General features: G+C 70.0%; 107 protein-coding genes and 2 tRNA genes (2 of these 109 cut by a window edge). 40 read left to right on the forward strand and 69 right to left on the reverse strand.

Annotated elements, in window-relative coordinates:
• From B5F23_RS00575 to B5F23_RS00670, 22 genes are all read left to right on the forward strand, one after another.
• A protein-coding gene (locus B5F23_RS00575; RefSeq protein ID WP_087350333.1) for an ABC-F family ATP-binding cassette domain-containing protein crosses the window boundary here: on the forward strand, nucleotides 1–1643 show its 3' portion. The gene continues 352 nt to the left of window position 1, outside the view; only the last 1643 of its 1995 coding nucleotides appear in the window; its start codon lies off the left edge, out of view; its stop codon occupies nucleotides 1641–1643.
• Nucleotides 1636–1929, forward strand: a complete 294-nt coding sequence (locus B5F23_RS00580) for a hypothetical protein (RefSeq protein WP_087350336.1) — start codon at nucleotides 1636–1638, stop codon at nucleotides 1927–1929. The genes B5F23_RS00575 and B5F23_RS00580 overlap by 8 nt, the downstream gene beginning before the upstream one ends.
• 22 nt (nucleotides 1930–1951) lie before the next feature.
• Nucleotides 1952–2632 (forward strand): site-2 protease family protein, encoded by a 681-nt coding sequence (locus B5F23_RS00585; protein ID WP_241145752.1) that lies wholly within the window; start codon nucleotides 1952–1954, stop codon nucleotides 2630–2632.
• 4 nt (nucleotides 2633–2636) lie between these two features.
• Nucleotides 2637–3500, forward strand: coding sequence for a segregation and condensation protein A (locus tag B5F23_RS00590; RefSeq protein WP_087350338.1), 864 nt, complete (start codon nucleotides 2637–2639; stop codon nucleotides 3498–3500).
• Nucleotide 3501: 1 nt separating this feature from the next.
• A complete protein-coding gene (gene scpB / locus B5F23_RS00595; RefSeq protein WP_087350341.1) occupies nucleotides 3502–4176 on the forward strand; it encodes an SMC-Scp complex subunit ScpB in 675 nt (224 codons plus the stop codon).
• Nucleotides 4169–4999, forward strand: a complete 831-nt coding sequence (locus tag B5F23_RS00600; RefSeq protein WP_087350344.1) for a pseudouridine synthase — start codon at nucleotides 4169–4171, stop codon at nucleotides 4997–4999. The genes scpB and B5F23_RS00600 overlap by 8 nt, the downstream gene beginning before the upstream one ends.
• Nucleotides 5000–5698, forward strand: coding sequence for a histidine phosphatase family protein (locus tag B5F23_RS00605; protein ID WP_241145753.1), 699 nt, complete (start codon nucleotides 5000–5002; stop codon nucleotides 5696–5698).
• Entirely contained in the window at nucleotides 5695–6405 is a 711-nt protein-coding gene (cmk, locus tag B5F23_RS09890; RefSeq protein WP_241145754.1) for a (d)CMP kinase, read from the forward strand. The genes B5F23_RS00605 and cmk overlap by 4 nt, the downstream gene beginning before the upstream one ends.
• Entirely contained in the window at nucleotides 6402–7148 is a 747-nt protein-coding gene (locus B5F23_RS09895) for a lysophospholipid acyltransferase family protein (RefSeq protein ID WP_241145755.1), read from the forward strand. Before cmk ends, B5F23_RS09895 begins: the two co-directional genes overlap by 4 nt.
• On the forward strand, nucleotides 7141–7983 hold the full coding sequence (ispH, locus tag B5F23_RS00615) for a 4-hydroxy-3-methylbut-2-enyl diphosphate reductase (RefSeq protein ID WP_087350347.1): 843 nt from the start codon (nucleotides 7141–7143) through the stop codon (nucleotides 7981–7983). Before B5F23_RS09895 ends, ispH begins: the two co-directional genes overlap by 8 nt.
• A gap of 59 nt (nucleotides 7984–8042) precedes the next feature.
• Nucleotides 8043–9425 (forward strand): DUF512 domain-containing protein, encoded by a 1383-nt coding sequence (locus B5F23_RS00620; protein ID WP_087350350.1) that lies wholly within the window; start codon nucleotides 8043–8045, stop codon nucleotides 9423–9425.
• Between the two features lie 295 nt (nucleotides 9426–9720).
• Complete coding sequence (locus tag B5F23_RS09495) at nucleotides 9721–10272, forward strand: hypothetical protein (RefSeq protein ID WP_143786323.1); 552 nt, start codon at nucleotides 9721–9723, stop codon at nucleotides 10270–10272.
• Nucleotides 10265–10927, forward strand: a complete 663-nt coding sequence (locus tag B5F23_RS10065) for a DUF1835 domain-containing protein (RefSeq protein WP_087350353.1) — start codon at nucleotides 10265–10267, stop codon at nucleotides 10925–10927. Before B5F23_RS09495 ends, B5F23_RS10065 begins: the two co-directional genes overlap by 8 nt.
• Before the next feature lie 101 nt (nucleotides 10928–11028).
• On the forward strand, nucleotides 11029–12360 hold the full coding sequence (der, locus tag B5F23_RS00630) for a ribosome biogenesis GTPase Der (RefSeq protein WP_087350356.1): 1332 nt from the start codon (nucleotides 11029–11031) through the stop codon (nucleotides 12358–12360).
• Nucleotides 12360–13064, forward strand: a complete 705-nt coding sequence (locus B5F23_RS00635; protein WP_087350358.1) for a glycerol-3-phosphate acyltransferase — start codon at nucleotides 12360–12362, stop codon at nucleotides 13062–13064. The genes der and B5F23_RS00635 overlap by 1 nt, the downstream gene beginning before the upstream one ends.
• Nucleotides 13061–14092 (forward strand): NAD(P)H-dependent glycerol-3-phosphate dehydrogenase, encoded by a 1032-nt coding sequence (locus B5F23_RS00640; RefSeq protein WP_087350361.1) that lies wholly within the window; start codon nucleotides 13061–13063, stop codon nucleotides 14090–14092. Before B5F23_RS00635 ends, B5F23_RS00640 begins: the two co-directional genes overlap by 4 nt.
• A complete protein-coding gene (gene rpe, locus B5F23_RS00645) occupies nucleotides 14092–14769 on the forward strand; it encodes a ribulose-phosphate 3-epimerase (protein WP_087350363.1) in 678 nt (225 codons plus the stop codon). Before B5F23_RS00640 ends, rpe begins: the two co-directional genes overlap by 1 nt.
• A 3-nt stretch (nucleotides 14770–14772) precedes the next feature.
• Complete coding sequence (locus tag B5F23_RS00650; RefSeq protein WP_275083149.1) at nucleotides 14773–15948, forward strand: cysteine desulfurase family protein; 1176 nt, start codon at nucleotides 14773–14775, stop codon at nucleotides 15946–15948.
• A gap of 26 nt (nucleotides 15949–15974) precedes the next feature.
• On the forward strand, nucleotides 15975–16697 hold the full coding sequence (locus B5F23_RS00655) for a zinc ribbon domain-containing protein (protein ID WP_087350366.1): 723 nt from the start codon (nucleotides 15975–15977) through the stop codon (nucleotides 16695–16697).
• On the forward strand, nucleotides 16694–17941 hold the full coding sequence (gene coaBC, locus B5F23_RS00660) for a bifunctional phosphopantothenoylcysteine decarboxylase/phosphopantothenate--cysteine ligase CoaBC (RefSeq protein ID WP_087350369.1): 1248 nt from the start codon (nucleotides 16694–16696) through the stop codon (nucleotides 17939–17941). The genes B5F23_RS00655 and coaBC overlap by 4 nt, the downstream gene beginning before the upstream one ends.
• A gap of 8 nt (nucleotides 17942–17949) precedes the next feature.
• Nucleotides 17950–18804 carry a deoxyribonuclease IV gene (locus tag B5F23_RS00665; protein ID WP_087350372.1) on the forward strand — a complete coding sequence of 285 codons (855 nt, stop codon included), beginning with the start codon at nucleotides 17950–17952 and terminating at the stop codon, nucleotides 18802–18804.
• Nucleotides 18805–20607, forward strand: coding sequence for an ABC-F family ATP-binding cassette domain-containing protein (locus B5F23_RS00670; RefSeq protein ID WP_087350376.1), 1803 nt, complete (start codon nucleotides 18805–18807; stop codon nucleotides 20605–20607).
• Nucleotides 20608–20631: 24 nt separating this feature from the next.
• Here the strand turns inward: B5F23_RS00670 and bilS are convergent, their stop codons facing one another.
• Together bilS and B5F23_RS00680 are read right to left on the reverse strand one after the other, a co-directional pair.
• Nucleotides 20632–21147 carry a flavodoxin family protein BilS gene (gene bilS / locus B5F23_RS00675; protein ID WP_087350379.1) on the reverse strand — a complete coding sequence of 172 codons (516 nt, stop codon included), beginning with the start codon at nucleotides 21145–21147 and terminating at the stop codon, nucleotides 20632–20634.
• Nucleotide 21148: 1 nt separating this feature from the next.
• Entirely contained in the window at nucleotides 21149–21463 is a 315-nt protein-coding gene (locus B5F23_RS00680; protein ID WP_087350382.1) for an MGMT family protein, read from the reverse strand.
• Between the two features lie 337 nt (nucleotides 21464–21800).
• Here B5F23_RS00680 and B5F23_RS00685 point away from each other — a divergent pair, with 337 nt between their 5' ends.
• Nucleotides 21801–22364, forward strand: coding sequence for a cysteine hydrolase family protein (locus B5F23_RS00685; protein ID WP_087350385.1), 564 nt, complete (start codon nucleotides 21801–21803; stop codon nucleotides 22362–22364).
• Between the two features lie 34 nt (nucleotides 22365–22398).
• Here B5F23_RS00685 and B5F23_RS00690 read toward each other — a convergent pair whose 3' ends face one another.
• Nucleotides 22399–23274: a LysR family transcriptional regulator gene (locus tag B5F23_RS00690; protein ID WP_087350387.1), complete on the reverse strand. Its 876-nt coding sequence runs from the start codon at nucleotides 23272–23274 to the stop codon at nucleotides 22399–22401.
• A gap of 112 nt (nucleotides 23275–23386) precedes the next feature.
• On the opposite strand from B5F23_RS00690, the gene B5F23_RS00695 reads away from it, so the two are divergent.
• The 13 genes from B5F23_RS00695 (at nucleotide 23387) to B5F23_RS00755 (ending at nucleotide 34014) form a co-directional block, all read left to right on the forward strand.
• Nucleotides 23387–23608 (forward strand): hypothetical protein, encoded by a 222-nt coding sequence (locus B5F23_RS00695; protein ID WP_087350389.1) that lies wholly within the window; start codon nucleotides 23387–23389, stop codon nucleotides 23606–23608.
• 39 nt (nucleotides 23609–23647) lie between these two features.
• Nucleotides 23648–24532, forward strand: coding sequence for a DUF3737 family protein (locus tag B5F23_RS00700; protein WP_087350392.1), 885 nt, complete (start codon nucleotides 23648–23650; stop codon nucleotides 24530–24532).
• A gap of 104 nt (nucleotides 24533–24636) precedes the next feature.
• A tRNA-Pro gene (locus tag B5F23_RS00705) sits at nucleotides 24637–24713 on the forward strand.
• A gap of 243 nt (nucleotides 24714–24956) precedes the next feature.
• Nucleotides 24957–26042: a 3-phosphoserine/phosphohydroxythreonine transaminase gene (serC, locus tag B5F23_RS00710; RefSeq protein ID WP_087350395.1), complete on the forward strand. Its 1086-nt coding sequence runs from the start codon at nucleotides 24957–24959 to the stop codon at nucleotides 26040–26042.
• A 13-nt stretch (nucleotides 26043–26055) separates the two neighbouring features.
• On the forward strand, nucleotides 26056–27231 hold the full coding sequence (locus tag B5F23_RS00715) for a 3-phosphoglycerate dehydrogenase family protein (protein WP_087350398.1): 1176 nt from the start codon (nucleotides 26056–26058) through the stop codon (nucleotides 27229–27231).
• 105 nt (nucleotides 27232–27336) lie between these two features.
• The gene (locus tag B5F23_RS00720; RefSeq protein ID WP_087350400.1) at nucleotides 27337–28068 is read left to right on the forward strand and encodes a CDP-alcohol phosphatidyltransferase family protein; all 732 of its coding nucleotides are present in this window, start codon (nucleotides 27337–27339) and stop codon (nucleotides 28066–28068) included.
• A complete protein-coding gene (locus B5F23_RS00725; RefSeq protein WP_087350402.1) occupies nucleotides 28065–28907 on the forward strand; it encodes a hypothetical protein in 843 nt (280 codons plus the stop codon). The genes B5F23_RS00720 and B5F23_RS00725 overlap by 4 nt, the downstream gene beginning before the upstream one ends.
• A 57-nt stretch (nucleotides 28908–28964) precedes the next feature.
• On the forward strand, nucleotides 28965–29345 hold the full coding sequence (locus B5F23_RS00730; protein ID WP_087350403.1) for a Rid family detoxifying hydrolase: 381 nt from the start codon (nucleotides 28965–28967) through the stop codon (nucleotides 29343–29345).
• Nucleotides 29346–29384: 39 nt separating this feature from the next.
• Nucleotides 29385–29804 carry an FHA domain-containing protein gene (locus B5F23_RS00735; protein WP_087350406.1) on the forward strand — a complete coding sequence of 140 codons (420 nt, stop codon included), beginning with the start codon at nucleotides 29385–29387 and terminating at the stop codon, nucleotides 29802–29804.
• Nucleotides 29805–29809: 5 nt separating this feature from the next.
• Nucleotides 29810–30556, forward strand: a complete 747-nt coding sequence (ftsR, locus tag B5F23_RS00740) for a transcriptional regulator FtsR (protein ID WP_087350409.1) — start codon at nucleotides 29810–29812, stop codon at nucleotides 30554–30556.
• Nucleotides 30557–30570: 14 nt separating this feature from the next.
• Nucleotides 30571–31107, forward strand: coding sequence for an adenine phosphoribosyltransferase (locus B5F23_RS00745; protein WP_087350412.1), 537 nt, complete (start codon nucleotides 30571–30573; stop codon nucleotides 31105–31107).
• A gap of 129 nt (nucleotides 31108–31236) precedes the next feature.
• Nucleotides 31237–32418, forward strand: a complete 1182-nt coding sequence (locus B5F23_RS00750) for a C40 family peptidase (RefSeq protein ID WP_087350415.1) — start codon at nucleotides 31237–31239, stop codon at nucleotides 32416–32418.
• 15 nt (nucleotides 32419–32433) lie between these two features.
• Nucleotides 32434–34014 carry a ClC family H(+)/Cl(-) exchange transporter gene (locus B5F23_RS00755; RefSeq protein WP_087350418.1) on the forward strand — a complete coding sequence of 527 codons (1581 nt, stop codon included), beginning with the start codon at nucleotides 32434–32436 and terminating at the stop codon, nucleotides 34012–34014.
• 160 nt (nucleotides 34015–34174) lie between these two features.
• Here the strand turns inward: B5F23_RS00755 and B5F23_RS00760 are convergent, their stop codons facing one another.
• From B5F23_RS00760 to B5F23_RS00785, 6 genes are all read right to left on the reverse strand, one after another.
• On the reverse strand, nucleotides 34175–35125 hold the full coding sequence (locus tag B5F23_RS00760) for an NAD(P)/FAD-dependent oxidoreductase (RefSeq protein WP_087350421.1): 951 nt from the start codon (nucleotides 35123–35125) through the stop codon (nucleotides 34175–34177).
• A 117-nt stretch (nucleotides 35126–35242) separates the two neighbouring features.
• On the reverse strand, nucleotides 35243–36514 hold the full coding sequence (locus B5F23_RS00765) for a uracil-xanthine permease family protein (RefSeq protein ID WP_087350424.1): 1272 nt from the start codon (nucleotides 36512–36514) through the stop codon (nucleotides 35243–35245).
• Nucleotides 36515–36585: 71 nt separating this feature from the next.
• Nucleotides 36586–37899, reverse strand: coding sequence for an NCS2 family permease (locus B5F23_RS00770; RefSeq protein ID WP_087350427.1), 1314 nt, complete (start codon nucleotides 37897–37899; stop codon nucleotides 36586–36588).
• Between the two features lie 78 nt (nucleotides 37900–37977).
• Nucleotides 37978–38424, reverse strand: coding sequence for a dUTP diphosphatase (gene dut / locus B5F23_RS00775; protein ID WP_087350430.1), 447 nt, complete (start codon nucleotides 38422–38424; stop codon nucleotides 37978–37980).
• A complete protein-coding gene (gene nrdR, locus B5F23_RS00780; RefSeq protein WP_087350433.1) occupies nucleotides 38417–38866 on the reverse strand; it encodes a transcriptional regulator NrdR in 450 nt (149 codons plus the stop codon). The genes dut and nrdR overlap by 8 nt, the downstream gene beginning before the upstream one ends.
• Before the next feature lie 99 nt (nucleotides 38867–38965).
• Complete coding sequence (locus B5F23_RS00785) at nucleotides 38966–39427, reverse strand: LysM peptidoglycan-binding domain-containing protein (RefSeq protein ID WP_087350437.1); 462 nt, start codon at nucleotides 39425–39427, stop codon at nucleotides 38966–38968.
• 187 nt (nucleotides 39428–39614) lie between these two features.
• On the opposite strand from B5F23_RS00785, the gene lexA reads away from it, so the two are divergent.
• On the forward strand, nucleotides 39615–40262 hold the full coding sequence (gene lexA / locus B5F23_RS00790; protein WP_087350440.1) for a transcriptional repressor LexA: 648 nt from the start codon (nucleotides 39615–39617) through the stop codon (nucleotides 40260–40262).
• 6 nt (nucleotides 40263–40268) lie between these two features.
• The gene (locus tag B5F23_RS00795) at nucleotides 40269–41042 is read left to right on the forward strand and encodes a heparan-alpha-glucosaminide N-acetyltransferase (protein ID WP_241145756.1); all 774 of its coding nucleotides are present in this window, start codon (nucleotides 40269–40271) and stop codon (nucleotides 41040–41042) included.
• On the opposite strand, the gene hflX is transcribed toward B5F23_RS00795, so the two are convergent.
• The 31 genes from hflX to lepA all read right to left on the reverse strand — a co-directional run bounded on the left by hflX (nucleotide 40950) and on the right by lepA (nucleotide 77093).
• The gene (hflX, locus tag B5F23_RS00800) at nucleotides 40950–42326 is read right to left on the reverse strand and encodes a GTPase HflX (protein ID WP_087350446.1); all 1377 of its coding nucleotides are present in this window, start codon (nucleotides 42324–42326) and stop codon (nucleotides 40950–40952) included. The genes B5F23_RS00795 and hflX overlap by 93 nt on opposite strands.
• Entirely contained in the window at nucleotides 42313–43254 is a 942-nt protein-coding gene (gene miaA, locus B5F23_RS00805; protein WP_087350448.1) for a tRNA (adenosine(37)-N6)-dimethylallyltransferase MiaA, read from the reverse strand. The genes hflX and miaA overlap by 14 nt, the downstream gene beginning before the upstream one ends.
• On the reverse strand, nucleotides 43251–44624 hold the full coding sequence (miaB, locus tag B5F23_RS00810) for a tRNA (N6-isopentenyl adenosine(37)-C2)-methylthiotransferase MiaB (protein ID WP_087350451.1): 1374 nt from the start codon (nucleotides 44622–44624) through the stop codon (nucleotides 43251–43253). Before miaB ends, miaA begins: the two co-directional genes overlap by 4 nt.
• Entirely contained in the window at nucleotides 44621–44944 is a 324-nt protein-coding gene (locus tag B5F23_RS00815) for a stage V sporulation protein S (RefSeq protein ID WP_087350454.1), read from the reverse strand. The genes miaB and B5F23_RS00815 overlap by 4 nt, the downstream gene beginning before the upstream one ends.
• A 117-nt stretch (nucleotides 44945–45061) precedes the next feature.
• Nucleotides 45062–46144 (reverse strand): ATP-binding protein, encoded by a 1083-nt coding sequence (locus B5F23_RS00820; protein ID WP_087350457.1) that lies wholly within the window; start codon nucleotides 46142–46144, stop codon nucleotides 45062–45064.
• Nucleotides 46145–46153: 9 nt separating this feature from the next.
• Entirely contained in the window at nucleotides 46154–47707 is a 1554-nt protein-coding gene (gene rny / locus B5F23_RS00825) for a ribonuclease Y (protein ID WP_087350460.1), read from the reverse strand.
• 246 nt (nucleotides 47708–47953) lie between these two features.
• Nucleotides 47954–48613: a regulatory protein RecX gene (locus B5F23_RS00830; protein WP_087350462.1), complete on the reverse strand. Its 660-nt coding sequence runs from the start codon at nucleotides 48611–48613 to the stop codon at nucleotides 47954–47956.
• Entirely contained in the window at nucleotides 48613–49704 is a 1092-nt protein-coding gene (gene recA / locus B5F23_RS00835) for a recombinase RecA (protein ID WP_087350464.1), read from the reverse strand. The genes B5F23_RS00830 and recA overlap by 1 nt, the downstream gene beginning before the upstream one ends.
• A 207-nt stretch (nucleotides 49705–49911) precedes the next feature.
• Complete coding sequence (locus tag B5F23_RS00840; protein WP_087350467.1) at nucleotides 49912–50442, reverse strand: CinA family protein; 531 nt, start codon at nucleotides 50440–50442, stop codon at nucleotides 49912–49914.
• Between the two features lie 9 nt (nucleotides 50443–50451).
• Nucleotides 50452–51045, reverse strand: coding sequence for a CDP-diacylglycerol--glycerol-3-phosphate 3-phosphatidyltransferase (gene pgsA / locus B5F23_RS00845; RefSeq protein WP_087350470.1), 594 nt, complete (start codon nucleotides 51043–51045; stop codon nucleotides 50452–50454).
• Nucleotides 51046–52416: a 30S ribosomal protein S12 methylthiotransferase RimO gene (gene rimO / locus B5F23_RS00850; protein WP_087350473.1), complete on the reverse strand. Its 1371-nt coding sequence runs from the start codon at nucleotides 52414–52416 to the stop codon at nucleotides 51046–51048.
• On the reverse strand, nucleotides 52382–52879 hold the full coding sequence (locus B5F23_RS00855) for a YajQ family cyclic di-GMP-binding protein (protein WP_087350476.1): 498 nt from the start codon (nucleotides 52877–52879) through the stop codon (nucleotides 52382–52384). The genes rimO and B5F23_RS00855 overlap by 35 nt, the downstream gene beginning before the upstream one ends.
• Before the next feature lie 42 nt (nucleotides 52880–52921).
• Nucleotides 52922–54511, reverse strand: a complete 1590-nt coding sequence (locus B5F23_RS00860) for a helix-turn-helix domain-containing protein (protein ID WP_087350477.1) — start codon at nucleotides 54509–54511, stop codon at nucleotides 52922–52924.
• Nucleotides 54512–54514: 3 nt separating this feature from the next.
• Entirely contained in the window at nucleotides 54515–56980 is a 2466-nt protein-coding gene (locus tag B5F23_RS00865; protein ID WP_087350480.1) for an FtsK/SpoIIIE family DNA translocase, read from the reverse strand.
• A complete protein-coding gene (locus B5F23_RS00870) occupies nucleotides 56981–58648 on the reverse strand; it encodes a ribonuclease J (RefSeq protein ID WP_087350483.1) in 1668 nt (555 codons plus the stop codon).
• 259 nt (nucleotides 58649–58907) lie between these two features.
• Nucleotides 58908–61154, reverse strand: coding sequence for a polyribonucleotide nucleotidyltransferase (locus tag B5F23_RS00875; protein ID WP_087350486.1), 2247 nt, complete (start codon nucleotides 61152–61154; stop codon nucleotides 58908–58910).
• Between the two features lie 129 nt (nucleotides 61155–61283).
• Nucleotides 61284–61562 (reverse strand): 30S ribosomal protein S15, encoded by a 279-nt coding sequence (rpsO, locus tag B5F23_RS00880; protein ID WP_087350489.1) that lies wholly within the window; start codon nucleotides 61560–61562, stop codon nucleotides 61284–61286.
• 484 nt (nucleotides 61563–62046) lie between these two features.
• Nucleotides 62047–62769 carry a gamma-glutamyl-gamma-aminobutyrate hydrolase family protein gene (locus B5F23_RS00885; protein WP_087350492.1) on the reverse strand — a complete coding sequence of 241 codons (723 nt, stop codon included), beginning with the start codon at nucleotides 62767–62769 and terminating at the stop codon, nucleotides 62047–62049.
• A gap of 86 nt (nucleotides 62770–62855) precedes the next feature.
• Nucleotides 62856–63605: a DNA repair protein RecO gene (gene recO / locus B5F23_RS00890; RefSeq protein WP_087350495.1), complete on the reverse strand. Its 750-nt coding sequence runs from the start codon at nucleotides 63603–63605 to the stop codon at nucleotides 62856–62858.
• Between the two features lie 3 nt (nucleotides 63606–63608).
• Nucleotides 63609–64553 (reverse strand): GTPase Era, encoded by a 945-nt coding sequence (gene era / locus B5F23_RS00895; protein WP_087350498.1) that lies wholly within the window; start codon nucleotides 64551–64553, stop codon nucleotides 63609–63611.
• Nucleotides 64554–64578: 25 nt separating this feature from the next.
• Nucleotides 64579–64953, reverse strand: coding sequence for a diacylglycerol kinase family protein (locus B5F23_RS00900; RefSeq protein WP_087350501.1), 375 nt, complete (start codon nucleotides 64951–64953; stop codon nucleotides 64579–64581).
• On the reverse strand, nucleotides 64950–65459 hold the full coding sequence (gene ybeY, locus B5F23_RS00905; protein WP_087350502.1) for an rRNA maturation RNase YbeY: 510 nt from the start codon (nucleotides 65457–65459) through the stop codon (nucleotides 64950–64952). Before ybeY ends, B5F23_RS00900 begins: the two co-directional genes overlap by 4 nt.
• The gene (locus B5F23_RS00910; RefSeq protein WP_087350505.1) at nucleotides 65443–66417 is read right to left on the reverse strand and encodes a PhoH family protein; all 975 of its coding nucleotides are present in this window, start codon (nucleotides 66415–66417) and stop codon (nucleotides 65443–65445) included. Before B5F23_RS00910 ends, ybeY begins: the two co-directional genes overlap by 17 nt.
• Nucleotides 66418–66486: 69 nt before the next feature.
• Nucleotides 66487–67773: a MiaB/RimO family radical SAM methylthiotransferase gene (locus B5F23_RS00915; RefSeq protein ID WP_087350506.1), complete on the reverse strand. Its 1287-nt coding sequence runs from the start codon at nucleotides 67771–67773 to the stop codon at nucleotides 66487–66489.
• Nucleotides 67770–68993, reverse strand: coding sequence for a molecular chaperone DnaJ (gene dnaJ, locus B5F23_RS00920; RefSeq protein WP_087350510.1), 1224 nt, complete (start codon nucleotides 68991–68993; stop codon nucleotides 67770–67772). Before dnaJ ends, B5F23_RS00915 begins: the two co-directional genes overlap by 4 nt.
• A 100-nt stretch (nucleotides 68994–69093) precedes the next feature.
• On the reverse strand, nucleotides 69094–70185 hold the full coding sequence (locus B5F23_RS00925) for a DnaJ domain-containing protein (protein ID WP_087350513.1): 1092 nt from the start codon (nucleotides 70183–70185) through the stop codon (nucleotides 69094–69096).
• A gap of 123 nt (nucleotides 70186–70308) precedes the next feature.
• A complete protein-coding gene (locus B5F23_RS00930) occupies nucleotides 70309–70779 on the reverse strand; it encodes a deoxycytidylate deaminase (RefSeq protein WP_087350516.1) in 471 nt (156 codons plus the stop codon).
• 123 nt (nucleotides 70780–70902) lie between these two features.
• The gene (bilR, locus tag B5F23_RS00935; protein ID WP_087350519.1) at nucleotides 70903–72912 is read right to left on the reverse strand and encodes a bilirubin reductase, long form; all 2010 of its coding nucleotides are present in this window, start codon (nucleotides 72910–72912) and stop codon (nucleotides 70903–70905) included.
• A 125-nt stretch (nucleotides 72913–73037) separates the two neighbouring features.
• On the reverse strand, nucleotides 73038–74276 hold the full coding sequence (locus B5F23_RS00940) for a coproporphyrinogen-III oxidase family protein (protein WP_087350522.1): 1239 nt from the start codon (nucleotides 74274–74276) through the stop codon (nucleotides 73038–73040).
• Nucleotides 74266–75285 carry a tRNA dihydrouridine synthase gene (locus B5F23_RS00945; protein ID WP_087350525.1) on the reverse strand — a complete coding sequence of 340 codons (1020 nt, stop codon included), beginning with the start codon at nucleotides 75283–75285 and terminating at the stop codon, nucleotides 74266–74268. Before B5F23_RS00945 ends, B5F23_RS00940 begins: the two co-directional genes overlap by 11 nt.
• On the reverse strand, nucleotides 75282–77093 hold the full coding sequence (lepA, locus tag B5F23_RS00950) for a translation elongation factor 4 (protein WP_087350528.1): 1812 nt from the start codon (nucleotides 77091–77093) through the stop codon (nucleotides 75282–75284). Before lepA ends, B5F23_RS00945 begins: the two co-directional genes overlap by 4 nt.
• 108 nt (nucleotides 77094–77201) lie before the next feature.
• Here lepA and rpsT point away from each other — a divergent pair, with 108 nt between their 5' ends.
• Complete coding sequence (gene rpsT, locus B5F23_RS00955; protein ID WP_087350531.1) at nucleotides 77202–77465, forward strand: 30S ribosomal protein S20; 264 nt, start codon at nucleotides 77202–77204, stop codon at nucleotides 77463–77465.
• Between the two features lie 274 nt (nucleotides 77466–77739).
• On the opposite strand, the gene holA is transcribed toward rpsT, so the two are convergent.
• The 27 genes from holA to B5F23_RS01090 form a co-directional block, all read right to left on the reverse strand.
• Nucleotides 77740–78702: a DNA polymerase III subunit delta gene (holA, locus tag B5F23_RS00960; protein WP_087350534.1), complete on the reverse strand. Its 963-nt coding sequence runs from the start codon at nucleotides 78700–78702 to the stop codon at nucleotides 77740–77742.
• Between the two features lie 171 nt (nucleotides 78703–78873).
• Nucleotides 78874–81195 (reverse strand): ComEC/Rec2 family competence protein, encoded by a 2322-nt coding sequence (locus tag B5F23_RS00965; protein WP_087350537.1) that lies wholly within the window; start codon nucleotides 81193–81195, stop codon nucleotides 78874–78876.
• Nucleotides 81188–81922: a ComEA family DNA-binding protein gene (locus tag B5F23_RS00970; RefSeq protein WP_087350539.1), complete on the reverse strand. Its 735-nt coding sequence runs from the start codon at nucleotides 81920–81922 to the stop codon at nucleotides 81188–81190. The genes B5F23_RS00965 and B5F23_RS00970 overlap by 8 nt, the downstream gene beginning before the upstream one ends.
• A gap of 185 nt (nucleotides 81923–82107) precedes the next feature.
• Nucleotides 82108–83355, reverse strand: a complete 1248-nt coding sequence (gene thiI, locus B5F23_RS00975; protein ID WP_087350541.1) for a tRNA uracil 4-sulfurtransferase ThiI — start codon at nucleotides 83353–83355, stop codon at nucleotides 82108–82110.
• Nucleotides 83356–83363: 8 nt separating this feature from the next.
• Nucleotides 83364–83648 carry a DNA-directed RNA polymerase subunit omega gene (locus B5F23_RS00980; RefSeq protein WP_087350544.1) on the reverse strand — a complete coding sequence of 95 codons (285 nt, stop codon included), beginning with the start codon at nucleotides 83646–83648 and terminating at the stop codon, nucleotides 83364–83366.
• A complete protein-coding gene (gene gmk, locus B5F23_RS00985) occupies nucleotides 83629–84228 on the reverse strand; it encodes a guanylate kinase (RefSeq protein WP_087350547.1) in 600 nt (199 codons plus the stop codon). The genes B5F23_RS00980 and gmk overlap by 20 nt, the downstream gene beginning before the upstream one ends.
• 1 nt (nucleotide 84229) lies before the next feature.
• Entirely contained in the window at nucleotides 84230–84538 is a 309-nt protein-coding gene (mihF, locus tag B5F23_RS00990) for an integration host factor, actinobacterial type (protein ID WP_072371109.1), read from the reverse strand.
• A 197-nt stretch (nucleotides 84539–84735) separates the two neighbouring features.
• Complete coding sequence (gene pyrF, locus B5F23_RS00995) at nucleotides 84736–85458, reverse strand: orotidine-5'-phosphate decarboxylase (RefSeq protein ID WP_206392171.1); 723 nt, start codon at nucleotides 85456–85458, stop codon at nucleotides 84736–84738.
• On the reverse strand, nucleotides 85452–86381 hold the full coding sequence (locus tag B5F23_RS01000) for a dihydroorotate dehydrogenase (RefSeq protein ID WP_087350550.1): 930 nt from the start codon (nucleotides 86379–86381) through the stop codon (nucleotides 85452–85454). Before B5F23_RS01000 ends, pyrF begins: the two co-directional genes overlap by 7 nt.
• Nucleotides 86381–87169, reverse strand: a complete 789-nt coding sequence (locus tag B5F23_RS01005) for a dihydroorotate dehydrogenase electron transfer subunit (RefSeq protein ID WP_087350552.1) — start codon at nucleotides 87167–87169, stop codon at nucleotides 86381–86383. The genes B5F23_RS01000 and B5F23_RS01005 overlap by 1 nt, the downstream gene beginning before the upstream one ends.
• Nucleotides 87166–88479 (reverse strand): dihydroorotase, encoded by a 1314-nt coding sequence (locus B5F23_RS01010; RefSeq protein ID WP_087350555.1) that lies wholly within the window; start codon nucleotides 88477–88479, stop codon nucleotides 87166–87168. The genes B5F23_RS01005 and B5F23_RS01010 overlap by 4 nt, the downstream gene beginning before the upstream one ends.
• The gene (locus tag B5F23_RS01015; protein WP_087350558.1) at nucleotides 88463–89398 is read right to left on the reverse strand and encodes an aspartate carbamoyltransferase catalytic subunit; all 936 of its coding nucleotides are present in this window, start codon (nucleotides 89396–89398) and stop codon (nucleotides 88463–88465) included. Before B5F23_RS01015 ends, B5F23_RS01010 begins: the two co-directional genes overlap by 17 nt.
• Nucleotides 89399–89971, reverse strand: coding sequence for a bifunctional pyr operon transcriptional regulator/uracil phosphoribosyltransferase PyrR (pyrR, locus tag B5F23_RS01020; protein WP_087350561.1), 573 nt, complete (start codon nucleotides 89969–89971; stop codon nucleotides 89399–89401).
• Between the two features lie 169 nt (nucleotides 89972–90140).
• On the reverse strand, nucleotides 90141–90893 hold the full coding sequence (locus B5F23_RS01025) for an ABC transporter ATP-binding protein (RefSeq protein ID WP_087350564.1): 753 nt from the start codon (nucleotides 90891–90893) through the stop codon (nucleotides 90141–90143).
• Nucleotides 90894–90902: 9 nt separating this feature from the next.
• On the reverse strand, nucleotides 90903–91727 hold the full coding sequence (locus B5F23_RS01030; RefSeq protein WP_087350566.1) for an ABC transporter permease: 825 nt from the start codon (nucleotides 91725–91727) through the stop codon (nucleotides 90903–90905).
• 311 nt (nucleotides 91728–92038) lie between these two features.
• Nucleotides 92039–92113 (reverse strand) — tRNA-Asn (locus B5F23_RS01035).
• A 102-nt stretch (nucleotides 92114–92215) separates the two neighbouring features.
• Nucleotides 92216–92638, reverse strand: a complete 423-nt coding sequence (locus tag B5F23_RS01040; protein WP_087350569.1) for a hypothetical protein — start codon at nucleotides 92636–92638, stop codon at nucleotides 92216–92218.
• An 84-nt stretch (nucleotides 92639–92722) separates the two neighbouring features.
• Nucleotides 92723–94087, reverse strand: coding sequence for an RNA polymerase sigma factor RpoD (rpoD, locus tag B5F23_RS01045; RefSeq protein ID WP_087350573.1), 1365 nt, complete (start codon nucleotides 94085–94087; stop codon nucleotides 92723–92725).
• 44 nt (nucleotides 94088–94131) lie between these two features.
• Nucleotides 94132–96066 (reverse strand): DNA primase, encoded by a 1935-nt coding sequence (dnaG, locus tag B5F23_RS01050; protein WP_206392172.1) that lies wholly within the window; start codon nucleotides 96064–96066, stop codon nucleotides 94132–94134.
• The gene (truB, locus tag B5F23_RS01055) at nucleotides 96063–98240 is read right to left on the reverse strand and encodes a tRNA pseudouridine(55) synthase TruB (protein WP_087350576.1); all 2178 of its coding nucleotides are present in this window, start codon (nucleotides 98238–98240) and stop codon (nucleotides 96063–96065) included. The genes dnaG and truB overlap by 4 nt, the downstream gene beginning before the upstream one ends.
• Nucleotides 98237–99259 carry a DHH family phosphoesterase gene (locus B5F23_RS01060; RefSeq protein ID WP_241145757.1) on the reverse strand — a complete coding sequence of 341 codons (1023 nt, stop codon included), beginning with the start codon at nucleotides 99257–99259 and terminating at the stop codon, nucleotides 98237–98239. The genes truB and B5F23_RS01060 overlap by 4 nt, the downstream gene beginning before the upstream one ends.
• A 10-nt stretch (nucleotides 99260–99269) precedes the next feature.
• The gene (gene rbfA / locus B5F23_RS01065) at nucleotides 99270–99677 is read right to left on the reverse strand and encodes a 30S ribosome-binding factor RbfA (protein WP_087350579.1); all 408 of its coding nucleotides are present in this window, start codon (nucleotides 99675–99677) and stop codon (nucleotides 99270–99272) included.
• Between the two features lie 50 nt (nucleotides 99678–99727).
• Nucleotides 99728–102361: a translation initiation factor IF-2 gene (infB, locus tag B5F23_RS01070; RefSeq protein WP_087350582.1), complete on the reverse strand. Its 2634-nt coding sequence runs from the start codon at nucleotides 102359–102361 to the stop codon at nucleotides 99728–99730.
• A gap of 86 nt (nucleotides 102362–102447) precedes the next feature.
• On the reverse strand, nucleotides 102448–103689 hold the full coding sequence (nusA, locus tag B5F23_RS01075) for a transcription termination factor NusA (RefSeq protein ID WP_087350586.1): 1242 nt from the start codon (nucleotides 103687–103689) through the stop codon (nucleotides 102448–102450).
• A gap of 12 nt (nucleotides 103690–103701) precedes the next feature.
• Nucleotides 103702–104205 carry a ribosome maturation factor RimP gene (locus B5F23_RS01080; RefSeq protein ID WP_087350590.1) on the reverse strand — a complete coding sequence of 168 codons (504 nt, stop codon included), beginning with the start codon at nucleotides 104203–104205 and terminating at the stop codon, nucleotides 103702–103704.
• Between the two features lie 593 nt (nucleotides 104206–104798).
• Nucleotides 104799–107366, reverse strand: coding sequence for a leucine--tRNA ligase (gene leuS, locus B5F23_RS01085; RefSeq protein ID WP_087350593.1), 2568 nt, complete (start codon nucleotides 107364–107366; stop codon nucleotides 104799–104801).
• Between the two features lie 594 nt (nucleotides 107367–107960).
• On the reverse strand, nucleotides 107961–109472 hold the full coding sequence (locus B5F23_RS01090) for an IMP dehydrogenase (RefSeq protein ID WP_087350596.1): 1512 nt from the start codon (nucleotides 109470–109472) through the stop codon (nucleotides 107961–107963).
• Between the two features lie 171 nt (nucleotides 109473–109643).
• Here B5F23_RS01090 and B5F23_RS01095 point away from each other — a divergent pair, with 171 nt between their 5' ends.
• On the forward strand, nucleotides 109644–110459 hold the full coding sequence (locus tag B5F23_RS01095) for a helix-turn-helix transcriptional regulator (RefSeq protein WP_158096083.1): 816 nt from the start codon (nucleotides 109644–109646) through the stop codon (nucleotides 110457–110459).
• A 97-nt stretch (nucleotides 110460–110556) separates the two neighbouring features.
• Here the strand turns inward: B5F23_RS01095 and B5F23_RS01100 are convergent, their stop codons facing one another.
• Both B5F23_RS01100 and B5F23_RS01105 read right to left on the reverse strand, forming a co-directional pair.
• The gene (locus B5F23_RS01100; protein WP_087350602.1) at nucleotides 110557–112164 is read right to left on the reverse strand and encodes an ATP-binding cassette domain-containing protein; all 1608 of its coding nucleotides are present in this window, start codon (nucleotides 112162–112164) and stop codon (nucleotides 110557–110559) included.
• On the reverse strand, nucleotides 112157–112585 hold the 3' end of the coding sequence (locus tag B5F23_RS01105; RefSeq protein ID WP_087350606.1) for an ABC transporter transmembrane domain-containing protein. 609 nt of this gene lie beyond the right edge of the window; only the last 429 of its 1038 coding nucleotides appear in the window; its start codon lies off the right edge, out of view — the gene reads right to left on this strand; the stop codon is at nucleotides 112157–112159. The genes B5F23_RS01100 and B5F23_RS01105 overlap by 8 nt, the downstream gene beginning before the upstream one ends.

Here is a 112585-nt window from a genome sequence, read left to right on the forward strand (position 1 = left end):
AGCTCCTCGAGCGCTACGGCCACGCGCAGGACCGCTTCGAGCGGCTCGGCGGCTACGAGCTCGAGGCACGCGCGCGCCAGATCCTCTCCGGCCTGGGATTCCCGACCGAGGACTTCGACAAGCCCGCGCGCGACTTCTCGGGCGGCTGGCAGATGAGGATCGCCCTCTCCAAGCTGCTGCTGCGCCACCCCGACCTGCTCCTGCTCGACGAGCCCACCAACCACCTCGACCTCGAGAGCGTCAAGTGGCTCGAGCAGTTCCTGGCCGGCTACGACGGCGCGGTCCTTCTCGTCAGCCACGACCGTGCGTTCATGGATGCCTGCGTGTCCCACGTCGCCGCGGTCGAGAACCGCCGCATCACCACCTACACCGGCAACTACTCGAGCTACCTGCGCCAGCGCGAGGACAACCTCGAGCAGATGCGCGCCAAGCGCGCCGCCCAGGAGCGCGAGATCGCGCACATGCAGGTCTTCGTGGACAAGTTCCGCTACAAGCCCACCAAGGCGGCCCAGGCGCAGGAGCGCATGAAGAAGATCGAGCAGATAAAGAGCGAGCTCGTCATCCTGCCCGAGGGCACCAAGAAGGTGCACTTCTCGTTCCCCGAGCCGCCCCGCACCGGCGACGAGGTCGTCCGCCTCGAGGGCGTCTCCAAGTCCTTCGGCGAGAACCACGTCTACTCCGGGGTCGACCTCAAGCTCTACCGCGGCGACCACGTGGTGCTCGTCGGCCCCAACGGCGCCGGCAAGTCGACGCTCATGAAGCTCATGAACGGCAGGCTCTCCCCGGACTCCGGCGAGGTCAGCCTCGGCAAGAACGTGACGCAGGCCTACTACGCCCAGCACCAGCTCGAGCAGCTCAACGAGGCAAACACCGTCCTCGCCGAGATGGACTCGGTCGCGGCGGGCTGGACCACCTCGGAGGAGCGCAGGCTGCTCGGCGCGTTCCTCTTCCACGGCGACGACGTCGAGAAGCGCGTGTCCGTGCTCTCGGGCGGAGAGCGGGCGCGCCTCGCGCTCGCGAAGATGCTCGTGGCCCCCGACCCGCTGCTGCTGCTCGACGAGCCGACCAACCACCTCGACATCGACTCCGTCGACGTGCTCGAGCACGCGCTCGTGGGCTTCAAGGGCACGATCGTGCTCATCTCCCACGACGAGCACCTCGTCCGCGCGGTGGCCAACAAGGTCGTGGACGTGCGCGACCACAAGGTCACCGTCTACGAGGGCGACTACGACTACTACCTCTTCAAGCGCGCCGAGCTCGAGGCACGCGAGGCCGAGGCGGCCGGCGGCGCCCCCGCCAAGGACGCGGGCCCCGCCCGGCGCACGGACCCCGTCGCCTCGCCTGCCGGGCGCAACGTCAAGACCCGCGAGCAGCGCCGAGCCGAGGCAGAGGAGCGAAACCGCAGGAACCGCGCGCTCAAGAAGGAGCGCGAGCGCCTCAGGCAGGTCGAGGCGGCCCTCGGGCCCGCCCAGGAGCGCCTGGCCCAGCTCGAGACCATGATGGCGGACCAGGAGCTCTACAACGACGCCAGGCGCTTCGACGAGTGCATGACCGAGTACGCCGCCCTCTCCAAGAAGGTCCCCGCGCTCGAGACCGAGTGGCTCGAGCTCACCGAGAAGATCGAGGGGGCGGCCGATGCGTAGCGCGGGCGCGAGGGCGGCGCTGCGGGTGCTCGCGCTCGCCTGCCGCGTGGCCGGGTGGGCGCTCCTCGCGCTCGTCGCTGCCGACGCCGTGCTCCCGGCCGGGCCGCGCACGCTGCTGCTCGGGGTTAACGGGTTCGTCTCGCGTCTCGTGCCCGCGCCGCTGCTCGGCCTCTTCGTGTTCCAGACCCCCTTCGGCGGGGCGCTGCGCGGAGACTTCGCCGTGCTTGCTATAGTGTTGCTCGTGCTCGACTGGATCTTCCGCCGCCTGTCTGCCTCGCCGCGCTGACGCCGCGAGAGGGGAGTGCCCGTTGCTTTCTGCAAACCGTCTCTTCACCGTCGCGCTCACCGTGGCGCTCGTCATGGTGTCGGCGGTCATCCACGAGGTGGCCCACGGATGGGTCGCCTGGAAGCTCGGCGACCCGACGGCCAAGGAGGCCGGTCGGCTGACGCTCGACCCGAGGGCCCACCTCGACGGCTTCGGCTCGATCGTGCTGCCGCTGCTCATGGCGCTCATGGGCGGTCCCGTCTTCGCCTTCGCGCGCCCGGTGCCCTACAACCCGAGACGCCTACGCAATGCGCGGGTGGGCGAGCTGCTCGTGGCCCTCGCGGGCCCCGCGTCCAACCTGCTCCAGGCTCTTCTCGGCACCGCTGCCCTGGGGCTGCTGCTCGGCGCGGGCGACCTGGCCTGGCTCTACACGGGGCCCGGCTGGTGGCTCCTCGAGGCGCTTTCCACCTACGTCTACGTGAACCTCGTCCTGTGCTTCTTCAACCTGATCCCGTTCCCGCCGCTCGACGGCTCGAAGGTCGTCCTGTTCTTCCTCTCCGGCGAGGCCCGGCGCAGGTTCTACGAGCTCGAGCGCTACTCGATGGGCATCCTGCTGCTCGTGCTCTACGTCCTGCCCACGCTGCTCTACGTCGACCCGCTCGGCGCCTACCTCGACGCAACGGCCGGGCGCCTTTACCTCGCGCTCGTTGGCCTGGTGATGTAGCGCCATGTCCTACCGCGTCCGCACGCAGGCCTACTCCGGCCCCTTCGACCTCCTGCTCCAGCTCGTGAGCCGCCAGCGCGTCACGATCGGCTCGATCTCCATCTCCGACGTCGCGAGCCAGTACCTCGAGGAGGTCGAGCGCATGGCCGACCTCGACCTCGACGTGGCGAGCGACTTCGTGCTCGTGGCCTCGACGCTGCTCGACATCAAGGCCGCGTCGCTCGTGCCCGAGGACGCGCCGTCGCGCGGCCGCGAAGACGATGACGACGACGCCGACCTGGAGGGGCTCTCCCCGGACGAGGCGCGCGAGGTGCTCATCGCCCGCCTCATCGCCTACAAGCAGTTCCGCGGAGCCGCCTCCGCGCTCGGGGCGCGAGCCGAGGCCGAGGGCCGCATGCACCCGCGCACTGTCGGCGCAGACCCCGAGTTCCTCGGCCTCATGCCGGACTACCTCGAGGGGATCTCGCTGCGCAGCCTCGCCGTCATCTGCGCCGACATAGACAGCCGGCGCGAGACGTTTCTCCTCGAGGCCGAGCACGTCGCGCCTCGCCGGCTCCCCGTGGCGCTGACCATCGCCGCGGTCGACCGCCTCGCGCGCTCGAGGGGGCACCTCACCTTCACCGAGCTTCTCGACGGCCAGGACAGCCCCGAGGCGGTGGTCGCGAACTTCCTGGCCATCCTCGAGCTCTACAAGCGCGGGCTCGTGAGCGTGCGGCAGGACGAGCTCTTCGGCGAGATCGAGGTCGACCACGTCGAGGGGGCGGATCCCTACGAGCTCGACGAGTCGGTGCTCTCCGAGCTCGCCCAGGACTACGACGAGGACGCGCACGCGCAGGCCGCGGGGGCGCGCCCGGAAAGCGAGGAGTGAGATGGCCGGTCTTGAAAGGGTCGAGTCGGGTTCGCTCAAGGGGCTGCTCGAGGCGCTGCTGCTCGTCTCCGACGACTCGGTGAGCGCCACCGACCTCGCGCGCGCCGCGCACGCGGAGCCCGGCGAGGTCGCCTCGGCGCTCGCCGAGCTCTCGGCCGAGTACGCCGACGCCAATCGCGGCTTCCAGCTGCGCGAGGTCGCGGGCGGGTGGCGGCTCTTCACGCACCCGGCCTACCACGACCAGGTGGCGGACTACGTGCTCTCCTGGGACACGAGACGTCTCTCCCAGGCCGCGCTCGAGACGCTCGCCGTGATTGCTTACCACCAGCCCGTCACCCGCGAGGGCGTGCGCGCCATCCGCGGCGTCAACTCGGACGGCGTCATCGCGTCCCTTCGCGAGAAGGGCCTCGTGCGCGAGGTCGGGCGCGAGGCCGACCGCGGCCAGGCGCAGCTCTGGGGCACGACGCGCCTGTTTCTCGAGCACTTCGGGCTCAGGAGCCTGCGCGAGCTCCCGCCTCTCGAGGACTTCGCCCCCGACGAGGAGTCGAGGCGCTTCATCCGCGAGCGCCTCTCCGGGCGCTCGATCTCGTCCACGCTGGAGGAGGCGGACGCCGACATCGAGGAGGAGCGCGAGCTGCTCGAGGACGCCGATGCCGGGGAGGGCGCCGATGAGTGACCCCATCCGCGAGGACGGGCTCTACCCGATGCGCCTGCAGCGCTTCCTCGCGCGCGCGGGCGTCGCGAGCCGCCGCGGATCCGAGCGCCTCATGACGGCGGGTCGCGTGCGGGTCAACGGCGAGGTCGTGACCGAGCTCGGGAGCAAGGTCGACCCGGCGAGCGACGTCGTCACCGTCGACGGGCGCGAGTGCCGGATCGCGAGCGCCCCCTTCCACCTCATGCTGTACAAGCCCGCCGGCTACCTCACCACCATGAGCGACCCCTACGGGCGCCCGACCGTGGCCGACCTCGTGCCCGTCTCCGAGCACCCGGGGCTCTACCCGGTGGGGCGGCTCGACCAGGACACCACCGGCCTGCTGCTGTTCACCACCGCCGGAGAGCTCGGGCAGGCCCTCCTGCACCCCTCGCGCCACGTGGAGAAGCACTACGTCGCGCTCGTGTCGGGCACGCCCGACGAGCGCGACCTCGCCCGCCTGCGCGCGGGCGTCGAGCTCGAGGACGAGGGGCGGGCCGCCCCGGCGGCCGCGGAGCTGCTCTCGCCGCGCGACCCGCTCTTCTCGGTCGTGGCGCCGCGCGGGGCCGGGCGGACGGGCGGCGGGGAGCCCAACGCCGTCGTGGGGCTGACCATCCACGAGGGCAGGAAGCACCAGGTCAAGAAGATGATGCAGGCCGTGGGGCACCGGGTCCTGAGGCTTCACAGGGACGCGTTCGGCCCGCTCGCCCTCACGGGCCTCTCCGAGGGCGGGTGGCGCGCCCTCACGGGGGGCGAGGCCGGCGCGCTCGAGGCGCTTCTCGCCACGCGAGACGGAAGGGAGTCGTAGATGGCAAGCATGCCGGGAGACGTCGTCACCCAGCGGGTCCTCTTCATGAGGCACCCGGAGACGGTGTCCAACACCCAGCACTTCTTCTCCGGGAGGCTCGACGTGCCGCTGACGCCGCACGGAGAGCTGCAGCGCGAACGGGCCGTCGAGGCGCTCGTCGCCTTCTCGCCCGACCGCGTCTTCACCTCGCCGCTCTCCCGCGCCCGCGGGCTCGCCGAGATGGCGGCGGAGCGCCTGGGCGTCCCCTGCACCCCGCTCGACGACCTGATCGAGATCGACTTCGGGCCGCTCGAGGGCATGGACGTCGACCGTGCCATGAACGAGGGGCTCGGCTTCCCCTGGCCGGTCGACGACGACGGTACCTCGCACCCGCCCGCGGGCGCGGAGAGCTTCGAGGGCCTGCGCGAGCGCTGCCTGCGCGCGCTCGACCTCCTCAGGCCGCTCGAGGGTCGCACCGCGTGCGTGACGCACGGGGGCTACCTGCGCATGCTGCTCGCCGCGGTCTACGACATCCCGCTCACGCGCTTCTGGGACCAGCACGTCCTCAACGTCTCGTCCCACTACCTCACCTGCGACGGGCGGACCTTCGCCCTCGGCGGCTTCAACCTCTCCCCGGAGGAGGTCGTCCAGCACGCAACAACGCCCAACGAGTACGACACCCGTGACATCTGGGGCACGGGGGGAAGGAAGCTCTCATGATCGTCGCCATCGACGGGCCGTCAGGCTCGGGCAAGTCCTCGGTCGCGCGCGAGGTCGCGCGGCGCTGCGGCCTCACCTACCTCGACACCGGGGCGATGTACAGATCCGTCGCGCTCGCCTGCCTCGAGCGCGGCGTCGACCCCGAGGACGCGCCCTCGGTCGCCGAGGTCGCGCGGACGGCGCGCGTCGAGTTCGTGAGCGAGGGGGACGGGCAGCGCGTCCTTCTCGACGGGCGCGACGTGACGGCCCAGATCCGCACCCCCGAGGTCGAGCTCGCGGTCTCGCCGGTCTCGGCGAACCCGGAGGTGCGCGAGACGATGGTCGCCCTCCAGCGCGCCTGCGCCGCGTCGGGCGACGTCGTCGCGGAGGGCCGCGACATCGGCACCGTCGTCTTCCCGTCCGCCGAGGTGAAGGTCTTCCTGAGCGCCTCCCCCGAGGCGCGTGCGCGGCGTCGCGCGGTTCAGCGCCGCGGCGGCAACCTCGCCACCGGCGACGACGTGGACGTCGACGCCGAGGTCGAGCGCGCCATCCTCGCCGACCTCGTCCGCCGCGACGAGTACGACTCGTCCCGCGAGGCGTCGCCGCTGCGCGCCGCCGAGGACGCCGTCGCGATCGACTCCTCCGAGCTCGGCTTCAACGAGGTGGTCGAGCGCATCGTCGCCCTGTCGCCCGTGCTCGCGGCTCGCTCCGGGGAGGCGCGCTCATGAGCGGGGGCGGGCGCGCCGGCGAGCGCATGCGCGCCTTCGCCGGAAACAGCTACGACGACTACTACGACCACGACCTGCGCGATCACCCCCTGCCCGGGCGCCTGCTCATCGGGGCCGTCGTGCGGATCCTGTGGGTGGTGACCAAGCTGCTGTGGCCGTGGAGGATCGAGCGCGCCGAGCTCCTCCTCGACGACGCGCGCGGGCGCGTGGTCATCATGAACCACCAGTCCATGCTCGACCCGGTCGCCGTCGTGGTCACGATGTGGATGGCGCACGTCCCGGTCCGCATCGTCTACAAGAGCGAGTTCGACAGGATCGCTCCGGCCACCTGGCTCTTCTCGCGCGCCGGCGGTTTTCCCGTGGAGCGCGGCACGGCCGACATGAGGACCGTCCGCCGCGCCCGTGCCATGCTGCAGCGCGGCGAGTGCGTGCTCATCTACCCCGAGGGGACCCGCGTGAAGCAGGACAGCGACGCCGAGACCCACGGCGGCTACGCGATCATGGCGCAGCTCGCCAAGGCGCCCGTCCAGCCCGTGGCCATCGTCGGCGCGCGCGACCTGCGCTTCCGCAAGCGCGTCTACATGCGCGTCGGTGAGCCCATCGAGTGGGGGGAGCTCGCGGACCTCAAGCGCAAGGAGCAGGTCGCCGAGATGGAGCGCCTCGGCATGGAGCGCGTCTACGCGCTCGTCGACGAGCTGCGCGCCGAGCACCCCGGGGTGGAGGAGGACGCGAGCCGTGGCTGAGATCCGCGTCGCGCGCGAGGCCGGGGCCTGCTACGGGGTCGAGCGCGCGCTCCAGATGGTAGAGGCGGCCGCGGCCGAGCGCGCGGGGGCCGTGCACACGCTTGGGCCGCTCATCCACAACCCGCGCGTCGTGGCCGACCTCGCCGAGCGCGGCGTCGACGCCGTCGGCTCGCCCGACGAGGCCGCCGGGGACACGCTGCTGCTGCGCACCCACGGGACGGCGCCCGAGGAGGAGGCCCGCGCGCGCGAGCTCTGCGCGCGGGTGCTCGACGCCACGTGTCCGTTCGTTAAGAAGGTCCACCTCGCCGCGCGGCGCCTCGCCGACGAGGGCTACCAGGTCGTCGTGGTGGGGGAGGCGGGCCACCCCGAGGTGGAGGCCACGCTGCCGCACGCCCCGGGCGCCGTCGTCGTGGGCTCCGCCGAACAGGCGCGCGCCGTCCCGCGCGCGCGGCGCATGGGCGTGGTCGTCCAGACCACGGCGCGCAGGGAGCTTCTCGCCGAGGTGGTGGGAGAGCTGCTCGGGAGGGCCGAGGAGCTCCGCGTGGTCAACACCATCTGCGAGGCGACCTCCGGGCACCAGGCAGCGGCCGAGGAGCTCGCCCGCGAGGCCGACGTCATGATCGTCATCGGGGGCCGCATCTCCGCCAACACCACGCGCCTCGCGGAGATATCCGCCGCGTGCTGCCCCGCCACCCATCACGTGGAGGGGGCGGACGAGCTGCGCGCCGACTGGTTCGCGGGCGCGGGCGTCATCGGCATCACCGCGGGCGCGTCGACCCCCGCCTCCCAGATCGAGGCCGTGCGCGAGCGGATCGGCGAGCTCGTCGGCGCGTAGCGCGCACGCACGGCCCTGTGGCACAATGGCTGGCGAAAGGGACCGCGAGAAGGGGAGCGATGGCCGAGCAGAAGCGCGCCGACTACGCATCGACGAGGCCTCAGACCGACGGCGCCTGGGTCGCCGCAGTCGAGGAGGGCAGCCCCGCCTGGGAGGCGGGCATCGAGCCCGGCATGCGCGTCGTGTCCGTGAACGGCGTCGAGCCGCGCGACCTCATCGACTGGCGCTGGGAGGCCGACGGCGGCACCTGCGACCTCGAGGTCTTTGACCCGCGCGACGGCACGACCACCCCCTGCACGCTGGAGCGCGAGCCCGGCCAGGACTGGGGCGTCGACTTCACCGACGTGCTCTTCGACGGCATCCGCACCTGCGTGAACGCCTGCCAGTTCTGCTTCATGACGATGCTGCCCCCGGAGGCGCGCGCCAGCCTCACCCTGCGCGATGACGACTACCGCCTCTCCTTCCTGCAGGGCAACTTCGTCACGCTCACCAACGTCTCCGACGAGGAGGCGGAGCGCATCGTCACCTGCGGGCTCTCGCCCATGAACGTCTCCATCCACGCGATCACGCCGGAGGTGCGCAGAAGCCTCATCGGCCGCCACGCCGACCGCGGCATCGAGGTCCTGGAGCGCCTGCTCGCGGGCGGCATCGAGGTCCACGCCCAGATCGTGCTCTGCCCGGGCATCAACGACGGCGCCGAGCTCGCGGCCACGCTCGACTGGGCGGAGGCCCGCCCCGGCATAACGTCGCTCGCCGTGGTGCCGCTCGGCTACACCAAGCACAGCCGCCGCTTCAACCGCTCCTACTCCGATGACCCGGAGGCGGCGCGCGAGGTCGTGCGCCTCATCGAGCCCTACCAGCGCCGCGCCCGCGAGGCCCTCGGCATCACGCGCTTCCAGCTCTCCGACGAGTTCTACGTCGCGGCGCGCCTCGAGGTCCCGCCCGCCGAGACCTACGACGGCTACCCGCAGTTCTATGACGGCATCGGCATGCTGCGGAGCTTCCTCGACGAGGCCTCGCTCGTCGCCCGCGAGCGGCCGGGTGACCTCGCGCTCGTCGACGAGCGCCTCGGCGAGAAGGGCCTGCGCCTCACGCTCGTCTGCGGCGAGGCCGCCGCCGAGACCATCGACGTCTTCGCGCGGCTCCTCTCACCGTCCGGCCGCGCCTCGGTCACGGCCATCCGCAACGACTACTTCGGCGGGGACGTCAACGTGACCGGCCTCATCGTCTCCGAGGACCTGCTCGCCCAGCTGCCTAAGGACCTCAACGGCATGCTCGTAGTGCTGCCCGAGGTGATGTTCAACTTCGACAAGCTCACCCTGGACGGCGACACGCAGGAGCGCATCCTCGACGAGCTCGAGCGCCGTGGCGCCCGCGCCATCGTCTCCGTCACGAGCCCAACAGACTACCTGGACGCACTTCTCGCCGCACTGTCCTCGTGATTTGCCAGCCTAAGAGGCTGGATTTTAGCCTAAATAAGCCTCTCTATGTGTTTGTCGCATTTTTACTATGGCCGACTTTCTGTCAATGGTCACGGCGGGCGTACGCGGGGAGTGTCTGGCTCGGAGTTAGTGTGACAGAGCCTATAGATTCAATTGAGTCGTTGTCATCTTGAGAACCGTTGGCCGAAGTAACTTAGTCGAAAAGCCTATTCATCCAGTAGCTTTATCTCCCTTGAGGGTTTAAATGAATATTGCATATCGCTGCTCGTGAGGAGAATCGAAGGGGGAATATGTCATGAAGAAGGCACAGGCCACATTTACCTGCTTTGCTCTTTTGTCATCCTTGGTTCTCTCCCTGCTGACTCCGCTACCCGCTTTTGGTTCGGATGCTCAGATTTCCGATTCTCTTTCCACAGAATCGGGATGTATAGAAATAGCTCCCGGAGAAACACATACTGTTCAACTCCAAACGCAACAGACTAATAACCTTACAGTTTATGCAGAATTTGATTTTGTCGCAGAAACGAATGGCTATGCATTTTTAAATGTTAATGCCTGGTGTCCAGATACCACCGCCAGGCTTAACAAAATATCCGGTGTTGTTAAATTTTACAGTCGGTCACGCGGTAACAAGTTAATGGATACTCAGTCGATTAGTTATTGGAACCCAATCCCAACATGGCGAATTGATGACTATATTGTATCGGATTATTATGTTCCTTCCGGTGAAACTGTTTATGCATACTACAGTCTTACCGTCTCTGGATACACTATTTCGCAGACCTCCTTTGCCAACTATACGCCTGACTATACAAGAGGGCTTGTAAGGCGGGCTCACGTTGCTTAACGTCTGTTTTTCGCGGGTAGTGTGGTCAACACTTAGGCACTTTTTTTCAGGCTCCGCAAATTGTGAGGATGTTGTCTATTGTCCAGACTACCTTCCGTGCGGAGCTATAGCCTCAATCGAGGCCCCAGTGCGAAAAAATATCCTTGCGTCGTGGGGAATCTCAACTGACGACAGATTTGAAATCGAGTACACGAGGTTCCTCAAAGAGGTTAGTCTTGCGAGTTCGGTGCGAATATGGTGCTCGCGTAGTCCCCATGAACAATTGGGAACATGGCTTACTTCTTCTCTTGTGCATACGAAGAATGTGACGGTCTGTAATCTACCGAACAAATGGAATGTTGCCTGCTTGGAAGAGCTTGACTCGTCGCGCTTCCCACTTCTCTGGGACAAGTTTTTGCCGCTGGATATTAATGAGTCCAGGGCAAATTGGACTTACATCAGAGGGGCCCAGAATCAAATCTCACTCGTGCGCGCTCAAGGCGAAGCAGTTCGGCCGGCAGACATCTCGTTCTTCGATTTTGACATATTACATGCAGATACTACAGAAGCCACTAAGGCTGCGATTTTTGCCGACCTTGCGTATCGAAATAGGACTGGCACAGCCTTTTCTTTTGAACTAATTCATGCTCGGGCCCAGCATCTCCTTACTTCCTAGCGAGATATTTGCCGCCAAACCTGTGCAATTCTTGCGCTTACCGCCGGATTCCTACCGCCCGTGGTAACCTTATCGCACCAATGGAATAGCAAGGAGACAAGATGCCCAAGCCTGTAGTCGCCGTGGTCGGCCGCCCCAACGTCGGCAAGTCCACGCTCGTGAACCGCATTGCGGTCTCACGCGACGCCATCGTCCACGAGTCGCGCGGCGTCACGCGAGACCGCTCGTACCATGAGGCCGACTGGAACGGCCGCGACTTCACCCTCGTCGACACCGGCGGCATCGAGTCCGCCAAGTCCAAGGACGTCTTCGCCCCGCGCATCCGCGAGCAGGCGCTCATGGCCTGCGAGGAGGCGGACGTCATCGTCTTCGTCGTCGACGGCACCACCGGCGTTACCGACGAGGACGAGGAGGTCGCCCGCATTCTGCGCAAGACCGACAAGCCGGTCTTCCTCGTCGTGAACAAGAAGGACAACCCGGCGACCGAGCAGGACGGCCTGTGGGACTTCTACGCCCTCGGCGTCGGCGAGCCGCGCCCGCTCTCCGCGGGGCACGGCCACGGCACGGGAGACCTGCTCGACGACATCGTGGCCGCCTTCCCCGAGCCCACGGACGAGGAGGCCGACGACGACGTGCTGTCCCTCGCCATCGTCGGCCGCCCCAACGTGGGGAAGTCGAGCCTCGCCAACCGCCTCGCCAACAAGAAGCGCTCCATCGTCTCTGACGTGGCGGGCACCACGCGCGACGCCATCGACACGATGATCGAGTGGAAGGGCATGCCGATCAAGCTCGTGGACACGGCGGGCATGCGCAAGAAGACGCAGGTCCACGAGGACGTCGAGTACTACAGCCTCGTCCGCGGCCTGCAGGCCATCGACCGCGCCGACGTCTGCCTGCTCGTCGTGGACGCCACGGTGGGCGTGACCGAGCAGGACCAGAAGGTCGCCGGCATGGCCATCGACCGCGGCTGCGCCCTCGTGCTCGTGCTCAACAAGTGGGACCTCGTGGAGACCGAGCAGCAGCGCGACGCCATCGTCGCCTCCATCGACAAGCGCCTGGCCTTCGCGCCCTGGATCCCCTCCGTCAACGTCTCGGCGCTCACCGGGCGCGCGACCGACAAGGTCCTCGGGCTTGCCGTGGCCGCCTCCGAGGCCCGCGCCTCCCAGCTCAAGACCTCCGAGCTCAACGACCTCATCGCCCAGATCCGCGAGGGCGGGCACACCAGGAGCGAGCGCGGCCGCCGCCTCAAGATCCGCTACGCCACCCAGACCGGGTCCAAGCCGCCCGTCATCTCCTTCTGGTGCAACGCCCCCGACCTCGTTGACGACAACTTCGAGCGCTTCATCGAGAACCGCCTGCGCGACCGCTTTGACCTCACGGGCACGCCCGTGCGCCTCAAGTTCCGCAAGTCGAACGAGGGGGGCGATCGCTAGTGGAGGCCCTCGCGCTCTGGACCGCCGTCTTCACGCTGGGCGCCTACCTCGTCTGCGGGATCCCGTTCGGCCTGGTCGTGGCCCTCGCCATGGGACACGTCGACGTCCGCCAGGTCGGCTCGGGCAACATCGGGACCACCAACGTGGCGCGCGAGGTCGGCAAGTCCGCGGCCGCCCTCACCCTGCTGCTCGACGTGGGCAAGGGGCTCGTCTGGATGTTGGTCTCGCGCCAGGCCATCGCCGCCCTCGCGCTCGGCGGCGACGTGGCGGCTCTTGCCCACACCACGGCCTTCGGCGCCTCCATGTCCGTCGTCTTCCTCGGCTGCATTTGCGGCCACGTGTTCTCGCCCTACCTTCGCCTCCACGGCGGCAAGGGCATCGCGGTGGGCTTCGGTGCGGCGCTCGGCCTGTGCTGGCCGGTCGCGCTCGGGCTGCTCGCCGTGTTCGTCGTCCTCGTGGTCCCCACGCGCTACGTCTCCGCGGGGTCTCTCGCCGCGGCGGCCTCCCTGCCCGTGTGGTGCGCCGTCTTCGGCTTCCCGCCCGCCTCCGTCGCGCCCATCGCCCTTGCAGCTCTCATCGTGATCTGGTCGCACCGCGAGAACGTGCGCCGGCTCGCCCACGGCGAGGAGCGCCGGTTCTCGTTCCACAAGAAGGGACAGCCCGCCGACCGCGGGGCGGACGCGGACGAGGGAGGGCTCCGGTGACGGGGCGCGTCGCCGTCATCGGCTCGGGCTCGTGGGGGACCGCAATGTCCGGCCTGATCGCGCCGCGCGCGGGCGAGGTCGTGCTCTGGTGCCGCGACGCCTCCGTCGCCGCCGCGATCAACGAGACGCACGTCAACCCCCGTCACCTGAGCGACTACGAGCTGCCGGGCAACGTGCGTGCCACGCACGACGCCGCCGAGGCGCTCGAGGGCGCCGAGGTCGTCGTGCTGGCCGTCCCCTCCGCCTACCTGCGCCCCGTCTGCTCCGACATCGCGCTGCTCGTCCCGCGGCGCGCGCCGGTGCTCGTGCTCACCAAGGGCGTCGAGCTCGGGACCCACGAGCTCATGCTCGACGTGGCCGCCGAGGAGCTGGGCGGGAGGGCCCGCTGCGCGGTGCTCTCGGGCCCCAACCACGCCGAGGAGGTCTGCCTCGGCACGCTCTCGGCCGCCGTGCTCGCTTCCGAGAGCCCCGAGGTCGCGGCGCGGCTCCAGGCGCTTCTCGTCAACACCAACTTCCGCGTCTACGTCTCGCAGGACGTCACCGGGGTCGAGGTCTGCGGCGCCGTCAAGAACGTCGTCGCGATCGCCTGCGGCGCGGCGGTGGGCATGGGCGCCGGCGACAACACGCTCGCCGTCATCATGACCCGCGGCCTCGCCGAGATCGGGCGCGTGGCCTCGGCGCTCGGCGCAGACCCGCTCACCCCGATGGGCCTTGCCGGCATGGGCGACCTCGTCGCGACCTGCACCTCGCGCCACTCCCGCAACCGAACGTTCGGCGAGGCGCTCGCGCGTGGAGAGTCCCTCGCGTCGTTCGAGGAGCGCACGCGCATGGTCGTCGAGGGCGCGCGAGCCGCCGAGAGCGTGCTCGCCCTCGCGCGCGCCCACGACGTCGAGGTGCCCATCACCGAGGCCGTCTACGGCGTCCTGCACGGCGGGGCGAGGATTCAAGACGCAATCGACGCCCTGCTCGGCAGGCGCCCCAAGGAAGAGTTCTACGGGATCGCAACCCCAGACAAGGAGAACGAGTGATGCTTGGAGAGATCAAGATCGCACCTTCGGTGCTCTCGGCCGACTTCGCGCGCCTCGGCGAGGAACTCGCGAGCATAGCCACGGCCGACTACGTCCACTACGACGTCATGGACGGGCACTTCGTGCCGAACCTCACCTTCGGCCTGGACATCCTGCGCGCCACCAAGGCCGCTACGGACCTGCCGATCGACGTCCACCTCATGATCACCAACCCTGACGAGATGGTCGAGAAGTACCTCGACGCGGGCGCCGACCTCGTCTCCTTCCACTACGAGGCGACCGCGCACGCCCACCGGCTCGTCGGCCTCATCAAGGAGCGCGGCGCCAAGGCCTCCGTGGCCCTCAACCCCGCCACGCCCGTCAGCATGCTCGAGCCGATCATCGACGACCTCGACATGGTGCTCGTCATGACCGTGAACCCCGGCTTTGGCGGCCAGAAGTTCATCGAGTCCTCCCTGCGCAAGCTCCGTCGCCTGCGCCGCATGTGCGACGAGCACGGCGTGAGCCCGCTCGTCGAGGTCGACGGCGGCATCTCCGCCGCCAACGCGGCCGAGGTCACGGGCGCCGGCGCGAACGTGCTCGTGGCCGGCAGCGCCGTCTTCGGGGCCTCCGACCGCGCCACGGCGATCTCCGACATCCGCCGCGCCGGCCTCTCCGGCGTCTCCAAGACGGCCTAGTCCGTGACGGGGGCAAAGCTCACATACCTCGACTACGCCGCCTCCGCCCCCATGAGGGCGGAGGCGCTCGAGGCCGAACGTGACTACGACGGCAGCGCGGAGGCGGGCGCCAACCCCAACTCGCTGCACACGCTCGGGCGCTCCGCGGCGCGACGGCTCGACGAGGCCCGCGCCGACGTCGCGCGCTGCCTCGGCGGTCGCTTCCGCCCCTCCGAGGTCACCTTCACCTCGGGAGGAACCGAGTCCAACAACCTCGCGGTCCTCGGGCTGGCGGAGGGCGCCCGGGCGCGCGACTCCCGCCGCCGGCGCGTCGTCCTCTCCGCCGTTGAGCACGACTCGGTCCTCGACCTCGTGGGGCCGCTCCGCGACCGGGGCCTCGAGGTCGAGCTCGTCCGTCCCGACCGCTCGGGCGTGGTCGGGCCCGAGGCCCTCGCCGCGCTTCTCGACGACTCGTGCGCCCTCGTCTCGGTCATGTACGCGAACAACGAGACCGGCGTCGTCATGCCCGTCCCCGAGCTCGCGCGGGCGGCGCACGCCGCCGGGGCGCTCTTCCACACCGACGCGGTCCAGGCGTTCGGGCACGTGCCGCTCGAGCTCGCTGACGTGGACGCCGTGAGCGTGGCCGCCCACAAGCTCGGGGGCCCCGTCGGCGTGGGCGCGCTCGCGTGCCGCGGACGCGCCCCGCTGCGCCCGCTCTCCTTCGGCGGCGGCCAGGAGGGTGGCAGGCGCGCGGGGACCCAGGACGTGCGCGGCGCCCTCGCCTTCGCAGCCGCTGCGCGCGCCTGCTGCGGGGCCCTGGCCGAGACCCGCGCCCTCGTCGCCGCGCGCGCCGAGGGGCTCCTTCGGGCCCTCTGCGCCCCGGGGACCGGGATCGTCGCCACGACCGACGCGCGCGACCGCCTGCCGGGCATCGTGAGCGTCATGGTCCCCGGCCTCGACTCGGAGACCATGATCCTCGAGCTCGACCAGGCGGGCTTCGAGGTCTCCGCCGCCTCCGCGTGCTCCTCGGGGTCCCTTGACGCGAGCCACGTGCTTCTCGCCATGGGAATCCCGCGCGACGAGGCGCTCGGGTCGCTTCGCGTCTCGTTCGACGAGCGCGTTGGCGAGGAGGACCTCTCCCGATTTGCCGAAACGCTGACCAGAATCGTCGCCGGCCGGGCCCGCGGCCGCCGACGCTGACGACAAGACAGAAGGATGAGAACCGAATGAGAGAAGCCACCGCCCTCACTAAGCTCCAGGAGCTCGACCTCGAGCTGCTGAAGTGCGCCTCAGCGCTCGCCTCCATGCCGCAGCAGGCGCGCATCAAGACCATCGCGCTCGCCGCCAAGAAGGTCGCCAGCGAGCTCACCGGGATCGTTGGGCAGCGCAAGGACGTCGAGCTCGAGATCGCGGACACGCGCGAGAACCTCGCCCACTACCACGAGAAGACCCGCGAGGTCCAGGCGGCCGCGGACGAGGGCGCCCACACCCACCGCGAGATCCGCGACTTCGAGCAGCAGCTCACGTCGCTCGCCAAGCGCATCGAGAAGTGCGAGTTCGCGCTCGGCCCGCTCTCCGAGCGCCTCGAGCGCCTCGAGCGTGCCGAGCGAAACGCCCGCCTGACCGCCGAGCGGCTCGAGCGCGAGCGCGCGACGGCGGAGGCGTCGCTTTCCGAGGGGTCGGCGGCCCTGCGCTCGAGGATCGTCGAGCTCACGCGCGAGCGCGACGCCGCCGCGACGGGCGTCTCGGCCGAGCACCTGGCCGCCTACGAGGCGGCCCGCAAGCGCTTCAAGGGTCTCGCCGTGGAGCGCCTGCAGGGCAACGTGCCCTCCGTGTGCCGCGTCAAGCTCCAGCCGAGCCAGTTCCACGACCTCGCCCACGGCGAGGAGATCACCGAGTGCCCCTACTGCCACCGCATCCTCATCACCTCCGAGGAGGAGGGGGAGTGAGCGCCGGGCGCGCGCCGCACGTCCTTCTCGCCGTGTGCGGGGGGATAGCCGCCTACAAGGCGTGCGAGGTGCTTCGGGGGCTCCAGAAGGCAGGCTGCGAGGTGCGGGTGACCATGACCGCGGACGCGGAGAGGTTCGTGGGAGCGGTGACCTTCGAGGCGCTCTCCGGCGCGCCGGTGGCCGACGACCTCTACGACTACCCCGGCTCCTCCATCCCGCACATCGAGCTCTCCGAGTGGGCCGACCTGGCGATCGTGGTGCCGGCCACGGCCAACGTGATGGCCAAGCTCGCCTGCGGGATCGCCGACGACTGCCTCACGAGCACGCTTCTGGCCTGCCACGGCAGCTGCCCCGTGATGGTGGCTCCGGGCATGAACACGCGCATGTGGGCCAACCCCGCCACGCAGGCCAACGTGAGCGCGCTGCGCGGGCGCGGCGTGACGGTGGTGGGCCCGGGGTCGGGTCGGCTCGCCTGCGGCGACGTGGGCGAGGGCAAGCTCGCGCCCGTCGAGGACGTCGTGGCCGCGGCGCTGGACGCCCTGGGAGCCGCGCCGCGCGAGAGGGACCTCGCGGGCCTGCGGCTCCTGGTCACGGCCGGTCCCACGCACGAGGCCATCGACCCGGTGCGCTACATCGCAAACCGCTCCACCGGCAAGATGGGCTTCGCCCTCGCCGAGGCCGCCGCGGCGCGCGGGGCTGAGGTGACGCTCGTGTGCGGGCCGATCCCGCGCCCCCTGCCGCTGCCGAGCGAGGTGCGCCGCGTGGACGTGGTCAGCGCGGCGCAGATGCACGAGGCGGCGCTCTCCGCCTTCGAGGGCGCCGACGCGGCGATCTGCTGCGCCGCCGTGGCCGACTACACGCCGGCGCGGCCGGCCGACCACAAGCTCAAGAAGAGCCGCGAGCACCTGGACCGCATCGAGCTCGTGGAGACGGCTGACATCCTGGCCGACCTCTGCGCCGTCAAGGGGGGTCGCGTGGTGGCCGGCTTTGCCGCCGAGACCGACGACCTTCTCGCCCACGCGGCAGACAAGCTCGCGCGCAAGGGGGCCGACCTCATCGTGGCAAACGACGTGAGCCGCCCCGAGTCCACCTTCGGAGCGGACACAAACCGCGTGGCCCTCGTGAGCGCCTCCGGCGTGGAGCAGCTCGAGACCATGCCCCTGCCCGCCGTCGCGGACGCCGTCCTCGACGCCGTCCTCAGGTTGGGGGCACGCCCCGGTTCCCACAGAGACTCGATGCGGTAGGGGGACCGATGGGCGAACTTCTCGTAGGCTGTCACCTCTCGACCTCGCGTGGCTACGCGGCCATGGCCGACGACGCCGTCTCCATAGGAGCCACCACGTTCGCGTTCTTCACCCGCAACCCGCGCGGCGGCAACGCGCGCGAGCTCGATGTCGGTGACGTGGCCGCGTTTCTCTCCACCTGCGAGGCGCATGGCATGGGCCCGCTCGTGGCGCACGCGCCCTACACCTACAACCTCTGCTCGTCAAAGCCCGAGACCGTGGAGTTCGCGCGCCGCGCGATGCGCGAGGACCTGGAGCGCATGGAGCTGCTGCCGGGCAACCTCTACAACTTCCACCCCGGCAGCCACGTGAAGCAGGGCGCGGACGAGGGAATCCGCCTCATCTGCGAGGGCCTGAACGAGGTGCTCGAGCCCGGCCAGCGCACGTGCGTGCTGCTGGAGACCATGGCGGGGAAGGGCACCGAGGTCGGGCGCTCCTTCGAGGAGCTGGCCCGCATCATCGACGGCGTGGCGCACGACGAGCTCCTGGGCGTGTGCCTGGACACCTGCCACGTGGCCGACGCGGGCTACGACGTCGTGGGAGACCTCTCGGGCGTGCTCGACGAGTTCGACCGCGTGGTCGGGCTCGAGCGCCTGCGCGCGCTCCACCTCAACGACTCCAAGAACCCGCTCGGAAGCCACAAGGACCGCCACGAGAGGATCGGGGAGGGCACGCTGGGGCTGGAGACGTTTGCCGCGGTGGTCACTGAGCCGCGCCTCGCCGGCCTGCCGATGGTCCTCGAGACCCCGCAGGACGGCCTCGAGGGCTGGGCCGCCGAGATCGCCCTCTTGCGCGGCATGGCGTCGGGGGAGGGGGTCGCGTAGATGGGCATCCTCATCGGCCTCGAGCACGTGAGCCACGAGTGGCCGGGAAAGCGCGTGCTCGACGACCAGACCATAGGCATCAACGAGGGGGACCGGATCGGCATCGTCGGACGCAACGGCGACGGCAAGTCGACGCTGCTCGAGATCGTGGGCCACGCTCTCGAGCCAGACTCGGGATCGGTCACGTGGCGCCGCGGCATCTCGGTGGGATACCTCGGCCAGGCCGACGACCTCGCCGACGACGATTCCGTACGCCGCGCGATCTTCGGCGACGTCCCGGACTACACCTGGGCCTCGGATGCCCGCATCCGCGCCATCCTCGACGAGCTCGTGGGGGACCTCGACCTCGACGGGCCCGTGCGCGAGCTCTCCGGAGGCCAGCGCCGCCGCGTTGACCTCTGCCGCGTCCTGTGCAACACCTGGGACGTCATCTGCATGGACGAGCCCACCAACCACCTCGACCTCGCCGCCATCGAGTGGCTGGCGGGGCACCTGCGCCGCCGCTGGCCCGCGGGCACGGGCGCGCTTCTCGTCGTGACGCACGACCGGTGGTTCCTCGACGAGGTCTGCGAGCACATGTGGGAGGTCCACGACCGCAGGATCGATCCCTTCGAGGGCGGCTACTCCGCCTACGTCCAGCAGCGTGTGGAGCGCGACCGCCAGGCCGCCGTCATGGAGGAGCGCCGCCAGAACACGCTGCGCAAGGAGCTCAACTGGCTCGCCCACGGCGCCAAGGCCCGCACGAGCAAGCCGAAGTTCCGCATCGAGGCGGCCCGCGCGCTCATCGCCAACGACCCGCCGCTCAGAAACCCGCTCGAGCTCAGGCGCCTCGCCGTGAGCCGCCTTGGCAAGCAGGTCATCGAGATGAAGGACGTGAGCTTCTCCTACGCGGGCGGCCCGCGCGTCATCGACGACGTCTCCTGGATCATCGGACCCGGCGACCGCTACGGCATCCTCGGCGCAAACGGCGCGGGCAAGTCCACGCTGCTCGCGCTCATGACCGGCCGACTCGAGCCGACCTCGGGTACCGTGAAGATCGGCGCGTCGGTGCGCTTCGGCTTCATGAGCCAGCACCTCGACGCGCTCGCCGAGAAGGACGGCTGGCGCGTGCTGGAGGTGCTCGGACGCTACAAGCGCAGCTACCTCGTGGGCGGCAAGATGCAGAGCCCCACGCAGCTCATAGAGCGCCTCGGCTTCGAGCAGCGCGAGCTCCCCAACTTCGTGCGCGACCTCTCCGGCGGCCAGCGCCGACGCCTGGCCCTGCTGTGCGTCATCCTCGAGGAGCCCAACGTGCTCGTGCTCGACGAGCCGGGAAACGACCTCGACACCGACATGCTCGCCGTGATGGAGGACCTGCTCGACAGCTGGCCCGGCACGCTCATCGTGGTCTCCCACGACCGCTACCTCATGGAGCGCGTGACCGACGACCAGTTCGCGCTTCTCGACGGGCGGGTGCGCCACGTGCCCGGCGGCGTGGACGAGTACCTGCGCCTGCTTGGCGAGAAGAACGGCGGCGCTGTGGCGCCTGCGGCCCTCGCGCCCGAGCCGCCGGCTCCGGCCGGAGGCGGCCTCACCAACCAGGAGCGCCGCGAGCTCAAGAAGCGCTTCGACTCCGTGAGCCGCAGGCTCGACAAGACCGCCGCCGACCCGGAGCGCCTGCGCGCCGAGATGGCAGCGGTCGACGCGAGCGACTACGCCGCCCTCATGGCCGCCCAGGCGGCGCTCGACGAGTGCCTGGCGGAGCGCGAGGCCCTCGAGGACGAGTGGCTCGAGCTCTCTGAGCGGCTCGGGATCGACGTCTAGGCGAGGCGGCCCCGCAGAGGGCGGCTACGCCAGCCCGGCGGCCTCGAGCGCCGTGGTGAGCGCCGCGAGGTCCCCCTCGTCGGGGTGACCGACGGCGCGATCGAAGTTCTCGATCATCGGGGCGAAGCGCCCCGGGTCCTTCTCGGCCATCCTGACGTAGCGCTCGCGGACGGAGGGCGGCATCTGTCCCTGGCACATGAAGCGACCCACCACCTCGGCGCCCTCGGGCAGCGCCGAGGCGAAGCGGTCGAGCACGCCGGAGAAGTACGCGTCGCTCCCCCCGAAGCCGCAGGTCCCGAACAGGAACACCCGCTTGCCGACGAGCGCGGGCAGGGCGGGAGCGAGTTCCGCGGAGATTGCCCCCTTGTCCGTCCACGAGCCGAGGAGCACCACGTCGGCGGCGCGGAGCGCCTCGAGGCACCCCTCGTCAGAGGGCGCGCCGACGAAGTCGCAGCCCTTCTCGCCGAGCACCTCGCGCGCGTGCTCCGCGAGCCTGCGCGTGTTTCCCGTCTGCGAGCTGTAGACGATTGCGTAGTTCATCTCATACCTCCCAGCCTGACATCCCAAGGTCGACGCGGCCGTCCGGGAGGAAGGCCACGCCCTCGTCCTCGAGCATGCGGCGCTGCTCGCCCGGCCCGCCGAAGGCGAAGCCGCGGCAGAGCGAGCCGTCGGCGAAGACCACCCGGTGGCACGGCACCCCGCCGGCGACGCCGGGGCTCGCGTGCATGGCGTAGCCGACCTGGCGTGCGCAGCGCGGCGCCCCCATGACGAGGGCGACCTGGCCGTAGCTCGCCACGCGTCCCGGCGGGACCTGGCGCACCACGTCCCACGCGCGCTCGAAAAACGATGGTTCCACGGCGTCCTCCGTTTCGTCCCCTGGGATTGTACCCCGCCGGCGGAGCCGCCAGTCCCCGGCCCGGTCTTTCCTCGCGGCGTCGCGCGGCTGGCGCGCCTCGCCACCAACCTGGTGCGATTGGGTGTCATGCTTTATATAGAATTTCAGACTTTGCCTTTTTTAGGTTCGTTCAAACGTATCCACTCATTTTTTACGAACGATAAAGCGTAAAAAGGTGAAACATATCAAGGATAGCGCCCAATCGCACGGGGAGGCTGGCAGCGAGACGGCGCCCGGGGGCGCGCCGCGTTGGCCAAAATGCTACAGTACCCCCATCAGAGTCAAAGGAGGTGGGCCCATGTCCGCAACCATCAGGAAGGACGCCACGGCACTTCTCGTCATAGACGCCATCGAGGCGACGGGCGAGGACTCGCTCTACGACCCGGACGCCGCGACGGCGGCCTACCGGGCCTGCGTCGCCCGCGCCGTCGACGCCTGCCACGCGGCCGGCGTGCCCGTGATCTTCTGCAACGACGCCCACGTCCGCGGGTACGACCGCGAGCTCGAGCTCTGGGGCGAGCACGGCGTCGCCGGCGAGACGCGCGTCTTCCCCGAGGTCGCCGTGGGGGAGGGAGACGTCACGATTCCCAAGCGCCGCTACTCCGGCTTCTTCCAGACCGACCTCGACCTCACCCTGCGCGAGCTGGGCGTGCGCACCGTCGTCGCCGTGGGCGCAGACACCAACATCTGCGTCCTGCACACCCTGGCTGACGCGTACTTCCTCGGGTACGACTCCGTCGTCGTGACGGACGCGACGATGACCTTCCTCTGCGGCACGCAGGAGGGCGCCCTCGAGCACTGCGAGAAGTGCTACGGCTCGACGCTCTGCACGGTGGCGGAGCTCGAGGCCGCGCTCGCGTAGGTGACCGCGGAGATGGGTTCGGCCCGTCTGCCCCTCACGCTCCCCAGCGTCGCCGGATCTCGGCGAGAAACGCCTCGGCTGCCGGCGAGAAGCTCTGGTAGCGCTTCCAGGCGATGAAGATGTCCGCGCTGACGGCGGGCTCGAGCGGCCTGAAGGCCAGCCCCGAGCCCGTCGACGTGTCGACGATGCCCTCGAGGCTGATCACGTAGCCCACGCCGCGCCGGGCGAGAAGCGCAGCGTTGTAGAGCAGGTTGTACGTGGCAACAACGTCCAGGTCGTCGAGGTCGCGGTGAAACCACGTGCCCATCTCGCGGCCCGCCTGCTCGGAGAGGACGAGCGAGCGCCCCGCCAGGTCGTCAGGGCTCACGGACCCGAGGCTCGTGAGCGGGTCGTCCTCGCGCATGAAGACGCCCCAGCGGTCGCGGGCGGGCAGCTGAAGGAACTCGAAGCGCGACAGGTCGGCATGTCCCACGAAGACGCCGAAGTCGGCGCGGCCGCGGTCGAGGCGCTCGCCGACCGCCTCCGCGTTCCCGCTGAACAGGTTGAAGCGCACGAGCGGATAGGCATCCTTGAAGACGGCGATCGCGTCCGCAACGAGCCCCATCGCGGGCGTCTCCCCGCCGGCCACGCGCACCTCTCCGGCGAGCGTGCCGGCCGTGACGCGAAACTCCGTCTCGGCTCGTCCCACCAGGTCAACGATCTCCTCCGCACGACCGCGCAGGCGCATGCCCGGCTCGGTGAGCGTGATGCGCCGGCTACCGCGCTCGAAGAGCCGGACGCCGAGGTCGCGCTCAAGGTCTTGCATCTGCCGCGAGAGCGAGGGCTGTGAGACGTGCAGCGCCGCCGCGGCGCCCGATATGGTGCCCTCGCGGGCGACCATGAGGAAGTACTGGAGGTGCCGAAGCTCCATGCGCGCCGCCCTTCTCGCCAGTCCATGCGCTATTTGCATAGTAACCCATGCGGTATTGGTCTTTTACATGATATCGACCGGCGCCTAGGATGGGTACAGAAGGGAGGGCGAGATGGGAGAGCTGAGCCGTGACATCGAGCGCTGCCTCTGCGCGTGTGCCTGCGACCAGGGCGTCGCGGAGCGGGCCGGCTGCTCGTGCGCCGAGGGGCGCGTGCGCGAGACCAAGCGCGCCCTTCTGGGCGAGCGCCAGCGGCTTGTAGAGGAGATGCGCGCCACGCAGCGCGGCATCGACGAGATCGACCACCTGCTCGACCGCGTGAACCGTGAGATGTGAGGTCGGCCTGCCATCGGGCCGGCACGAGAGGAGCCAAGCATGACCGTCATCGAGAGCCAGACCTTCGACGAGGAGCGTGCGCTCTACGGCACGAGCGACCTCGTCGTGCGAGACTGCCGCTTCGACGGGCCGGCGGACGGGGAGAGCGCCTTCAAGGAGTGCTCGAGCGTCACCGTGGAGCGCGCCTTCATGAACCTGCGCTACCCCTTCTGGCACGACCGCGGCCTCACGCTGCGTGACGTCGAGATGACCGAGCTCTGCCGCGCGGCGCTCTGGTACAGCGAGGGGGTGCGCGTGGAGGGCAGCCAGCTGCACGGCATCAAGGCGCTGCGCGAGTGCGCGGACGTGCGGATGAGCGGCTGCGACATCGCCTCGCCGGAGTTCGGCTGGTCCACACGCGGAATCGAGATGGAGGACTGCTCGGCCGAGAGCGAGTACTTCATGATGCGCTCGAGCGGCCTGCGCCTGCGTGACGTGCGGTTTCAGGGCAAGTACTCGTTCCAGTACGTCCGGGACGCCGTGATAGAGGACAGCGAGCTCGACACGAAGGACGCCTTCTGGCACGCGAAGGACGTCGTCGTGCGCAACTCTCTCGTGCGCGGCGAGTACCTGGGCTGGTACAGCGAGAACCTCACTCTCGAGAACTGCCTCATCCAGGGGACGCAGCCGCTCTGCTACTGCAGGGGCCTCACCCTCGTGAACTGCCAGATGGTCGACTGCGACCTCGCCTTCGAGCGCAGCCACGTGAAGGCGTCGATCACCACCTTCGTGGACAGCGTCAAGAACCCGCTGGCCGGAAGCCTGATCGTGGCGCCCGCGGTCGGCGAGGTCATCCGCGACATCGACGGCGCCACCGGCGTCGTGAGGACGTGCGGCGAGAAGAACCCGGGGGACGAGGCGCCGGCCGTGCGCGCCTGCGCGTAGGGTCGCGAGGTCGGGCGGCGGCCGAATCTCAGGGTCGAAAATCTCTGCTTGTCACGGCCCGCTTTGACTGCTATAGTCTCTCCTTGCGCGAAGGCGCAACAGAACGGGTGGTGGCGCAGTTTGGTAGCGCACTTGACTGGGGGTCAAGGGGTCGCTGGTTCGAATCCAGTCCACCCGACCAGAAAACACGAGGTCACGGGCTTTGTCCCGTGGCCTCTTTCTTTGTTCTTCACAGTTTGCCTCGTTCGCCGCACAATCTCGAAATTGTGCGGAGCGGAGGCACGGGCGGAGGCACGGGCCTGCCGGCCACCCCATGTGTCACGCTCGTTTCAGGCAGGCAAACGCCGTGTGGCGCCGGGCCCCTCGCCACCCGCGCGCGGTCTATGATGGTTCCCACTGCATCCGACTAAAGCAGGAGGGCGACATGGCACGCGTGTACAACTTCTCCGCAGGCCCCGCCGTCCTTCCCGAGGAGGTCCTCGGGAAGTGCGCGGACGAGATGCTCGACTATGCCGGCTGCGGCATGGGCGTCATGGAGATGAGCCACCGATCGTCCGAGTTCAAGGGCATCATCGAGGCCGCCGAGGCGCGCCTGCGCTCGCTCATGGGCATACCTGACAACTACAAGGTCATATTCACCCAGGGCGGCGACTCGCTGCTCTTCTCGACGGTCTTCATGAACCTCGCCACCAACGGCAAGGCCGACTACGTCATCACGGGCAACTGGGCCAAGAAGGCCTTCCAGGAGGCGCAGGTCCTGGGCGACGCCGTGGCGGTGGCCTCTTCGGCGGACAGGAACTTCTCCTACATACCCGACTGCTCCGACCTGCCCATCCGTGAGGACGCGAGCTACCTCTACATCTGCGAGAACAACACCATCTACGGAACGCGCTTCTGGGAGCTCCCCAACACCAAGGGGCACGTGCTCGTCTCCGACCAGTCCTCGATGTTCCTCTCGGGGCCGGTCGACGTCACCCGCTACGGGCTCATCCACGCCGGCGTGCAGAAGAACGTGGGGCCGGCCGGCGTGCAGATCGTGATCGTGCGCGAGGACCTCATCCCCGAGGACCTCCCCGGCGTGCCCACGATGCTGCGCCTGCGCACCCAGGCCGACGCCGGCTCGCTCTACAACACCCCCAACTGCTGGGGCATCTACGTCTGCGGCCTCGTCTTCGAGTGGATCGAGCGCCAGGGCGGGCTCGCGGCGATGGGGGAGAGGAACGCCGAGAAGGCCGCGCTGCTCTACGACTTCCTCGACGAGTCCACGCTCTTCTCGTCCACCGTGGAGCCGCGCGACCGCTCGCACATGAACGTGCCCTTCGTCACCGGCGACAAGGACCTCGACGCCGAGTTCGTGTCCCAGGCGGCCGCGGCCGGCCTCGTCAACCTCAAGGGCCACCGCTCCGTGGGTGGCATGCGCGCCTCGATCTACAACGCGATGCCAGCCGAGGGCGTCGAGGCGCTCGTGAGCTTCATGAAGGACTTCGAGGCGCGCCGGACGGCGCGCTAGGGGAGGCGGCGACATGTACCGCATTCACTGCATGAACAACATCTCGACCGTGGGGACCGCCGCGCTCGAGCGTGCCGGCTACGACTTCGTCGACGAACCGGGGGCCGCCGACGCCTGGCTCGTGCGCAGCGCCAACCTCCACGAGATCGGCGCCCCCGACGGCCTCCTCGCCGTCGCGAGGGCCGGCGCGGGGGTCAACAACATCCCCGTCGAGCGCTGCGCGGAGCGCGGGGTGGTGGTCTTCAACACGCCCGGCGCGAACGCGAACGCGGTCAAGGAGCTCGTCATCTGCGGCGTCCTGCTCGCCTGCCGCGACGTCATCGGAGGCGCGGAGTGGGTGCGCGAGGCGAGCGACGACCCGCAGATAGCCAAGCGCGCCGAGAAGGCGAAGAAGCGCTTCGGGGGCTGTGAGCTCGCCGGGAAGCGCGTGGGCGTGATCGGGCTGGGCGCCATCGGCGCCGAGGTCGCAGACGCCCTCATCGCGCTGGGCGCCGAGGTCATGGGCTATGACCCCTACCTCTCCATAAACGCCGCCTGGGGGCTCGACCGCCGCATCGAGCACGCGACCGACCTCGGCCAGCTCCTCGGCTCCTGCGACTTCGTGACCCTGCACGTCCCCGCGACCGACGAGACGAGGGGAATGATCTCCGCCGAGGCGATCGGGCGCATGAAGCACGGCGCCGTGCTGCTCAACTTTGCCCGCGACGCTCTCGTCGACGAGCGGGCCCTCGCCGAGGCGCTCGACGACGGGCGGGTCTCCCGCTACGTGAGCGACTTCGCCAACCCCGAGAGCGCCAACATGAGAAACGCCATCGTGCTGCCCCACCTCGGTGCCTCGACGGGGGAGGCGGAGGACAACTGCGCCGTCATGGCGGTAAGCCAGCTGCGCGACTACCTCGAGAACGGAAACATCGTTAACTCGGTCAACTACGGCCGCGTCGACCTCGGCCCGCTCGCACCGGGCGAGACGCGCATCGCGCTGTTCCACGAGAATGTCCAGGGGGTCATCGGGCAGGTCTCGCAGGCCGTGGCCGACGCGGGGCTCAACATCGAGAACATGAGCAACGTGAGCCGCGGGCAGAACGCCTACACGCTGCTCGAGGTGACCGGCCCGCTCGACGACGAAGTGTGCGAGCGCCTGGCGTCGCTCCCGCGCATCCGCAGGGCGCGGCTCATCACGCGCCCGTAGGCGCCGTGGCGAGTTGTGGTGAGCGTACGGGGGACGTCTCGAATTACGCTAACATGGGTACCTTGGAGACCGTAGGCAGTCAGTCCCCGGACCGAGAGGCGCACCGTGTCAGAAAGAACCGAGAGGGTCAAGGCGAAGATCAAGGAGATTGCGGACGCAGACGCTGCGGAGCGCCAGCGCTCCGGACGCTCCGACGTCCCCGTCGGCACGTCCGGCAACCCCTCGACCGACATCCTTACGCTCGCCAACGTCATCACGTTCTGCCGCCTCGCCCTCACCGGTGCCTTTCTCGTCCTGTTCGCGAGCGGCACGAGCCGCACTCTCGCGCTCGTCTGCTACGTCGTGGCGGCGACGACCGACTTCCTTGACGGCCAGATCGCGCGCCGCACCCAGACCGTGAGCTGGCTCGGCAAGATCATGGACCCCATCATGGACCGCATCCTGCTCTTCACGGGCGTGATCGGCCTGCTCATCGTCGGTGAGCTTCCCGTGTGGGTCCCCGTCTTCGTGATCGGCCGCGACGTCTACCTCGCGCTCGGCGGCATGGTGCTCCAGCGCTACCAGAGGCGCCCCGTCGACGTCTCCTACGTCGGCAAGGCGGCGACCGCGCTGCTCATGTTCGGCTTCTGCGACCTGCTGCTCGGGCTTCCTCAGATCGAGGGGCTGGGCATCGTCGACGTCGCCTGGCTCCCGGGGCTGAACGACCAGGGGGCCGCGCTCGGCATCCTGTTCGTCTACGCCGGGGTGGTCTTCTCGGCCGCGACCGCAGTCATCTACACGCGCGAGGGCATCGCGCTCAGGCGGCGCGCCCTCGAGGAGCGGGGTGAGGCCCGATGAGCGAGTGGCGCCGCGGCGTGCTCCATCACGAACACGAGCTGCTCGGGGCGAGCTTCGAGGCCAGCGAGTCGACGGGGCTTCTCGGCGTCGCGTCCTACGCGACGGAGCCTGCAGATCCGCTCGCCTCGACCCCCGGCGCGCTCCTCGCAGACCTCACCGGCTCCGCCTACCAGCTCGTGAGCGGCGCGGATGCCGAGGCGCTCGTCTCGGGAGCATGCGCCGGCCGACCGCTCAACGTGGGCGAGGTGTCCTTCGGGGCCGTGCTCGCCGGCGACGGCGGCGTCCTGTCCGTCCCGCTCGCGCTGAGGACCGGCGACGAGGAGTTCGTGCTCGTCGACGCCACGGAGCGCGGCGAGGCGCTCGTGGGGTGGCTCTCGTTCCTGCACGGCCTCGAGGGCTCGCCCTTCTCGTCCGCGGACGTGCGCGACGCTAGCGACCTGCTCGTCCCGCTGGTGGTCGCGGGCCCCGCCTCCGACGGCGTGCTCGGCGACTACCTCTCCGAGGGGGCGAGCCTGCCCGCTGAGGGCGAGGTTGCGCAGGTCAGGCTCGACGCGATCGGCGCGCTCGTAGCCGGCGTCCCGCTCCCGGGCCTCGCGCCCGCCTACCTCGTGCTCGTCCCGCCCGCCGCCGCGCGCATCATCTGGAGGAGCCTGCTCTCCTTCACCGAGGTGGAGCCCGTGGGGAGCAGGGGCCTTCGCCGCGCGCTCTCATCCGCGCTCCCGTGGGCGCCGGCCCTCGAGGGCGACGGCGCGGCGCGCGTGAGCCGAGACGAGCTCGCGCGCTGGGGGCTCGTCAGGCCGCAGAACGACTACGTCGGCGCACGCGGGCTCTCCTCGTAGGGGCATCGCGGCGCCACAAAGGCGGGCCGCGCGCGGCGCGGCCGGACAGGAGGCACGATGAAGTACTCGATAAACGCCCGCGGTGTCCCCGAGGCCATCGGGCCCTACTCACAGGGGACGACGGCCGGCCGACTTGTCTTTGCCTCGGGCCAGCTCCCCATCTCGACGCGCGACTCCCACTCCCTCGTGGACGGCGGAATCACCGAGCAGACTGAGCGCGTCATCGACCTCATCGAGGCAATTCTCGCCGAGGTCGGCTGCACCCTGGCAGACGTTGCCCAGACGACGGTGTACCTCGCGAGCCTCGACGACATGGAGGCCATGAACGAGGTCTACGCGCGCCGGTTCACGACGCCCGCCCCCGCCCGCGCCGTCGTGGGCGTCTCCGAGCTACCGCTCGGCGCGCTCGTCGAGATGGACTGTGTCGCGTGCAGGTGAGGCGCGCTATCATAGAAGGCTGACAAAGGAGGGAGAGACATGTCCAATCCCAACACCGGAGCCACCGAGATCTTCCGCATGCCCGCCGCCGACTCGACCGTCCCCGACCTCATGGGCGCGGCGAGGCCCTCGCACCCCACGCTGACCATCGTCAAGGGTCCCCAGATCGGCCAGACCTTCGAGCTCGACGCCCCGATGATCACGCTCGGGCGCGACCCCAAGAACAGCGTCTTCCTGAACGACATGACCGTCTCGCGCCACCACGCGCGCATGGACCTCTCCAACAGCGCCGCCGGGCTCGCCACGATCGAGGACCTCGGCTCGCTCAACGGGACGTGGGTCGACGGGGCCATCGCCACGCGCGCGAGCCTCAAGGACGGCTCGACCATCCAGATCGGCACCTTCCGCATGGTGTTCCACACCAACGCGCGACCGCGCAGGATCGACACGGAGGCATAGCGACCATGGCCGATGCGGAGTACCTGACCATCGGCAAGGTCGTCAAGAAGCTGCAGCAGCAGTACCCGGACCTCTCCATCTCCAAGGTCCGCTACCTCCAGGACGAGGGGCTGCTCAACCCCGCCCGGACCCCGAGCGGATACCGCCTCTACTCGCAGCGTGACGTGCGCCGCCTCGAGACGATCCTCTACCTCCAGAAGAACCGCTTCCTGCCCCTCTCGGTCATCCGCGAGGAGCTGGAGCGGGCCGACTCTGGCCAGGCCCCGGTCGAGGCTGCGGGCGTCGAGACCGTCTCGCTGCCCGCCGAGGACGCGGAGCTCGCCCGCAAGCTCCACCCCATCGACCGCATGCCCGAGCTCGTAGGGGCCTCCGTGAGCTTCGTCAGGCAGCTCTCCGAGGCCGGCGTCATCGAGCTCAGGCGTTCGCCCCACGGCCGAGACCTCGTCGACGGCCGCGACTTCCCGCTCATCCGCGTCTGCGACGAGCTCCGCCACTTCGGCATCGGCCCCAAGAACCTGCGCCAGTACGTCATCGCGGCAAACCGCGAGTCAGCGATGTTCGAGCAGGCGCTCGTCGTGTTCGCACGCAAGGGGGGAGGGGTCGAGATCGAGGACACCGACGCCGCCCGCCAGCGCTTCGACCAGGCGTTCTCGCGCATGCTCGGCCTCACCAACGCCGTGCGCGACGAGCTCATAACCCGTCGCGTCAAGGAGCCCTTCTCAGACTCCGCTCAGACGCAGCGCAACGACTGAACAAGGAGAGACCCGTGTCACAGTTTGACTTCGAGAGCCGCATCGTCGACATCCCCGACTACCCCGAGCCCGGCGTCGTCTTCAAGGACATCACGCCGCTGTTCGACGACGCCGAGGCGCTGCGCGCCGTCGTCGACGAGATCGCCTCGCACTTCGAGGGCCGCGGGGTCACCAAGGTGGTCGGCGCCGAGGCGCGCGGGTTTCTCGTGGGCGTTCCCGTCGCCTACCGGCTCGGCTGCGGCTTCGTCCCGGCCCGCAAGCCCGGGAAGCTGCCCCGTGAGGTCTACTCCGAGACCTACTCGCTCGAGTACGGGACCGACGAGCTGCAGATTCACCGCGACGCCCTGACGGCCGAGGACCGCGTGCTCGTCGTCGACGACCTCGTGGCGACCGGAGGCACCGCCGTGGCCACCGCCCGCCTCGTCGAGCAGTCCGGGGCGAGCGTCGAGGGGTTTGCGTTCATCCTCGAGCTCTCCTTCCTCGGACCGCGCGACGTGATAGGCCGCGAGTGCCCCGAGCAGGAGGTCTTCTCGCTCGTCAAGGTGAGCTGACCGGCGGCCCGAATCGTCCCGACTCGCGCTGGCTTGGCCCGCCTTGGTATCGTGACCTTCGTATGAACCTTCCTGAGAGCCGACACACGTAGCCTAGAATGAACCCAGGCTTTTGAAAGGAAACCGTTCATGTCCTTGCGCAACAAAGTTGTCTCCGCGGGGCTCGTGGCACTTCTCGTTGCCGCCCCCTGCTCCCTCTCCGTTCTTCCCGGCGTCGCCATGGCCGACCCCGCCTCCGACCTCGAGGCGGCAGCGGCGCGTCTCGACGAGCTCGGGGCCCAGCTCTCCTCCCTCCAGGACCAGCTCGCCTCGGCCACGACCGAGCTCGAGGGCACCGACGTCGAGATCGCCGAGAAGCAGCAGCAGGTCGAGCAGACCTCGGCCGAGCTTGCCGACAAGCGCCAGCAGCTCGGGGAGAGCATGAGCACCTCGTACAAGTCCGGCAGCGAGGGGCTCCTCGACTTCGTCCTCGGCTCGACGAGCGCGGACGAGCTCGTGAGCCGCATCTACTACCTCGACAAGATCTCCGAGCAGCAGGCCTCCAACATCGAGGAGGTGCGCCAGCTCTCCGAGCGCCTCTCGCAGGAGGTGTCCGAGCTCGAGGAGCGCCAGGCGAGCCAGCAGCAGCAGGTGAGCGACCTCCAGGCGCAGGTCGACGCCTACCAGGCGAGCGTGGCCGAGGCGACCAGCTACTACCAGTCGCTTGACGCCCAGGTCCAGGCCGAGCTCGCCGCGCAGGCGGCGGAGCAGGGAAACTCCAACGTCGACACCGCCCTCGGCGCCATCGAGAGCGGTCAGGGCCAGCAGTCCGGCGGCGAGGCCGCGGGCTCCGGCGACCAGGGGAGCCAGGAAGGCCAGGGTGACTCCGGCGAGCAGGAGCAGCCCCCCGAGCAGACCACGACCGAGCCCGACACCGACGAGCCCTCCGACGGCGGCAGCCAGGGAGGCTCCTCGGGCGGCGGCAGCTCGGTGGGCGCCGGGCAGGGGCTCGCGACCGCCTACGCACAGATCGGCAAGGCCTACGTCTACGGCACGGCCGGCCCGAACACCTTCGACTGCTCGGGCCTCGTCTGCTACTGCTTCGGTTACGCGCGCGGCCGCTCCACGACGCAGATGATCAGCTCCCTGCAGGCCTCGGGCGACTGGGTGACGGACATGAGCCAGCTCCAGGTGGGTGACCTCGTCTTCCCGACCAGTGGCCACGTGGGCATCTACGTCGGCAACGGACGCATGATTCACGCGGCCAACCCGGCCATAGGCGTGGTCGAGGCGCCCGTCTACAGCTTCATCGGCGGCGGATCCTACTACTAGGCCGAGGGCGACCGCATGGGAAGGGGCGGCTCCAGTCAGCTCGAGCGACACCACTCGCGTCGCTTCCAGCTCAGCCTGGTCCTCGAGGGCCTGCTTGTGGGCCTGGTCGGCGGGGGCGTGGTCTCGCTCTACCGCGTTGCGCTCGCGGGGGCGGAGCGGCTCCTGCGGCTGGCGACCGGCTCGGCCGCCGGGGACCCCGCGCTCATGGTCGGATGGGCGCTCCTGCTCGTCGCGATGCTCCTTGTGGTGACGCTGCTCGTGAGGTGGGAGCCTGCCACGTCCGGCTCCGGGATACCCCAGGTGGACGCTGAGGTCGCGGGTCAGCTCGACGCGCCCTGGCGGCGCGTCATCCCGGCCAAGTTCGCCGAGGGCACGCTCACCGCACTCGCCGGCCTCTCGCTCGGGCGCGAGGGCCCCTCGGTCCAGCTCGGTGGCATGTGCGGGAAGGGCGTCTCGCGCGCGCTCGGCAGAAAGAGGGGAGAGGAGCGGCTTCTCGTGACCTGCGGCGCCGCGGCGGGTATGTCCGCGGCCTTCCACGCCCCCTTCACCGGCGTCCTCTTCGCGCTGGAGGAGATTCACCGCGAGTTCAGCGCGCCCCTCATCATCTCGGTCATGTGCTCCGCCGTCGCCTCGGACTTCCTCGTCTCCCAGGTCGTGGGCGTGGAGCCCGTCATGGCGCTCGCCTTCGCCCAGGACCTGCCGCACCCCGACTACGCCCTCGTCGTCGGCCTCGGCCTCGTCTGCGGCCTGCTCGGCGCCCTTCACAACAGGGGGATGTTCGCCTGCCAGAGCCTCTTCTTCCGGCTGCGATCTCACCTGCCGCTCTCACGCCTCGCGGTCCCGTTCGCCCTGGCGTGGGTCGTCGCCTTCACGTGGCCCGCGCTCATGTGCGGGGGAGACGCGCTGCTCGAGCCCCTGCTCTCCGGCAGCGCGCCGGGCCTCGTGGGCCTGCTCGCCCTCCTAGCGGGCAAGTACGCCTACACCACCGTCTGCTTTGGCTCCGGGGCGCCCGGGGGGACCCTCTTTCCGCTCGTTGTCCTCGGAGCGCTCGTCGGGGCGGTCTTTGCCAGCGCGTGCGCGCCGCTCGGCCTCGACGCAACCTTCCTGCCCAACTTCGTCGCCCTCGGCGTCGCCGGGCTCTTCTCGGGCGTCGTGCGGGCACCCGTGACCGCGGTCGTCCTCGTGTTCGAGCTGACCGGCTCACTCGACGCGCTGCTCTCGGTCTGCATCGTCTCGATCGTGGCCTACGTCGCCTCCGGCCTCACCAAGACCGACGCGTTCTACGAGCATCTGCTTGCCGGGCTGCTCGACGACCTCGACGTCGAGGTCGCGGCAGGCCCGTCAGGCGGCGAGAAGGACCTCGGGAGGGCGTGCGTCGGCTGGGGGAGTCACCTTGAGGGAATGCTCGTCCGCGAGGTTCCCTGGCCTGACGGTCTTCGGCTCGTCACGATTGAGCGTGCCGGGACAGAGCTCGTGCCCACGGGAGACACCGAGCTCTGCGCCATGGACGAGCTCCTGTTCATAGCCGACGAGGACGCCCTCGAGGACGCCCGCCTCAAGCTGCGCCTCATGTGCGCGCCTCGCGTTCGCGAGTAGGGAGACGAGCCAGCTGCCCGAGGTGCGCAGGCCTCCGGGGAAGGCGAAACGCAACATGCCCTCTACTTTACATAAGATATATTATCACGGTTTTAGACAGAACAGGAAGGGGAGCCGGACGGAGGTCTCCGGCCCCCTCGGGAACGTCGAGTCGTGCCCGTCACCCCTCGACGGGCCTGCCGAGAAACGCAGCGGCGCTCGTGGCTGCCACGGCTCCGTCTGACGCCGCAGTCACGATCTGCCTGAGCGGCTTTGCTCGGGCGTCCCCGGCAACGAACAGGCCGGGCGTCTGGGTCGCCATCCGTTCGTCCGTGAGGACGTACCCAGCGTCGTCAAGCTCGGCGAGGCCGCGGACGAGTTCGGTCTCGGGAGTGCGGCCCACGAGCACGAAGACCCCGAAGGAGCCCTCCTCGTAGGTCTCTACGTAGGTGGCCCCGGTCGCGTTGTCACGGAGGGTGACCGACGAGGGCAGCTCGCCTCCGTCGAGCGAGACGACGCTCGTCATCAGCCTGACCTCGACCTTCTCGTTGCGCTCGAGCTCGGCCACGACGGCGGCCTGTGCCCTCAGGTGGTCCTTGCGCACCACGAGCGTCACCTTGCTCGCAAAGCGCGTCAGGAAGAGCGCCTCCTCGGCTGCCGAGTTTCCCCCACCAATAACGAACACCTGTTTGTTTCTGTAGAACATGCCGTCACAGGTGGCGCAGTACGAGACCCCATGCCCCGCAAAGCGCTCCTCGCCCTCGAATCCGGCATGTCGCGGTCGCGCGCCTGCGGCGAGGATGAGCGAGGCGCAGTCGTAGCACGCGGAGGCGCCCCGAACGAGGAAGCGCCCGGTCGCCTCGTCACGCTCGACGGAACTCACCGGGTCCATGACGACCTGGGCGCCGAGGTCGGTCGCCTGCGCGTGCATGGCGTCAACGAGGGAGAAGCCGTCGGCATGCGGAACGCCCGGGTAGTTGTCGACCTCGCTCGTGAGGATCACCTGGCCGCCAACGGCCTCGCGCTCGAGCGTCACGACGTCGAGAAGCGAGCGCTGGGCGTAGATGGCGGCCGAGAGGCCTGCCGGACCCCCTCCGACGATGACGAGGTCCTTGCGCACGGTGTCAGTCATGAGTCTCCCCTCTCTTGCGCGAGCCTTACCTGAGCGATACCCGCTTTCTCCCCTCCCCAACGCCAAAATGAGACTAAGTTGACATCATTTTGGCGCCGGGAGGGGATGGGCGCGCGGCTACGAGGCGTCCTGCTCCTTGGGTCGGGGGAGAACGAGGTTCATCAGGATGCCCACGAGCGTGGAGGTGGCCATGCCCGGAAGCGTGTAGTCGCCGATGGGAATCGCGATTCCCGAGGTCTCCATGCCGACGCCGAGGATGATGACGACGGACGCGATCATGAGGTTGCGGTTGACGTCAAAGTCGACGCGGTTCGAGACGAGCATGCGCAGGCCGTTGGACGCGATGAGGCCAAAGAGCAGGAGGCTCACGCCGCCCATGACCGGGCTCGGGATCGACTGGATGAGGGCGGCGAGCTTGGGGCAGAAGCCGCCCACCACGAGCGCGAAGCCGGCCGCGTACCAGAAGATCTGCGTCGAGTACACGCGCGTCACGCTCATGACGCCGATGTTCTCAGCGTAGGTGGTCGTCGGGGGGCCGCCGAGGAAGCCGGAGATGACCGTGGAGATGCCGTCGCCGGCGAGCGAGCGGGGCAGCATGGAGCGGTAGTCCTTGCCGACGATCTCTCCGACGGCGAGGAGGTGCCCGATGTGCTCGATCACCACGACGACGGCGACGGGCGCGACGAGCGCGATGGCGCCGGGGTCGAAGACGGGCATGGAGACGTTCGGCAGGCCGACCCACGCCGCCTCGGCGACGGGCGCGAAGTCGACGAGCCCAAGCGCCAGCGAGACGAGGTAGCCGACGATGATGGCGAGAAGGACCGGGACGGTCCCGACGATGCCGCCCATGCTGGAGAAGACCACGGCCGCGGCGAGCGTCACGCCCGCGACGATGGCACCGGTCGTGAAGAACACGCTCGTGCCGTCCGCCGCATCGGTCATGAAGGCCATGTCGGCCGCCGTGGCGGCGAGCCCGACGCCGATGACGACCATCACCGAGGCGACGAGGACCGGCGGAAGCAGGCGGTCGAGCCATCCCGTCCCGACGAGGCGGATGACCCCGGCCACGGCAAGGAACACGAGACCGGCGACGATCACGCCGGACATGGCCGCGGCAAGGCCCTTGGTGGCCCCCACGGCAAGGATCGGGCTGATGAAGGCAAAGGAGCTTCCGAGGTAGCTCGGAATCTTGTTGCCGGTGACGAGCAGGTAGCAAATCGTGCCGATGCCCGAGCACATGATGGCGACGTTGGGGTCGAGCCCCGTGAGCACGGGGACGAGGACGGTGGAGCCGAACATGCTCATCATGTGCTGGATGCCCAGCGGGATGGCCCGGCCGACGGAGACGCGGTCGTCGACGCCGATGACCTCACGCTCGTGTGCGCTCATCTCTCACTTCCCTTCTGTTGAAGCCAGTAAAAAAGGCCCGGGCGCGTGCGCCCGGGCCCGGGGGTCCCTCGCTAGACGACGAGGAAGTACACCAGGAAGGCGAGCGCCGCGACCCACATGAGCGGCTTGACCTTCTTGAGCTGGCCGGTCACCGCGGCGACGACGACGTAGGCGATGAAGCCGAAGCCGATGCCGTTGGAGATGGAGTAGGTCAGGGGCACGCCGGCCACGATGAGGAAGGCGGGCAGGCCCTCGAGGAGGTCGGTCCAGTCGATCTCGGTGACCTCGCTCATCATGAGGTAGCCGACGAAGACGAGGGCGCCGCAGGTGGCAGCGGAGCTCACGACGGAAATCAGGGGCGAGAAGAACGCGGCGACGATGAAGAGCAGGCCCGCGACCACGGAGGAGAGGCCGGTGCGGCCGCCGTCGGCGGCGCCCGACGCGGACTCGACGAAGGTGGTGATCGAGGAGGCGCCCACGAGGCCGCCCACCGCGGCGGCGGCGGAGTCGACGATCAGGATGGGCTTGATGTCCTTGACGCGGCCGTCGTCCTCGAGGAACTCGCCCTGCTTGGCCACCGCCATCGCAGTGCCCATGGTGTCGAAGAAGTCAGACATCATGAGGGAGAAGGCAAAGACGAGCAGCGTGGGGTTCGTGACGACCTTTGCGATGCCCATGACGCCCGTCTCGTCGGTGAGGAAGGGGGCGCCGAAGGTGGAGAAGTCCAGGCCGGAGACGATGCCTGCGGGCATCTGCGTGACGCCGAGGGGGATGCCGGCGATAACGGCGATGATGATGCCGAGCAGCAGGGCGCCCTTGACGTTCATGGCGTAGAGCACGATCGTCACGACGATCGAGATCAGGCCGACCAGGAAGGTGGGGCTGAAGACGTCGCCAAGGGTGACCATGGTGGACTCGTCTGCGACGATGATGCCCGCGTCGGCGAGGCCGATCATGGCGATGAAGAGGCCGAGGCCCACGGAGATGGCGTGGCGAAGCGACACGGGAATGGCGTCCATGATCGCCTCGCGCAGGCCGCACAGGACCAGGACCAGGATCGCGACGCCCTCGATGAAGATGACGGCGCTCGCGGCGTGCCAGTCCCCGCCGGCGATGCCGGTGAGCGTAAACGCGAAGACGGCGTTGACGCCCATACCGGAGGCGCAGGCGAGCGGGCGGTTGGCGATGAGGCCCATGAGGATCGTCATGATGCCCGCGCCGAGGCAGGTGGCCGTCACCGCCGCAGTTGCCGGAATGCCCGCGGACGTGAGGAGCGAGGGGTTCACCGCGATGATGTACGCCATCGCGAGGAACGTCGTCAGGCCCGCACGAACCTCCTGGCCGACGCTCGAGCCCCTCTCACCTGCCTTGAAGAAAGATTCCATAAACTAACATCCCTTTCCTTTTGCCACGTACACTATGTGTCCTGCCGCGGCGGAGGGCCGCAGACGCAAAACCAGGGCCTAGACGCCGCTCGAGCCAAAGCCGCCGGCGCCGCGGTCGGTCTCGTCGAGCTCGTCGACCTCGACGAGACGCACGACGGGGACGCGCTGGATGACGAGCTGGGCGATGCGCTCGCCGCGCTCGATGGAGATGCTTCGCTCGTCGTCGAGGTTGACGGCGCAGACCTTGAGCTCGCCGCGGTAGTGGGAGTCGACGAGGCCGGGCGTGTTCGCCATGGAGAGCCCCTCGCGCAGGGCAAGGCCGCTCCTCGGCTGCACGAAGCCCGCGTATCCCTCGGGGATCGCCACGGCGAGCCCGGTGGAGACGAGCCTGCGCTCGTGCGGCGCGAGCGTCACGCTCTCGTTGGCCCTGAGGTCGAGCCCGGCGTCGCCCTCGTAGGCGTAGCTCGGGAGCTCGACCGTCGGGTCGAGCCGCTTGATCGGAAGGTCGACCCTGTCGTCAGTCATTCAGGCTCCTCAGTTCCTCGCTGAACTCGTCAACGTCCTTGAAGTCACGGTAGACGGAGGCGAAGCGCACGTAGGCGACCTTGTCGACGGACACGAGACGCTTGAGCACCATGCTTCCGAGGTCGACGGAGGACACCTCCATCGTGCCGCCGTCGCGAAGCTCGGACTCGATGCTGTCGATCAACGCGGTCAGCGCTGACATGGGGACGTCACGCTTGACCGTGGCGGTGACCAGGCCCCTCATGAGCTTCTGGCGGTCGAAGGTCTCCTTGCGCCCGTCCCGCTTCACCACGACGAGCGGCATCTCCTCGCAGCGCTCGTAGGTGGTGAACCTGAACCCGCACTTGGTGCACTCGCGCCTGCGGCGAATTGCGTCGTTGCTCTCTGAGGGCCGCGAGTCGACGACCTTCGACTCCTCGCAGCCGCATTTGGGACAGCGCATCGAACCTCCTCAAAATCACACACCTTGAGAAGGTATCACAGAACGTTCAAATTTCGGGCGTGAATGGGAGGGCGAAACGATTTCGAAAGCGTGGGGAGCCTATCCAAGGCTCGAGGCGGGAACCACGAGACGCTGGCCGGCAACGAGCGCGCCGCCGCTGAAGCCGTTTTGCTCCTCGATCCACCGCACCAGCTCGGAGGTGGAGACGCCCTCGCAGGGGCGCTCCTCGGCGATGGACCAGAGCGAGTCGCCCTCCTCGACGACGACCGTCTCGACGGGCAGTGCGCCGACCGCGGCGGCGACGCGCCCTCGCGAGAGGGAGTCCGAAACCGCGGAGGCGGCGAGAAGCGCGACGACGAGACCGCACCCGAGGGCGAGGAAGAGGGCCGCCTGACGCACGGTGAGGCGCGCCGGCTCCGCCTTCCGGGCGCTGGCGCGCTCGGGCCTGCGCGCCGCGCCGGCTGCGCGGCCGCCCTCGATGAGCACGAGGCCGTGCTCGCGAGGGTCGAGGGCTGCGGTCCCGTCGATGCCGGGAAGGGCTGCGTAGGTGCTGGTGATCATCGTGGTCCCCTTTCGTCTCTGGCCGGAACGGTTATAGCGCACCGACCGGACAAAAATTCCACGTGCAATCGGAACGTCTGTACTCTATTATGAAGGTACAGTTGTTCGTGTCAAGAGAAAATCGAACATTTGTTTGCTCGAGAGCGTCAGCTGGTGTACCATAGGCGCAGAGACGAAGGAGGCACTCATGGCAAGAGGAAAGCTCGGTAAGCGCCAGCTCGCCATCTACGACTTCATTCGAAGCTACTCGGACGAGCACGGCTACCCGCCCTCGGTGCGCGAGATCGGGGCCGCCGTCGGGCTGGCCTCCCCCTCCACCGTCCACATGCACCTCAAGGTCCTCGAGGAGCAGGGGCTCATCAAGCGCGACTCCAAGAAGCCCCGCACGATCGAGGTCATGGGCAAGCAGGCCGCCTCGGGCCAGCACCTCGCCGAGGTGACCCAGGACGTTGACCGTGACGTCATCACGCTGCCCGTGGTCGGTCGCGTCGCCGCAGGCACGCCCATCCTCGCCGAGCAGAACATAGAGGACCGGCTGAGCCTTCCGACCTCCGTCGTGGGCGACGCGAGCTCCTTCGTGCTGCGCGTCCGCGGCGAGTCCATGGTCAACGCAGGCATCTTCGACGGGGACTACATCGTCGTCAAGGAGCAGAGCGACGCGCACGACGGCGAGATCGTCGTCGCCCTCATCGACGACTCTGCAACGGTCAAGACCTTCTACCGCGAGCCGGGCCGCATCCGCCTCCAGCCGGAGAACGACACGATGGAGCCCATCTACGTCGAGAACCCCACCATCCTGGGCAGGGTCACGGCCCTCATCCGCTCCGTCAGCTAGCGCGCCGTGCTGGATTCGTCACAGTCTCAGGGCCCTCGTGCGACGGGACGCGTCGGCCTCTTCGACGTGGTGAGGGGCTTCTCCGTCGTTTCTATGGTGCTGTTTCACCTGTGCTACGACCTCAGGTTCATCTACGGGCTTGACCTCGGGTGGTTCGCGCCGCCCCTGCAGGACGTGTGGCGTGCGAGCATCTCGTGGACGTTTCTGTTCGTGGCCGGGTGCATGTGCCCGCTGTCGCGCTCCAACCTGAGGAGGGGCCTGCAGTACGGCGCGGTGGCGCTCGCCATCTGGGTCGTCACCTCGCTCTTCCGCTTCGACACGCCGATCTCGTTCGGCATCATCTACTGCATGGCGGCCTGCACGCTCGTGGCATGGGCCCTCGGGCGCCTCGGGGTCCTCCCGCGCGGCTATGTCGCGGCAGCGGTCCTGCTCGTCGCGTTCCTCGCGCTGCGGGGGATGCCGGGAGGCGAGGTGGGCCTCGGGTCGCTTCGCGTCGAGCTGCCAGACGCGCTCTACTCCACGGAGTGGCTCTCCTGGCTCGGGCTGCCGGGGCCGGGATTCTCCTCGGGAGACTACTACCCCCTGCTCCCCTACCTGCTCGTCTACCTCGCCGGGGCGGCCGCGGGCAGTCGCTGGGCGCGCGAGGGCTACCCCGTGTGGGCGCGTGCGGCGAGGCTGAGGCCGCTCTCATTCGTCGGCCGGCACGCCCTTGTCGTCTACGTCCTGCACCAGCCCGTCCTTCTCGCCGTCTGCGCCCTGCTGCTGGGCGGCTGGGCCTGACGCCTCGTAGGGCGCGAGCGTGCGCGCCATGCGAGCGTCCGCCTTGACGGTGGCCAGCAGGCCCTCCTGGACGTAGGTCTCCCGCATGACCTGGCAGCGCTCGTGGACCATGCGCATGAGCAGGCCCTTCTCGTAGGGGACGAGCACGCTCATCGTGACGCTGCCGGCGGCGGCCTCCCGGGCGACGCGGTAGAGCAGGCCGCGCACGCCCGTCCCCTCCCGGGCGGAGATCACCTGCGCGTCGGGGTGGGCGGCAGCCGCGTCGCGCAGCTGGAGCTCGTCGAGCAGGTCGGCCTTGTTGAGCACGGTCACGCAGCGTATCTCGGAGGCGCCGATCTCGGCGAGCACGGACCTCACCGCGTTGATCTCAAGCTCGCGGTGCGGGTCGGACGCGTCCACCACGAGCAGGATGAGGTCGGCGGCGCGGACCTCGGCGAGGGTGGACTTGAAGGACTCGACGAGCATCGTCGGGAGCTTCTGGATGAACCCGACCGTGTCGGTAATCGTGACCTTCCGGCCCTCGTCGAGCTCGAGCGCGCGGGTGGTCGGGTCGAGCGTCGCGAAGAGCTCGTCTCGCACGTAGACGTCTGCGCCGGTAAGACGGTTGAGCAGCGTCGACTTGCCTGCGTTGGTGTAGCCCACGAGCGCGACGCGGTACACGCCCGAGTCCCAGCGGGCCTTGCTCTGCACGCCGCGGCGGCGCTCGAGGCGCTCGAGCTCGCGGCGCAGCGTCGAGATGCGGGCGCGCACGAGCCTGCGGTCGACCTCGAGCTGGCTCTCACCCTGCCCGAAGCGGCTTCCGATGCCCCCTCGCGTCTGCTCGCCGACCAGGTGGCTCCACATGCCCCTCAGCCGGGGGAGCACGTACTGGAGCTGGGCGAGCTGGACCTGGAGACGTCCCTCGTGGGTCGTGGCGTGAACGCCGAAGATGTCGAGGATCAGCGCCGTCCGGTCGATGATCTTGACTGGCTCGCCGACGATCTTCTCGAGGTTGGCCTGCTGCGAGGGCGTGAGCTCGTCGTCGAAGATCACGACGTCGGCAGAGAGGCTCCTGACGTAGCCGCAGAGCTCCTCGACCTTGCCGCGCCCGATGAAGGTCCTGGGCACTGGGGCGTCAAGGCGCTGCGTGAGGGTCATCACGACCTCCGCGCCGTCGGTCTCGGCGAGGCGCGCGAGCTCGGCGAGCGACTCCTCGCAGCCCCACTCCGACTTGCCGAGGTCAACGCCGACCAGAATCGCGCGCTCGGGCACCGGCGCGGTCGAAAGCGGCTTAAAGCGTCCCATGTTCCTCCCGGCAGACGTCGTTGACGATGCGCTCCGCCGCCGCCTCGACGTCGCACCCGTCGAGGTCGATCCACCGCACGCGTCCGTCGCGCCTGAGCCAGGAGAGCTGGCGCTTGGCGTAGCGCCTCGTCCTGACCTTCACCTGCTCGACGGCGTCGGACATCGCGCACGCGCCCGAGAGCGCCTCGAGAACCTCCTTGTAGCCGATCGCCTGGCCGGCTGTGAGCTCGGAGGTGAGACCGCGCGCGGCGAGGGCGCGGACCTCGTCGACCAGGCCTGAGGCGAACATCTCGTCCACACGCCTGTCGATGCGCGCGTAGAGGCGCTCGCGCGACATCGTGAGGCCCCAGATGCCAGCCTCGTAGTGGGGCTTGCGGGCGAGAAGCCCCTCGTGGTGCTCGGCGTAGGAGGTTCCCTCGTCGAGCATCTCGAGGGCCCTGACGACGCGGCGCGAGTTGTTGGGGTGAATGAGCCGGGCGCTTCGCGGGTCACGCTCGGCGAGAAGGTCGTGCAGGGCCGCAGGGCCCCGCTCGGCGAGCAGACCCTCGTAGGCGCGCCGGCGCTCCCCGCCCTTCTCGCCGGAGGGGAACTCCATCTCGTCAATCACCGCGTCGAGGTAGAGCCCGGTGCCGCCACACAGGACCGCGTCGCGGCCCCCGGAGAGCAGGGCGTCGACGCAGGAGCGGGCGTCGCGCTGGAACAGACTGACCGAGTAGTTCTCGAGCGGGTCGCAGACGTCGACCATGAGCAGCGGGACGCGGCGCTCGCAGGCAGGCGTCTTGGCCGTCCCGACGTCCATCCCCCGGTACACCTGCATCGCGTCGACCGAGACGACCGAGGTGCCCAGGCGCTCGGCGACGAGCTCGGCGGTCGCGCTCTTGCCGGATGCGGTGGGGCCGACGACGGCGAGGACGGCGGGGCGCCTCATCGAGGCTCGCCCTCCAGGGCGCCGCGCAGGTACCAGGTCCTTGCCCCCTCGACGCGCACGTCGCAGACGCGTCCGACAAGGTCGGCCGCGGAGCGCCCCTCGGGGAGGGGGAAGTGCACCGTCTGGTTCTTCTCGCTGTGGCCGACCATGACGGAGTCGTCTCGCTTGGAGCTGCCCTCCACGAGCACGCGCGCCACGCCGCCCACGTCGAGCTGGTTGGCCTCGAAGGCCTGCCTGGCCACGAGCTCGGCGAGCCGGTCGAAGCGCTCCTGGATCACCTCGCGGGGGGTGTCGTCGACCATCTCGGCCGCGGGCGTGCCCGGGCGGGGTGAGTAGATGAAGGTGTAGGCGGATGAGAAGGCGGCCTCACGCACGAGCGAGAGCGTGTCCTCGAAGTCGGCCTCGGTCTCCCCCGGGAAGCCCACGATGATGTCGGTCGAGAGGGCGAGCCCGGGCATGGCGGCGCGAAGCCGTCCCACGAGCTCGAGGTAGCCCTCGCGCGTGTAGCGGCGATTCATGGCCTTGAGCACGCGCGTGGAGCCGCTCTGGACCGCAAGGTGCAGGTGCGGCATCACGGCGGGGACCTCGGCCATCGCGGCGATGACGTCGTCGGTGAGGTCCTTGGGGTTGGATGACGTGAACCGGATGCGCTCGACCCCGGTCTCCCCCACCCTGCGCAGCAGCTCCGCGAAGCGAGGCTCGCCGTAGATGTTGCGACCGTAGGAGTTGACGTTCTGCCCGAGCAGGCAGACCTCGCGCACGCCGTCGGAGACGAGCCTCTCGACCTCGGCGACGACGCTCTCCATGGTGCGGCTCTTCTCGCGCCCGCGGACGTGGGGCACGATGCAGTACGTGCAGAAGTTGTTGCAGCCGGTCATGATGGGCACCCACGCGTGGAAGGGGCTCGCCCGGTGGCTCGGGAGGTCGGTGGAGAAGGGGCGGCCCTCCTCCTCGGTGTCGACCTCGACGGCGTGCCCGGCGCCTCCCTCGAACGCCTCGCACAGCAGGTCGGGGAGGCTGGCGAGCGCGCTCGTGCCGAAGACGACGTCGGCGCAGGGGATGTGCTCGCGTATGCGCTCGCCGTCGCGCTGGGCGATGCAGCCGCCTATGGCCACGACGCGCCGCCCCGAGGGCGGCTCGGGCGCGCTGACCATGGCGGAGGCCTGGCCGTAGAGGCGCTGGTCGGCGTTCTCCCTCACGCAGCAGGTCATGAAGACGACGACGTCGGCCTCCTCGGGCTCGGCGACCGCGATGCAGCCGCACTCGTCGAGCAGGCCGGCGACTCGCTCGGAGTCGTGAAGGTTCATCTGGCATCCGAAGGTGCGGACGCAGTAGGTCTTGCCCACGAGGGCCCCGTGGCGCGCCGTCATGACGCAAGCTCCGGGGACTCGGGCTCCGAAGCGCGCGACGAGGTGGTGGGGGCGCTGATGCGGTGCACGTAGATCGCGATGCGAATGGCGGTGCGGCTCTCCCCCGAGATCTCGATGTCGGAGAAGGTGGGCGCGCACGAGATGTCGACGCCGGTGGGAATGAGGAAGCCGCGCGCGATGGCGACGGCCTTGATGGCCTGGTTCACCGCGCCCGCCCCGACGCACTGGATGTTGACGGGAAGCCCGTCCTTGACGAGGCCGGCAATGGCGCCGGCGACCGAGGCCGGCGACGACTTGCTCGAAACCTTTAGAAAGTCCATTTCTCTCTCCTGCTGCGTGGCTCTCTGAGCTGCTGCGTGTCTGGTTCGATGGTTACCGTGGGTGCGCGTTGAGCAAAGATTCTACTGTCCTCCCCCTCCCTTGGGAAGGGCGGGGGGCTAGTCGCCCTCCTCAAGGTCGAAGGTCACAGTGATCCTCCTCCTGCCGACCTTGACCCGCGGGTCCGAGGACAGGGAGAGGTAGTATCGCTCGCCGAGAAGGGCGAAGTCGCGCTCGAGGGCGCGGGAGAACTCCTCGACGTCCTCCCGGGAGATCCTGAGGCCGCGCCGGTCGCGCGCGAGGTCGACCTCGCGCGGGGCGGCGTTGGCGGAGCCCCGGTGGGTGAGCCGCGCCACGACGCTGCGCAGGGGGCGGATCTGGCCCGATACGATGCGGTGCGCCGTGCGCTCCGACATCTCGAGGCCGAGGGACGCCGCCTGGGAGCGAAGCTCGGAGGCGTCGGCTGCCGCGCGCAGGCGCTCGAGCACGGGGAGGTCGTCGAGGGAGTCGATGAAGAGCAGCTCCGAGCCGTCGACGGACTGGGCGGCGCGGGCGCGGGCGGTGGCCACGACCTCGGCGGGCGAGCCGAGGTAGACCTCGCAGGAGGACCGCTCCTCGAGGGCGAACTCGCAGCACGTCCTCACGATGTTGTGAGGGCCGCGGACGCAGGCGAGGCTGCCGTCCTCGCCCGCCTCGACCGTAGGCCAGCTGGACTGGTCGGCGCGCTCGGGGAGCGCGGTCGCGTCGGTGACGACCCGGATGGCGGACCCCTTGCCGGGGGCCGAGGAGACGACCTCCGCGCTCACGGCGTTCTCCCTGATCGAGAAGAGCGCCATTCCGCGGCCGTGGATGCCCCAGTGGTCCATGTGGACGCTGTCGAGCTTGGACGTCACGCGCGCCTCGAAGACGCGCTCGTGCATGTCCGCCGGGATGCCCGACCCGTCGTCGAGCATCGTGGTGGCACGCAGGTCGCCCTCGCGCGTCGTCGCCACGTAGATGTGACGGGCGCCGGCGTCGCGAGCGTTGCGCAGCATCTCGATGACCGCGTCCTCGACGCAGCGGACGTCATGCTTTGCCTGACGGCGCTCGGCCTCCGCGACGCGCAGGCGGACGTAGCCCTCGCCGAGGTTCTCCTCGACGCGCAGCGCCCGCTCGCCGCCCATCGTGGACACGAAGCTCGCGAGGTCGGCCGACCCGGACACCCTGCGCCCCTACTTGGCCACGTCGACGGCGCGGGACTCGCGGATGACCACGACGCGAACCTGGCCGGGGTACTCCATCTCGTCCTCGATCTGCTTGGCGATGTCGTGCGCGAGCACGGTGGCCTGGGCGTCGGAGATCTTCTCGGGCTCGACCATGACGTGAAGCTCGCGACCGGCCTGCATGGCGTAGGTGCGCTCGACCCCGTCGTGGGCGTTGGAGATCTCCTCGAGCTTCTCGAGGCGCTTGATGTAGTTCTCCGCAGACTCGCGGCGCGCGCCGGGCCGCGCGGCAGAGATGGCGTCGGCGGCCTGGACGAGGACGTCGAGCACGGTGTCGGGATCGACGTCGGCGTGGTGCGCCTCGATGGCGTGGACGATCTCGGGGCGCTCGCCGTAGCGGCGCGCGAGGTCCGCGCCGATCACCGCATGCGGGCCCTCGACCTCGTGGTCGATGGCCTTGCCGAGATCGTGCAGGAGGCCGGCGCGCTTGGCCGGCGCCTCGTCGAGGCCGAGCTCGGAGGCCATGATGCCGCAGAGCGTCGAGACCTGGATCGAGTGCGAGAGGACGTTCTGGCCGAAGGAGGTGCGGTAGCGCAGCGCGCCGAGCGTCTTGACGAGCTCGGGGTGCAGGTCGTGGATGCCGGCGTCGAAGGCGGCCTGCTCTCCCGCCTCGCGCACGCGCTCGGCGACGAGCGCCTCGGCCTTCTTGTAGAGCTCCTCGATGCGTGCGGGGTGGATGCGACCGTCGGCGATGAGGTTCTCGAGGGCCACGCGCGCCGTCTCGCGACGAACCGGGTCAAAGCTCGAGAGAACGACGGTCTCGGGCGTGTCGTCGATGACGAGCGAGACGCCGGAGACCTGCTCGAAGGTGCGGATGTTGCGTCCCTCGCGGCCGATGATGCGGCCCTTGAGGTCGTCGGAGGGAATGTGCACCGAGGTCACCGTGATCTCGCCGGCCTGGTCGGCGGCGCAGCGCTGTATGGCGGTGGAGATGATCTCCCGGGCGGTCTTGTCGGCCTGGGCGCGCACCGACTGCTCGGCCTCGCGCAGGATCTGGGCCTCCTCGCGCACCGACTCGGCGCGCACGCGGGCGAGCAGCTCGTCGTGCGCCTCGTCGCTCGAGAGCCCGGCGATCCGCTCGAGCTCGCTGGACTGGCGGGCGACCATCTCGTCGAGGTCGCTCTTGCGGCGGTCGAGCTGGCCCTGGAGGCTCGAGAGCTGGTGCTCGCGGCGGTCGAGCGCGTCGTTTCTGTGGTCGAGGGACTCCTCGCGCTGCATGATGCGGTTCTCGAGGTTCTGGAGCTCTCCCTTGCGCTTCTTCTCCTCCGCCTCGGAGGCCTGCTTGAGGGCGAGGATCTCCTCCTTCGCCTCGAGGACGGCCTCCTTCTTTGCGTTCTCGGCCTGCCGCTTCGCCTCGGACGCGATGCGCTCGGCCTCCCCGCGGGCGGAGTCGAGGCGAGCCTCGGCGTCCCTGAGGCGGGAGTTGCTCTTCCCGGCGAGGACGAAGTAGACGACGACGGCGCCGACCGCTAGGCCGACCGCTCCCGCAATAAGAAATTCCATGGCTGCTCCTCAGGTTATGCGTACGTTTTCCGTGTGGTTCTGGAGACCGCGGCGCATGCCGCGGAACCCGCCATCGGAAGTGCAGTCATGGCGCCTGTGCCGAGTGCCGCCCCAGTGACGGCTAACGCGATAGATCCCGAGAATATGGACATCAGCTGGCCAGCCAGCGTGAGAATGCGCTCCAATAGCATGTCCATCGTAGCGTCAACGTAAGCTTTCTGTCAAATGAGCCCGTGGTAGACGCGGCTATCGGGCGGCGTCCACCACCTCGCGCGCCACGTCGCAGGAGAGCGAGGGCGAGAAGCCCCTGCCGCACAGGAACCTGACGATCCTTGCATAGTCGTTGCTGCCGGTCAGGCGGCGTCTCGAGGCGAGCGCGAGCGCGCGCTCGCGCTCCTCGCCGGCCGAGACGAACTCCTCGGGCCAGCCCTCGACCGCTTCGGGGCTCACGCCGCGACGCTCGAGCTCGCACTCAATCCTCGCGCACCCCCAGCCGGCGGCGACCTTAGAGCGGGCGAAGGCGGCTCCGAAGCGCGCGTCGTCGACCAGGCCGCACTCCCTCGCGCGGCCCACGAGCTCGGCGGACACGCCGGTGGGGTACCCCTCCTCGCGCAGGCGACGCTCGAGCTCCGCGGCGGAGAAGTCCCTCCTGCCCACGAGTTCCTCGACGCGAAGCCTCCCGCAGCTCCGCTCCTCCTCGGCGAGGAGGTGGAGCAGCTCGGCGCGCGAGCCGGGCGAGAGTTCGTCCCCGCGCGCCGCGAGGCGCCTGCCCACGGCCACGGGGATGTGGAGCTCCTCGGAGCCGTGCGACTCGCTCGTCACGCTCAGGACGGCCCGAGGCCGAGACCAGGATGACGACCGGGCGCCGCGCTCCGGCAGGCTCACCTCCCAGAGCGGGGCGGCCACTACAGGGCGTCCTCGGTCGCGACCTCGAGCGGCTCGCCGACGCGCTCGTCACCGAGCTCGAGCCCGCACGCGACACGGACGCGATGGTCGATCTCGTCCATGAGGTCGGGGTTGGAGGCGAGGAACTCCTTCGCCGCCTCGCGGCCCTGGCCGAGACGCTCCTGGTCGTAGGTGAACCAGGAGCCCGACTTGCTCACGATGCCGTAGTCGACGGCCATGTCCAGGATCGACCCCTCCTTGGAGATGCCCTGGCCGTACATGATGTCGAACTCGCACTGCTTGAACGGGGGCGCGACCTTGTTCTTCACGACCTTGACGCGGACGCGGTTACCCACGATCTCGCCGTTCACCTTGATGGAGTCGACGCGGCGGATGTCCATGCGCACCGACGAGAAGAACTTGAGGGCGCGGCCGCCCGGCGTGGTCTCGGGGTTGCCGAACATGACGCCGATCTTCTCGCGCAGCTGATTGATGAAGATGCAGGTGGTGTTTGACTTGGAGAGCGAGCCGGCGAGCTTGCGCAGCGCCTGGCTCATGAGGCGGGCCTGGAGGCCGACCGTGGAGTCGCCGATCTCCCCCTCGATCTCGGCGCGGGGCGTGAGCGCCGCGACGGAGTCGACGACCACGACGTCGATCGCGCCGGAGCGCACGAGCATGTCGCATATCTCGAGGGCCTGCTCGCCGGTGTCGGGCTGGGAGATGAGCACCTCGTCGATGTCGACTCCGATGCGGGCGGCGTAGCCCGGGTCGAGCGCGTGCTCGGCGTCGATGAAGGCGACGACGCCTCCCATAGCCTGGGCCTCCGCGAGAATCTCGAGCGAGAGCGTGGTCTTGCCGGAGGACTCGGGCCCGTATATCTCCACGATGCGGCCGCGCGGGACGCCGCCGATGCCGAGCGCGGCGTCGAGGGCGATGGAGCCCGTCGGGATCGCCTCGACCTCGAGGCTGGGGCCGCCGTCGCCAAACTTCATGATGGCGCCCTTGCCGAACTTCTTCTCTATCTCGTCCGTGGTGGCCTTGAGGACCTTGTCCCGCTCCTCGCCGGTCGTACGCGGATGTATCTCCTTGGTGATGCCCTTGCTCTTGGCCATGGTCTCTCCCTCGCTTTGCCGTCGACGTGATGGTATACGAACAACCGTTCCCAGTCAAGGCCGGTGGGAAGACCATAGCAGCGCGAGCTTGCGCGAGGCTTCCACGAACCTTCCGCGAACCTCCGCGGACGGGGTGCCCGCGGGCGCGACGGCCACGTTCGAGCACGTCAGCGCCTCGCCCGAAAGGCGACCGGAGGGACGGGCGCGTCAGGCGCCCCGGTCCGTCTCCACGACGCCTTCACGCAGGAGCGCGAGCGCGCGCCGCACGGCCTGCCTCCGCACCTCGGCGCGGTCCCCCCCGAACCGACAGAGCAGCGAGCGGGCGCCCCCGGGCGTCGCGAGGCCGAGCCACACGGTGCCAACCGGCTTTCCCGGCTCGGCGCCGCCCGGGCCGGCGATGCCGGTGACGGAGACGGCGACGTCGCAGCCGAGCGCGAGCCGGGCCCCGCGTGCCATCTGCTCTGCACACTCCCCCGACACCACGCCCACGCCCGGCGTCGAGACGACCTCGTCGGTGACGCCGAGCAGCGCCTGCTTGACCGGAACGGCGTAGCTCACGACGCCGCCGCGAACCACCGCGGAGGAGCCGCTCACCGCCGTGAGGCAGCCCGAGACGAGTCCGCCGGTGCAGGACTCCGCCGTGCCGAGCGTGATGCCCGCCGACCCCGCAAGGCGCACGAGCTCCGCCGACGCGTCAAAGAGCTCCGGGTCGTCCGCGAGGATGGTCTTCTCGCCCACGCGAGCCCCCTACGACCCGAAGACGACGTGACGGGCGTTCCAGAAGTACTGCGCGCCCGAGATCACGGTGAGCACGACGGCGGCCATCATGAGGGCCCACGAGATGAGCCACACCATGCCCGCGAGGTCGGTGCTGCCGAGCGCCGAGAGCGCGTAGTAGAGGTAGTAGCCGCACAGGGAGACCATCGTCACGGCGGTCTTGGCCTTGCCGAGGCCGTCTGCGGCGATGACCTCGCCGCTGCTCGCGGCGACCATGCGCAGCGCGCTCACCAGAAACTCGCGCAGCAGGATGACGAAGACGACCCACACCGAGACGTCGCCGCGCTCGAGCAGGAGCAGCAGCGCGGAGAACACGAGGAGCTTGTCGGCGATGGGATCGAGGAACTTCCCGAAGTCGGTGATCTCGTTGCGGGAGCGCGCGAGGTAGCCGTCCACCTTGTCGGTGAGCGAGAGGGTCGCGTAGAGGGCGAACGCGGCCACCGCGAGCGACGCCTCCGAAGCTCCGTCGGCAGCGAGGGCAACGACCATGAAGACCGGGATGAAGGCGATCCTCACGCAGGTCACCACGTTGGCGGGCGTCCAGACGCCCTTCTCGGCCGCCATCTACTCCGCCTCCCCCACGAGCTCGCCCACCATCTCGTAGCAGAAGGAGTCCACGAGGTCCACGGTCACGATGTCGCCGACGGCGGCCTCCCCGAACGGGATGTGGACGGCGCCGTCGGAGTCGGGGGCCTGGAACCAGGCGTGGCCGATGAGCTCGGGGCCGTCCTCGCCCTCCTCGACTCCGTCGACGATCACCTGGACGCGCTCGCCGACGTGGGCGGCCGTTGCGGCAAAGCCCAGCTGCTCGGTGAGGTCCACGAGCCGCTGGGTGCGCTCGAGCTTCACGGCCTCGTCGACCTGGCCGTCCATGGAGGCGGCGCGGGTGCCCTCCTCCTGCGAGTAGGCGAAGACGGAGCAGTAGTCGAACTCCTGCTCGGCGATGAAGTCGTAGAGCTCGTCGGCCTCCTCGTCCGTCTCGCCGGGAAATCCCGCCATGCCCGTGGTGCGCAGCACCATGCCGGGGATCTCCGTGCGCAGGCGCGAGAAGAGCGCGCGCAGCTCCTCGGTGGAGCCGGAGCGCCCCATGGCCCTGAGCACGCGCTCGGAGCAGTGCTGGATGGGGATGTCGATGTAGGGCAGGACCTCGGGCACGTCGCGGATCGTGGCCACGAGCTCGTCGGTCATGCCCTCGGGCTGCAGGTAGAGCACGCGGACCCACCCGCCGTGGGGACGCACGGCCTCGGCGACCCGGCGCAGGAGCGTCGCGAGGGTCTGTCCCTCGCCGAGGTCACGGCCCCACACGCCGGTGTCCTGCCCGATGAGCACGACCTCGCGCACGCCGCCGGCCATGAGGGCCTCGACCTCGGAGACGATCTCCTCGGCGGGACGGGAGTGGTAGCGCCCGCGGATGTAGGGGATCGCGCAGAAGGTGCAGAAGCGGTCGCACCCCTCGGAGATCTTGACGAAGGCGCTCGCCCCCTCGACGGTGCGCAGCGGGCCCGCGCAGGCGGGGGCCGCGCCCTCGTCCGGAAGCCCGAGCACCTCGCGCGCCACGCCCACGATGCCGTCCTCGTCCTCGGCGCGCACGAAGGCGGCCACCTCGGGGAGCTCGGAGCTCAGGGCGTCGCCGTAGCGCGAGGGGACGCACCCGCACATCACGATCGGGCACGCGCGCACGCCCTCGCTGCGCTCCTCGGCGAGCGACAGCGTCGCCTCGACCGACTCCTCGGTCGCGGAGGCGAGAAACGAGCAGGTGTTGACGATGGCGACGTCGGCGTCGCCGGCCTCGAGGGTCTCCTCGAAGCCCGCGGCGAGCATGAGCGCGCGCATGCGGTCGGTATCCACCTCGTTCTTGGCGCAGCCGAGCGTCACGAACAGGACGCGCGGCGCGCGGTCGCTAGCGGTAGTTGACGAACTGCAGGGGCTGGCCATAGTCACGCTCCTTGAGCGACGCGATGACGGACTGGAGGACATCCTTGGAGGCGGAGCTCACGCGGAGCTTGTCGCCCTCGATCGTGGCCTTGGCCTTCACCTTGAGGTCGCGGATGTCCTTGGCGATCCTCTTGGCCGTGTCGGCGTCGATGCCCTGGACGACGGTTCCGCTCTGGCGCACCGTCATGCCCGAGGCGCCCTGCGGGTCGGCCCAGCGCACCGCCGCGAGGTCGATGCCGCGCCTGGTGAGCTTGGTCGCCAGGACGTCGCGCACCTGGCTCGCCACGAACTCGGAGGGCGCCTCGATCCTGAAGGACCCCTCCTTCTTGGAGAGCTCGAGCGTGGCGCCCGTCCCCTTGAGGTCGTAGCGCTGCGTGAGCTCGCGCGCCGCCTGCTGGTAGGCGTTGTCGACCTCCTGCATGTCGACGACGGACACCACGTCGAAGCTCGATTCCTTTGCCATGTGAAGCTCCTCTCTCGCGGGGACGCGCCCCGTCGGTATCTTCTACGCCCCGGCGGAGCCGCTCGTCGTGCCGGAGTCGGTCCCCTCCCCGGAGGTCGCGTCGCCCTCCTCGGGAAGCGGCGTCCCCTCGATCGTGAGGGAGCCGAGCCCTCCCGCGCGCTCCGAGAAGTCCCTCCGCTCGCCGTTCTCGGTGACGGTCACGACGTCGGGGTTCGTGACCTGGACGTTGATCGAGTCGTGAACCGTGTAGGACTGGGTCCACGGACCCGTGACGCTGTCGACGAAGACGCTCTCCCCGTCGCAGGTGATCTCGACCCAGGAGACCTGGCCGCTCGCCACGGAGACCTCCACGACGGTCTCCTCCGGCGTGGGCTCGTCCTGGCCGGCGGCGCCCTGCGCGGCGTCCCCCGCGTCCTGCGACGCGTCGCCGGAGGCGGAGTCGCCCGCGTCGGCAGCGGAGTCTCCCCCGTCGGCGGTGGAGTCGCCCTCGGAGCCCGACGCGTCGTCCTCGGGGGAGCCCGACGCGTCCCCGGACTGCTGGTCGGCGCTGTTGACGCTCACGACCTGGCCCGTCTGCGCGGGCTGGTTCCTGCCGCTCACGCACGAGCTCACCGAGAGGACCAGGATGGCCGTCAGGACGAGCGCGAGCAGCAGCACCAGGGCGAGAAGCGCCCTGCGCGGGTCTGAGAGGAACCCCGCGATCCCGCCGCGACGCGGCGCGCGGCCGCGGCCGCCGCCCGAGGCGCGCCGGCGGACGTTGGGGCGCTCGACGGCGGCGATGTTTCTCGAGGAGCGCCGCCCCGAGATGGTCGAGGCGGGCGAGTAGGGGTTGGCGCGGTCGTCGTAGCGCAGGTCGTCGGTGTACTCGCTCGGGCGCACGCGGCGCGTGCTGACGTCGTCGCGGCGGTAGAGCCTCCCGGACGCCATGCCCGCGCGGCCGCCGTCGCGGCCGGCGCCGACCGTCGTGCGCTGCCCCTCGGAGATGAGGCGGCTCGCCTGGTCGTCCGGGCGCCGTCTGCGCCCCGAAGAGCGCCGGCGCGCGCTCGCCTGGGGGGTGCGGGGGCGCTGGGGGGCGGAGTTGTAAGGGCGCCTCTGCCCCTCGCGCCCGTAGTCCTGGCTGAGGGACGAGGCGGAGTAGGAGCGGGTCCCGGGCGCGGGCGCCCCCGTGCCGGCGAGCGGGACAGAGGTCCTCGGGCGCGCGGGGGAGCTCGTGGCGAAGTCGCCCATGTCGCCCGCGGGGCCGCCCGAGGTGGGCAGCAGCGGGCGGTACTCGACGTAGGCCTTGGGGCGCGAGCCGGCCTCGTTCACGACGTCGTACCCGGCGAGGCCGCGGCCCGACTGCGTCTGGCGCGTGCGGCGCCTGAGCTCATGGGAGGCGGTGCCGTGGCGGTGCTCGTAGAGCTCCTCCTGGAAGAGGTCGACGATCTCGCGGGCGTTGAGGCCGAGGTAGCGCGCGTAGCTCGAGAGCATGCCCTGGGCGTACCCGCTCTGGGGCATGTGCTCGTAGTCCCCCTCCTCGAAGGCGACGAGCACGTCCTCGCGAAGCTTCAGAATCTTGGACGCCTGGCTCACGGAGAGGCCGAGCTCGTGGCGACGTGCGACGAGCGCCTCGCTGAAACGCGGACGTGCCATCTGCTAGCTCACCTCCTGATACGCCGCTTCCTGAACCTTCAGCTCCTCGAGACCGTCCTTGTCGAGAAGGACCTCGCGAGGCTTCGAGCCGTTGGCCGGCCCGACCACCCCCTTGGCCTCGAGCATGTCCATGATCCTGCCCGCGCGCGCGTAGCCGACCGAGAGGGCGCGCTGGAGGCTCGAGGTGGAGCCGAGCTGCGACTCCACGACGATGCGCGCGGCCTCCCAGACGAGCGGGTCGTCGTCGCGCGCGGCCCCCGGCTCGGCGGAGCCGGGCGCGTTGGGGACCACGGCCGTGAGGATGTCCTCATGGTAGTCCGCCGTGACCTGCTCGCGCACGAACTTCACGGTCTGCTCAATCTCCTCGTCGGAGACCCAGCAGCCCTGCGCGCGGCGGGGCTTCCTGCCACGCAGCTTGACGAGCATGTCGCCCTTGCCGAGGAGCTGCTCGGCACCCTTCTGGTCGAGGATGATGCGCGAGTTGATGGAGTTGTCGACCGAGAGCGCCACGCGGTTGTCGATGTTGGCACGAATCAGGCCGGTGACCACGTCGGCCGAGGGGCGCTGCGTGGCGACGATGAGGTGGATGCCGGCCGCGCGGCCGAGCTGCGCGATGCGCACGATGGAGGACTCGACGTCCTTGCCGGCCACCATCATGAGGTCGGCGAGCTCGTCGATGACGATGACGAAGTACGGCATGTGCTTGGGCGGGTTCTCCATGTCGGCGTACTTGTCCCCGTCGACGTTTCTGTTGAACGTCTTGATGTCGCGCACCTTGTAGTGCTCGAAGACCTTGAGGCGGCGCTCCATCTCGGTGACGCCCCACTGCAGCGCCGAGGCCGCCTGGCGCGGCTCGGTCACGACGGGGACGTAGAGGTGGGGCAGCCCGGCGTAGCCCGTGAACTCGACGCGCTTGGGGTCCACCATGATCAGGCGGACCTGCTCGGGGGTGGCGCGCATGAGCATGGACATGATGATGGCGTTGAGCAGCACCGACTTGCCCGATCCCGTGGTGCCGGCCACGAGCAGGTGCGGGAGGCCGGCGAGGTCGACCACGATCGGGTTGCCCTCGGAGTCGCGCCCGAAGGCGCAGTCGAGCGGCCCCCCCGTGGCGAAGGGCAGCACGTCGGAGAGGAACACCGGCTGGGGCTTCTCGTTGGGGATCTCGATGCCGACGAGCGAGGTGCCCGGGATCGGGGCGAAGATGCGCACCGACTTGGCGGCGAGCGACAGCGCGATGTCGTCCTCGAGGTTGACGATCTTGCTGACGCGCTCGCCCTCCCCCATGGAGATCTTAAACGTCGTGACCGAGGGACCCGCGATCCAGCCCTCTACGCGAGACGAGAGGCCGAACTCCTCGAGGGTCCCCTGGAGCTTGACGGCGGTGGCTCCGAGCTCCTCGTCGTCGCCGTAGGTTCCCGACGCGTCGGGGTTGGCGCGCAGGATCGAGAGGGGCGGCAGGTGGTAGGACTCGTCCGCGTCCCCGGGGCGCGTGATCGTCTCGGGCGCCTTGGGCGCGGGACCGGCCGGGCCGCCGCGCTCGCGCCGACGCCCCTTGCCAGCGCGACGCTCGCCGAGAAACGCCGGGACCGCGGCCTGCGCCGCGGGCCCCGACGGCGCGGCGCCCTCCGCCGCAGGCCGCTCGAGCAGGGTCGTCTCCGCCTCGGGCGCCTCGTCCCGCGCAGCCCCCCTCGCGCGCGGCGCGCGCTTGAGGACGGTCGTCTTGCGGTTTCCGATGAAGGTGGTCTTCGAGGAGCCCCCCTCGTCGAAGAGCGAGGCCTGCGGCTCGTCCGCGACGAGCGCCTCCTCGTCCGCGGCCGCGTCGATGATCGCACGCTCCCGGCGCTCGCGCACCCGCTCCCCGTGTGCCTCGGCCGCCTGGGAGAGGCGCGAGCGCGCCTTCGTGACCGCCCCGGAGATGGAGAAGCCGCAGACCACGACGCCCGCCGCCACGACGCCGACGAGCACGACGTTGCCCACCACCACGCCCACGAGCGTGAGCAGGCAGTAGGCGACGGCGCCGCCCACGTAGCCCCCGGAGAGCTCCGCGGCGCCCACGTCGAAGACGAGCTCGGGGGCCTCGGCCGCGCCGGGGTGGTTGAGCGAGAGCATGGAGAGCACCGCGACGACGATGAGCGCGAGCCCGAGCGCCACGCGCCCGGAGACCGGCTCGTCCCCGTCGAGGAAGAACGTGGTGGCGAAGACGAAGATGGCCACGGGGACGAGCGGCGCCGCGGCGCCGAACGAGAGCACGAGGAAGTCGTGCACCGCGCTCGTCACGACGGCCGACGTCGGGAAGACGAGCGCGGCAAGGAGCGCCACGGCGAACACGGCCACCACGACGCCCACGATGTCGCCGCGGACCGTGCCCACCATCGTCGCGCGCGGGGCGCGGCGACGGGCTGCGGAGCGCGCCTTCCCAGACTGACGGCCCTTCTTTGCTGCGTTTGAGCTGCGTTTGGCCGGCATCTAGACCTCCATCACGACCGGGATGATCATCGGCCGCGTGTGGGTCTTGTTCCAGAGCTGGTTGGAGAGGGCGTTTCTCACGCCGCGGCGCAGGACGTCGATGTTGGTGGCGCCGCCCTGGGAGGCGAGGCGCTCGACCTGGGAGCGGACGAGCCCGGCCGCCTCCTCGAGCAGGAGCTCGTCGGTCGAGGACGAGACGCCGCGGCTCGACACCTCGACCGCGCCGACCGAGCGGCTGCGCTTGGAGATCACCACGGTGCAGGTAACCACGCCGTCCTGCGCGAGCTTCTGGCGGTCGCGCAGGACGACCGGGTTGGCCTCGGTGACCGTGCCGCCGTCGACGTAGACGACACCCGACTCCACGGCGCGGCCGCGGCGGACCTTGTGCTTGGAGAGCTCGAGCGAGTCGCCGTTGTCGAGGATGAAGATGCGGTTCTCGGGCACGCCCATCTGGCGCGCGAGCTCAGCGTGGGCGCGCAGGTGCTGCGCCTCGCCGTGGACGGGCATGAAGTTGCGCGGCTTGGCCATGGCGAGCATGAGCTTGAGCTCCTCGGCGCTGGCGTGGCCGGAGACGTGCACGAGGCCCTTGCTCTTGTCGTAGATCTCGCAGCCGATCTTGGAGAGCGAGTTGATGATCGCCTGGACGCTCTTCTCGTTGCCAGGGATCGGCGTGGCGGAGATGATGACGGTGTCGGTCTCGTGGATGGAGAGCGACTTGTGCTCGCCGGTCGCCATGCGCGCGAGCGCCGAGAGCGGCTCGCCCTGGCTGCCGGTGCACAGCACCACGATCTTCTCGTCGGGGATGCGGTCGACGTCGTAGGCGTCGATGATGTCCTCGTCGTCGATCCTGAGGTAGCCGAGGTCGCGCGCGACCTTGGTGTTGGTGACCATCGAGCGGCCGGTCACCACGACCTTGCGACCCACGGCCACGGAGGCGTCGCAGATCTGCTGCAGGCGGTGGATGTGGCTCGAGAACGCCGCCACGAAGACGCGGCCCGGGGCGTTCTTGATGACGTGGCGCAGGTCGCGGCCGACCGCGGCCTCGGAGGGCGTGAAGCCGGGGCGGCAGGCGTTGGTGGAGTCGGAGAGCAGCAGGTCCACGCCCTGCGACCCGAACTTGTTGATGGCCTGGAAGTTGGGGCGGCGCCCGTCGATGGGCGTCTGGTCGAACTTGAAGTCGCCGGTGTGCATGACGGTGCCGGCCGGCGTGGAGATGAACACTCCGAAGGCGGCCGGGATGGAGTGCGTCATCGAGAAGAACGTGACGTTGAAGGCGCCGAGCGTGATCGTGGACCCGTCGCTCACCTCGCGCGTCTTGGGGTTCTTGATGCCGTGCTCGTCGAACTTGCCCTGGATGATGCCGAGGGTGAGCTTGCTCGAGTAGATGGGCACCTTGCGGGTGAGGTCCTGGAGCAGGTACGGCAGGGCGCCGGTGTGGTCCTCGTGGCCGTGCGTGATGATGATGCCGCGGAGCTTGTCCTCGTTCTCGAGCACGTAGGTGTAGTCGGGCAGGATGAGGTCGATGCCGGGCTGCCCCTCATCGGGGAACATCAGGCCGGCGTCGACGAGAATCATGTCGTCGCCGTACTCGAAGGCCGTCATGTTCTTGCCGATGCCGTCCAGTCCGCCGAGCGGGATGATCTTGAGGGCTATGTCTTTCTTGGGCATTCCTGGGTGGTTCCTTTCGCAGAGCGTTCCTTCATATGAGACGGCCGGGCGTCGCTGACACGCCCGGCCGCAGCCTTTGCGCATACGCTGTCTATTGTAGTCGAGAAGAACGCGCGCTCCCGACCCCCACGAGAGTTTCACGCCCGCCGCGCTAGGCCCGGCACGGGCACGAAAGAAGGGCCGGGACGCCCGCGCGAGCCCCCCCTCACGAGGCGACCCACGCAAAGACGTCCCGGCCCCTCAGGCCGATTCCCGGGACCTACGCGCCGTGGTGGCGGCGAGGCTGACGGCGCTCGCCGTTGCCGCCCGCCTCGCCCTTGTCGCCGGGGCGGCGACGGGGCGCGCGGTGCTCGCGGCGCGGACGGTCCTTCTCGCCGCCCTCGTCGTGGCCGCGGCCGTGCGAGCCGGCCGGGGCCTCGGGCTTGTCGATGCGGTCGAGGCTGATCTTGCCCTTCTCGTCGACCTCGAGGACGCGGACCTTGACCTCGTCGCCGATGTTGAGGACGTCCTCGACCTTGTCCACGCGGCCCTGCGCCACGCGGGAGATGTGCAGCAGGCCGTCCTTGCCGGGCAGCAGCTCGACGAAGGCGCCGAAGGGCTGGATGCCCACGACGCGGCCGGTGTACTCCTCGCCGACCTCGGGGACCTTGACGATGGCCTTGATGCGCTCGGCCGCCGCGTCGCCCGCGCCGCCGACGCCCGCGATGAAGACGGTGCCGTCCTCCTGGATGTCGATCGTGGCGCCGGTGTCCTCCTGGATGCCGCGGATGACCTTACCGCCGGAGCCGATGACGTCGCGGATCTTGTCCGTGGGGATCTGGAGGCTGATGATCTGCGGCGCGGACTCCTTGGTCTTCTCGCGCACGCCCGGCACGGCGTCGAGCATGGCGTCGAGGATGAACATGCGGCCCTCGTGCGCCTGCATGAGCGCGGAGCGCAGGATCTCGGGCGTGAGGCCGGTGGCCTTGTTGTCCATCTGCATGGCCGTGATGCCCTTGGTGGTGCCGGTCACCTTGAAGTCCATGTCGCCGAGGAAGTCCTCGAGGCCCTGGATGTCGGTGAGGACGACGGTCTTGCCCTCCTCCTGGATCAGCCCCATCGCCACGCCGGAGACCGGGCGCTTGAGCGGCACGCCGGCGTCCATGAGGGCGAGCGTGGAGCCGCAGGTGGAGGCCATCGAGGAGGAGCCGTTGGACTCCATGACCTCGGAGACAACGCGGATGGTGTATGGGAACTCGTCCTCGGACGGGATCACCGGCAGCAGCGCGCGCTCGGCGAGGTTGCCGTGGCCGATCTCGCGGCGCTTGGGGCTGCCCATGCGGCCGGTCTCGCCGGTGCAGAACGGCGGGAAGTTGTAGTGGTGGATGTAGCGCTTGCCGTCGACGGGCTCGATGGTGTCGAGGCGCTGCCACTCGTTGAGCATGCCGAGGGTGCAGACGGACAGCACCTGGGTCTGGCCGCGCTGGAAGAGGCCGGAGCCGTGCACGAGCGGCAGGTAGTCGCCCTTGACCATGAGCGGGCGCACCTCGGTGGGCGTGCGGCCGTCCACGCGCTCCCCGGTCTGGACGACCATGAGGCGCATGGCGTGCTTCTCGAGGGCCTTGAGCTCCACGGGGATGGCGCGGCTCCACTGGGCCTGCTCCTCCTCGGTGAACTCGGCGCGGATGCGCTCCTTGAGCTCGGCGACCTTGTCCTGGCGGGCGAGCTTGTCGGCGTCCTTGAGGGCGGCCTCCATCTCGTCGTAGTGGGCGAAGACGCGGTCGTGGACCTCGGCGATGGGCTCGTCGAGGATGTACTCGCGCTGCGGGAACTCGCCGTTGGCCTCGCGGACCTTGGCGAAGAACTTCTCCTGCTCGGCGCAGAACGCGGCGATGGCCTCCTGGCCGAACGCCATGGCGGCGAGCATGTCCTCCTCGGAGATCTCCTCGGCGCCCGCCTCGAGCATGGAGATGAAGTCGGCGGAGCCGCCGAGCTCGAGGTCGAGGTCGGAGTTGTCGCGCTCCTCGTAGGTGGGGTTCACGATGAACTCGTGGGTGTCGCGGTCGCGCCCGATGCGCACGCACGCGAGCGGGCCCTCGAAGGGCACGCCGCCCACGGTGAGGGCGGCCGACGCCGCCATGACGCAGATGGTGTCCACCGGGTTGACCTGGTCGGCCACGAGCGTGGTGGCCACGACCTGGACCTCGTTGCGGAAGCCCGCAGGGAAGCTCGGGCGCAGCGGGCGGTCGATCATGCGGGCCGTGAGGGTGGCCTTCTCGGACGGGCGCGCCTCGCGCTTGAGGTAGCCGCCGGGGATGCGGCCGACGGCGTACATCTTCTCGATGAAGTCGACCGTGAGCGGGAAGAAGTCGTAGTCCTTGCGCTCCTTGGAGACCACGGCGGTGAGAAGGACCGTGGAGTCGCCCGACTTCACGACGCAGGCGCCCGTGGCCTGTTTCGCCAGCTCGCCGGTCTCGAGGGCGTAGTGCTTGCCGTAGAGGTCGAACTCGTGTGTAACCTTTGCCATTTCTTTTCCCTTATCTCCGCCTGCCCCGTTGCAGGCGGGCCGTCTTGCGGGCCGGATGCCCGCGGTGCGCCTTCGCCTCTCTCCGGCGCACAGAGAAGGGCGCCCGCAGGCGCCCTTCGAAGTACCTACCTACTGGATGTTGTCGCGGATGCCGAGGCTCTTGATGAGGGCACGGTACTCCTCGATGTCGCGAGCCTTGATGTAGGACAGCAGGCGGCGACGCTTGCCGACGAGCATCAGCAGGCCGCGACGGGTGTGGAAGTCCTTCGGGTGCGTCTTCATGTGCTCCGTGAGGCCCTTGATGCGCTCGGTGAGCAGGGCGACCTGCACGTTGGCGGAACCGGAGTCCTTGTCGCTGGCGCCGTACTGCGCGACGAGCTCGGCCTTGCGCTCCTTGGAAACTGCCATGGTAAAACTCCCTTCACATAGATTCGCCCCGAACTGGGATGGCCGTCTGGCAGCGGCGGGCCTCCAGGTGCGGGGTACTGACCTCAGGGAGTGTAGCACATGGGCGGCCGGGGCGCGGGGTCGTTCTTCCCGGCACGGCTTCTCCACGCGCGGGCGCGCGGGCCGGCGAGAAGGACGGCGGCGCGGGCGGCCGTCCAGGGGGATGTCCGCACCCCGGGGCGGCCGTGTGCCACAAACCCGCCCCGACTGTGCGTCCGGGCGCCGCTGCGTCGGCCGGACGCCCCCTCCTGCCGCAAACCGCACCCGACTGGGTGCCATCCTTGATGCGACCCCGGCCGGCGGCGCCCCGGAGACGCCCGGACGCGTCGTTCTTGTCGCCAGAGCGCGGGGATTGGGCGGCATGTTTGATGCACGCGTGAGCCCCGTATCAAACATGCCGCCCAACCGCACGGCGTCTGTGGCAAGACCGGCCCGCGCGGGCGCGCTACCCCTCGCGGGCGGCATCCACGAGGGCCGAGAAGATCTTTCGGCTCGGCTCGTCCACCCTGTGGGCGAACTCCGGGTGCCACTGCACCGCCCAGAGGAAGCGCGAGGCGGGCCGCCAGACGGCCTCGACCACGCCGTCGGTCGCATCGGCCATGACCGAAAGGCCCGGGGCAACGTCGCGCAGCGCCTGGTGGTGGTAGCTGTTCACCGGCAGCTCGCCGGCGCCCACGCACGCGGCGAGCGGCGTGCCCGGAAGCACCCTGGCCACGTGGACCGGCTGGTCGTAGGGCGGCTGCCCGTGGTGCTCCACGTCGGAGGGGCGCTGCCTGGGCAGGTCCTGCCAGAGCGTGCCGCCGAGCACGGCGTTGATCACCTGGATGCCGCGGCAGATGCCGAGCGTGGGCACGTCGCGCGCCACGAGCTCGGGCACGAGAAGGGCCTCCATGGCGTCGCGCTCGCCGCAGAGCTCGCCGCAGAGGGCGACGGCCTCGGGGTCCTTCTCGCCGTAGAGGGCGGGGCCCACGTCCTGCCCGCCGGTCACCACCACGCCGTCCACCACGTCGAGCGCGCGGGAAAGCTGCTCGGCGTCGGCGGTCAGCGGAAGCATCACGGGCACGCCTCCGGCCTCCGACACGGCATCGAAGTAGCCTGGCAGCATCCAGAGGCTCTCGAGCTTGTGGTCGACGAGCGGCACGACGCCGATGACGGGACGCTTGGGCATGGGTCTCCCCTCCTGACGGTTTTTCTCGGCCGCCCATTATGCCGCAAACCCGCCCGCGCCGGCGAGAAGAACGCGAGGCTGCTACCTTACACGCCGGCCATGAACTCCATGGCGCGCATGCGGGCGTCGAGGTGGGTGGCCGCCCAGGAGTGAGCGAGCGCGAGCAGCAGGGAGGCGGTCTGCGCGTCGACCCCAGAGCCGAGGAGCTCGTCGAACGTGCAGGCGAGCGTCGCGCGCAGCCAGGCCAGCTCCCCGGCCGAGAGCGGCTGGGCCCCGGCGACCTCGCGGGCACAGCTCGCGCAGAGCGCGCCGCCCGCCGCGGACGAGAACCACGCCACCGCCTCGTCCCCGCAGGCGCAGCAGCTCGCGAGTTCGGGCCTCCAGCCCCCGTGCGCGAGGACCTTCCATGCGTAGGCGGCCACGACGAGGTCGAGGTGCGCCTGGTCCGTGGCCTGCTCGCAGGCCCTCAGGGCACGCGAGCAGACGGGCGCGAGGAAGGGGTCCGGGGCGTCCTCGTAGCAGGTGAGCCGGGCCACCTCCGCGACGGCGCTCGCGGCCGCGACGCGCTCGTACTCGCCCCGCAGCCCCGCGTGCGGCTCCACGAGCGAGGCCTCGCTCACCACGTCGAGCGAGCGCCCCTGCGCGAGCAGGAAGTCGGTCTCGCAGAAGAGCTCGACGCGCGCGGCCAGCCTCCCCCCGGGCTTTCTCGCCCCCTTGGCCACCGCGCGCGCCTGCGAGCCGTCGGCCGAAAGGAGCGTGAGGATGAGGTCCGTCTCGCCGAGCTTGGTGCGGTCGAGCACGATCGCGCGCGTTCGGTAGGTGCGCCTCCCCGCCATGGCCTAGCCCTCGTCGAGCCCGTAGCCCAGGCGGCGGATCTCGCGCTCGTCGCGCCTCCACTGCGGCGCCACGCGCACGGTGAGGTCGAGGTACACCCTGCGCCCGAGGAGCCGCTCGATGTCGCGGCGCGCCTCGGTGCCCACGCGCTTGATCATCTGGCCCCCGCGCCCCAGCACGATGCCCTTCTGGCCGTCGCGCTCGACGAGGATCGTGGCCTCGATCGAGGCGTGCCCGTCGTCGGCGACGTCGAGGCTCTCGCAGAGCACGCCGACCGAGTGGGGCAGCTCCTGGCGCAGGTGGAGGAAGAGCTTCTCGCGCACGAACTCGGCGACGAGGTCCTCCGGCGTGGCGTCCACGTCCATGTCGTCGGGAAACCACTTGGGGCCCTCGGGCAGGTGCTCCGAGACGAGGCCCACGAAGGCGTCAACGTTGAAGCCCTCGGTGGCCGAGACCACGAGCTCGTCGTCGAAGCTCCCCAGCGCGCGGGCGGCCTCGAGCTGGGCGGCGACCTGCTCGGGGCCGGCTATGTCTGCCTTGGTGAGCACGAGGAGCTTGTAGTCGGCGTCGGCCCTCTCCACGTGGCGCGCGACCCACTCGTCCCCGCGGCCCACGGGCTTGGTCGCGTCGACGAGGAAGGCGACCGCGTCGGCGTCGGCGAGCTCGGCGAGCGCCGCCCGGTTGAGCTCGCTGCCCAGCGCGTCCTTGGGCTTGTGCAGGCCCGGCGTGTCAATGATCACGAGCTGGGAGCTCGGCGTGTTGATGACCGCCCGCATGCGGCGGCGCGTGGTCTGCGCCACCGGGCTCGTGATGGCGACCTTCTCGCCCATGCAGGCGTTGAGCAGGGTCGACTTCCCCGCGTTGGGCCGGCCCACGAGCGCCACGAATCCGCTCCTGAAGGTCGGTGCCTCCGCGGGCGCGGCGCTCTTGTCGGCATACTTGTCGCTCATGCGTGACCTCCCGGGGCGTACCCCACTAGTTGAGAATTGCGTTTGCGAAGACGAGGACCCCCACGACGGCCACCAGGACCGAGAGCACCCAGACGGCCGCGGCGGCGATGTCCTTCGCGCGTCCCGCGAGGGGGTGGAACTCGGGCGACACGAGGTCGACCACGGTCTCGACCGCGGTGTTGAGCAGCTCGGCGGTGATGACCACCCCGCAGCACAGCAGGATGACGGCCCAGCTCAGCAGGTCGAGCCCGCAGAAGATTCCCGCGACGACGGCGCAGGCGCCCACGGCGAGCATGACCTTGATGTTGCGCTCCGTGGCGACCGCGGTGCGAAAGCCCTGGATGGCGAAGAGGAAGCTCTTGCGGAAGTCGGGGTGGTCGCTGTTCGATCCGGGAATCATGCCTCGACGTCCTCCCGGTGCCGGGTGAGCACCACGCCCGTGATGGGCTCGTCGCAGGGCATGAGGGCGAGAAGCTCCTCCTCGCGCGCCTCCATCTGCTGGGCCTCGTCCTCCTCGAGGTGGTCGTAGCCGAGCAGGTGGAGCAGCCCGTGGGTGAGCAGCAGCCTAAACTCGTCCGCCTCGGTCGTGCCGAAGGCGGCGGCCTGGCGCGCGATGAAGGCGGGCGCGAGGACGACGTCGCCGAGCTCGCAGGGCTCGCCGGGCGCGAGCGACGGGTCGTCGGGGCGCTCGCACTCGAGCGAGATCACGTCGGTGGCGGCGTCGACGTCGCGCCAGGCGTCGTTGAGCGCGCGGATGCGCTCCTCGCTCACGAGCGAGACCGAGACCATGCACGGCCGCCCTCCCGCCTCGCGCTCGAGCACGAGGTCGCAGTCGGCGCGCAGCTCCTCCTCGGTGATGAGGGGGCGGACGCCCTCCTCGCAGGAAAGGTCATACTCGTTGCCCATGGCTTACCTCCCTCGACGCGACGTCGCCCGCGTAGGCGTCAACGATCCGGGCGACGAGCGTGTGCCGGACGATGTCGTTGCGGTCCAGGTCGACGAAGGCGATGTCGTCGATTCCGTCGAGGACGCGCCGGGCGGAGTCCAGCCCGCCCACCCCGGCGAGGTCGCGCTGCGAGGCGTCGCCGGTGACCACGAACTTTGAAGAGAAGCCCAGGCGGGTGAGGAACATCTTCATCTGCTCGGGCGTGGTGTTCTGGGCCTCGTCGAGGATGACGAAGGCGTTGTTGAAGGTGCGGCCGCGCATGAAGGCGAGCGGGGCGATCTCGATGACGCCCTGCTCGACGAGGGCGCCCGCCCTCTCCATGTCGGTCATGTCGAAGAGCGCGTCGTAGAGCGGGCGCACGTAGGGGTCGAGCTTCTCGGCGAGGGTGCCGGGGAGGTAGCCGAGCGACTCGCCCGCCTCGACCACGGGGCGCGTGAGCACGATGCGGCTCACCTCGCGACGCTTGAGCGCGGCCACGGCCATGGCCATCGCGAGGTAGGTCTTCCCCGTGCCCGCCGGACCGACCCCGAAGGTGATCGTGTTGCCGCGGATGGCGTCGACGTAGCGCTTCTGGCCCGTCGTCTTGGGGCGGATCGCGCGCCCGTGGTAGGTGAGCAGGACGTCGTCGGCGCTCGGGAGACTCGCCGCGGCCCCGTGGCGGACGTGGTCGACGACGAGGTCGACGTCGTGCGCCGTCGGGGTCTCCCCCGCCTCGACGATCCGGATCAGGCGCGAGAAGACCGAGGTCAGCTGGTCGACGACGTCGGCGGGCCCCGAGAGGGTGACCTGGTTCCCGCGCACCGAGATCATGGCGTCGAAGCTGTCCTCGACGCGGCGCAGGAGCGAGTCCGCCGGCCCCATGAGGGCGGTCGGGTCAACCGAGTCGGGTATGGTGAGGCGAACCTGGGTCGGCTCCATGCTCCTCCTGTGACGGCTCCTTCTCCCCTCGATGATAGCGGATGGCGGCCCGGCGGTCCTCCCGGGACCCTAGCGGGCCTCCCCCACCAGCGTGGCGTCGTCGCGCACGGAGGCGAGGCGCACCCGCACGAGCGAGTCCACCGGCAGCGCCGGGTCGACCTCCACGTCGAAGAGCCCGCCCGAAACGCCGCGGCCCGGGTACTGCACGACCACGAGGTCCTCCGACCCGACGAGCTCGCGCGCCCGCTCGAGGCGCATCTCGGCCGCCAGCTCGCGCGCACGGCGGCTCCTCTCGGCGCTCTCCCGGGCGCCCACCTGGTCGGGCATCGTCGCCGCGGGCGTGCCCGGGCGGCGCGAGTAGCGGAACACGTGCATGCGCGCGAAGCCCATCTCGCGGCAGAACGCGAGGGAGCGCTCGAACTCGTCGTCCGTCTCGCCGGGGAAGCCCACGATGAGGTCGGTCCCGAGGGCCATGCCGGCGACCGCCTCGCGCGCCGTCTCGCAGACGCGCCGGAAGAGGTCGGTGCGGTAGACCCTCGCCATGCGCCGAAGGGTCTCGTCGCAGCCCGACTGCAGGCACACGTGCAGGAAGGGGGCGATCCGCTCCCCCGCGCCGGCCATGACCGAGCAGAGCTCGGGCGTGACGTCGGGGGGCTCGATCGACGAGAGCCTGACGCGCTCGACGTCCGTGCGCTCGAGCAGGAGCTCGAGCAGCCCGGGCAGCCGCAGCTCGCGCCCGCGCTCGTCGCTCGCGCGATAGCTCCCCAGGTTGATGCCGGTGAGCACGACCTCCCGCGCGCCGCGGGCCTGGGCCGCCCGCACCGCCTCGACCACGCGGGCCGGCTCGAGGGAGCGCGCCGCGCCGCGGGCCCGCCACACGATGCAGTAGGTGCAGCGGTTGTCGCACCCGTCCTGGACCTTGATCCCGGGCCGCGTCCTCCCCGTCGGCGTGGGCGCATGCGCGAGCGCGCCGGCGTCGCCGACGCCGCAGGAGGGAACCCCCAGCTCCTCGAGCACGAGCGCCGCGACGCGCCCCTTGTCCTTCTCGACCACGACGTTGGGGGCGAGCGCGGCAAGCTCGTCGGCGAAGAGGCTCGCCACGCAGCCCGTCGCCACGACGAGCGGGGCGTGCGCGGCCTGGGCGGCGCGGCGCACGGCCTTGCGCGTCTTGGCCTCGGCCTCGGCGGTCACCGCGCAGGTGTTCACGACCACCGCCGCGGCCTCGCCCTCGTCTACGAGCGGCACGCCCGCGCGCTCGAGCTCGGAGGCCATGAGGTCGAGCTCGACGCGGTTCACGCGGCAGCCGAGGTTGACGAGGGCGACGCCCGGGACGTCCCCGGGCGGGACCGGCCTCACCGGCGACCCTTGCCGAACGGGTTCTTGGGCGCGCGCCAGCCCTTGGCGAAGTGCTCGGCCACGTTCTCGGCCGCGGCGGAGAAGCCCTCGCGCTCCTCGGGGCTGACGTCGTCCGGGGCGTCGGCGGCGTCGCCGGGCTCGAGCGAACGCTCCGCGACGATGGAGGCGATGTCCAGGATCTGCTTCTTGGTGAGGTCGCGCGGGGTCTCTACCTGGACCACGGCGACGAGGTTGCCCCGCGCGATCATGCCCATGCGCGGCATGCCGCGACGCTCGACGACAACCTGCTGGCCGAACTGGCAGCCCGCGGGCACCTCCACGGTCACGCGCTCGCCCTCCATGATGCCGTCGATCGTGACGGTGGTGCCGACGATGGCCTGGAGGGCGTCGACCTGCACGGTGCAGTAGAGGTCGTCCCCGCGGCGCTCGAAGCGGCTCGACTCGCTCACCTCGACGCTCACCACGAGGTCGCCCGAGGCGTCGCCGCGCACGCCGGCCTCGCCCTTGCCGGAGATGGTGATGGTCTGCCCCGAGTGGACGCCGGCGGGGACCTGGACCTCGACCTTCTCGCGCGAGGGGGCGCGCCCCTGGCCGTCGCAGGTCTCGCAGGGGTGGTCTATGACCTGGCCCTGGCCGTGGCAGACCGGGCAGGTGGTCTGCGTCTGCATCTGCCCGAAGATGGTGCGCTGCACCTCGACGACGCGACCGGTGCCGTGGCAGCGCTCGCACGCGTGCGTGCGGCCGCCCTCGGCGGCGCCGGTGCCGCCGCAGTCCTCGCACGGGGCGAGGCGCGTGTAGGCGACGGTCTTGCGGCAGCCCGCGGCCGCCTCCTCGAGGGTGATGGAGAGCCTGATCCCCATGTCGCGACCACGCGTGCGCTGGGCCTGCCCGGCGCGCCCGGCCCCGCCGAAGAAGGAGTCGAAGATGTCGCCGAAGCCGAAGCCCCCGCCGCCGAAGATGTCGGACACGTCCACGTAGTCCGAGCCAAAGCCCGCGGGGCCGGCCGGGTCCCCATAGCGGTCGTAGTTGGCGCGCTTCTGGTCGTCGGAGAGCACCGAGTAGGCCTCGTTGACCTCCTTGAAGCGCTCCTCGGCGTCAGGCTCGTTGCAGACGTCGGGGTGAAGCTTGCGCGCCTTCTTGAGGAAGGCGCGCTTGATGGTCTTTGCGTCGGCGTCCCGAGGCACCTCGAGCACCTCGTAGTAGTCCCTCTTTGGTTCCACGTGCGGCTCCCGTGACTTTCAGCTTCGATCGATGGGGGTTATACCCCGAAAAAGGCGGGGGCATGCCCCCGCCTCGGACAACCCTATCACTTTCCCCGGGCTACCAGAAGTAGGGGTAGCCCATGTACCCGACGCGGCCCAGCCCCGAGGTGCACGAGAACATCATCGCGAACACGAGGGCGAGCATGAGGCCGTTGGAGGCGCCGTTCGCGACGGCGACCCCGGCGTTTCTCCACCAGCGGCCGCTGCGGCGCACGCCGTCGCGCACGACGAGGTAGACGCCGAGCACGAGGGGGACCACCACGATGAGCAGCAGCGAGGAGAGCGTCGAGGTGAGCAGCCCCAGCGCGAGGAACGGCAGGGAGAAGCCGACGAAGTTGAACCCGCTCGCCTGCCGGCGCGTCAGCCGCTCCTCGGGCACGCAGACCCGGCAGACGAAGTCGCCCGCGGTCGAGCCGTTGGTGCCGGCGTTGCCCATGCCGCTCACGCGGACCTCGTCCCCGTCGTGGCTGCCGGCGGGCACGTCGACGACGACCTCGCTCGCCGACAGGGTCCTCCCGGTGCCGCCGCACGCCTCGCACGGGTCCGCGACGACGCGGCCGGTGCCCTCGCACTCCGGGCAGGTCATGGCCATGACGCCGAAGAGCCCCGTGTCAACGGTGATGTGCCCGCGGCCCCCGCAGGTGGGGCACGTCTCGGAGTGCTCGGCCTCGACCGAGCCCGAGCCGTGGCAGACGTCGCACGAGACGTAGCGCTGGTAGGTGACCCCGCGACGGGTCCCCTTCGCGGCCGTCTCGGCGTCGACGGTGAGCTCGTAGACCACGTCCGCGCCCGCGCGCGGGTTGTAGGCGCGGCTGCGGCGCCGTGCGGAGGACCCGAACGGGCCCCAGCCGAAGGGGCTCCCGCCGCCGAAGGGGTCCGCGTAGCCTCCCTGCGGGCCCGCGGCGCCGCCGTAGCCCGCGAAGGGGGCCCCGGAGCGCATGGCGTCGTAGCGCTTGCGCTTCTCGGGGTCGGAGAGGACGGCGTAGGCCTCGGAGACCTCCTTGAAGCGCTCCTCTGCGTCGGGCGCCTTGTTCACGTCGGGGTGGAGCTTGCGCGCCTTCGTCTGGAAGGCCTTGCGGATCTCCTCGGTGGACGCGCTCTTCTCGACGCCGAGAATCGCGTAGTAGTCCTTGTCGTTCATCGATGCCATGTGGCGGTCCTCTTCTGTTCCGGGCGGCGCGCAGATGGGGATAATTATATCCACCGGGCGCACGGGCTAACCCGAAAGCGCGCCGATGCGCGCGCTCCACATGGCTTGGGGCGACCTGCGGCCCTACTCGCCGAGGGAGATCTGGCGGTAGGAGACCCCGCAGCGGTCGAGGATGTTCTTGGAGATGAGGTTGTCCTCGGTCCCGCAGTACTTGTCGTCCAGGTAGACGACCTCGCCGATCCCCGCCTGCACGAGCGTCTTGGCGCACTCGTGGCACGGGAACAGCGTCACGTAGACCGTGGCGCCGGTCATGTCCTTGAGCGAGCCGCGGTAGTTGAGGATGGCGTTGGCCTCGGCGTGGATGACGTAGTTGTGCTTGTCGTGCAGCGGGTCGGCGTCGGTGCCCCAGGGGAACTCGTCGTCGTTGAGGCCGGAGGGCGTGCCGTTGTAGCCCACCGAGAGGATGCGGTGGTTAGTGTCCGCGATGCAGGCCCCCACCTGCGTGTTGGGGTCCTTGCTGCGCAGGCTCGCCGCGACGGCGGCCTTCATGAAGAACTCGTCCCAGCTGATGACGTCGGTACGCTTGCCCGGCATGGCGCTCCCCTCTCCTCTGCTTCCCGTCAGGATGCCGCATTTGCGCAGGGCGCGCAAGGGGCGAGAAGAACCCCCGCCCGGCCGCCGCAGCGGCGGCCGGGCGGGGCGCGCGGGGTGTGGCGCCTAGATCTGGTTCGCCGCGGCGTAGGCCGTGCGGATCGCGCTGGCGATGTCCGCCGTGCGCTCGCCCGAGCAGTCGCCCACGCAGGTGACCGGGCACGCCACGCCCGAGACGTCGAAGGGCAGCGCGCGGGAGCCGACCGCCATGACGACCCAGTCGCACGGGACGACCACGGGCTCGCCCGCGCGCTCGGCCTCCACGCCCGCGTCGGAGATGGCGGTGACGCGGGTGCCCGTCAGCTGCTCCACCCCCCTCTCGGCGAACTCGGCCATGATCGTGGGCAGGACGGTCCCGGACTCGCCCTCGGCGATCTTGTCGAGCATCTCGACGATGGCGACCTCGCAGCCGCGCGCGAGCAGGTACTCGGCGGTCTCGGTGCCCACCAGGCCCCCTCCGATCACCGCGACGCGGCCCTCGGGCTCCACGCGGCCCGCGAGCACGTCCCAGGCGGAGACCACGTTGTCGCGGTCGGAGCCGGGCACGGGGAGCGTGACGTTGGAGGCGCCCACGGCCACGATCGCCGCGTCGAAGCCCTCGAGGTCCGCCGGCCCGGCCGCCGTGCCCAGGCGCACGTCCACGCCGAGCTCGGGAAGGACGCGCTCGTAGTACTCGACCGAGCGCATGATCTCCGCCTTGCGCGGCGGCGCGGCGGCGAGCTCGATCTGGCCGCCGAGGCGCTCGGCGCGCTCGAAGAGCGTCACCCGGTAGCCGCGGCGCGCGGCGACGCGGGCGGCCTCGCAGCCGGCGATGCCGCCTCCCACCACCGCGACGCGCTTGTCGCCGTCCCCGGGGCGGATGAAGACGGTCTCCTCGTCGCCGTTCTCCGCGTTGAGGACGCAGGAGATGTAGCGACGGCCCTGGATGGCGTCGACGCAGCCCTTGTTGCAGTTGAGGCACAGGCGCACCGGCTCCCCGGAGGCCACCTTGAGGGCGATGTCGGGGTCGGCGAGCAGCGAGCGGCCGTAGCCGATCACGTCCGCCTGGCCGTCCTCGAGGATCTTCTCGCCCGCCTCCGGCGTGACCACGCGGCCCACCGTGGCCACCGGGATCCCCACGAGCGACTTCACGCGCGCCGCGACCGGGAGCGTCCAGTTGTAGGGCATCGTGCCCATGGGCGGGATGGTGTCTCCCATGTTCCCGGTGTGGTTTGCCTGCGCCACCTGGATCATGTCGACGCCGGCGCGCTCCAGCAGGACGGCGAGCTCGCAGGCCTCGTCGGGCTCGAGGCCGCCCTTGCCGCGCTTGGAGCCGTCCGGGTTGGTCATGATGACGGGGAGCTTGTACTCCACCATGAGGCCCGGGGCCGCGGCCTTGATGGCGGCCACCACCTCGAGCGCGTAGCGGACGCGGTTCTCGAAGCTCCCGCCGTACTCGTCCGTGCGGTGGTTGAGGGCCGTGGAGCAGAGCGACCCCACGAGGCGGTCGCCGTGGACCTCGATCGCGTCCACGCCCGCGCGCTGGGCGCGCGCCGCGCAGGCGGCGATGGCGTCCCTGATCTGGGCGAGCTGCTCGACCGTGGCCTCGGTGACGAAGTGCTGCATGTCGTGGTGGAGCTTGGCGTAGGCCTGGTTGGCAATCTCCTTGGACTCCGCCATCTTGGCCGCGAAGGTCGCCTCGTCGCCCGCGGCCTGCGCCTTCTGGCCCTCCACGGCGGCCATGCGCGAGGCCATGATGAGCCTGCCCACGCCCGGGACGTCGTACTCGGGGTGGAAGAGCTGCAGGGCGAGCTTGGCGCCGTGGGCGTGGACGGCCTCGGCGAGGCGCTCGAAGCTCTCGATCTGGGAGTCGTCCGCGAGCTTGGGCGTGGGGCTCGCGGTGTTCACGGGGGCGACGTCGCCGATGACGATGTAGGCGACCCCGCCTTTTGCGAGCCGCTCGTAGAAGGCGAGGCTGCGCGGCCCGATCGAGCCGTCGCGCTCCTCGTAGCCCGTCGTGAGCGGAGGGAACATGATGCGGTTCTTGAGGGTGATGCCGCCGACCTCGATCGGCTCGAGAAGCCTGTGCTCTGCCATGGTCTTCCTCTCCTGCGCGTCCGCGGGCTCGGGCCCGATTTCACCCACGGTAGGGCATGCGACGCGCCGCGGGGGCGAGACTTCGGCGACGAGCGCCGGGCGCCCCGCGCGCGGCGGGGGCGGGGCTAGCAGCGCCCCGTCGCCACCTCGCCGGGCGCGAGGCCCCAGAGGGCGCCGTAGAGCTCGTTGCCCAGGAGCCAGCCCCTCGTCGTGGGCGCGAGCCTCCCCGCGCGCTCGGCGAGAAGCCCCCGCCCCACGAGGCGCTCGAGCTCGGCGTCGAGCCCGGGGCCGAGGAGCTCGGCGGCGCGCGCCACGAGCGGCGCCTCGAGCCCCCTCACGAGGCGCGCGCCGAGCATGAGGTCCTCAGCCGCGGCCTGGGCGGCGCTCAGGAACTCGAGCGAGAAGGACAGCGCGGAGAGCCTCGGCTCCCGCGCGACGGCGTCACGCGGGGTCTCAACCGTGAGCCGCGCGCGCACGGTGCCCGCCGGGGGGCGCGGAAGCCGTGGGCAGGCCTTGGAAAGCCTCAGGTACTGCTCGACGGTGAGCATGCTTGAGGCTCCGGTGCCCAGCCCGAGGTAGGGCACGCCCGTCCAGTACGCGATGTTGTGACGGCACTCCTTACCTGCGACTGCGTAGCTTGCCACCTCGTAGCGCGAGAGCCCAGAACCCTCTAGTAGAGCTTGAGCCTGAGACATTCTGGCCGCCTGGACGTCCCCGTCGTTCCACGGGCAGGGGTCGTCCTCGTAGCGCGCGTCGAGCTCGGTCCCCTCCTCGACCTGGAGGGGGTAGACGCTCACGTGGCCCACGCCGAGCGCGGCCGCCCCCAGAAGCGTCGAGCCCCAGGAGGCGTCCGTCTGCCTTGGCGTGGCGCACATGAGGTCCACGGAGACGTCGAGGCCGCTCGCGACGGCCGCGCCCACGCGCTCTCGGGCGCACGCGGCGTCGTGGAGGCGCCCCAGCTCGGCGAGCTCCGCGTCGTCGAGGCTCTGCACGCCGACCGAGAGGCGCGTGGCGCCGGCCTCGCGCGCCGCGGCGAGCACGTCGTCGGTCAGGGAGTCGGGGTTGGCCTCGCAGGTGAGCTCGGCGGGCGCGGCCACGCGCACGACCCTCTCGACGAGACGGCCCAGGCCGTCCGGCCCCAGAAGCGTCGGCGTACCCCCTCCCACGTAGGCCGTCGCGCAGCCGTCGAGCAGCCCGAGCCCGGCCGCCTCGTCGAGCTGCGCCTCGAGCGCGCGGCGGTACGCCGCCATGAGCGGGTCGCCCGCGGGCGTGGCCCACGACGCGAAGTCGCAGTACGCGCACTTCCTCGCGCAGAACGGTATGTGCAGGTAGAGGGCCCCGACCGAGGGGGCGCTAGCACACATGCGCGCGGACCTCGTCGGCCACGGCGAGAAACTCGTCGGCCTCGACGCAGCTCATCGCGGCGTTTCTCCACCGCGCGGCGTCGGGCATGCCCTTGAAGTACCAGCCAGCCAGGCTTCGGGCGCGCTTGAGGTGGGCCCCGGTCGCCTCGAGCAGGCGCACGTGGCACGCGAAGGCCGCGACCCTCTCGGAGGCCGTCGCCTCGTGGCCCGAGAAGACCCACGGGTTGCCGTAGGTCCCGCGCGCCACCATCACGGCGGTGGCCCCGGTCTGGTCGAGCGCGCGAAGCGCCGCGGCGTGGTCGGTGACGTCGCCCGACGCGATCACGGGGATCCCCACGGCGTCGGCGACGCGGTCGAGGACGCCCCAGTCCGCCTCCCCGCGGTACATCTGCGTGGCAAAGCGCCCGTGCACGGCGACCGCGGCCGCGCCGGCGTCCTCCATGGCGCGCGCGAACTCGGGCGCGACCTCCCGGCCCATGTGGCGTCCCCGGCGGATCTTGACCGTCACGTCGACCCCCGGGGCGCCCTCACGGCACGCGCGCACGATGGCGGCCGCCAGCCCGGGGTCCTCCATGAGCGCGGAGCCCTCTCCCTTGCGCGTCACCTTGGGAACGGGGCAGGCCATGTTGACGTCGATGAGCGCCAGGCGAGCCCCGAGCCGAGCGACGACGCGCTCCGCCCCCTCGCGGAAGAGCTCCGGCCTGCTGCCAAAGAGCTGCACCGCGACGTCAGGCTCGCCGTCGACGGGGTCAACGAGCTCCCAGCTCCTCTCGCCGTAGTGGAGGCCGGCCACGGACACCATCTCGGAGTATGCGAGGTCCGCGCCGCCGGCGCGCGCCATCAGGCGGTACGCGCCGTCGCTCACGCCCGCCATGGGCGCCATGATGAGCGGGTGCGCGGCGAGGCGCTCGGCGAGCGGGCGGTCCTTCTCGCCGCCTGCGAACGGGGTCACGACGGGGGCGAGCCCCGCGGCGGGCCCGTAGGAGGCCAGCACCTGGGAGGGCGTCACTGGTCGTCCACCTTGAGGACGGCGAGAAACGCCTCCTGCGGCACCTCCACGGAGCCGATCTGCTTCATGCGCTTCTTGCCCTCCTTCTGCTTCTCGAGCAGCTTGCGCTTGCGCGAGATGTCGCCGCCGTAGCACTTGGCGAGGACGTCCTTGCGCACGGCCTTGACCGTGGAGCGGGAGATGATCTTGTTGCCGATGGCCCCCTGGATGGGCACCTCGAACTGCTGGCGCGGGATGATCTCCTTGAGCTTGTCGCACAGGCCGCGCGCGAGCGCGTAGGCCTTGTCCCGGTGGACGATGAAGCTCAGGGCGTCGACCTCGTCGCCGGAGAGCAGGATGTCGAGCTTCACGAGGTCACTCGGGCGGTAGTCGCAAAACTCGTAGTCCAGGCTCGCGTAGCCCTTGGTGCGGCTCTTGAGCTGGTCGAAGAAGTCGAGGATGAGCTCCGCGAGCGGGATGTCGAAGTGCATCTCCACGGACTTCTCGGAGAGGTAGACCATGTCCTGCGTGATGCCGCGGTGCTCGATGGCGAGCTGCATCACCGCGCCCGTGTAGGCCGGGGGCACGATGACCTTGGCCTTGAGGAAGGGCTCCTCGATGCGCTCGATGCGCGTGACGTCCGGGAGGTCCTGCGGGCTTCTCACCTCCACCATGGTGCCGTCGGTCTTGTAGACGTGGTAGTCCACCGAGGGCGAGGTGGCGATCAGCGAGAGCGAGAACTCGCGCTCCAGGCGCTCCTTGACGACCTCCATGTGCAGCAGGCCCAGGAAGCCGACGCGGAAGCCAAAGCCAAGGGCGACGCTCGTCTCGGGGCTCCAGGTGAGCGACGGGTCGTTCACGCGCAGCTTCTCGAGGGCGTCGCGGAGGTTCTCGTAGTCCTTATTGTCGACCGGGAAGAGCCCCGTGTAGACCATGGGCTTGGCCTCGCGGTACCCCGGCAGCGCCTCCGCGCAGGGGCGGTCGCGGTAGGTGAGCGTGTCGCCCACGCGCACGGCCTCGGGGTCCTTGAGGCCCGTCACCACGTAGCCGACCTCGCCGACGCCGAGCTCGTCGACGGCGGTCTCGGCGGGACGCCGCACCCCGACGCCGTCCACGAGAAACCCCGTGCCCGCCTGCATCATCGTGAGCTGGTCGCCCTTGCGCACGTGGCCGTCGAAGACGCGCACCGTGGCCACGACGCCGCGGTACTCGTCGAAGTAGGAGTCCAGGATGAGCGCCTTGAGCGGGGCCGAGGCGTCGCCCGTGGGCGGGGAGACGAGAAACACGATGGCCTCGAGGAGGTCGTGGATCCCCTCGCCGGTCTTGCCGGAGACGCACACGGCGTCCTCGGCCGGGATGGCGAGGTCCTCCTCGATCTCCTCCTTGACCTCCTCGGGATGCGCGGAGGGCAGGTCGATCTTGTTGATCGCGGGCACGATGTCGAGGTCGGCGTTCATGGCCAGGCTCGCGTTGGAGACGGTCTGCGCCTCCACGCCCTGCGTGGCGTCCACCACGAGCACCGCGCCCTCGCAGGCCGCGAGCGAGCGGGACACCTCGTAGGTGAAGTCGACGTGACCGGGCGTGTCGATGAGGTTGAACTGGTAGGTCTGCCCGTCGTCGGCGTCGTACATGACGCGGACGGCGTTGGACTTGATCGTGATGCCGCGCTCCCGCTCGATGTCCATCGTGTCGAGCAGCTGGGCCTCCATGTCGCGCTCCTCCACCGTGTGGGTGAGCTCGAGGATGCGGTCCGAGATGGTCGACTTGCCGTGGTCGATGTGGGCAACGATCGAGAAGTTGCGGATATGTGAGGTATCGTTGGTAGCCATGGGGGAAATGATAGCGAACTCCGCCCCGTCATGCTATACTCACCGAGTTGACCTCGCCGTGTCTCAGCACAGAGGCCTCAGATAGAAAAGAACCGAAAGGAACTGCACGTGGCTAACATCAAGTCTCAGAAGAAGCGCATCATCACCGCTGAGAAGGCGCGTCAGCGCAACCGCGCGGTCCGCTCCGAGCTCAAGACCGCCGTCAAGGGCGTTCGCGCCGCCGTTGAGGCCGGCGACGCCGAGGCCGCCCAGCTCGCCGCCAACAAGGCGAGCCGCCTGCTCGACAAGGCCGCTTCCAAGGGCATCATCCACAAGAACCAGGCTGCCCAGCGCAAGAGCGGCGTTCAGAAGCTCGTCAACACCATCAAGTAGCCTCTCGCCAGAGAGTAGCCCGCTTTGCGGACCCGGGGTGCTGCCCGGGTCCGCTTTTTCATGCGGCGAGAAGTGCCGTGCGAGGCGCGCGGCTCCTCTCGTGCGCGTGGGGAACGCACTGGACGCCCGCACTTGAGGGGTGCGGCCCTTTGAGGGCCGGAGGCGCGCAGGGTGCGGGGTCCTTCTCGCCGCTTGGCGAGAAGTGCGTGGCTGAGCAGGCCGAGAGCCTGCACTTGAGGGGTGCGGGCGTCCAGTGCGTCTCCCGCGACTCGCGCTACGCGACGCCGCAGACCCTCGCTATGAGGCGCACCATCTCCGCGTCCGGGTCCGCGCCGCCCTTGAGGGCCCGCTCCGCGTCCGCGCACGCGGCGAGCGCGGCCTCGAGCTCCCCGTCCGCGAAGGCGCGCGCCCAACGGCCGTGGTTCCTGACCTGCCACTCCTGCTTCTTGAGCTCGCCGGCGAGCGCGTGGGCCTGCCCGCGCGCGGCCAGGGAGCGGGCGCAGACGAGCTCCCTCAGGCGACCCGTGACGAGGGACAGCAGCCCGAGCGCGGACCCGTCGAGCAGGCGGTAGAGCGCGAGGGCGCGGTGGGCGTCGCGCGCGGAGAGGCGGTCGAGGAACTCCCAGGGCTTCACCTCGGCGACGCGTGCCACGTTCTCCTCCACAAAGGGGCGCGTTATCGCGCCGCTCCCTCCCATGAGGGCGGCGAGGGTGGCGATCTGGGTGTCGAGCATCGTGGTCGACTCCCCCACGCGCGCCACGAGCTCCGAGGCGGCGTCAGGCGATATGGACACGCCGTGGGCGGCCGCGAGCTTCTGCACGTAGGGAGGGAGGTCGCGCCCCTTCTTGGCGGCGCACTCGATGACGGTGCGCGGCCCCACCTTGGCGACGGCCTTGTAGAGGCGCGTCGACTTGGCCAGGGTGGTCGCCACGAGCGCAAGCGTGCAGCTCTCGTTGGGGTTGTCGAGGTAGGAGACGATGGCCTCGGAGACGGCCTTGGGCAGCTTCTCGGCGTTCTCGACGACCACCACGCGACGGTCGCCCCCCATCGGGAGGGTGTTCAGCGAGGCGAGGACGGAGACGTCGTCGGTCTCGCCACTCGCCACGACCTCCTCGAGGTTGAAGGCCGAGAAGGGCCCGTCGACGCGCGCCCGGAGTCGGGCGACGGCCTGCTTGCGCTTGAGCTCGTCCGGTCCGACGATGAGGTAGGCCGGAAGCAGCGCCGGCTTGTCTGCCATGTGTGTCCCTCCTGCGACTCGAGCGGCCCCGCGTGGTCTCCCCTGCCGCAGAAGATGCGGGCGGCCCTCACCACGTCCCCGTCAAGCGCAAGGGGCACCGCATGACTCATCGAGGGCGCAGTGCCCCCTGGGCCTTAGTCGTGGCCCCTAGTGTAGCACGCGCGCCCGCCCTCATTGCCCCTTCCCCCTCTGGCAGCTCACGACCGGGCCCTCCTCGCCCGGCTCGACGCAGACGTCGCCGACGTCCTTGGTGCAGAGGAAGCGAGACCCAGCCCCCTCGAGCGCATCCACGCAGGCCGGGTCGGGATGGCCGTAGGAGTTTCCCTCCCCTGCGCTCGCCACGGCCACCTCGGCGTCGAGCGCGCGAGCCAGCTCGTCTGAGACGGAGGACGCAGATCCGTGGTGGCCCACCTTGAGCAGGTCCACGTCGCCCACGCGACCCGCCGCCAGCGCGGCGGAGGTCTCCTCGAGCTCGGCGTCTCCGGTGAGAAGCGCCGTGAGGGAGCGCCGCCCGTCATCGTAGGTGAGCAGAAGTTCGAGCGAGTCCGCGTTCTCGGTGCCGTCGGTCGGCCCCTCGGGCCACACGCAGGCAAGCGAGAAGCGCCCTACCCTCAGCACGTCCCCCAGCGAGAGCTCCGCGGCGTCGGTCCCGGCCGCTACGCCCGCACCCACCACCACCAGATCGGCGCCCACGGTGGAGAGCACGGCCTCGAGCCCTCCAGTGTGGTCGTCGTGCAGGTGCGTGATGACCACGGCGTCGAGGTGCGTGACGTTGCAGCGCGCGAGCGCGTCAAGCACCTCGTCCCCGGGGCCCGTGTCCACGAGAACCGCGGCCGCCCCGTCGGTGACGAGGATGGCGTCCCCCTGCCCGACGTCGAGCACCCGCACGCACGCCGGGGCGAAGAGGCGCCAGCGCGCCCACCAGCCCACGCAGACGGCCAGCGCAACCGCAAGGCACCCCGCAAGCGCCCTACGGGTGACGCGTGGCCACGCTACGAGGAGCGCCGCGAGGCATGCCGCGAGCACGGCGAGCGCCGGCCCCTCCTCGACGCTCACCGCCACGCTCGCCATCGGGACCCCGGCGAGCAGGCGCGCGAGCTCCATGACGACGGCGCCGACGACGTCGGCCCCCGCAAGCGCCACCGCCTGGGCCGCAGGCGCCCACACAAGGAGCCCCGCCGCGAGCCCGAGTGCCAGAAGCGCCGAGAAGAGCGGGGCGAGCACCACGTTGGCGACGGGGGCCACGAGCGAGAGCCGCGAGAACGCCGCGCACGTGAGCGGCGCCGTCACCGCCTGGGAGACGAGCGTGAGCGCAAGCGCCTCCTGCGCCCCCTCGCCCGCGCGCCAGAGCGCCCGGCCCACCCTGCCCCGAACCCGCCACGTGCCCACGAGGACGCGCAGCAGGTAGCGCGCGTAGCCGCCGAGCGCGCAAATCCCGCACACGCAGCTCACCGAGAGCAGGTATCCCAGCTGCCCCGTCACGCCCGGGTCGGCGAGCGCCATCGCGAGAGCCGCCGCGCTTGCCGAGGAGAGCGGGTGGGCGCGGCGGCCGACGAGCTGGGAGAGCTCCGCGACGAGCGACATGGCCCACGCGCGCGACGCGGAGGAGGGCGCGCCGCAGAAGACGACGAAGCCGAGCGTCGACGCAAGCAGCACGGCCGAGCGGGGCAGGGGGCCAAGGCGCGTACGGGAGAGCGCGGCGCCCACGAAGGCGCCCACGAGAACGAGGTGACCGCCCGACACGGCCACGAGATGCGAGATGCCGCAGGTGGCGAAGATCTCGTCGAGCCCGCGCTCGGCCATCGCCACGGTGGACCCGCAGATGGCCCCCGCAAGCAGCGCACGCGCGTCGGAGGAGCCCGCGTCGAGGCTCTCCAGCACGCGCGATCGCACGAGAAGCACCGCTCCCCAGGCCCCCGTCGCCGGCGCGCTCTCGAGCACCCTCACCACGCGGACCGTGCCGGCGAGCCCCTGCGCCCGCGAGCTCGCGCCCCAGTCCCCCGGCTCGTTCTCCTCGAAGCGCCCCACGCAGCGCAGCGTCGTCCCCAGCTCGACCGGCTCGTCCGCGAGCAGCCAGACGCGCCCGAGCGATCCGCCCTCCCCGCTCACCCGCGCCCTCCCGCGCCAGCCCGACGCGCCCTCGCTCATGTCCGCCTCGAGCGTGAGCTCCCAGGAGGAGACCGGGCTCGTGGAGAGCGCGCCGGCAAGCGCCCCCTGACGCGCGAGCTCGCCGGCGCACACGACGCAGGCGCAGGAGGCTGCCACCCCGAGCGTGAGCGCGAGCGGGGCGGCGGCGCGTGCCCCCGTCCGCGAGAGCGCCAGGCAGGCAAGCCCCGCGAGCGCGAGCACGCCGGCGCCCGCGCAGAGAAGAGGCGCCGGCTCAGGCCCCGTCGCGAGGGCGACGCGCGCGCAGCCTATGACCACGACGAGGGCCCAGAGCGTGCCCGGGAGCGCCGGCCGGTCGGGCCGGTCGGCGCCCGGACGCTCAGACACAGATTCTCCCCTCGAGCTTGGCGTACTTCTTCTCCCCGATCCCGGAGACGCGCATGAGGTCCTCGGGCACGGAGAAGGGCCCGTTCTGCTCGCGGTCCTCGACGATGGCCCGGGCCGTCGCCTCCCCCACGCCCGGCAGCTCGTCGAGCTCCTCGATGGTCGCCGTGTTGATGTTGACGGGGGCGGGCGTGTCGTCAGCGCCGGACGCGGCGCCTGCAGAGCCCGCCTCGGCCGCGGCGGGCGCGTCCTCGCCCTCGAGCGGCACGTAGACCTTCTCGCCGTCCAGGACGCCGGCCGCGAGGTTGATCGACGACGTGTCCGCCCCCTCGGCAAGGCCGCCCGCCGCCGCGATGGCGTCGTTCACGCGGGCGCCCTCCGCGAGCTCGTAGACGCCCGGCGCCGCCACGGCCCCGTCCACGTGCACGACGAGAACCGCCGGGTCGTCCTCAGGGGCCACGTCCCCCTCGCCGTCGCCAGCCGCGCCCCCGTCCTTCTCGCCCGCGTCGTCCGCGTCGGGGCCGGAAGGCGCGCTCGAGACGGCCGGGACCTCGACGGCGGCGCCCTCGCCGCGCTCTATCGTCACCCCGCCCGTGCCAAGCGCCCCGACCGCGACGACCACGACGAGCGCCACCATCGCCAGCGAGAGCGCCCCGGCGAGCGCGAGCCTCCCCGTCACGCCGTACCTTCGCGCGAGCCGCGCCGCCCCCCTCGACCGCCGCTGTGCCATGCGACCACCTCCGCCTCAAGCATGGCGGACGTCGGGCGCGCCGCGCGCCGCGGGCGGAGAAAGTCAGTCACGAACCTTCCGCGTACCTTCCGCGAATCTCTCGAAAAAAGAGAAGCGCCCCGGAAAACCGGGGCGCCGAACGACACGGGGCCGTCTGGGGGCCATGCCACCCGCGGAGCGCGGGGCTACCGCTCGCCCCCCTGGAAGGGAGAGAGCTCGCGATGGTGCTCGCGAAGCGTCCCGCGCGGCGCTCGGTAGGACGGGCACTGCGAGAAGTCCCTCCACTCGACGCGGTCGACGAGCTCATCGACCATGGCCTCGTGGTCGAAGGACTCCCAGGCCTCGAGCACGTCCGCCAGGCGCGCGTGCGTCTCAGGACGGCGCGGCATGAACAGGGTGCAGCAGTCAGGTGCGGTCTCGCAGCAGATGTCGTAGGTGCCGATCTCGTGGGCGCGGGCGATGATCTCCTGCTTGTCGGACCCGATGAGGGGCCTCAGGACCGGCATCGTGACGGCCTCGTTGACCGCGGCGATGTTGTCGAGCGTCTGGGACGCGACCTGCCCGAGGGACTCGCCGGTGACGAGCGCCTTGGCCCCCTCGAGACGCGCAATCCTCTCCGCGACCTGGAGCATGACGCGGCGGTACGTGATGATGCGGAGCCCCTGGGGCACGGCGAGTGAGATCTCCCTTTGACGCTCGCCGAAGGGCACCACGTAGAGTCGCCCGACGACGCCGGAGGGGGCCAGGGCGTCAACGAGGTCCTGGCAGAGCCACTCGCTCGTGTCGGAGGTCATCGGACGACCCGAGAAGTGCACGGGGACGCAGGTGGCCCCGCGACGGCCAACCATCCAGGTGGCCACGGGCGAGTCGAAGCCGCTCGAGAGCAGGGTGACGACCTTGCCGGCGGTGCCCACGGGAAGACCGCCAACCCCGGGCGCGGAGGCGGCGTAGACGAAGGTGTTTCCCTGGACCACGTGCACGACGACCGTGACGTCGGGGTGGTGGACGTCGACCTTCTTCTCGGGGAACGACTCGCACAGGACGGCCCCGACCAGGCGGTTCATCTCGAGGCTGTGGCGCTCGTAGGTGGTTGAGGAACGACGCGCGTGCACCTTGAAGGTCTCGAACTCGCCGGCCTCGGAGAGCGCCCGCACGGCGGCGGCGCAGTACTCGCCCTCGTCGAGCCCGCACTTGTAGGCGAGCGAGACGCGCGCCACGCCAGGCACGCGCCTGATTGCCGCGGCGAGCTCCTCGCTCGCGCGACGGTCCTCGGTCTCCACGGCTATGTGGCCCGAGATGCGCGAGACGCTCAGGATGGGGAACGCCTTGAGGGCGCGGTGCAGGTTGGTGACGAGCTGGTTCTCGAAGGTAGAGCGGTTCTTGCCCTTGAGGCCGATCTCGTGGTAGTGGACGAGGCAGAGTCTCTCGGTCATGCGCAGGCCTACAGGACGATCGTGTTGGCGCCCCTGATGTCCTCGTCGAAGTCCTCCTTGACGAAGCTCAGGGTGTCCTCCTCGATCTCCTGCATGGCCACGGACACGGGGTCCTTGCCGGACACCACGGTAGTGATGTCGTCAAAGTCCTGGATTGCGGTCACGCGCAGGTGCTGCCCACGAATCATGTTGTTGATGTCGCAGGCGCGCTTCGACGCGATCGAGCAGAGCAGGAACGGGTTGTGCTCGGTCTTGTCGAGCAGGGTGTCAATCTCAGGCTTGATCACAGACATCTTCTGTGGGACCTCCGTTGGTTTCATACGTTCTGATCACATCTTGCAGCTCGGCGCAGGCCCGCTCGAGGTCGTCGTTGACGATGCGGACGTCGTAGAGCGACGCCTTGCCCATCTCCTCGCGCGCTCCGGACAGGCGCCGCTCGATTGACGCCTCGTCCTCGGTGCCGCGACCGCGCAGCCTGCGCTCGAGTTCCTCGGCGCTCGGCGGTTCGATGAAGACGAGCACGGCCTCGGGGTCGGCGCGTCGGACGTTGAGCCCGCCCTGGACGTCGATCTCGAGGATGACGGAGAGGCCGCGCCCCGTGACGCGCTCGACCTCGCGGCGCAGGGTCCCGTAGCGGTGACCGTGCACCCACGCCCACTCGAGGAACTCGCCGCCCTCGACGAGCCGGTCGAACTCGTCGTCGTCCATGAAGTAGTAGGACGTTCCCTCGACCTCTCCCGGACGCGGCTCGCGCGTCGTTGCAGAGACCGTCAGGCCCAGGCAGTCGAGACGCTCGCGCAGCATCGCGACGAGCGTGCCCTTGCCCACGCCTGACGGCCCCGAGACGACGAAGGTTCTGGCTCTTCTCGACACCTTACTTGGAGAGGGCCTCGACGAGCTGCTCGCGCTGGCGGGCGCCCAGGCCCTTGACGCGACGGGTGGCGGAGATGCCCAGCTCGTCCATGATCTTGGCGGCCTTGGCCTTGCCGTAGCCCGGAAGGGACTCGATGAGCGTGGAGACCTTCATACGGCTGGCGATGGGATCGTCGGAGTCGAGGACGTCCTCAAGGGTGACCTTGCCGCTCTTGATCTTCTCGCGCAGCTCGGCGCGCTCGTGGCGGGCCTGGGCGGCCTTCTCGAGGGCGGCCTTGCGCTGCTCGTCGGTAAGCTGGGGTAGGGCCATTTTGTTCCTCCAAACATCGTACTAACGGTTGAGACGCCGCGAGGCGGCGGCTCGCAAACATAGTTTGCCCATTTACCTCAGGTTTTGCAATACCCAATCATCAAAGCTGCAGGTCAGGGGCAATCCTTCACAAGATTGCCCCCGCGGGTGCAAAAATCGGCGGCCCGCCCGGGGTGGCCGGACGGGCCGCGGAGGCGCTAGGCCATGAGCTCTGCGCAGATGGCGTCGAAGGCTGCGACGGGGTCCTCGGCGCCGGTGATGGGACGGCCGATGACCAGCTTGGACGCCCCGGCCGCGACGGCGGCCGCGGGAGTGGCGATGCGCTTCTGGTCGCCGACCTCGGCGCCCGCGGGACGCACCCCGGGCGTGACGATGAGCGCGTCGGGCCCGAGGAGCTCGCGCATCTGGGCCGCCTCCTGCGGCGAGCAGACGATGCCGTCCGACCCGGCTCCATAGGCGACGCTCGCGAGACGGGCGACCTCGTCGGCCACGGGAGCGTCGACGCCGATCTCGGCGAGCGCGTCCTGGTCCATGCTCGTGAGCACGGAGATGGCGACGAGGCGCGTGCGCTCGCCGCCGCGCGCCTCGGCCGCCTCCTCGGCCCCGGCCCTGGCCGCGGCCACCATGGCCGAGCCGCCCAGGCCGTGGATGGAGAGGATGTCGGCGCCCGTCAGCGAGGCGGAGCGAACCGCGCCCTGCACCTGGAACGGGATGTCGTGGACCTTGAGGTCGAGAAACACGCGAAGTCCGCGCTCGCGCATCGCGTCGACGATGGCGGGGCCCTCGGCGTAGAACAGCGTCATGCCGACCTTGACCCAGGTGGCCTTGCCGCCGAGCAGGTCGGCGAGCTCGAAGGCGCGCTCGCGGCTGCAGTCGAGGGCAATGATGATCTTGTCGCTGGCCTCTTCGTACGTCAGCATTCGAAGGCTCCAATCAGCTCGTTGATGTCGGTGACCCCCTGCTCGGCCGCCCAGGCGGCGAGGCCGTCCACGATGCGCGCCGCGCAGGCGGGGTCGTAGAAGTTGGCGGTTCCCACGGTGACGGAGGTGGCGCCCGCCAGGATCATCTCGGCCGCGTCCTGCCAGCTCGCCACGCCACCCATGCCGTTGACGGGGATCTTGACGGCGCTCGCGGCCTCCCAGACCATTCGGACGGCGATCGCGTGGATGGCGGGGCCGGAGACGCCGCCGGTCGGCTTGGACAGGCGGCTCCTCCTCGTGCGCACGTCGATGGACATGCCGTTAATCGTGTTGATGAGCGAGAGCGCGTCGGCACCCTCGGCCTCGCAGGCGCGGGCGATCTCCGGCACGCGTACCGGCGCCATCTTGACGAGCAGGGGCCGGCTCACGCGCGGGCGCACGGCGCGCACGACCTCCGCCGCGCTCTCGGGCGTGCCGCCCACGAGCGCCCCGCCGCGCGCGATGTTGGGGCAGGAGATGTTCATCTCGACGCCGCTCGCCCACGGGCAGAGCTCCTCGATCTTCTCGACAGCGGCTATGTACTCATCGACCGAGTGCCCGGCCGCCTGGACGATGACGCGGCAGCCGCGCCCCTCGAGGCCGCTCAGGTACTCGCCGTACTGCTCGACCATGCCGGCGACGCCGGGGTTGGCGAGCCCCACCGTGTTCATCATGCCCGAGGGGACCTCGCACATGCGCGGGGCGGGGTTGCCGAGCCAGGGCTCGGCCGAGCAGCCCTTGGTCGTTATGGCGCCGAGGCGCGACACGTCGAAGAAGCCCTCGAAGACCGAGCCGAAGCCGAAGGTGCCCGACGCGGTGTTGACGGGGTTCTTCATGCGAACGCCGCCGAGGTCGACGGCCATGGAGACGCTGTTCTCGGCCATTACCACGCCACCTCCTCGGCGTCGAAGACCGGGCCGTCCTTGCAGCAGGACTTGTAGCTGCCGTCGGCCATGGCCACGTTGCAGGTGCCGCACGCGCCGAACCCGCAGCACATCATGCGCTCCATGGAGACGCGGCAGGCCACGCCCGCCTCGCGGCACAGGCGCGCGACGCCGGCCATCATGACCTCGGGCCCGCAGGCGTAGACCACGTCGTAGCCGCCCGCGGCGAGAAGCTCGGACAGGGCGTCGGTGGTGAACCCGCGCCGCCCGGCCGTGCCGTCGTCGGTGGTGACCTCGACGCGACCGGCGCCGAGGGCGCGCAGCTCCTCGACGCCCCAGAGCCTGGAGGCCGTCTGGGCGCCGACCACGGCGTCGAGGTCGACGCCGGCCCCCGCGAGCATGCGCGCGCAGGCGACGACGGGCGTCACGCCCACTCCGCCGGCGACCACGCAGGCGCGCCGGGCGCCCTCGACAAGCGGCCAGGGGTTGCCGCAGGGGCCCACGGCGCTCGAGCGGGCCCCGGGCGCCATGGCGGCGAGGCGGCGGGTGCCGTCGCCGACCACGGCGTAGACGATCTCGACGGTCCCGGCCTCGGCGTCGGCGCGGCTGAAGGACAGAGGGATCCTCAGGATCTGGCTCGCGTCTCCGGGCACGGCCACGTTGACGAACTGGCCCGCCTCGAGCCCAGCGGCGAGCGCCGGGGCCGAGAGCACGATCCGCATGAGGCCCTCGGCGACCGGCTCGTTGGAGACGACCTCGAAGTCGTGGACGCCCGCCGCGGCCGTCATCGAAGGACCCTCGGGACGGGGGTGATCGCTCCGTCGGTCATCGTGCGGCGGCCGGCGACGAAGACGTCGGTGGCGGCGCCGGTGAGCGTGGCGCCGAGCCAGGCGGAGTTCTTGGAGCGGCTCTGGAGCCAGTCCTCGGTGACCGTCACCTGGGCGGTCGGGTCGACCAGGGTGAGGTCGGCGACGGAGCCGGCCTCGACGCGCACCTCGGGGAGGCGCAGCGCGCGGCGCGGGTTCACGGCCATGACCTCGACGAGGCGCGACCAGCTCATCGTCCCCGGCAGCACGAGGTTGGTGAGCATGAGAGGCAGGGCCGTCTCGAGGCCCACGATGCCGAAGAAGGCGATCTCCCACTCGCAGTCCTTCTCGTGCGGGGCATGCGGGGCGTGGTCGGTCACGAGGCAGTCGATGGAGCCGTCGAGGATGCCCTCGCGGAGCGCCGCGGCGTCGGAGGCGCGGCGCAGCGGCGGGTTCATCTTGAGGTTGGTGTCGTAGGCGTCGGTGATGTCCTCCTCGGAGAGGAAGAGGTGGTGCGGGGTGACCTCGCAGGTCACGGGCAGGCCCTCGGCCTTGGCGGCGCGGACAAGCTCGAGGCCCTTCTCGGTGGAGATGTGCGCGATGTGCAGGGCGCAGCCGGTCATGCGGCACAGCTCGATGTCGCGGTAGATCTCGAGCTCCTCGCCGAGCGCCGGCCATCCGAACATGCCGAGGCGCGTGCTCGCGCGGCCCTCGTTGATGACGCCGTGGGTGGTCAGGCTCTCGATCTCGCAGTGGGCAGAGACGACCTTGTCGAACTGGGAGACGTACTCCATGCAGGTGCGCATCATGCCCGCGCTCTGCACGCCGTGACCGTCGTCGGAGAAGGCCACGGCCCCCTCCATGACCATGTCGCCGATCTCGGCGAGCGTCTCGCCCTTCTCGCCCACCGTGAGCGCGCCGATCGGGCGCACGTGGCACAGCCCCGCGTGGCGGGCGCGGTCGATCTGGTAGCGGACCTCTGCGCCGGTGTCGGTCACCGGGTCGGTGTTGGGCATCGTGGCCACGTCGGTGAAGCCGCCGTGGGTGGCCGCGCGGGCGCCGGTCTCGATGGTCTCCTTGTACTCGAAGCCGGGGTCGCGGAAGTGGACGTGCATGTCGACGAGGCCGGGCACGAGGTACTTGCCGGAGGCGTCGATCACCTGCGCGCCCTCGGGGGCATCGAGGCCCTCGCCGACCTGGGCGATCCTCTCGCCGTCCAGGATCACGTCGCAGACGCCGTCGAGGCCGACCTGCGGGTCGACGACGTGGGCACCCCTAAGCAGAAACGCCATTGTTCTCTCCTCCCAGAAGCAGGTACATCTCGGCCATGCGCGTGAGGACGCCGGCGTTCACCTGGTCGAGGATCCTCGAGCGGGCGCAGTCGGCGACGTCGGCGTTGATCTCCATGCCGCGGTTCATGGGGCCCGGGTGGCAGATGATGGCCTCGGGCTTCATGCGCTCGACGCGGCTCATGTCGAGGCCCCACAGGCGGTTGTACTCGCGGCGCGACGGGATTGCGGCGCCCTCCATGCGCTCGAGCTGGACGCGCAGCATGTAGACGACGTCCATCTCGGGGATGACGGCGTCGAGGTCGGCGGTCTGGGGCACGCCGTAGTAGTCGGGGTCGTCGACCTGGAAGGTCGGCGGGCCCACGAGCGTGACGTCGGCGCCCATCGTCTTGAGGGCGGGCACGAGGCTGCCGCAGACGCGGCTGTGCGAGAGGTCGCCCACGATGGCGACCTTGAGGCCGTCGAGGTGGCCGAAGTTCTCGCGGATGGTGTAGAGGTCGAGCATGGCCTGCGTGGGGTGCTGGTGCTTGCCGTCGCCGGCGTTGATGACGACGGCGTCGGTGTGCTCGGTGATCTTCTGCGGCGTGCCGGCGAGCTTGGCGCGGCAGATGAACATGTCGACGTTCATGGCGTCGATCGTCTCGATGGTGTCGGCGAGGCTCTCGCCCTTCACGACCGAGGAGGTGGCGCCGCCCATGGAGAGGGAGTCGGCGGAGAGGCGCTTCTCGGCGAGCTCGAAGGAGCTCTTGGTGCGCGTCGACGGCTCGAGGAACAGGTTCACGATCGTGCGGCCGCGCAGCGCGGGGACCTTCTTGATGGCACGCTTGTTGACCTCGGAGAACGAGCGCGCCGTGTCGAGGATCTGGGTGATGTCGTCGGCGGTGAGGCTCGTCGTGTCGATCAGGTGTTTGACGGACAGCATCTAGTTGGCACCTCCAGTGCTCTCATCGGTCGGCTTGGTCCAGATCTCGACCGAGTTCGCCTCGTCATAGGGGCGAAGGGACACGCGGACGTCCTCCTCGTGGGAGGAGGGCACGTTCTTGCCGACGTAGTCGGCGCGGATGGGGAGCTCGCGGTGACCGCGGTCGACCATGACGGCCAGCTGCACCGTGCTGGGGCGGCCGAGGTCGATGAGGGCGTCCAGGGCGGCGCGGATCGTGCGCCCGGTGTAGAGGACGTCGTCGACGAGGACGATGTCGCGGCCGTCGACGCCGAAGGGGATGTCGGTCCCGTACTCTACAGGGGCGATCTTCCTGCTCACGTCGTCACGATAGAAGCTGACGTCAAGCGATCCGATGGGGGGACGCTGCCCCTCGATCTTCTCGATCTCGTCGGCGAGCAGGGGCGCGAGTGCGGCGCCGCGGCGCACGATTCCAACGAGCGCGACGCTTCCGGCCCCCTCGTTCCTCTCGATGATCTCATGGGCGATGCGGGTGAGCGCGCGACTCATGGCCTGCTCGTCCATGATCTGGGCCTTGAGCTTGGCCTGTTCCATGGGACTCCCTTCTCACAAAAAGACGCCCTGCCGTATGCCGGCACGAGCGTCGATAAGGCTATGGAAGCGTCCCGTGGGACCTGACCTTGCTGGCGTCTCGCACCGGCTTAAAGAATCCACCCCACTGTAGCACATGAGCGGTCCGCGGGCGAGAAGCGCGCGCAGGCCCCTAGCCGAACTGGGCGCGATAGGCGGCGCAGACCTCCTTCACGGGGCCGTCCATGCGCTGCTCGCCCTTCTCGATCCACACGGCACGCTGGCAGATGCGCTCGACCTGCTCCATGGAGTGGGAGACGAAGAGCACGGTGACGTTTCCGGACTCGATGAAGTGCTGGATGCGCTCCTCGCACTTCTGTTGGAAGAAGACGTCGCCCACGGAGAGGGTCTCGTCGACGATCAGCACGTCAGGCTCTGTGACCGTGGCGATGGCGAAGGCGATGCGCGCGACCATGCCCGAGGAGTAGTTCTTGAGGGGCATGTCCATGAAGTTCTGGAGCTCGGCGAAGTCGATGATGTCCTGGAGGTGCTCGTCGATGAAGGAGCGGGAGTAGCCGAGGAGCGCCCCGTTGAGGTAGATGTTCTCGCGGGCGGTGAGCTCGGGGTCGAAGCCGGCGCCGAGCTCGATGAGCGGCGCGATGTTGCCGCGCACCGAGATGGAGCCCTCGGAGGGCTCAAGCACGCCTGCGATGCACTTGAGCATCGTGGACTTGCCGGACCCGTTGGTGCCCACGAGCCCCACGACCTCGCCGCGGCGGACCTTGAAGCTGATGTGGTTCAGGGCGCGGAACTCCTTGAAGAACAGCTCGTGCCTCATGAGCTTGATGAAGTACTCCTTGAGGTTGTTGAGCTGCTCGCTTGCTATGTTGAAGATCATCGAGACGTCGTTGACCTCGATGGCGTACTCGGACGTGGAATCTGCCATGCGGACCGCCTAGATGTAGAGGATGAACTTGTGCTCGGTCTTGCGGAACACGAAGTAGCCGAGGGCGAGCGCGGCGAGCGCCCACGCGACGCTCAGCACGATGACCGTGAGGCCCGGGCTCGTCTGGTAGACGATGGCGCAGCGCATCATGTCGATGTAGTTGTACATCGGGTTGAGCTTCACGACCGCGATCACGAACCACGGGGCGCTCGAGTTGGTGAGCAGGGAGAGGTCCCAGAAGATCGGCGTGAGGTAGGTCCAGGCGGTGATGAGCACGCTCCAGAGGTGGATCATGTCGCGGAAGAACACGGCGGCCGCGCCTATCAGCAGGCTGATGCCCATGCAGAAGACCATGAGCAGCAGCAGCGCCGGGACCATCCACACGATGTGCCAGGTGGGGATGACCTGGAAGAAGAGCATGACGATGGCGACGGCGATGAGCGAGAACGAGAAGTTGAAGGCGGCGGAGAAGACCTTCTGCACGGGGAAGACCCAGCGGTCGACCTTGACCTTCTTGAGCAGCGGGGCGGCGTCGATGATCGAGCGCAGGCCCGCGCTCGTCGACTCGTTCATGAGCGCAAAGGTGATGTTGCCCACGATGAGGTAGAGCGGGTAGTTCTCGACGTTCGAGCCGCGCAGGAAGTAGGAGAACACGAAGCTCATGATGATCATCATGAGCAGGGGGTTCAGCACGCTCCAGATGACGCCGAGCACGGAGCGGCGGTAGCGGAGCTTGAAGTCCTTGTTGACGAGCTGCTGGAGGATGAACTTGTCCTTGGCGTAGTTGCTCGTGACGTGGGCGAGCTTCTCGGTCGCCGCGTGTGGGTGGCTCAAGGCATGGCCTCCGGTCGACGGTTTGCTGACCCTGAAATCCTAACACAGGGGCTCGCGGGTCATAGAAACGGCAGAGACCTAGGGCGCCGGACCCGTCTCCCCTGCCCCCCGCCCCCCCATTTCGCATCGTGTACACCTCCGCCGGGTCGGCGCTCTTCTCGACAAGTCGTCTAGCTGGGCGTTTGCGAGAAGGACCTCGACTCGAACCTACCTCGGGGTGTACACGATACGCAGCGCGGGGACTCGCGACGGCCAGCGTGCAAAAAGAAAGCAGGCCACCGAGCAAAACGCCCGATGACCTGCGAAAGTTCTGGCTCCCCGGGTAGGATTCGAACCTACGACACGCTGATTAACAGTCAGCTGCGCTACCACTGCGCCACCGGGGAATGTGTTCGCGCAAGAAGTAAGTATACAGATGCGCGCACGAGACGCAAGCAGAATTTTGGAAAATCTGCCGCGCGGGGAAAACGGGACGGGACCAGGCCGCCCTAGCGGTCCACCACCTCGTCGTGGGCCTTGTTCGCGTAGGCGAAGGCGCAGGTGCCGAGAACCGCGAGCACGAGCTCGACCCACGAGGCCTGGCCCGAGGCGAGGCCGAGCCCGAACTCGATGACGCAGGCCACGACGAGCAGCAGGTCGAGCCTCTTGAAGGCGCTCACGTGGCGCGGGTTGTTGGCGGCGCGGGCACCCATGACGCCGACCACGAGGCAGTAGGCACCCACGAGCAGCCCGACGATCCCGAGCACCTCGGCGGCAATGACGCCGTCGGTCGCCTCCCCCGCGACGTCGAAGGTGAGCCCGGCGGCGAGCGGCGAGGCGACGAGCATGAAGATGCCGGCGATGACGTCGAGCAGACCGAACCCCATGAGGCCGAACGAGAGCAGCTTGAGCCGCTTCTGGAGACTTGACATTGCGCTCCTTTCTCCGGCGCCGCGGCGCGGCGCACAAGGAACGGCGGCCGCGACCACCTGCCGCGACCGCCGAAGTGGACGGACCTAGTCTTCCATGTAGTCCTTCAGGCGACCGCTGCGGCTCGGGTGGCGCAGCTTGGCGAGCGTCTTGCTCTCGATCTGGCGGATGCGCTCGCGCGTGACGCCGAACTCGCGGCCGACCTCCTCGAGGGTACGCGGGTGGCCGTCCTCGAGGCCGAAGCGGAACTTGATGACCTTGCGCTCGCGGTCGGCCAGGCTGTCGAGCACCTGGTCGAGCTGCTCGCGCAGCATGGAGTCGGACGCGGCCTCGGGCGGGGCCACGGCGGAGGAGTCCTCGATGAAGTCTCCGAGCTGGGAGTCCTCCTCCTCGCCGATGGGGGTCTCGAGGGAGACGGGCTCCTGGCTGATCTTCTGGATCTCGCGGACGCGGTCCGGGCTCATACCCATCTCGGCGCCGATCTCCTCGGGGGTGGGGTCGCGACCGAGGTCCTGGAGCAGCTGCCGCTGCACACGGATGAGCTTGTTGATGGTCTCGACCATGTGGACCGGGATGCGGATGGTGCGGGCCTGGTCGGCGATGGCGCGCGTGATGGCCTGGCGGATCCACCACGTGGCGTAGGTGGAGAACTTGAAGCCCTTGGTGTAGTCGAACTTCTCGACCGCGCGGATGAGGCCGAGGTTGCCCTCCTGGATGAGGTCGAGGAAGAGCATGCCGCGGCCGACGTAGCGCTTGGCGATGGAGACGACGAGGCGCAGGTTGGCGCTGATGAGCTGCTGCTTGGCGTCGAGGCCCACCTGCTCGATGCGCATGAGGCGGCGCTGCTCGGCGCGGGTGAGCGTGAGCTCGCCGGCCTCGGCCGCCTCGAGCTTCTCGGCCGCCTCGGTCCCGGCCTCGATCTTCATGGCGAGGTTGACCTCCTCGGAGGCGGTGAGCAGGTCGACCTTGCCGATCTCCTTGAGGTACATGCGGACCGGGTCGCCGGTGAGCATCGCCGTCGAGGTGTCCTGGCGGCGCGCGCGGGCGCGCGAGGAGCGCTTGGGCTTGGAGACGCGCGCCTTGGGCACGGAGCGCAGGGCCTCCTTCACGGCCTTGGCCTCGGCCGCGCTCTCGGACTGGTCCTCGTCGTCCTCGTCGAACTCGTCTCCGGAGACGTCGTCGTCGAAGTCGTCGTCGGAGGAGTCGTCGTCCTCCATGGCAAACTCCGCCGGCGTGGACTCCGAGGCGCTGCTCACCTCGACGCCGCGTGCGCGCAGGGCGTCGTAGAGGTCGGAGAGCTCGTCGGAGTCGACGTCGATCTCCCTGATCGCGAGCTGGATGTCGTCCTCGGTCACGCTCGCGGATGCTCCGGCGGCGCCGGCAAGCTGGTCGACGACGCGGGAGAGCTCGTCGGAGAGACGGACGTCTTCATTTGTCTTCTTCGCTGCCACGGGGGTCCTTTCGACGTGCAAACTTTCGGAATTATACCCAAACACTACTCGGAGGAAACAGAGGATAGCCTACGGGAGAGCTCGCCCGCGCGCCGCTGGAGCGCGGTCGCCTCCTCGAAGAGGGCCTCGGACTCGTCGCCCGCCGCGCTCCCGCGCAGCAGCGCCCGTATCTGGCGCACCCTCCGCCGGCACGAGAAGAGCTCGACGTTGTCAACGACGAAGTCGAGCTTCTCGTCGTCGGACAGCTCGCTCTCCTCCATCACGCGCCCGCCCGAGAGGATGCGCGGCGCGTCGGGCACGACCGCGCTCGCCGCCGCGACGACCTCGGCCGGGGAGGCTCCCTCGGGGGTGGACAGCATCGCCCAGGCCATGGCCTCGTGACGCTCGTCGACCCAGGAGAGCCCCGCGATCCGCTCCGCGTACGCCCTGAGGGCGTCGCACCTCAGCGAGAGGGCGCAGAGCAGCTCCCTCTCGGCGGCGGCCTGCATCCGCTCGTCCGCGGAGAGCGCGCCCAGCGAGGGCCCGGCCGAGGCGGGCGGGGGCGGCGCCACCTGGTCGTACGCCTCGGCGGGCACGTAGTCGTAGGCGTCCGGAGCCTCGGCGTCCTCGACGGCCGCCCGGGCGGCGGGGCGCGACGCGGGCGCCTCCGGGCGCGCCGTCCTTCTCGGCCGCTCCTCGTCGAGCTCGGCGACGGGCGCCTCGCGTATGGCGCGCTTGGTCTCCTCCACGTCCATGCCGAGCGTGTCGGCAAGCCGCGTGGCGTACTCGTCGAGAAGGACCGAGTGCTTGAGCGGCGCGAGCAGCCCCGCCATGTCCTCGAGCGCGCGCACGCGACGCCCGGGGGCGGACAGGTCGTGCCCGGCGAGGCGCTTCTCGAAGACGAAGTCCATGAGCGGGCGGGCGCCGTCGAGCTGGGCGCGCATCTCGTCGGCGCTGTGGGAGGCGAGAAACTCCATCGGGTCCTGGCTGTCCGGCAGCACAACGCACAGCAGCGCCGCCGAGGTCTTGTCGAGGTAGCGCACCGCGCGCTCGGCCGCGCGCTGGCCGGCGGCGTCGCCGTCGAACAGGCACACGATCCGGCTCACGCGCTGGCGCTCCATGAGGCGCACGTGGTCCAGGCGAAACGCGGTGCCCAGCGCCGCCACCGTGTTGGTGAAGCCCGCCTCGTGCATGGCGATGACGTCGGTGTAGCCCTCGCAGACGATGGCCTCGGCCGTGGCCGCCATCGACTCCTTGGCCTTGTCGTAGGCGAAGAGGTGCTTGCCCTTGTTGAAGGCCGGCGTGTCGCGCGTGTTGACGTACTTGGCCACGCCCTCGCCCTTGGCGCCCAGGATGCGGCCGCCGAAGGCGATGGTGCGCCCCAGCTCGTCGTGGATGGGAAACATCACGCGCTCGTAGAAGCGGTCGGACAGGCGCCCTGAGCGCTCCATGGCGAGGTCGGCCGAGACCAGCTCGGCGGCCGAGAAGCCCTTCGCGCGCAGCTGCGCCACGAGCTGGCCGCGCCCCGGGGCGTAGCCCAGCCCCCAGCGGCGGCAGACGTCCGAGCCGAAGCCGCGCCCCGCGAAGTAGGCGCGCGCCGCCGCGGGGCCCTCGCCGCGGCCTCGCATGAGCATGAGGTGGTAGTAGGCCTCGGCCTCGCCGAGCGCCTCCATGAGCCGGGTCCTCCTGGGCCCGCGACGCCCGCCGCGCTCCTCGGAGAGCTCTATCCCCGCGCGGTCCGCGAGGTAGCGGATCGCGTCCGGGAACTCGAGGTTCTCGCGGCGCTGCACGTAGGAGAAGACGTCGCCGCCGTCGCCGCAGCCGAAGCAGTGCCAGAGGCCGGTGGCGGGGTTGACCTTGAACGAGGGGCTCTTCTCGCCGTGGAAGGGGCAGCAGCCCCAGAACTCCTGGCCCCTCTGCCGCAGCTCCACGGTCTCGGACACAAGCTGCACGAAGTCGGTGGCCTGGCGGACCTTCTCCTTGTCCTCGTCGGAAATCACGGGCGCACCTCCCCCCGCGAGCGGGCCACAAGCTCGTCAAGCGAGAAGTCCGGCACGCGCGAGAGCGTGATGGGCGCCTCCCCCAGCACCTGGCGCACCCAATCGACGTTGCCGAGCACCGTGCGCTCGAGCTCCTCGACGGAGTCGAAGCGGCGCGGCTCGCGCAGCCAGCGGACAAAGACCACGTGCACGCTCTGGCCATAGAGGTCGCCCTCGAAGCCGAGGAGCGTCGCCTCCAAGAACTGCGTCCCCTCCTCGCCCGGCGAGAAGGACCGCGGCTTGCCCACGTTGATGGCGGCGGGATAGGCCTCGACTGCGCCGCCGTTCTCGCACGTGCGGCTCACGACCACGTAACCCGCGTAGACACCCTCGGCCGGCAGCGCCAGGCCGTCAAGCACGCGCACGTTTGCCGTGGGGAATCCGAAGCCCGTGCCCTCGCCGCGACCGTGCTCGACCTCGCCCGCCACGTGGTGACAGCGGCCGAGAAGGGCGGCGGCCTGCTCCACTGCGCCCTCGGCGAGAAGGGCGCGGATGCGCGTGGAGGTGATCGGGGCGCCGCCCGCGTCGGCGAGGCGCATGCCGATGACGTCGAAGCCGTCGCGCGAGCCGAGCTCGGAGAGGGCGGCCACGTCGCCGGCGCCGCCGGCGCCCAGGCGGAAGTCCTCTCCCACCACAATGGCCACCACGTCACCGAGCGCGTCGAGCGCCTCGCGCACGAAGCGCTCGTAGGGCAGCGCGGCCACCTCGGGCGTGAAGTCAACCACGAGCACGGCGTCCACGTCCCAAAGCCTGAACAGCATGGAGGGACGCTCACCGGCAAGCGTGAGATCGACCGGCGCCTCATCTCCGACGAGCACGCGGGCGGGATCGGGCGTGAAGGTCACGGCCATCAGCATGGCGCCGCGCTCGTCGGCCTCCTTGCGGGCCCTGGCAATGAGTGCCTGATGGCCGCGGTGCAGGCCGTCGAAGGCGCCGATGGCGCAGACGATGCGCGAGTTCTCGCCCGCGAAGCGCCAGGCACCGTCGGGCGATGGCCCATCCGCGGGTCGAAGCCACTCGAGGTCGAGGCCGCTGCGCTCGAGGGTCCATCCGCGCACCACGCCACCGGCGAGGCACACGTTGTTGCTCCCGCCGCCGCGACGACCTCCCATGCCAAGGGCATCCCGCACGAGACCCTCGGCCGCGAGCGCGTCAAGCGGGCGATCCGGTCCAGCCTCGGCGAGCGCGCAAGCAGCGCGCACACCCTCGATGGCCTGCGGGAAGTTGGTGGAGCACGCCAGGCTCGCGCCGCGGCGCTCCCAGATACCGGCAAGCCCGCCGCCAAAGGTGAGGGCCACGCGCTCGCCGGGCGCCGGCGGGCGGGAGACAATCCCGTCGAGCACCATCCCCGGCTCGATCCTGCGACCACAGGAGACGTCCACGACCTCGCTCACGTCGAGCTCGCGCACGGGCAGGCCAAGCACGGCCGCCGGGTCGAGGCAGCGCTCGCGCGCCAGCTCGGCCCCGCCGGCCTCGAGCTCCTCGAGGCTCACGCAGTCCGCCAGCGTCACCGGGCCCGAGAAGGTCCGCGTGAGGCGCGACACGTGCGCGTAGCAGCCGAGCTCGCGGCCCAGGTCACGCGCAATGGAGCGCACGTAGGTGCCCTTGGACACGTCGAGCTCGAGCTCCCAGGTGCGGGCATCGCGGTCCACGCCCAGAAGCTTGGCTTCGTAGACGAGGATGCGGCGCGCCGCCAGCTCGATCTTCTCGCCGGCGCGGGCCGCGTCGTAGGCGCGCCTGCCGCCCACGGACACCGCAGAGTAGGCGGGTGGTACCTGGTCGTGCCAGCCGACAAGCGAACAGACCGTGGCGTACGCATGCTGGATGTAGCAGTCCCCCGGCACCTCGGCCGTGCGTGTGATCTCGCCCTCTGCGTCGTCGGTGGTTGTCTCCGCGCCGAGCTGGAAGGTGGCGCGGTAGCCCTTGCGGTCGAGCGTGAGCAGGCCCAGCAGCTTGGTGGCCTGGCCGATGCCCACCACGAGCACGCCGGTGGCGGCCGGGTCGAGCGTGCCGGCGTGGCCCACGCGCTTCTCCCCCACCGCGCGGCGCACGCGGGAGACCACGTCGTGGCTGGTCATGCCGGCGGGCTTGTCTATAGCAAGAAGCGCCGAGAAGGCGCTCGGACGGCGGCTCAACGAGCCTCACCCTCCTGCGCGTAGAGCGCGCGGAGCTTGGGCAGCACCACGGAGAGCGCCTGGTCGATGTCGCCCTCCACGGTGAAGCCAGCCGCGGCGGGATGCCCGCCACCGCCCATCTCGCGCGCGACCGCCGAGATGTCGCGGTCGGACTTGGCACGCAGGTTCCCGCGCACCTTGCCCCCGGGCACCTCCTTCAGGAACAGCGCGATCTCGGAGCCGTCCACGCGGCGCACCACGTCGACGAGGCCGTCGCACTCGGCCACCGGCACGCCCGTGGCCGCGAAGTCGGCCGACGTGGCGTAGCTGTAGGCAATCTTGCCGCCCTCGAAGGTGGCGATGCGGCCCATGACGGTTGCCGAGAGGTGCAGGTAGCCCAGGAGGTCGCTCTGATAGACGTGAAGCGCCACCTCCGAGGGGGAGGCTCCGGCGTCCACGAGGGCGCTCGCCACGCGGAAGCACTCCCCGTTGGCGTTCTGGTACTGGAAGCGCCCGGTGTCCGTGACGAGCGCGCACAGCAGGCACTGCGCCATGGAGCGCGTGAGCGCGCCGGCCACGTGCAGGGCGTACTCCGCCACGATCACCCCCGCCGCCGCGGCGTCGGTGCGCACCACGCCCGCGTCCCAGAAGCGCTCCGTCGCGGGATGGTGGTCGATGACCGCCACGGAGCGCGAGCGGCCGAGGACGGCCTCGGCCTCGTTGAGGCGGCTCGGGTGCGAGAGGTCGACGCAGAAGAACAGGTCGGGCGCCCCGTAGTAGTCGGCGGCGCGCACGAGGCGCTGCGCCCCGGGAAGGAACGCGTAGGTGCGCGGCACCACGTCCGAGTCGGCGAGAAGGGCGCTCACGCGCTTCTCGGGCCAGGTGCGCTCGATGAGCTCGACGAGCGCGAGCTCGGAGCCGAGCGCGTCGCCGTCCGGCGAGGTGTGCGCGCAGACGGCGATGGTGGAAGCGCCCTCGATGAGGTGCGTTATCTCGTCGAAGCTCTCCCGCTGACCAGCGGGAGCGTCCCCACACAGCACGGGCGGCCTCCTACCCCTCGTCGCTCTCGGCCCCCGGGCGCTCCACGGGGTAGCCGAACTCGTCCTTCTCCACGCCGAGCGTGGGCGGCACGTCCTCGAGGGCGCGGCTGATGCGCTCCGCCTCGTCAGTCGTGGTGTCGATGCGAAAGTCCAGCTCGGGCGTGACGCGCCAGCCGAGCGCGCGGCCCAGCAGCGAGCGGATGCGCCCCTTGGCGCGCGCGAGGGCGGCGCTGACCTCGTCGTAGCGGTCCGCGTCGCAGCTCACGTAGGCACGCAGGTAGGACTTGTCGACGGAGACCTCGACGCCCGTGATGGTCACGAAGGCCAGGTCGGGGTCGGAGATCTCGAAGAGCAGGATGTTGGCGAGCTTGACGCGCGCCTGCTCGTTTGTTCTCCTCGAGTGCTGGTTCTGCTTCATATCACGCTCCAACGGGGGCGGGGCCCGGGCGGGCCCCGCCCCGCACGCTGCTACTCCGTACGGGCGACCTGCTCGATGCGGTAGCCCTCGATCTGGTCGCCGGGCTTGACGTCCTGGAAGTTCTCCAGGCCGATGCCGCACTCGAAGCCGGCCTTGACGCTCTTGACGTCGTCCTTGTAGCGGCGAAGCGACGCGATCTTGCCGTCGTAGACGACGATGCCGTCGCGCACGAGGCGCACCGAGTCGTCGCGGCTGATCTCGCCCTCCTGGACCATGCAGCCCGCGGCGATGCCGACCTTGGGCACCTTGAAGGTGTCGCGGACCTCGGCGGTACCGGTCTGCACCTCGACCTCGGTGGGCTTGAGCATGCCGATGCGGGCGGCGTCGATGTCCTCGATCGCCTTGTAGATGACGCTGTAGGTGCGGATCTCGACGCCGTCGCGCTCCGCGGCCGCGCGGGCCTTGGCCTCCGGGCGCACGCCGAAGCCGATGATGATGGCGTTGGAGGCGTCGGCGAGGACGACGTCGGTCTCGGTGATGGCGCCGACGGCGGAGTGGATCGTGTTGATGCGCACCTCGGACTGGTCCATCTTGTCGAGGGAGTCCTGGAGCGCCTCGATCGAGCCCTGGACGTCCGCCTTGATGATGAGGTTGAGCTCCTTGACCTCGGCGTCGGCCATCGTGTCGAAGAGGTTCTCGAGCGTGACGTGCTTGACGCGGTTCTGCTCCTCGATGCGGGCCTTGAGGGCGCGCTGGTCGGCGAGGTCGCGGGCGTCGCGCTCGTCGTGGAAGACGCGGAACTCGTCGCCGGCCATCGGCACGCTCTGGAGGCCGAGGATCTCCACGGCGTCGGAGGGGTGCGCCTCGGTGACGGAGTTGCCCTTCGGGTCGAGCATGGCGCGGACGCGGCCGTAGGACATGCCGGCGACGAGCGCGTCGCCGATGCGCAGGGTGCCGCGGGTCACGAGGACCGTGGCCACCGAGCCGCGGCCGCGGTCGAGCTTGGCCTCGAGGACGTTGCCGGAGGCGAAGGTGTCCGGGTTGGCCTTGAGCTCGAGGACGTCGGCCTGGAGAAGCACGGTCTCGAGCAGCTCGTCGATGCCGATCTTCTTCTTGGCGGAGATGTTGACGAACATGTTCTGCCCGCCCCACTCCTCGGGGATGATGCCGTACTCGGTGAGCTCCTGGCGCACCTTGTCGGGGTTGGCGCCCGGCTTGTCGATCTTGTTGACGGCCACGATGATGGGCACGCCCGCCGCCTTGGCGTGGTTGATCGACTCGACGGTCTGGGGCATGACGCCGTCGTCGGCCGCCACGATCAGGATGACGATGTCGGTCACCTTGGCGCCGCGGGCGCGCATGGCCGTGAAGGTCTCGTGGCCCGGCGTGTCGATGAAGGTGATGAGGCGGTCGTTGATCTTGACCTGGGAGGCGCCGATGGCCTGCGTGATGCCGCCGGCCTCGCCCTCGGCGACGCCGGTGTGGCGGATGGCGTCGAGAAGCGACGTCTTGCCGTGGTCGACGTGGCCCATGACGGTGACCACCGGCGGGCGCGGCCTGAGGTCGGCCGGGTCGTCGTAGAACGTGAAGGAGTTCTCCTCCTCCTTGCTCATCACCTTGACGTCGCGCCCGAGGTCCTCGGCCACGAGCTCGATGAGCTCGTCGGACATCGACTCGGTGAGCGTGAGCGGGGTGCCGAGCAGGAACAGGCGCTTGATGATGTCGTTGGCGGGCACGCCGAGCAGCTCGGCGAGGTCGCCGACCGTGGAGCCCTGCGGGACCTTCACGGTGTCGAGCTGCGAGAGGTCCTGGTCGTTGGCGATTGCCTCCTCGATGCGGTGCGCCTCGGCGGCCTGCTCGGCCTGCTTGACGCGACGCTCCTTGCGGCGCTTGCGGCGGCCGGTGGACTCGCGCGAGGCCTCCTCGACGGCCACGCGGGCCTCCTCGAGGACGCGGCTGCGGTTGTAGGCCTCGGCCTCGCGGGCCATGCGGCTGTAGCGGTCCTCGCCGTCGCCCTCGCCGCGGCGCCCCTTCTTGCCGCGCCTGCGCCCGCCCGCGGACTCGCCCGCGGGGGCGGAGGGGGCAGCCGAGGCGGCGGGGACGGGGGCGGAGTGGTGCGAGCCGGAGCGCGCGGACTCCGAGCGCTTCTGCGAGCGGCCCTGGCCCGCGGCCTTCTGGGCGGCGGCCTGCTCGGCCTGCTGCTTCAGGATCTGCTCCTGCTGCGCGATCTGGTCGAGCAGCGAGGTGAACGACGGGACGCTCTTGGGGGCGTTGTCGCGCACGCGGTTCTTCTCGGCCTCCTCGGCGGCGCGGCGCTCCGCCTCGGCCTTCTCGGCCTCGGCCTTCCTGCGGGCCTCCTCTGCGGCGGCGCGGCGGCGCTCCTCCTCGGCGCGCTCGCGCTCGCGGCGCTGCTCGGCGGCGATGCGCTCGGCCTCGGCCTTCTCGGCGGCGATGCGGGCCTCCTCGGCCTTGGCCTCCTCCTCGGCGCGACGGGCGGCCTCGATCTCGGCCGCGCGGGCCTCGAGGATGGGCTTGAGCTTCTTGCGGACCATGGAGACGTACGCGTCCTCGAGCGTCGAGGACGCGGACTTGGCCGGTATCTTCATGTCGCGGAGGTGCTCGAGCATCTCCTTGCTCGACATGCCGTACTCCTTAGCGAGGTCGTGTACGCGCGTCTTTGCCATGTGACCTACCTTCCCAAAGAACGGGCGAGAAGCCCGTGGTCAATCGTGTCGTGCGGTCCCGCCGGGCGCGGGCGCGGCTGCCCGCCCTAGATGAGCGAGTCGGGGTCGGAGCTGACCTCGGCGGAGGCCATCTGCTCGTGCACGCCGCAGAAGCGCGAGCCGGGGCGCGCCATGTTGCGGCACTGGATGCCGTTGGCGCCCACGTACTCGCAGCGGTGCTCGCCCTCCTCGGGAGCGTCCTCCTCGACCGTGGCGCGGGGCAGGTCGCGCAGGACGCCGGCGGCCAGGGACTCGTTCTTGATGTCGATGTGCAGGCCCGTGAGGCGCGCGGCCAGGCGGGCGTTCTGGCCCTCCTTGCCGATTGCGAGCGAGAGCTGGTCGTCGGGGACGATCACCGTGGCGTAGCCAGTCTCCTGGTCGATGATGACGCGGGAGACGCGCGCCGGGGAGAGCGCGGAGGCGACGCAGCGGGCCGGGTCGTCGCTCCACAGGACCACGTCCACGCGCTCGCCGCGGAGCTCGGAGACGACGGTGCGGACGCGGCTGCCCTTCGGGCCAACGCAGGCCCCCACCGGGTCGAGGCGGTCGTCGTTGGAGGAGACGGCCACCTTGGAGCGGATGCCGGGCTCGCGGGCGACGCTGCGCACCTCGACGACCCCGTCGTAGACCTCGGGGACCTCGAGCTCGAAGAGCCGACGCAGGAGGTCGGGGTGGGTGCGGGAGACCACGATCGGCGGGCGCTGGCGCTCGCCGCGGACCACCGGCTGGGTGGAGTTGGGGTCGCGCACGTCGATGATGATGGCCTTGATGCGCTGGTTGTGGCCGTAGCGCTCGCCGGCGGGGCGCTCGTTGCGCTCCTCCGGGTGGCGGCGCTGGTCGAAGTGGGGAAGCTCGGCCTCGACGCCCTCGCGGATCTTGATGATCGTGAAGTCAGGGGTGGTCTGCAGCACGGTGCCGGTGATGATGTCGCCCACGCGCTGGGAGAACTCCTCGTAGATCTGCACGCGAGCGGCGTTGCGCACGATGGCCTTGATCTCGGCCTTGGCGTGCTGGGCGGCGATGCGGCTCGTGTCGGGCGGGGTGACGTCGACCTCCTCGAACTCGGCGTACTCGCCGGTCTCCGGGTCCTCCTCCCCCACCGGGACGAGCTCGTAGACGTAGACCTTGCCGGTGGCGCGGTCGATCGTGACGCGGGCGCCGAAGGGCAGGTGCAGGACGTCGGCGTAGCTCTTGGCGAGGGACTGCTCGAGGCGGTCGATCAGGTAGAGCTGGTCAATGTGCTTCTCCTGGCAGAGGAGCTCGAGGGCTTCCATCATCTCAGAGGCCATGGTTGTTCCTTCCTAGTTCTTCTCGCCGGCCGCGGAGAAGTCCGGCTTGATCGTGCACTTGCGGATGTCGTCGTAGTCGAGCGCGACGCGCTCGCCGTCAACCTCGACGAGCACCGTCTGCGAGCCGCCCTCGCCCTCGATGCCGAGGAGGGTGCCGGTGTAGCGGCGGCGCCCCTCGCCCGGGACGAGGCTGACCGCGACGGTCTGCCCGGCGAAGCGGGCGAAGTCGCGGGGCTTGCGCAGCGGCCGCGACAGCCCCGGCGAGGACACCTCGAGGGTGAAGCTCGACGGGATGGGGTCGAGCTCGTCGAGCGCCTCGGAGATCCAGGAGGTCTCCTCGGTCACCTCGTCGAGCGAGATCGTGGGCGCGCCCTCGTCGGCGTGGTCGATCCGCACGCGGACGCACGGCGCCTTGGTGGCGCCCACCACCTCGACGTCGACGACGTCGATGCCGCGCTCGGCCGCGCGGGCCTCCAGGGCGTCGATGATCTGACGCTCGAGACCGGTCTTGGGCATGGTCCCTCCTCACCTGCATACAGAAAGGAAGCGGGGCGAGAGGATCCACCCCACTTCCTACGATTACAGCTTCGAATACGCAGCTAGTCTACGGTGTTTCTCGCCGAGCGTCAAGCTTGCCTCCACGATGTCAACACAAGTCGCGTCGGCGAGCGGTCGGGCACGGGGTCGCCCGGCCGTCACGGGCCAGGGTTGCCTGGTGCGCAGCGCATGCCCCTCCCGGGCAGAAACCTCCTGCGATTGGGTGGCAACCTTGATGTGCCGCCGGCCGAAGGAGCCGGTTTCGGGTCCCCAGGAAGACCTCGTAACGACAAAACCGCAGGTGGCGAGAAGAACGGTGGGCGCGCAGGCACTCACAGGCGCCGCCGTCCATCAAGGATGCCACCCAATCGCCCGGCGTTTGTGCCACAGGAGCGCCCGGCAGGAACCGGAGCAGAGGGAAACGCACAATCGCACAGGTTTTATGGCACGTGGCTTATGACATGCGGCTCCGCGGCACATGTCCGGCGACCGCGAGAAGCGCGGGCCCCGGGCTCCCCGCCGTGCGGGAGCTCCCGGGGCCCGTGGGGGGCTGGTCTCGCGAGGCGCCGTCGCTAGACGGCCACGATGTTGACCAGGCGGCCCTTGATGACGATGACCTTCTTGATCTGCTTGCCGGCGAGCTGCTCAGCCACGGCTGCCTTGGCGGCCTCGGCCATCTCGTCGTCGGTTGCGTCGGCGGCGACGGTCACGCGGCCGCGCACCTTGCCCTTGATCTGGACGGCGATCTCGACCTCGTCGGCCCTGGCGGCCGCCTCGTCGAACTCCGGCCAGGCGGCGTTGTAGACCGAGCCCTCCTGGCGCAGGGCCTCGTGCCAGAGCTCCTCGGCCCAGTGCGGGCAGATCGGCGCGAGCATGGTCACGATCGCGTGCGCAACGGCGAAGCACAGCGCGGCGTCGCGCCTCTCCACCGGCACGTCGTTGACGTACCTGGACGCGGCGTTGGTGATCTCCATGACCGCGGAGATGGCGGTGTTGAACTGGCCGCGGTCGAAGTCGGCGGTGCACTTGAGGCCCATGGCGTTGAGGGTGCGCCACAGCTCCTTGCCCGCGGCGTCGAGCCCGCCGGCGTCGACGGCGCGCTCCTCGGTGCCCTGGGAGAGCAGCCAGGCCACGCGCCAGGCGCGCTTGATGAAGCGGTTGGCGCCCGCGACGGCCTCCTCGTCCCAGTTGAAGTCCTTCTCGGGCGGGGCGATGAAGAGGATGGCCAGGCGCATGGTGTCCGCGCCGAAGGGCTCGATCACCGAGGACGGCGGGACGACGTTGCCCTTGGACTTGGACATGGTGTCGCCGTTGGCGTCCTTGACCATGCCCTGGCAGAGCAGGTTCTCGAAGGGCTCGTCGCAGTCGATCATGCCGAGGTCGCGCAGGACCTTGGTGAAGAAGCGGCTGTAGAGCAGGTGCAGGATGGCGTGCTCGATGCCGCCGATGTAGTTGTCCACCGGCATCCAGCGGTCAACGGCCTCCTTGGAGAAGGGCAGCTCCTCGTTGTGCGGGTCGCAGTAGCGCAGGTAGTACCAGCTCGAGCACGTGAAGGTGTCCATCGTGTCGGTGATGCGGCGGGCCGGCCTGCCGCACTTCGGGCAGGTGGTCTCGTAGAACGGCGCGTACTCGGCGAGCGTCTCGCCCGCACCGAGGTCGAGGTTGTCCGGCAGGCGCACCGGCAGGTCCTCGTAGGGCACGGGCACGTCGCCGCAGCAGTCGCAGTGGATCATCGGGATGGGGTTGCCCCAGTAGCGCTGGCGGCTGATCAGCCAGTCGCGCAGGCGGAACTGCACGGTCTTGCGGCCCAGGCCCTGCTCGCCGAGCCACTCGATGATGGCGTCGACGGCCTCGGAGTGCTTGCCGCCCTTCATGCCGGTGAACCGGCCGGACTGCACGAGGTAGCCCTCGGCCTCCATGGCGTGGTCCCAGTCCACGGAGGTCACGACGAGCTCGCGCTCGTCCTTGAGCCGCTCGTAGAGCGGGTCGTCCTTCTCGCAGATGATCGGGGCGATCTCCAGGCCGTACTTCTTGGCGAAGTCGAAGTCGCGCTGGTCGCCGCAGGGCACGCCCATGACGGCGCCGGTGCCGTAGTCCATGAGGACGTAGTCGGCGACCCAGATCGGGGCCGGGCGGCCGTTAACCGGGTTGATGACGTAGCGGCCGGTGAACACGCCGTGCTTCTCGCGCTCGGAGCCCTGGCGGTCGACCGAGGAGACCTTCTCGGCCGCAGCCTTGAGCTCGAGGAAGGCCGGCTCGTGCTCGGTGCCGGCCACGAGCTCGGCGGCGAGCGGGCTCTCCGGCGGCAGCAGGAAGAAGCTCACGCCGAAGAGCGTGTCCGGGCGCGTGGTGAAGACGGTGATCTTGGTGTCGGTGGGCGTCACGCCGTCGACGTCGGCCAGCGTGAAGTCGATCTCGGCGCCCTCGGAGCGGCCGATCCAGTTGGACTGCATGGCGCGCACGCGCTCGGGCCACTTGCCCTCGAGGAGCTTGAGGTCGTCGAGCAGCTCCTGGGCGTAGTCGGTGATCTTGAAGTACCACTGGGAGAGCGGGCGCTTCTCGGGGATCGAGCCGCAGCGCCAGCACTTGCCGTCAACGACCTGCTCGTTGGCGAGCACGGTCTGGCAGCCCGGGCACCAGTTGACCGGCGAGGTGTCGCGGTAGACGAGGCCCCTCTCCCACATCTTGAGGAAGATCCACTGGCCCCACCTGTAGTACTCGGGGTCGCAGGTGTTGAACATGCGGTCGTAGTCGTAGGAGAAGCCCATGCGCCGCATGGTCTTGACGGCCTGCTCGATGTTCTTGTGCGTCCAGACGCCGGCCTGCGTGTTGTGCTTGATGGCGGCGTTCTCGGCGGGCAGGCCGAAGGCGTCGAAGCCCATGGGGTGCAGCACGTCGAAGCCGCGCATGCGGGCCTGGCGGGCCATGGCGTCGCCGATCGTGTAGTTGCGCGCGTGGCCCATGTGCAGGTCGCCCGAGGGGTACGGGAACATCTCGAGCACGTACTTCTTGGGCTTGTCGGGGCTCTCCTCGGTCTTGTAGAGCTCCTCGGCGTCCCAGGCCGCCTGCCACTTTGTCTCGATGGCCTCGGCGTCGTAGGTCGGGACCTCGAAGTCGGTCTTCTTAGCGTCGTCGCACATCTGCGCTGCTCCTTCGTTGCGGTACTCCAACCGTGCCATTGTAGCAGCACGCGAGCGCCCGGCGAGAAGAACCTCGCGACGCGGGAGGTCCGAGCCCCGCGCACGGTTTTCGCGCGCAGGACGTGCGTTTGGCTCGGGCTATGGGGCGCGACGAGAGCGCTCGCCTTGAGCGCTTAAGAAAACCGGGTTGTGGCAATCCGGCACCTGAACGTGCTTAACAATCTGGTGTTATGGCAGCGGCGTCAGGGTGCGTGCTTAGAGATTCGGGGTTGTGGCGGCACTGGACTCCCCAAACACCCAGCACTCCCGGCCAAAAGCGGGCCAAAGACTGCCACGACCCCGGATTTCTAAGCACGAGAAGCGCCGCGATTGCCACAACCCCGTTTCTCTAAGCGCGCCACGGCGCCCCATCAAACGTGGCGAGAAGGACGTGCCGCACAAGTGCCCTGAAGGAGCCCTCCCGGGCGCTCTTTCCCTCGCCTGTGCGGCGTCGGGCGCGGCAGGCGCCCGCCGCCGTACGCAAGAGGCCGCCCCGGGGCCACGTCAGGCCCCGGGGCGGCCGTCGCGCCGCAGGTTCTTCTCGCCGGACGGTGCCTAGCGGTAGCTGAAGCCGTGCTGGGAGTCCTTGACCACGACGTCGTGCGCGCCGCCCTCGACGATGGAGGTCGAGCTCACGAGCGTGAGGCGGGCCTTCTCCTGCAGCTCCTTGATGGTCTTGGCGCCGCAGTTGCACATCGTGGACTTGATCTTGTAGAGCGTGTTGCGCACACCCTCCTTGAGCGAGCCGGCGTAGGGCACGTAGGAGTCCACGCCCTCGACGAAGCCCAGCTTGGAGGCGCCGCCCTGGTCGTAGCGCTGCCAGTTGCGGGCGCGCGCGGAGCCCTCGCCCCAGTACTCCTTCATGTACTGGCCGTTCACGTTGACGCGCTCGGTGGGAGACTCGTCGAAGCGCGCGAAGTAGCGGCCGAGCATCATGAAGTCGGCGCCCATGGCCAGCGCGAGCGTCATGTGGTAGTCGTAGACGATGCCGCCGTCGGAGCACACGGGCACGTAGACGCCCGTCTCCTCGAAGTACTTGTCGCGCGCGCGGCAGACGTCGATGACCGCGGAGGCCTGGCCACGGCCGATGCCCTTGGTCTCACGCGTGATGCAGATCGAGCCGCCGCCGATGCCGACCTTCACGAAGTCCGCGCCGCAGTCCGCGAGGAAGCGGAAGCCGTCCTCGTCCACCACGTTGCCGGCGCCCACGCGCACGGAGTCGCCGTAGTTGGCGCGAATCCACTCGATGGTGCGCTTCTGCCACTCGGAGAAGCCCTCGGAGGAGTCGATGCACAGCACGTCGGCGCCGGCCTCGACGAGCAGCGGCACGCGCTCGGCGTAGTCACGGGTGTTGATGCCCGCGCCCACCATGTAGCGCTTGTTGGCGTCGAGCAGCTCGTCGGGGTTGGACTTGTGCTGGTCGTAGTCCTTGCGGAAGACGATGCCCATGAGGTGGTCGTTGTCATCCACCACGGGCAGGGCGTTGAGCTTGTGCTCCCAGATGACGTCGTTGGCGCTCTTGAGCGTGATGTCCTTGTCGCCCACGATGAGCTTCTCGCGCGGGGTCATGAACTCGGCGACCTTCATGGAGTGGTCGTCTCGCGTGGGACGGTAGTCGCGACTCGTGACGATGCCGAGGAGCTTGCCACGCGGGGTGCCGTCGTCGGTGACGGGCATGGTGGAGTGGCCGGTCCTGGCCTTGAGGTCCATGACCTGCTCCATGGTCATGTTCGGGGTGAGCGTGGAGTCGGACTGGACAAAGCCCGCCTTGAAGTCCTTGACGGCCTTGACCATGGCGGCCTCGGACTCGGGCGTCTGGTTGCCGTAGATGAAGGCCATGCCGCCCTCCATGGCGAGCGCCACGCCCATGTCCACGCCGGAGACCGACTGCATGATGGCCGAGACCATCGGGATGTTGAGGCTGATGGCCGGCTCCTCGCCGCGGCGGAACTTCACGAGCGGCGTCTTGAGGGACACGTTGGCGGGGATGTTCTCCGCCGAGGAGTATCCGGGGACGAGCAGGTACTCAGAAAAGGTGTGGGACTCCCCCTCGAAGAACGTTGCCATGTGGTGTGGCTCCTCTCCCCGCCCGCGGCGGTGCCTGTCCTGGCCGAATTTGAGCCATTGTAGCATCCGCTCACGGGTTTTTCAGGGACCGCCCACCGAGAAGTTCCAGCTCACGAGAAGGACACGGCGGGACGTACAATGTTGCCGCATCGAGCGGAAGGGGGGGCTTTGATGGACGGCGGGCGCGTACTTGCCGCGATTGAGACGGTCGTGGCGCGGACGCGGGCGAAGGACCCGCTTCGCGGCGAGAACCTCGCGCTTCTCGCGTGGCCGGGCGGCGAGGAACCGCGCGAGCGCCTGGGGGCCGAGGGCTTCGACCTGATCTCCATGAGCTGCCCGCTCGGCGTCGTTGCCGGCGAGGCGGCCGCCGGACGGGAGCGGGAGACGGTGTTTCTCGCCCTGTACTTCAGGGCCGAGCGCTTCGTCCAAGGGCTCCTGCCCATCGCCACCCCGCGCTCGCACCTCTTCCGCGTGCTCACGTCCACGCACGCCATACAGACCGTGAGGATGACGTCGCCCGACCACGAGCTCCTGAGCGACCTGTTCGCGCAGGAGGCCGTGACCTGCGCCGAGCGCCGCGACGGCTGGGAGCAGGTCGCGGAGGCCCTCGGGTTTGCAATCACGGCGGCGGTCAGCCCCGCCCTGCCCGAGGAGGAGCCAGCCTCGGCGGAGGAGACGCTCGCCGTGATCCTGTCCGACATCGCCGCCCGGCCGGAGAGCGTGACGCTCGCCGACCTCGCGCAGCGCTACTCCTACAGCCAGAGCTACCTCTCCGAGCTCATCCACGAGCGCTGCGGCAAGACCTTCGGGGAGCTCGTCCGCGAGCAGCGCATGGAGCGCGCCGCCATGCTCCTGCGGGCGACGAGCCTGCCGGTGGCCGAGGTCGCCCGGCGCGTAGGATACGCCGGCACGAGCAACTTCTACCGCGCGTTCCGGGAGCAGTACGGCTGCTCGCCGGCCGAGCTACGCGCGGGCGACCGGAAATAACCCACATTTGGTTTTGTGAAGTCGGCGTTTGCCCAGTTGGACTTCTGACCACGCTAGTCAAATGTGGATTGTTTTCCAGGCAGCGCGCGGGACGGGCTCAGCGCACGCGCTCGAGGCGCCCTCCCTCGATGCGCAGAACCTGGTCGGCGGCCGCGTCAAGGTCGTCGGAGTGCATGATCGCCACGACGGTCCTGCGCCCGCGCAGCCCCGCCAGGTAGTCGCAGAGCCTCGCGCTCGTGGCCGCGTCGAGGTTGGTGAGCGGCTCGTCGAGAAGGACCACCGGCTCCGGGCGCGAGAGCGCGCGCAGAAGCCCCAGCTTCTGGCGCTCGCCGAGCGAGAGGTTGATCGTGGAGCCGTCGATCTCCTTCTCCGCGAAGCCCGAGACGTCGAGCACGCGTGCCACCTCCGGGTCGGCCGTGCCGCCGAGCAGGTTGCACTCGAGGTCGCCCGTCACCACCGGCACCGGGTAGGTGAGGTAGGCCGCGTGCGCAAGCTCGGGGGCGAGCTCGGCCGTGCCGTCGAGGTCGTCCGGGTCGGAGAGGCCGCGCAGGAAGTCAAGCAGCATGGACTTGCCCGAGCCGTTGGCGCCGCGCAGCACCACGAGCTCGCCGCGGCGAATCGTGAGGTCGTGCGTCTCCCAGAGTCGCCGGCCCTCCTCGCCGCGCTCGGGCGTCGCCCACAGCGTGCCGTCGACGCGCGCGATCACGTCGTCATCGTCACCCGCGCGCCGGAGCGCCTCGAAGCCCGACGGCTCCTCGGCAGCCGCGGCCAGCTCGCCCAGGCGCTCCGCGTGCACGCGGTTGCCGCGGACGTTGGCAAGCTTTGAGAGCAGCGTGGAGAGCGGGGCCTGAGCGAGCTGCGCGATCTGGTACGCAACGAAGACCTGACCCGCGCCGGCCGCGCCCGTCGCGCAGTGCCAGACCTCCACGGCCATCATCGCAGCCGCCAGCACGCAGGAGAGGATGCTCGGCAGCTCGTCAATCAGGGCCTCGTTGAAGCGGTAGCGCGTCACGAAGTCGAGGTAGCCTGCCGAGCACTCGCGGTAGCGCGTGGAGAAGAAGGCGTCAGCCGCGGCGGCGTTGATCGAGCGCTTCTCCTCCACGATGCGCTTGGACTCGCCGAGCCAGGCGTCCTGTGCGGAAATCCCCTCGCCCTGGAGGCGCGCGAGGCGGCGGGCCGGCAGGCGCAGCGCGAGCGCGAAGGCGGGCGCGTATGCCAGAAGCATCGCGGCGAGAAGGACGTCCTGTGCCGCGGCGATCGCCACGAGCGCCGCGAGCGCCAGGCCTGAGCCGAGCACCGAGACGTTGAGGTCGGCGCACATGGTGCCGTAGACCTCCGTGGAGCCCGTGAGGACGTTGACGTAGTAGCCCTTGTCGTGCCGCGCGAAGGCTCGGCTCGGGGCCGCGAGCAGCTGGCGGGCCGCGCTCGCGGCCGCGTCCATGGCTCGCGAGACGCCCGCCCAGCGCGGCACCCACGCGCCGAGAAGGACCGCGGCGGCCGTGGCCAGCGCGGCAAGCGCGAGCGCCGCGACGAGGCGCGCGCCGACGTCCTCCCCGGCGGTGAGCGCGTCGATGGCGGCTCCCACCGCAAGGCTCGCACACGAGCAGGCAACGGTCGCCGCCGCCACGCCAACGGCGCGGGCGAGGTTGGCGGGCCTGGGGTCGAAGACGGGGTAGGCACGGGAGGTGAGGCTTGCGCTACGCATGGATTGCTCCTTCGGTCGAGGCGGACGGGACGGCGCACGGGCGGGAGGTTCTTCTCAGCCGCTCGAAGCCGCTCGGCTCGGCGGCCTCGCGCTCGAGCTCGCGCAGGAGGCCCACGTTCACTCGGTTCGCGGCAAAGACGCTCGCCATCTCACAGAGGAAGGACATCGGCTGGCCGAACAGGCCCGCGAGCTGCCAGGCGGCAATGACCGTCCCCACGCCCGTCCTCCCCGTCGCCACGAGCAGCGCGCAGGCGACAACGGCGATCACCTGGACGAGCGTGCCAGACGAGGTGGGCAGGCTGGTCGAGAGCGTGTCCGCTAGCAGGTAGCCGCGGCGCCACCTGCGGTAGGACTCGGTGCGCTCCCGGTAGCGCCGCCCGTAGAAGCCCTCGGCACCCGCGGCAACGGCGGCGCGGCGCTC

The sequence above is a fragment of the Olsenella sp. An188 genome, assembly GCF_002160255.1.
GTDB classification, from domain to species: domain Bacteria; phylum Actinomycetota; class Coriobacteriia; order Coriobacteriales; family Atopobiaceae; genus Thermophilibacter; species Thermophilibacter avistercoris.

Excerpts from the sequence above, each read along its gene's own strand:
- B5F23_RS00580 (WP_087350336.1), top strand. The coding sequence starts at position 1,636 with ATGCGTAGCGCGGGCGCGAGGGCGGCGCTGCGGGTGCTCGCGCTCGCC.
- B5F23_RS00590 (WP_087350338.1), top strand. The coding sequence starts at position 2,637 with ATGTCCTACCGCGTCCGCACGCAGGCCTACTCCGGCCCCTTCGACCTC.
- scpB (WP_087350341.1), top strand. The coding sequence starts at position 3,502 with ATGGCCGGTCTTGAAAGGGTCGAGTCGGGTTCGCTCAAGGGGCTGCTC.
- B5F23_RS00600 (WP_087350344.1), top strand. The coding sequence starts at position 4,169 with ATGAGTGACCCCATCCGCGAGGACGGGCTCTACCCGATGCGCCTGCAG.
- B5F23_RS00605 (WP_241145753.1), top strand. The coding sequence starts at position 5,000 with ATGGCAAGCATGCCGGGAGACGTCGTCACCCAGCGGGTCCTCTTCATG.
- cmk (WP_241145754.1), top strand. The coding sequence starts at position 5,695 with ATGATCGTCGCCATCGACGGGCCGTCAGGCTCGGGCAAGTCCTCGGTC.
- B5F23_RS09895 (WP_241145755.1), top strand. The coding sequence starts at position 6,402 with ATGAGCGGGGGCGGGCGCGCCGGCGAGCGCATGCGCGCCTTCGCCGGA.
- B5F23_RS00620 (WP_087350350.1), top strand. The coding sequence starts at position 8,043 with ATGGCCGAGCAGAAGCGCGCCGACTACGCATCGACGAGGCCTCAGACC.
- B5F23_RS09495 (WP_143786323.1), top strand. The coding sequence starts at position 9,721 with ATGAAGAAGGCACAGGCCACATTTACCTGCTTTGCTCTTTTGTCATCC.
- der (WP_087350356.1), top strand. The coding sequence starts at position 11,029 with ATGCCCAAGCCTGTAGTCGCCGTGGTCGGCCGCCCCAACGTCGGCAAG.
- rpe (WP_087350363.1), top strand. The coding sequence starts at position 14,092 with ATGCTTGGAGAGATCAAGATCGCACCTTCGGTGCTCTCGGCCGACTTC.
- B5F23_RS00655 (WP_087350366.1), top strand. The coding sequence starts at position 15,975 with ATGAGAGAAGCCACCGCCCTCACTAAGCTCCAGGAGCTCGACCTCGAG.
- B5F23_RS00665 (WP_087350372.1), top strand. The coding sequence starts at position 17,950 with ATGGGCGAACTTCTCGTAGGCTGTCACCTCTCGACCTCGCGTGGCTAC.
- B5F23_RS00670 (WP_087350376.1), top strand. The coding sequence starts at position 18,805 with ATGGGCATCCTCATCGGCCTCGAGCACGTGAGCCACGAGTGGCCGGGA.
- bilS (WP_087350379.1), bottom strand. The coding sequence starts at position 21,147 with ATGAACTACGCAATCGTCTACAGCTCGCAGACGGGAAACACGCGCAGG.
- B5F23_RS00685 (WP_087350385.1), top strand. The coding sequence starts at position 21,801 with ATGTCCGCAACCATCAGGAAGGACGCCACGGCACTTCTCGTCATAGAC.
- B5F23_RS00690 (WP_087350387.1), bottom strand. The coding sequence starts at position 23,274 with ATGGAGCTTCGGCACCTCCAGTACTTCCTCATGGTCGCCCGCGAGGGC.
- B5F23_RS00695 (WP_087350389.1), top strand. The coding sequence starts at position 23,387 with ATGGGAGAGCTGAGCCGTGACATCGAGCGCTGCCTCTGCGCGTGTGCC.
- B5F23_RS00700 (WP_087350392.1), top strand. The coding sequence starts at position 23,648 with ATGACCGTCATCGAGAGCCAGACCTTCGACGAGGAGCGTGCGCTCTAC.
- serC (WP_087350395.1), top strand. The coding sequence starts at position 24,957 with ATGGCACGCGTGTACAACTTCTCCGCAGGCCCCGCCGTCCTTCCCGAG.
- B5F23_RS00715 (WP_087350398.1), top strand. The coding sequence starts at position 26,056 with ATGTACCGCATTCACTGCATGAACAACATCTCGACCGTGGGGACCGCC.
- B5F23_RS00725 (WP_087350402.1), top strand. The coding sequence starts at position 28,065 with ATGAGCGAGTGGCGCCGCGGCGTGCTCCATCACGAACACGAGCTGCTC.
- B5F23_RS00730 (WP_087350403.1), top strand. The coding sequence starts at position 28,965 with ATGAAGTACTCGATAAACGCCCGCGGTGTCCCCGAGGCCATCGGGCCC.
- B5F23_RS00735 (WP_087350406.1), top strand. The coding sequence starts at position 29,385 with ATGTCCAATCCCAACACCGGAGCCACCGAGATCTTCCGCATGCCCGCC.
- ftsR (WP_087350409.1), top strand. The coding sequence starts at position 29,810 with ATGGCCGATGCGGAGTACCTGACCATCGGCAAGGTCGTCAAGAAGCTG.
- B5F23_RS00750 (WP_087350415.1), top strand. The coding sequence starts at position 31,237 with ATGTCCTTGCGCAACAAAGTTGTCTCCGCGGGGCTCGTGGCACTTCTC.
- B5F23_RS00755 (WP_087350418.1), top strand. The coding sequence starts at position 32,434 with ATGGGAAGGGGCGGCTCCAGTCAGCTCGAGCGACACCACTCGCGTCGC.
- B5F23_RS00760 (WP_087350421.1), bottom strand. The coding sequence starts at position 35,125 with ATGACTGACACCGTGCGCAAGGACCTCGTCATCGTCGGAGGGGGTCCG.
- B5F23_RS00765 (WP_087350424.1), bottom strand. The coding sequence starts at position 36,514 with ATGAGCGCACACGAGCGTGAGGTCATCGGCGTCGACGACCGCGTCTCC.
- B5F23_RS00770 (WP_087350427.1), bottom strand. The coding sequence starts at position 37,899 with ATGGAATCTTTCTTCAAGGCAGGTGAGAGGGGCTCGAGCGTCGGCCAG.
- dut (WP_087350430.1), bottom strand. The coding sequence starts at position 38,424 with ATGACTGACGACAGGGTCGACCTTCCGATCAAGCGGCTCGACCCGACG.
- nrdR (WP_087350433.1), bottom strand. The coding sequence starts at position 38,866 with ATGCGCTGTCCCAAATGCGGCTGCGAGGAGTCGAAGGTCGTCGACTCG.
- B5F23_RS00785 (WP_087350437.1), bottom strand. The coding sequence starts at position 39,427 with ATGATCACCAGCACCTACGCAGCCCTTCCCGGCATCGACGGGACCGCA.
- lexA (WP_087350440.1), top strand. The coding sequence starts at position 39,615 with ATGGCAAGAGGAAAGCTCGGTAAGCGCCAGCTCGCCATCTACGACTTC.
- hflX (WP_087350446.1), bottom strand. The coding sequence starts at position 42,326 with ATGGGACGCTTTAAGCCGCTTTCGACCGCGCCGGTGCCCGAGCGCGCG.
- miaA (WP_087350448.1), bottom strand. The coding sequence starts at position 43,254 with ATGAGGCGCCCCGCCGTCCTCGCCGTCGTCGGCCCCACCGCATCCGGC.
- miaB (WP_087350451.1), bottom strand. The coding sequence starts at position 44,624 with ATGACGGCGCGCCACGGGGCCCTCGTGGGCAAGACCTACTGCGTCCGC.
- B5F23_RS00815 (WP_087350454.1), bottom strand. The coding sequence starts at position 44,944 with ATGGACTTTCTAAAGGTTTCGAGCAAGTCGTCGCCGGCCTCGGTCGCC.
- rny (WP_087350460.1), bottom strand. The coding sequence starts at position 47,707 with ATGGAATTTCTTATTGCGGGAGCGGTCGGCCTAGCGGTCGGCGCCGTC.
- recA (WP_087350464.1), bottom strand. The coding sequence starts at position 49,704 with ATGGCCAAGAGCAAGGGCATCACCAAGGAGATACATCCGCGTACGACC.
- pgsA (WP_087350470.1), bottom strand. The coding sequence starts at position 51,045 with ATGGCGGCCGAGAAGGGCGTCTGGACGCCCGCCAACGTGGTGACCTGC.
- rimO (WP_087350473.1), bottom strand. The coding sequence starts at position 52,416 with ATGGCCAGCCCCTGCAGTTCGTCAACTACCGCTAGCGACCGCGCGCCG.
- B5F23_RS00855 (WP_087350476.1), bottom strand. The coding sequence starts at position 52,879 with ATGGCAAAGGAATCGAGCTTCGACGTGGTGTCCGTCGTCGACATGCAG.
- B5F23_RS00860 (WP_087350477.1), bottom strand. The coding sequence starts at position 54,511 with ATGGCACGTCCGCGTTTCAGCGAGGCGCTCGTCGCACGTCGCCACGAG.
- B5F23_RS00865 (WP_087350480.1), bottom strand. The coding sequence starts at position 56,980 with ATGCCGGCCAAACGCAGCTCAAACGCAGCAAAGAAGGGCCGTCAGTCT.
- B5F23_RS00870 (WP_087350483.1), bottom strand. The coding sequence starts at position 58,648 with ATGCCCAAGAAAGACATAGCCCTCAAGATCATCCCGCTCGGCGGACTG.
- B5F23_RS00875 (WP_087350486.1), bottom strand. The coding sequence starts at position 61,154 with ATGGCAAAGGTTACACACGAGTTCGACCTCTACGGCAAGCACTACGCC.
- rpsO (WP_087350489.1), bottom strand. The coding sequence starts at position 61,562 with ATGGCAGTTTCCAAGGAGCGCAAGGCCGAGCTCGTCGCGCAGTACGGC.
- B5F23_RS00885 (WP_087350492.1), bottom strand. The coding sequence starts at position 62,769 with ATGCCCAAGCGTCCCGTCATCGGCGTCGTGCCGCTCGTCGACCACAAG.
- recO (WP_087350495.1), bottom strand. The coding sequence starts at position 63,605 with ATGGCGGGGAGGCGCACCTACCGAACGCGCGCGATCGTGCTCGACCGC.
- era (WP_087350498.1), bottom strand. The coding sequence starts at position 64,553 with ATGAGCGACAAGTATGCCGACAAGAGCGCCGCGCCCGCGGAGGCACCG.
- B5F23_RS00900 (WP_087350501.1), bottom strand. The coding sequence starts at position 64,953 with ATGATTCCCGGATCGAACAGCGACCACCCCGACTTCCGCAAGAGCTTC.
- ybeY (WP_087350502.1), bottom strand. The coding sequence starts at position 65,459 with ATGGGCAACGAGTATGACCTTTCCTGCGAGGAGGGCGTCCGCCCCCTC.
- B5F23_RS00910 (WP_087350505.1), bottom strand. The coding sequence starts at position 66,417 with ATGGAGCCGACCCAGGTTCGCCTCACCATACCCGACTCGGTTGACCCG.
- B5F23_RS00925 (WP_087350513.1), bottom strand. The coding sequence starts at position 70,185 with ATGGCATCGATGAACGACAAGGACTACTACGCGATTCTCGGCGTCGAG.
- B5F23_RS00930 (WP_087350516.1), bottom strand. The coding sequence starts at position 70,779 with ATGCCGGGCAAGCGTACCGACGTCATCAGCTGGGACGAGTTCTTCATG.
- bilR (WP_087350519.1), bottom strand. The coding sequence starts at position 72,912 with ATGGCAGAGCACAGGCTTCTCGAGCCGATCGAGGTCGGCGGCATCACC.
- B5F23_RS00940 (WP_087350522.1), bottom strand. The coding sequence starts at position 74,276 with ATGTGTGCTAGCGCCCCCTCGGTCGGGGCCCTCTACCTGCACATACCG.
- lepA (WP_087350528.1), bottom strand. The coding sequence starts at position 77,093 with ATGGCTACCAACGATACCTCACATATCCGCAACTTCTCGATCGTTGCC.
- holA (WP_087350534.1), bottom strand. The coding sequence starts at position 78,702 with ATGGCAGACAAGCCGGCGCTGCTTCCGGCCTACCTCATCGTCGGACCG.
- B5F23_RS00970 (WP_087350539.1), bottom strand. The coding sequence starts at position 81,922 with ATGGCACAGCGGCGGTCGAGGGGGGCGGCGCGGCTCGCGCGAAGGTAC.
- thiI (WP_087350541.1), bottom strand. The coding sequence starts at position 83,355 with ATGACCGAGAGACTCTGCCTCGTCCACTACCACGAGATCGGCCTCAAG.
- B5F23_RS00980 (WP_087350544.1), bottom strand. The coding sequence starts at position 83,648 with ATGTCTGTGATCAAGCCTGAGATTGACACCCTGCTCGACAAGACCGAG.
- mihF (WP_072371109.1), bottom strand. The coding sequence starts at position 84,538 with ATGGCCCTACCCCAGCTTACCGACGAGCAGCGCAAGGCCGCCCTCGAG.
- pyrF (WP_206392171.1), bottom strand. The coding sequence starts at position 85,458 with ATGCTGACGTACGAAGAGGCCAGCGACAAGATCATCATTGCCCTCGAC.
- B5F23_RS01000 (WP_087350550.1), bottom strand. The coding sequence starts at position 86,381 with ATGGCCGAGAACAGCGTCTCCATGGCCGTCGACCTCGGCGGCGTTCGC.
- B5F23_RS01005 (WP_087350552.1), bottom strand. The coding sequence starts at position 87,169 with ATGACGGCCGCGGCGGGCGTCCACGACTTCGAGGTCGTCTCCAACGAG.
- B5F23_RS01010 (WP_087350555.1), bottom strand. The coding sequence starts at position 88,479 with ATGGCGTTTCTGCTTAGGGGTGCCCACGTCGTCGACCCGCAGGTCGGC.
- B5F23_RS01015 (WP_087350558.1), bottom strand. The coding sequence starts at position 89,398 with ATGCTGTCCGTCAAACACCTGATCGACACGACGAGCCTCACCGCCGAC.
- pyrR (WP_087350561.1), bottom strand. The coding sequence starts at position 89,971 with ATGGAACAGGCCAAGCTCAAGGCCCAGATCATGGACGAGCAGGCCATG.
- B5F23_RS01025 (WP_087350564.1), bottom strand. The coding sequence starts at position 90,893 with ATGGCAGATTCCACGTCCGAGTACGCCATCGAGGTCAACGACGTCTCG.
- B5F23_RS01040 (WP_087350569.1), bottom strand. The coding sequence starts at position 92,638 with ATGTCAAGTCTCCAGAAGCGGCTCAAGCTGCTCTCGTTCGGCCTCATG.
- rbfA (WP_087350579.1), bottom strand. The coding sequence starts at position 99,677 with ATGAAGCAGAACCAGCACTCGAGGAGAACAAACGAGCAGGCGCGCGTC.
- infB (WP_087350582.1), bottom strand. The coding sequence starts at position 102,361 with ATGGCAAAGACGCGCGTACACGACCTCGCTAAGGAGTACGGCATGTCG.
- nusA (WP_087350586.1), bottom strand. The coding sequence starts at position 103,689 with ATGGCCTCTGAGATGATGGAAGCCCTCGAGCTCCTCTGCCAGGAGAAG.
- B5F23_RS01080 (WP_087350590.1), bottom strand. The coding sequence starts at position 104,205 with ATGCCCAAGACCGGTCTCGAGCGTCAGATCATCGACGCCCTGGAGGCC.
- leuS (WP_087350593.1), bottom strand. The coding sequence starts at position 107,366 with ATGTGCGACGACGCTAAGAAGACCGACTTCGAGGTCCCGACCTACGAC.
- B5F23_RS01090 (WP_087350596.1), bottom strand. The coding sequence starts at position 109,472 with ATGGCAACGTTCTTCGAGGGGGAGTCCCACACCTTTTCTGAGTACCTG.
- B5F23_RS01095 (WP_158096083.1), top strand. The coding sequence starts at position 109,644 with ATGGACGGCGGGCGCGTACTTGCCGCGATTGAGACGGTCGTGGCGCGG.
- B5F23_RS01100 (WP_087350602.1), bottom strand. The coding sequence starts at position 112,164 with ATGCGTAGCGCAAGCCTCACCTCCCGTGCCTACCCCGTCTTCGACCCC.